98 protein-coding genes and 4 tRNA genes (2 of these 102 cut by a window edge) are annotated in these 115,343 nt (G+C 71.2%); 82 read left to right on the top strand and 20 right to left on the bottom strand.

Annotated features, from left to right (window positions below):
• Positions 1–429 carry the 5' portion of an LPXTG cell wall anchor domain-containing protein gene (locus ACFVQG_RS13580; protein WP_383380909.1) on the bottom strand. 315 nt of this gene lie to the left of the window's left edge, so the window shows 429 of its 744 coding nt (coding positions 1–429); the start codon lies at positions 427–429; its stop codon lies off the left edge, out of view.
• A gap of 205 nt (positions 430–634) precedes the next feature.
• Between ACFVQG_RS13580 and ACFVQG_RS13585 the strand changes: the two genes are divergently transcribed.
• Genes ACFVQG_RS13585 through ACFVQG_RS13595 form a run of 3 tightly spaced genes read left to right on the top strand, consistent with a single transcriptional unit; the run spans position 635 to position 3,571 of the window.
• A complete protein-coding gene (locus ACFVQG_RS13585; protein WP_383380911.1) occupies positions 635–2,182 on the top strand; it encodes a serine/threonine-protein kinase in 1,548 nt (515 codons plus the stop codon).
• Positions 2,183–2,227: 45 nt separating this feature from the next.
• Positions 2,228–2,713, top strand: a complete 486-nt coding sequence (locus ACFVQG_RS13590; RefSeq protein WP_383380914.1) for a ribose-5-phosphate isomerase — start codon at positions 2,228–2,230, stop codon at positions 2,711–2,713.
• Between the two features lie 48 nt (positions 2,714–2,761).
• Entirely contained in the window at positions 2,762–3,571 is an 810-nt protein-coding gene (locus ACFVQG_RS13595; RefSeq protein WP_383380917.1) for an Fpg/Nei family DNA glycosylase, read from the top strand.
• Positions 3,572–3,584: 13 nt separating this feature from the next.
• Here ACFVQG_RS13595 and ACFVQG_RS13600 read toward each other — a convergent pair whose 3' ends face one another.
• Entirely contained in the window at positions 3,585–4,838 is a 1,254-nt protein-coding gene (locus tag ACFVQG_RS13600) for a GNAT family N-acetyltransferase (protein ID WP_383380920.1), read from the bottom strand.
• 184 nt (positions 4,839–5,022) lie between these two features.
• Here ACFVQG_RS13600 and ACFVQG_RS13605 point away from each other — a divergent pair, with 184 nt between their 5' ends.
• Both ACFVQG_RS13605 and ACFVQG_RS13610 read left to right on the top strand, forming a co-directional pair.
• Positions 5,023–6,237, top strand: coding sequence for a PP2C family protein-serine/threonine phosphatase (locus tag ACFVQG_RS13605; protein WP_383380923.1), 1,215 nt, complete (start codon positions 5,023–5,025; stop codon positions 6,235–6,237).
• A gap of 61 nt (positions 6,238–6,298) precedes the next feature.
• Positions 6,299–6,766, top strand: a complete 468-nt coding sequence (locus ACFVQG_RS13610; protein WP_383380925.1) for an HD domain-containing protein — start codon at positions 6,299–6,301, stop codon at positions 6,764–6,766.
• 8 nt (positions 6,767–6,774) lie between these two features.
• Here ACFVQG_RS13610 and ACFVQG_RS13615 read toward each other — a convergent pair whose 3' ends face one another.
• Positions 6,775–7,896 carry an acyltransferase family protein gene (locus ACFVQG_RS13615; protein WP_383380928.1) on the bottom strand — a complete coding sequence of 374 codons (1,122 nt, stop codon included), beginning with the start codon at positions 7,894–7,896 and terminating at the stop codon, positions 6,775–6,777.
• A 261-nt stretch (positions 7,897–8,157) separates the two neighbouring features.
• On the opposite strand from ACFVQG_RS13615, the gene ACFVQG_RS13620 reads away from it, so the two are divergent.
• Positions 8,158–8,352: a hypothetical protein gene (locus ACFVQG_RS13620; RefSeq protein ID WP_360216846.1), complete on the top strand. Its 195-nt coding sequence runs from the start codon at positions 8,158–8,160 to the stop codon at positions 8,350–8,352.
• A gap of 77 nt (positions 8,353–8,429) precedes the next feature.
• On the opposite strand, the gene ACFVQG_RS13625 is transcribed toward ACFVQG_RS13620, so the two are convergent.
• Positions 8,430–8,500: transfer RNA gene (locus tag ACFVQG_RS13625), tRNA-Gly, on the bottom strand.
• Positions 8,501–8,674: 174 nt separating this feature from the next.
• Here ACFVQG_RS13625 and ACFVQG_RS13630 point away from each other — a divergent pair.
• The 5 genes from ACFVQG_RS13630 to clpX all read left to right on the top strand — a co-directional run bounded on the left by ACFVQG_RS13630 (position 8,675) and on the right by clpX (position 13,698).
• Positions 8,675–8,751 (top strand) — tRNA-Pro (locus ACFVQG_RS13630).
• Between the two features lie 339 nt (positions 8,752–9,090).
• A complete protein-coding gene (gene tig / locus ACFVQG_RS13635; protein ID WP_383380931.1) occupies positions 9,091–10,482 on the top strand; it encodes a trigger factor in 1,392 nt (463 codons plus the stop codon).
• Between the two features lie 346 nt (positions 10,483–10,828).
• The gene (locus ACFVQG_RS13640) at positions 10,829–11,440 is read left to right on the top strand and encodes an ATP-dependent Clp protease proteolytic subunit (RefSeq protein WP_383381728.1); all 612 of its coding nucleotides are present in this window, start codon (positions 10,829–10,831) and stop codon (positions 11,438–11,440) included.
• Positions 11,441–11,551: 111 nt separating this feature from the next.
• Positions 11,552–12,232, top strand: a complete 681-nt coding sequence (locus ACFVQG_RS13645; RefSeq protein WP_383380934.1) for an ATP-dependent Clp protease proteolytic subunit — start codon at positions 11,552–11,554, stop codon at positions 12,230–12,232.
• 179 nt (positions 12,233–12,411) lie between these two features.
• The gene (gene clpX, locus ACFVQG_RS13650) at positions 12,412–13,698 is read left to right on the top strand and encodes an ATP-dependent Clp protease ATP-binding subunit ClpX (RefSeq protein ID WP_383380937.1); all 1,287 of its coding nucleotides are present in this window, start codon (positions 12,412–12,414) and stop codon (positions 13,696–13,698) included.
• A gap of 90 nt (positions 13,699–13,788) precedes the next feature.
• On the opposite strand, the gene ACFVQG_RS13655 is transcribed toward clpX, so the two are convergent.
• Positions 13,789–14,769: a hypothetical protein gene (locus ACFVQG_RS13655; RefSeq protein ID WP_383380940.1), complete on the bottom strand. Its 981-nt coding sequence runs from the start codon at positions 14,767–14,769 to the stop codon at positions 13,789–13,791.
• A 136-nt stretch (positions 14,770–14,905) separates the two neighbouring features.
• Here ACFVQG_RS13655 and ACFVQG_RS13660 point away from each other — a divergent pair, with 136 nt between their 5' ends.
• The 13 genes from ACFVQG_RS13660 (at position 14,906) to ACFVQG_RS13720 (ending at position 31,517) form a co-directional block, all read left to right on the top strand.
• Positions 14,906–17,530, top strand: a complete 2,625-nt coding sequence (locus tag ACFVQG_RS13660; RefSeq protein ID WP_383380942.1) for a valine--tRNA ligase — start codon at positions 14,906–14,908, stop codon at positions 17,528–17,530.
• A 156-nt stretch (positions 17,531–17,686) separates the two neighbouring features.
• Positions 17,687–19,189, top strand: a complete 1,503-nt coding sequence (locus ACFVQG_RS13665; protein WP_383380946.1) for a bifunctional folylpolyglutamate synthase/dihydrofolate synthase — start codon at positions 17,687–17,689, stop codon at positions 19,187–19,189.
• 6 nt (positions 19,190–19,195) lie between these two features.
• Positions 19,196–19,549, top strand: a complete 354-nt coding sequence (locus ACFVQG_RS13670) for a DUF4233 domain-containing protein (RefSeq protein WP_383380949.1) — start codon at positions 19,196–19,198, stop codon at positions 19,547–19,549.
• 92 nt (positions 19,550–19,641) lie between these two features.
• A complete protein-coding gene (gene ndk, locus ACFVQG_RS13675) occupies positions 19,642–20,055 on the top strand; it encodes a nucleoside-diphosphate kinase (protein WP_383380952.1) in 414 nt (137 codons plus the stop codon).
• Between the two features lie 269 nt (positions 20,056–20,324).
• Positions 20,325–21,344, top strand: coding sequence for a rod shape-determining protein (locus ACFVQG_RS13680; RefSeq protein WP_004001297.1), 1,020 nt, complete (start codon positions 20,325–20,327; stop codon positions 21,342–21,344).
• A gap of 205 nt (positions 21,345–21,549) precedes the next feature.
• Positions 21,550–22,539 carry a rod shape-determining protein MreC gene (gene mreC / locus ACFVQG_RS13685; protein ID WP_383380954.1) on the top strand — a complete coding sequence of 330 codons (990 nt, stop codon included), beginning with the start codon at positions 21,550–21,552 and terminating at the stop codon, positions 22,537–22,539.
• Between the two features lie 14 nt (positions 22,540–22,553).
• A complete protein-coding gene (gene mreD, locus ACFVQG_RS13690) occupies positions 22,554–23,231 on the top strand; it encodes a rod shape-determining protein MreD (RefSeq protein ID WP_383380957.1) in 678 nt (225 codons plus the stop codon).
• 185 nt (positions 23,232–23,416) lie between these two features.
• A complete protein-coding gene (gene mrdA / locus ACFVQG_RS13695) occupies positions 23,417–25,669 on the top strand; it encodes a penicillin-binding protein 2 (RefSeq protein WP_383380960.1) in 2,253 nt (750 codons plus the stop codon).
• Positions 25,666–26,865 carry a rod shape-determining protein RodA gene (gene rodA / locus ACFVQG_RS13700; RefSeq protein WP_383380963.1) on the top strand — a complete coding sequence of 400 codons (1,200 nt, stop codon included), beginning with the start codon at positions 25,666–25,668 and terminating at the stop codon, positions 26,863–26,865. The genes mrdA and rodA overlap by 4 nt, the downstream gene beginning before the upstream one ends.
• Positions 26,866–26,957: 92 nt before the next feature.
• Complete coding sequence (locus ACFVQG_RS13705; protein WP_383380966.1) at positions 26,958–28,481, top strand: CHAD domain-containing protein; 1,524 nt, start codon at positions 26,958–26,960, stop codon at positions 28,479–28,481.
• 71 nt (positions 28,482–28,552) lie between these two features.
• Positions 28,553–30,517: a TIGR03960 family B12-binding radical SAM protein gene (locus ACFVQG_RS13710; protein WP_383380969.1), complete on the top strand. Its 1,965-nt coding sequence runs from the start codon at positions 28,553–28,555 to the stop codon at positions 30,515–30,517.
• A 442-nt stretch (positions 30,518–30,959) separates the two neighbouring features.
• The gene (locus tag ACFVQG_RS13715; protein ID WP_383380974.1) at positions 30,960–31,370 is read left to right on the top strand and encodes a hypothetical protein; all 411 of its coding nucleotides are present in this window, start codon (positions 30,960–30,962) and stop codon (positions 31,368–31,370) included.
• Positions 31,371–31,385: 15 nt separating this feature from the next.
• Entirely contained in the window at positions 31,386–31,517 is a 132-nt protein-coding gene (locus tag ACFVQG_RS13720; RefSeq protein WP_383381759.1) for a hypothetical protein, read from the top strand.
• A 9-nt stretch (positions 31,518–31,526) separates the two neighbouring features.
• Here ACFVQG_RS13720 and ACFVQG_RS13725 read toward each other — a convergent pair whose 3' ends face one another.
• Both ACFVQG_RS13725 and ACFVQG_RS13730 read right to left on the bottom strand, forming a co-directional pair.
• Complete coding sequence (locus ACFVQG_RS13725; RefSeq protein ID WP_383380977.1) at positions 31,527–34,559, bottom strand: tetratricopeptide repeat protein; 3,033 nt, start codon at positions 34,557–34,559, stop codon at positions 31,527–31,529.
• Complete coding sequence (locus ACFVQG_RS13730) at positions 34,556–34,915, bottom strand: hypothetical protein (RefSeq protein ID WP_383380980.1); 360 nt, start codon at positions 34,913–34,915, stop codon at positions 34,556–34,558. The genes ACFVQG_RS13725 and ACFVQG_RS13730 overlap by 4 nt, the downstream gene beginning before the upstream one ends.
• Positions 34,916–35,145: 230 nt before the next feature.
• Between ACFVQG_RS13730 and ACFVQG_RS13735 the strand changes: the two genes are divergently transcribed.
• From ACFVQG_RS13735 to ACFVQG_RS13780, 10 genes are all read left to right on the top strand, one after another.
• Positions 35,146–35,976, top strand: a complete 831-nt coding sequence (locus tag ACFVQG_RS13735) for a TIGR03936 family radical SAM-associated protein (RefSeq protein WP_383380983.1) — start codon at positions 35,146–35,148, stop codon at positions 35,974–35,976.
• Positions 35,977–36,238: 262 nt separating this feature from the next.
• Positions 36,239–40,309: an Rne/Rng family ribonuclease gene (locus ACFVQG_RS13740; RefSeq protein ID WP_383380985.1), complete on the top strand. Its 4,071-nt coding sequence runs from the start codon at positions 36,239–36,241 to the stop codon at positions 40,307–40,309.
• A 257-nt stretch (positions 40,310–40,566) separates the two neighbouring features.
• Positions 40,567–40,887 (top strand): 50S ribosomal protein L21, encoded by a 321-nt coding sequence (gene rplU / locus ACFVQG_RS13745; protein ID WP_004931419.1) that lies wholly within the window; start codon positions 40,567–40,569, stop codon positions 40,885–40,887.
• A 14-nt stretch (positions 40,888–40,901) separates the two neighbouring features.
• The gene (gene rpmA, locus ACFVQG_RS13750) at positions 40,902–41,156 is read left to right on the top strand and encodes a 50S ribosomal protein L27 (RefSeq protein WP_030051735.1); all 255 of its coding nucleotides are present in this window, start codon (positions 40,902–40,904) and stop codon (positions 41,154–41,156) included.
• A gap of 105 nt (positions 41,157–41,261) precedes the next feature.
• The gene (obgE, locus tag ACFVQG_RS13755; RefSeq protein ID WP_383380990.1) at positions 41,262–42,698 is read left to right on the top strand and encodes a GTPase ObgE; all 1,437 of its coding nucleotides are present in this window, start codon (positions 41,262–41,264) and stop codon (positions 42,696–42,698) included.
• 143 nt (positions 42,699–42,841) lie between these two features.
• On the top strand, positions 42,842–44,128 hold the full coding sequence (locus tag ACFVQG_RS13760) for a hypothetical protein (protein WP_383380992.1): 1,287 nt from the start codon (positions 42,842–42,844) through the stop codon (positions 44,126–44,128).
• 214 nt (positions 44,129–44,342) lie between these two features.
• Complete coding sequence (locus ACFVQG_RS13765; protein ID WP_383380995.1) at positions 44,343–45,839, top strand: D-ribitol-5-phosphate cytidylyltransferase; 1,497 nt, start codon at positions 44,343–44,345, stop codon at positions 45,837–45,839.
• Positions 45,840–46,043: 204 nt separating this feature from the next.
• The gene (locus ACFVQG_RS13770; RefSeq protein ID WP_383381732.1) at positions 46,044–48,098 is read left to right on the top strand and encodes a CDP-glycerol glycerophosphotransferase family protein; all 2,055 of its coding nucleotides are present in this window, start codon (positions 46,044–46,046) and stop codon (positions 48,096–48,098) included.
• 260 nt (positions 48,099–48,358) lie between these two features.
• Positions 48,359–49,573, top strand: a complete 1,215-nt coding sequence (locus tag ACFVQG_RS13775) for a glycosyltransferase family 2 protein (protein WP_383381735.1) — start codon at positions 48,359–48,361, stop codon at positions 49,571–49,573.
• Between the two features lie 228 nt (positions 49,574–49,801).
• A complete protein-coding gene (locus ACFVQG_RS13780; protein ID WP_383380997.1) occupies positions 49,802–51,922 on the top strand; it encodes a hypothetical protein in 2,121 nt (706 codons plus the stop codon).
• Between the two features lie 80 nt (positions 51,923–52,002).
• On the opposite strand, the gene ACFVQG_RS13785 is transcribed toward ACFVQG_RS13780, so the two are convergent.
• Entirely contained in the window at positions 52,003–53,421 is a 1,419-nt protein-coding gene (locus ACFVQG_RS13785) for a polysaccharide pyruvyl transferase family protein (protein ID WP_383381000.1), read from the bottom strand.
• A gap of 288 nt (positions 53,422–53,709) precedes the next feature.
• On the opposite strand from ACFVQG_RS13785, the gene proB reads away from it, so the two are divergent.
• The 5 genes from proB (at position 53,710) to ACFVQG_RS13810 (ending at position 58,762) form a co-directional block, all read left to right on the top strand.
• Positions 53,710–54,816, top strand: a complete 1,107-nt coding sequence (proB, locus tag ACFVQG_RS13790; RefSeq protein ID WP_383381003.1) for a glutamate 5-kinase — start codon at positions 53,710–53,712, stop codon at positions 54,814–54,816.
• A 208-nt stretch (positions 54,817–55,024) separates the two neighbouring features.
• Entirely contained in the window at positions 55,025–55,516 is a 492-nt protein-coding gene (locus ACFVQG_RS13795; protein WP_383381006.1) for a hypothetical protein, read from the top strand.
• An 83-nt stretch (positions 55,517–55,599) separates the two neighbouring features.
• Positions 55,600–56,886, top strand: a complete 1,287-nt coding sequence (locus ACFVQG_RS13800) for a glutamate-5-semialdehyde dehydrogenase (RefSeq protein WP_383381009.1) — start codon at positions 55,600–55,602, stop codon at positions 56,884–56,886.
• A 105-nt stretch (positions 56,887–56,991) separates the two neighbouring features.
• A complete protein-coding gene (locus tag ACFVQG_RS13805) occupies positions 56,992–57,588 on the top strand; it encodes a hypothetical protein (RefSeq protein ID WP_383381012.1) in 597 nt (198 codons plus the stop codon).
• A gap of 100 nt (positions 57,589–57,688) precedes the next feature.
• Complete coding sequence (locus ACFVQG_RS13810) at positions 57,689–58,762, top strand: hypothetical protein (RefSeq protein ID WP_383381015.1); 1,074 nt, start codon at positions 57,689–57,691, stop codon at positions 58,760–58,762.
• A 41-nt stretch (positions 58,763–58,803) separates the two neighbouring features.
• On the opposite strand, the gene ACFVQG_RS13815 is transcribed toward ACFVQG_RS13810, so the two are convergent.
• The gene (locus ACFVQG_RS13815; RefSeq protein WP_383381018.1) at positions 58,804–59,973 is read right to left on the bottom strand and encodes a M48 family metallopeptidase; all 1,170 of its coding nucleotides are present in this window, start codon (positions 59,971–59,973) and stop codon (positions 58,804–58,806) included.
• A gap of 102 nt (positions 59,974–60,075) precedes the next feature.
• On the opposite strand from ACFVQG_RS13815, the gene ACFVQG_RS13820 reads away from it, so the two are divergent.
• The 10 genes from ACFVQG_RS13820 (at position 60,076) to ACFVQG_RS13865 (ending at position 65,237) form a co-directional block, all read left to right on the top strand.
• Positions 60,076–60,237, top strand: a complete 162-nt coding sequence (locus ACFVQG_RS13820) for a hypothetical protein (protein ID WP_383381021.1) — start codon at positions 60,076–60,078, stop codon at positions 60,235–60,237.
• Between the two features lie 131 nt (positions 60,238–60,368).
• The gene (locus ACFVQG_RS13825) at positions 60,369–60,533 is read left to right on the top strand and encodes a hypothetical protein (protein WP_383381024.1); all 165 of its coding nucleotides are present in this window, start codon (positions 60,369–60,371) and stop codon (positions 60,531–60,533) included.
• A 48-nt stretch (positions 60,534–60,581) separates the two neighbouring features.
• Entirely contained in the window at positions 60,582–61,217 is a 636-nt protein-coding gene (nadD, locus tag ACFVQG_RS13830; RefSeq protein ID WP_383381027.1) for a nicotinate-nucleotide adenylyltransferase, read from the top strand.
• A gap of 16 nt (positions 61,218–61,233) precedes the next feature.
• Positions 61,234–62,982: a LytR C-terminal domain-containing protein gene (locus tag ACFVQG_RS13835; RefSeq protein WP_383381031.1), complete on the top strand. Its 1,749-nt coding sequence runs from the start codon at positions 61,234–61,236 to the stop codon at positions 62,980–62,982.
• A 129-nt stretch (positions 62,983–63,111) separates the two neighbouring features.
• Positions 63,112–63,558: a ribosome silencing factor gene (rsfS, locus tag ACFVQG_RS13840; RefSeq protein WP_383381034.1), complete on the top strand. Its 447-nt coding sequence runs from the start codon at positions 63,112–63,114 to the stop codon at positions 63,556–63,558.
• On the top strand, positions 63,555–64,226 hold the full coding sequence (locus ACFVQG_RS13845) for a histidine phosphatase family protein (RefSeq protein ID WP_383381037.1): 672 nt from the start codon (positions 63,555–63,557) through the stop codon (positions 64,224–64,226). Before rsfS ends, ACFVQG_RS13845 begins: the two co-directional genes overlap by 4 nt.
• 92 nt (positions 64,227–64,318) lie before the next feature.
• Positions 64,319–64,391, top strand: a tRNA-Ala gene (locus tag ACFVQG_RS13850).
• Positions 64,392–64,613: 222 nt separating this feature from the next.
• On the top strand, positions 64,614–64,787 hold the full coding sequence (locus ACFVQG_RS13855; RefSeq protein WP_383381040.1) for a hypothetical protein: 174 nt from the start codon (positions 64,614–64,616) through the stop codon (positions 64,785–64,787).
• A gap of 3 nt (positions 64,788–64,790) precedes the next feature.
• Positions 64,791–65,024 carry a hypothetical protein gene (locus ACFVQG_RS13860; RefSeq protein WP_003976229.1) on the top strand — a complete coding sequence of 78 codons (234 nt, stop codon included), beginning with the start codon at positions 64,791–64,793 and terminating at the stop codon, positions 65,022–65,024.
• A gap of 140 nt (positions 65,025–65,164) precedes the next feature.
• Positions 65,165–65,237: transfer RNA gene (locus ACFVQG_RS13865), tRNA-Ala, on the top strand.
• A gap of 65 nt (positions 65,238–65,302) precedes the next feature.
• Here the strand turns inward: ACFVQG_RS13865 and ACFVQG_RS13870 are convergent.
• Together ACFVQG_RS13870 and ACFVQG_RS13875 are read right to left on the bottom strand one after the other, a co-directional pair.
• A complete protein-coding gene (locus ACFVQG_RS13870) occupies positions 65,303–66,916 on the bottom strand; it encodes an NADH-ubiquinone oxidoreductase-F iron-sulfur binding region domain-containing protein (RefSeq protein WP_383381043.1) in 1,614 nt (537 codons plus the stop codon).
• Positions 66,917–68,113 carry a ferric reductase-like transmembrane domain-containing protein gene (locus tag ACFVQG_RS13875; RefSeq protein ID WP_383381046.1) on the bottom strand — a complete coding sequence of 399 codons (1,197 nt, stop codon included), beginning with the start codon at positions 68,111–68,113 and terminating at the stop codon, positions 66,917–66,919.
• Between the two features lie 590 nt (positions 68,114–68,703).
• Here ACFVQG_RS13875 and leuS point away from each other — a divergent pair.
• The 10 genes from leuS to ACFVQG_RS13925 all read left to right on the top strand — a co-directional run bounded on the left by leuS (position 68,704) and on the right by ACFVQG_RS13925 (position 80,081).
• On the top strand, positions 68,704–71,574 hold the full coding sequence (gene leuS / locus ACFVQG_RS13880; RefSeq protein WP_383381049.1) for a leucine--tRNA ligase: 2,871 nt from the start codon (positions 68,704–68,706) through the stop codon (positions 71,572–71,574).
• Positions 71,575–71,743: 169 nt separating this feature from the next.
• Positions 71,744–72,499, top strand: coding sequence for a hypothetical protein (locus tag ACFVQG_RS13885; protein WP_383381052.1), 756 nt, complete (start codon positions 71,744–71,746; stop codon positions 72,497–72,499).
• 70 nt (positions 72,500–72,569) lie between these two features.
• Positions 72,570–73,415: a DegV family protein gene (locus ACFVQG_RS13890; RefSeq protein WP_383381055.1), complete on the top strand. Its 846-nt coding sequence runs from the start codon at positions 72,570–72,572 to the stop codon at positions 73,413–73,415.
• 106 nt (positions 73,416–73,521) lie between these two features.
• Positions 73,522–74,559, top strand: a complete 1,038-nt coding sequence (locus ACFVQG_RS13895) for a helix-hairpin-helix domain-containing protein (protein WP_383381058.1) — start codon at positions 73,522–73,524, stop codon at positions 74,557–74,559.
• Complete coding sequence (locus ACFVQG_RS13900) at positions 74,556–77,078, top strand: ComEC/Rec2 family competence protein (RefSeq protein ID WP_383381061.1); 2,523 nt, start codon at positions 74,556–74,558, stop codon at positions 77,076–77,078. Before ACFVQG_RS13895 ends, ACFVQG_RS13900 begins: the two co-directional genes overlap by 4 nt.
• Before the next feature lie 4 nt (positions 77,079–77,082).
• Positions 77,083–77,880, top strand: a complete 798-nt coding sequence (locus ACFVQG_RS13905; protein ID WP_383381063.1) for an arylamine N-acetyltransferase — start codon at positions 77,083–77,085, stop codon at positions 77,878–77,880.
• 27 nt (positions 77,881–77,907) lie between these two features.
• Positions 77,908–78,153, top strand: coding sequence for a hypothetical protein (locus tag ACFVQG_RS13910; RefSeq protein WP_376730479.1), 246 nt, complete (start codon positions 77,908–77,910; stop codon positions 78,151–78,153).
• A gap of 34 nt (positions 78,154–78,187) precedes the next feature.
• Positions 78,188–79,177: a DNA polymerase III subunit delta gene (holA, locus tag ACFVQG_RS13915; RefSeq protein WP_383381067.1), complete on the top strand. Its 990-nt coding sequence runs from the start codon at positions 78,188–78,190 to the stop codon at positions 79,175–79,177.
• Between the two features lie 242 nt (positions 79,178–79,419).
• Complete coding sequence (locus ACFVQG_RS13920; protein WP_383381070.1) at positions 79,420–79,686, top strand: hypothetical protein; 267 nt, start codon at positions 79,420–79,422, stop codon at positions 79,684–79,686.
• Entirely contained in the window at positions 79,686–80,081 is a 396-nt protein-coding gene (locus tag ACFVQG_RS13925) for a nuclear transport factor 2 family protein (RefSeq protein WP_383381073.1), read from the top strand. The genes ACFVQG_RS13920 and ACFVQG_RS13925 overlap by 1 nt, the downstream gene beginning before the upstream one ends.
• Before the next feature lie 181 nt (positions 80,082–80,262).
• Here ACFVQG_RS13925 and rpsT read toward each other — a convergent pair whose 3' ends face one another.
• A complete protein-coding gene (rpsT, locus tag ACFVQG_RS13930) occupies positions 80,263–80,529 on the bottom strand; it encodes a 30S ribosomal protein S20 (RefSeq protein WP_129309226.1) in 267 nt (88 codons plus the stop codon).
• A 232-nt stretch (positions 80,530–80,761) separates the two neighbouring features.
• On the opposite strand from rpsT, the gene lepA reads away from it, so the two are divergent.
• From lepA to hemW, 4 genes are all read left to right on the top strand, one after another.
• The gene (lepA, locus tag ACFVQG_RS13935; protein WP_383381076.1) at positions 80,762–82,630 is read left to right on the top strand and encodes a translation elongation factor 4; all 1,869 of its coding nucleotides are present in this window, start codon (positions 80,762–80,764) and stop codon (positions 82,628–82,630) included.
• Positions 82,631–82,869: 239 nt separating this feature from the next.
• Positions 82,870–84,744 carry an AMP-dependent synthetase/ligase gene (locus tag ACFVQG_RS13940; protein WP_383381079.1) on the top strand — a complete coding sequence of 625 codons (1,875 nt, stop codon included), beginning with the start codon at positions 82,870–82,872 and terminating at the stop codon, positions 84,742–84,744.
• A gap of 316 nt (positions 84,745–85,060) precedes the next feature.
• On the top strand, positions 85,061–86,935 hold the full coding sequence (locus tag ACFVQG_RS13945; RefSeq protein ID WP_383381082.1) for a SpoIIE family protein phosphatase: 1,875 nt from the start codon (positions 85,061–85,063) through the stop codon (positions 86,933–86,935).
• 28 nt (positions 86,936–86,963) lie between these two features.
• Positions 86,964–88,196, top strand: a complete 1,233-nt coding sequence (gene hemW / locus ACFVQG_RS13950) for a radical SAM family heme chaperone HemW (RefSeq protein WP_383381085.1) — start codon at positions 86,964–86,966, stop codon at positions 88,194–88,196.
• A gap of 188 nt (positions 88,197–88,384) precedes the next feature.
• Here the strand turns inward: hemW and ACFVQG_RS13955 are convergent, their stop codons facing one another.
• Positions 88,385–89,194, bottom strand: a complete 810-nt coding sequence (locus ACFVQG_RS13955; RefSeq protein ID WP_383381088.1) for a DUF3097 domain-containing protein — start codon at positions 89,192–89,194, stop codon at positions 88,385–88,387.
• 32 nt (positions 89,195–89,226) lie between these two features.
• The gene (locus ACFVQG_RS13960; protein WP_383381090.1) at positions 89,227–89,958 is read right to left on the bottom strand and encodes an MBL fold metallo-hydrolase; all 732 of its coding nucleotides are present in this window, start codon (positions 89,956–89,958) and stop codon (positions 89,227–89,229) included.
• Between the two features lie 162 nt (positions 89,959–90,120).
• On the opposite strand from ACFVQG_RS13960, the gene hrcA reads away from it, so the two are divergent.
• The 4 genes from hrcA (at position 90,121) to ACFVQG_RS13980 (ending at position 94,439) form a co-directional block, all read left to right on the top strand.
• Positions 90,121–91,137, top strand: coding sequence for a heat-inducible transcriptional repressor HrcA (gene hrcA / locus ACFVQG_RS13965; RefSeq protein WP_383381091.1), 1,017 nt, complete (start codon positions 90,121–90,123; stop codon positions 91,135–91,137).
• Positions 91,138–92,274 carry a molecular chaperone DnaJ gene (dnaJ, locus tag ACFVQG_RS13970; RefSeq protein ID WP_383381094.1) on the top strand — a complete coding sequence of 379 codons (1,137 nt, stop codon included), beginning with the start codon at positions 91,138–91,140 and terminating at the stop codon, positions 92,272–92,274.
• A gap of 351 nt (positions 92,275–92,625) precedes the next feature.
• Positions 92,626–93,702, top strand: a complete 1,077-nt coding sequence (locus tag ACFVQG_RS13975; RefSeq protein WP_383381097.1) for a nitronate monooxygenase — start codon at positions 92,626–92,628, stop codon at positions 93,700–93,702.
• Complete coding sequence (locus ACFVQG_RS13980) at positions 93,699–94,439, top strand: 16S rRNA (uracil(1498)-N(3))-methyltransferase (protein WP_383381100.1); 741 nt, start codon at positions 93,699–93,701, stop codon at positions 94,437–94,439. The genes ACFVQG_RS13975 and ACFVQG_RS13980 overlap by 4 nt, the downstream gene beginning before the upstream one ends.
• 32 nt (positions 94,440–94,471) lie before the next feature.
• On the opposite strand, the gene ACFVQG_RS13985 is transcribed toward ACFVQG_RS13980, so the two are convergent.
• Entirely contained in the window at positions 94,472–94,846 is a 375-nt protein-coding gene (locus ACFVQG_RS13985) for a hypothetical protein (protein ID WP_383381102.1), read from the bottom strand.
• Positions 94,847–94,947: 101 nt separating this feature from the next.
• Here ACFVQG_RS13985 and ACFVQG_RS13990 point away from each other — a divergent pair, with 101 nt between their 5' ends.
• The 5 genes from ACFVQG_RS13990 to ACFVQG_RS14010 all read left to right on the top strand — a co-directional run bounded on the left by ACFVQG_RS13990 (position 94,948) and on the right by ACFVQG_RS14010 (position 101,097).
• On the top strand, positions 94,948–95,469 hold the full coding sequence (locus ACFVQG_RS13990; RefSeq protein ID WP_383381105.1) for a hypothetical protein: 522 nt from the start codon (positions 94,948–94,950) through the stop codon (positions 95,467–95,469).
• 88 nt (positions 95,470–95,557) lie between these two features.
• Complete coding sequence (locus ACFVQG_RS13995; protein ID WP_383381108.1) at positions 95,558–98,773, top strand: S41 family peptidase; 3,216 nt, start codon at positions 95,558–95,560, stop codon at positions 98,771–98,773.
• 61 nt (positions 98,774–98,834) lie between these two features.
• Positions 98,835–99,188: a histidine triad nucleotide-binding protein gene (locus ACFVQG_RS14000; RefSeq protein ID WP_383381110.1), complete on the top strand. Its 354-nt coding sequence runs from the start codon at positions 98,835–98,837 to the stop codon at positions 99,186–99,188.
• A 6-nt stretch (positions 99,189–99,194) separates the two neighbouring features.
• Positions 99,195–100,100, top strand: coding sequence for a ribonuclease Z (locus ACFVQG_RS14005; protein ID WP_383381113.1), 906 nt, complete (start codon positions 99,195–99,197; stop codon positions 100,098–100,100).
• A 19-nt stretch (positions 100,101–100,119) separates the two neighbouring features.
• A complete protein-coding gene (locus ACFVQG_RS14010; protein ID WP_383381116.1) occupies positions 100,120–101,097 on the top strand; it encodes an adenosine deaminase in 978 nt (325 codons plus the stop codon).
• A gap of 111 nt (positions 101,098–101,208) precedes the next feature.
• Here the strand turns inward: ACFVQG_RS14010 and ACFVQG_RS14015 are convergent, their stop codons facing one another.
• Positions 101,209–102,402, bottom strand: a complete 1,194-nt coding sequence (locus ACFVQG_RS14015; protein ID WP_383381119.1) for an MFS transporter — start codon at positions 102,400–102,402, stop codon at positions 101,209–101,211.
• A gap of 178 nt (positions 102,403–102,580) precedes the next feature.
• On the bottom strand, positions 102,581–103,372 hold the full coding sequence (locus ACFVQG_RS14020) for an IclR family transcriptional regulator (RefSeq protein WP_383381121.1): 792 nt from the start codon (positions 103,370–103,372) through the stop codon (positions 102,581–102,583).
• A 107-nt stretch (positions 103,373–103,479) separates the two neighbouring features.
• On the opposite strand from ACFVQG_RS14020, the gene ACFVQG_RS14025 reads away from it, so the two are divergent.
• The 9 genes from ACFVQG_RS14025 to ACFVQG_RS14065 all read left to right on the top strand — a co-directional run bounded on the left by ACFVQG_RS14025 (position 103,480) and on the right by ACFVQG_RS14065 (position 111,502).
• Positions 103,480–104,430 carry a 5-dehydro-4-deoxyglucarate dehydratase gene (locus ACFVQG_RS14025; RefSeq protein WP_383381123.1) on the top strand — a complete coding sequence of 317 codons (951 nt, stop codon included), beginning with the start codon at positions 103,480–103,482 and terminating at the stop codon, positions 104,428–104,430.
• Entirely contained in the window at positions 104,427–105,767 is a 1,341-nt protein-coding gene (locus ACFVQG_RS14030) for a glucarate dehydratase family protein (RefSeq protein ID WP_383381126.1), read from the top strand. Before ACFVQG_RS14025 ends, ACFVQG_RS14030 begins: the two co-directional genes overlap by 4 nt.
• A gap of 83 nt (positions 105,768–105,850) precedes the next feature.
• Complete coding sequence (locus ACFVQG_RS14035; RefSeq protein ID WP_383381129.1) at positions 105,851–106,993, top strand: carbohydrate kinase family protein; 1,143 nt, start codon at positions 105,851–105,853, stop codon at positions 106,991–106,993.
• Between the two features lie 188 nt (positions 106,994–107,181).
• On the top strand, positions 107,182–108,252 hold the full coding sequence (locus ACFVQG_RS14040) for a PhoH family protein (protein ID WP_383381132.1): 1,071 nt from the start codon (positions 107,182–107,184) through the stop codon (positions 108,250–108,252).
• Positions 108,253–108,266: 14 nt separating this feature from the next.
• Complete coding sequence (gene ybeY, locus ACFVQG_RS14045; protein ID WP_383381135.1) at positions 108,267–108,764, top strand: rRNA maturation RNase YbeY; 498 nt, start codon at positions 108,267–108,269, stop codon at positions 108,762–108,764.
• Positions 108,761–110,068, top strand: a complete 1,308-nt coding sequence (locus ACFVQG_RS14050; protein ID WP_383381138.1) for a hemolysin family protein — start codon at positions 108,761–108,763, stop codon at positions 110,066–110,068. Before ybeY ends, ACFVQG_RS14050 begins: the two co-directional genes overlap by 4 nt.
• Complete coding sequence (locus ACFVQG_RS14055; protein ID WP_383381141.1) at positions 110,065–110,424, top strand: MmcQ/YjbR family DNA-binding protein; 360 nt, start codon at positions 110,065–110,067, stop codon at positions 110,422–110,424. Before ACFVQG_RS14050 ends, ACFVQG_RS14055 begins: the two co-directional genes overlap by 4 nt.
• 20 nt (positions 110,425–110,444) lie before the next feature.
• Positions 110,445–110,798 (top strand): cytidine deaminase, encoded by a 354-nt coding sequence (locus ACFVQG_RS14060; RefSeq protein ID WP_383381144.1) that lies wholly within the window; start codon positions 110,445–110,447, stop codon positions 110,796–110,798.
• Positions 110,799–111,025: 227 nt separating this feature from the next.
• Positions 111,026–111,502 (top strand): hypothetical protein, encoded by a 477-nt coding sequence (locus ACFVQG_RS14065; RefSeq protein ID WP_383381147.1) that lies wholly within the window; start codon positions 111,026–111,028, stop codon positions 111,500–111,502.
• A gap of 37 nt (positions 111,503–111,539) precedes the next feature.
• On the opposite strand, the gene ACFVQG_RS14070 is transcribed toward ACFVQG_RS14065, so the two are convergent.
• Positions 111,540–111,878, bottom strand: a complete 339-nt coding sequence (locus ACFVQG_RS14070) for a P-II family nitrogen regulator (protein ID WP_383381151.1) — start codon at positions 111,876–111,878, stop codon at positions 111,540–111,542.
• A gap of 3 nt (positions 111,879–111,881) precedes the next feature.
• Positions 111,882–113,192 (bottom strand): ammonium transporter, encoded by a 1,311-nt coding sequence (locus tag ACFVQG_RS14075; RefSeq protein WP_383381154.1) that lies wholly within the window; start codon positions 113,190–113,192, stop codon positions 111,882–111,884.
• Positions 113,193–113,367: 175 nt separating this feature from the next.
• Between ACFVQG_RS14075 and era the strand changes: the two genes are divergently transcribed.
• Positions 113,368–114,321, top strand: coding sequence for a GTPase Era (gene era / locus ACFVQG_RS14080; protein WP_383381158.1), 954 nt, complete (start codon positions 113,368–113,370; stop codon positions 114,319–114,321).
• Between the two features lie 9 nt (positions 114,322–114,330).
• On the opposite strand, the gene ACFVQG_RS14085 is transcribed toward era, so the two are convergent.
• Positions 114,331–115,343: the 3' portion of a GH1 family beta-glucosidase gene (locus ACFVQG_RS14085; protein WP_383381161.1), read on the bottom strand. 304 nt of this gene lie beyond the right edge of the window; 1,013 of the gene's 1,317 nt are visible here — the last part of the coding sequence; its start codon lies off the right edge, out of view; it ends in the stop codon at positions 114,331–114,333.

Here is a 115,343-nt window from a genome sequence, read left to right on the forward strand (position 1 = left end):
GTAGGTCGCGTCGACGTCGTACGAGGCGGAAGCCCCGGCCGCCAGATTGTCCACGGCACAGCTGAAACCGCTGTTCGATCCCTCCGGAAGGTCCTTTTCGGCGATCGCCGAACAACCCTTGACACTATTGACCCTGAGGCCGTCGAAACCGACCACCAAAAGGTTGATCTCGCCGCTTTCCTTGGTCCCTTCGTTCTTCACCGTGGCGGTGATCGCCGTCTTTTTCGAACTGTTGTCGACCGAGATCTTCTCCGGCAGTGTGGTGGTCAGTTCCACCCCCGCCGGAGCCTGGTCGACGGCCTTTCCCCCTTTGTCGCTGGCCGGTCCCGTGTCCTCCGCGCTGGCAGTGGCGGAGAGGATCATCACGGTCGAGAAAGCTGCCGTGACCAGCGATCCCGTGATGGTCGTCGTCGCGCGACGAGAACTCATGTTCGCCCCCTGTTCGTCCCCCTCGACTGCGCCTGAATTCGCAGCACTTGAAGAGGTACCACAAGATTTCTCCGCACTATGCTGGGGCCGTCCGAAGTGTGACCATTGTGTTTCCGTCGGGGTCTTTCAGGGTGTCCCGGGGGCGCGGAGGGGGTGCAGTGGATTGGCGGGAAACGCGAGGAGCGGCGGTGTTCCAGGGCTACTGGTGACCGGGCGCTATCGGTTGGTCGAAAGCATCGGCCAGGGAGGAATGGGGCGGGTGTGGCGAGCCGCCGACGAAATACTGGACCGGCCGGTCGCCGTGAAGGAAATGCGCATAGACGGGCTCGACACGGAGGACGAGCGCACCCGTCGCGAACGCGCCCTGCGCGAGGCCAGGGCCACCGCCCGCATCGACCATCCCAACGTCGTGCGCGTGTACGACGTCGTCGACGAGGGCGAACGCCTGTGGATCGTCATGGAACTGGTCCGTGGCCGCTCCCTGGAGCGGATCATGGCCGAGGACGGCCCCCTCACCCCGGCCGAGACCGCCCGCACGGGCCTCGGCCTGGTCGCCGCCCTGCACGAGGTGCACGCCGTGGGCGTCCTGCACCGGGACATCAAACCGGGCAACGTCCTGATCGAGTACGGCGGTCAGCGCGGCCCGTCGGAGGGCTCCGGGTCGTCCGGGCCGCGCGGGCCGCGGACCGTGCTCACGGACTTCGGCATCGCCGCCATCCAGGACGCCAAGGCCCTCACCATGGTCGGCATGCTGGTCGGCTCCCCCGACTACATGGCCCCCGAACGCGTCACCGGCCGCCCCCAAGGGCCGCCGTCCGACGTCTGGTCGGTGGGCGCGACCCTGTGCGCCGCCCTCGCGGGGCGCTCCCCGTTCTGCCGCGACACCACCCTGGCCACCCTGCACGCCGTCCTGCACGACGAGCCCGACCTCCCGGCCGCCGCGGGCCCCCTGCACGCCCTGCTCGCCGCCCTGCTGGCGAAGGACCCCGCCGCCCGGCCGAGCCTGGAAGAGGTGGAGGCGGCGCTGCACCCGGTGGCGTTCCCGGCCCGGACACCGACGGTGCTCGCCGAGCCGACGCCGGTCCGGCCGGAGCCGCCACCCCCGGCGCCCGCGGGCGAACTCCCCGGCCCGCCCCGCCCGGCGGCCCCTCCCCGCCACCGCCGTACGGCCGTACTGACCGCCGCCGCCCTGGCGGTGGCCGGTGCCGTCACCGCCGTCGTCCTCACCGCGACCTCCGGCACCCCCGGCGGCCACCTGTCAGGATCCGGCGCCGACCGGCCCCGGGCCTCCGCCACCCCCACCGTCGAGGGCACCTCCCGCCCGCCGAGCCTGCCGCCCGGCACCCGCGAGGAGGCGGGCGGCTTCGCCTGGGCGCCCCCCGAAGACTGGCAGCGGAACGTGAAGACCGGCGCGGAGGTCCACTACACCTCCCCGGACGGCACCCAGGAACTCGTCGCCAAGTCCTCCCTCGCCCGCGGCGAGCTGATCGACACCTGGCGGACCTCGGAGCGGAACGCCCACCAGGGCGAGGAGTACCGCAAGATCCGCCTGGAGGAGACGACCTTCCGCGGCCACCCCGCCGTCGTCTGGGAGTACACCTTCACCCTCGAGGGCGTCCCCTGGCACGCCCGGCTGCTGGGCTTCGACACGAAGGGGAAGTCGTACCAGATCAACACCTGGTACCAGCCGCACGTCGCGGAGCAGGCAGTTCCGCTCTATGCGGAGGTCAGGGAGGGCTTCACGGTCCTGTGAGCCCCGACGCTGCCGCGCGGAAACACCCGTGTCACACTCGTTGCCATGCGCGTGTATCTCGGCTCCGACCATGCGGGCTACGAACTCAAGAACCACCTCGTCGAATGGCTCGAGGCGGCAGGCCACGAGCCCGTCGACTGCGGACCGCACCTCTACGACGCCCAGGACGACTACCCGCCCTTCTGCCTGCGCGCCGCCGAGCGCACCGCCGCCGACGGCGACGCCCTCGGCATCGTGATCGGCGGCTCCGGCAACGGCGAGCAGATCGCCGCCAACAAGGTCAAGGGCGTCCGCGCGGCCCTGGCCTGGAGCGAGGAGACGGCGGCGCTGGGCCGCCAGCACAACAACGCCAACGTCGTCGCGGTCGGCGCCCGGATGCACACCCAGGACGAGGCGACGAAGTTCGTCGAGACGTTCCTTGCCACCCCGTTCTCGGGCGACGAGCGCCATGCCCGCCGGATCGACATGCTCGCCACGTACGAGACCACCGGCGACCTCCCGCCGATCCCGCCGCACCACCCGCAGCGGTAAGCGGCGGCGAGCAGGAGCGGGGGACGGGCAGCGAGGAGGGGAACGACCGTGCCTGAGGGGCACACCATCCACCGGCTGGCCCAGGACTACGCCGCCCGGTTCGCCACCGGCGGCCCGGTCCGGGTCACCAGCCCCCAGGGCAAGTTCTCCGACGCCGCCGCCCTGCTCGACGGCTCACCGCTGACCGGCACCGAAGCCCACGGCAAGCACCTCTTCCTGGGCTTCGCCGAGTCCTGGGTCCACATCCACCTCGGACTGTTCGGCAAGGTCACCTTCGGCCCGGCCCCCGCGCCCCCACCGACGGACACCGTCCGCCTGCGCCTCGCGGACACCCTGTCCCACGTCGATCTGCGCGGCCCCACCACCTGTGCCCTGATCACCGACGCCGAGAAGGACGCGATCCACGCCCGCCTCGGCCCCGACCCGCTGCGCCCGGACGCCGACCCGGCCCTCGCCTACGCCCGGATCCGCCGCAGCCGCACGACGATCGCCGCCCTGCTGATGGACCAGAAGGTCATCGCGGGCGTCGGCAACGTCTACCGCGCCGAGGTCCTCTTCCGGCACGGCATCGACCCCTACCGCGCGGGCCGCGACATCGGCCCCGCCGTATGGGACGCCGTCTGGGCGGACCTGGTCGAGCTGATGCGCGAGGGCGTCCGCAACAACCGCATCGACACCGTCCGCCCCGAGCACACCCCGCAGGCGATGGGCCGTCCGCCCCGCGTCGACGACCACGGCGGCGAGGTCTACGTGTACCGCCGGGCCACCCAGCCCTGCCACATCTGTGGCGACGAGATCCGCACCGCCGACCTCGCCGCCCGCAACCTGTTCTGGTGCCCGGGGTGCCAGGGGGCCTGACCTGCTACGACGGTCAGAAGCCGTGCGGCAGCCAAGGCGCCTGCGCCGACCCGAACGCCACCGCCGCCTCCGCCAGCGCCCCCTGCCGCGGCTCCCGCACCCGACCGGCCCCCGCGAGCGCGGCCAGGCTCACGCCGCCGAGGTAGGCCGCGCCCAACTCCCGCACCGAGAGGGCGAGATCGGCCGGTTCGGTCGTACGGACGCAGGACGCGCCCTTGGCGTCACCGGTCAGCCGCCAACGCCCCGCGTTCCAGGGGCAGAAGTCGTCCTCGACCTCGAACACCACGTCCACCGGCGCCTGGTAGGTGCGCGCCTCCAGCGCCGCGCCGACGTCCACCAGCCGCACGTACAAGGCGTCCCGCAGCCGCGGCTGGCACCGCCGGATGTCGGACACCTGGTACTGCCACGCCTCGTCGACCGGGCGGCCCCGCGCCACCAGCGAGGTCGTCAGATCGAGGTCGAACAGGAACCGCCACAACGCCGCCTGCGTCGCCGGATCGAGCCCGGCCAGCTCCGACAGCACCACCGTGCCGTTGTGCCCGGACACGCCCCAGCCCGGCCGGACCCGGAAGCGCGCGTACCCGGTGACCTCGCCGTCCCGCTCCGCCACCACGCACTGCAGCGGCGACCCCCCGTCCCGCTCGCTCTCCGGGTCGAGCAGCCCGAGCCGCTCCCAGTGCGGCTGCCGGGCCAGCATCCCGGCCCGCCCCGGCACCAGGCGCCCGTACACCGCCTCGCAGGCGTCGAGCACCTCGCCGGGCGGCGCGTACCGCAGCCGTACGTCATCGGTGCCGGGCGGCACGGACAGCCGCACCTGGGCGGTGTCGATCTCGGCGCTCAGCGAGAAGGTGCCGGCGGCGTAGCCGAAGCGGCCGTAGATCGCGGGCTCGGACGCGGTCAGTACGGCCAGTGGCTCGCCCCAGGAGCGGACGTCGTCCAACTGGCGCCGCATCATCGACGTAAGGACACCGCGTCGGCGGTGCGTACCGGCGACGCTCACCATCGTCACACCCGCCGCGGGCACCACGGCACCGCCCGGCACCGTCAGCCGGAACCGGAAGGCGCTCGCCGAGCCCACGCACAGGTCGCCGTCCCAGGCGCTCAGGGAACGGTCGAACTGGGTGATGGCCCGCCACAGCTCACGCTCCTCCGCGGACTCCGGGACACCACCGAAGGCGCGGACCAGGTTGTCGTACCAGATGTCCCATTCGTCGGTGCGCAGGGTCCGCAGCTCGATCCCGGAGGGTGTCGCGAAGTCAGGTGCCATGCACCCATGCCTACCAGTGCGTCGCGGGGACGAGCGAGGGGATTTCTCCCGGGTGACGACACGACGGCTCTCCGTGAAGTTCACTGAGGTTCCCTGACGTTCACTGTGAAGTCGAGCCCCGGACGGGGGACAAGTGGGACCTCCCGTGCCAAGCGGCTGGTCCGATGGATAGGGTCCCGAACTAATGGCAGCAGGACGAGAGCGGCGCGCGGCGGCCGAGACGTTCCCGGCCCGGTTGAAGATGAAGTGGCACCGGGCCCGCGTCGGCGTGCGCCGAAGCGCCGTCGACTACTTCCGCGGGGACGGCTCCGACTGGATCGCGCTGGCCGGGCTGCTGCTCACCATCCCGCTGATCGCCGTCGGCACGATGGCCAACTCGGTGTGGTGCTCACCGGCCGCGCTGGTGCTGCCGATCGTCGCGGGCGGGCTGCTGCTGCGCCCGGCCAGCCTGCTCGGCCTGTACGCGGCGGCGGCCACGGCGCTGATCGTGGAGTCGATACAGCTCGGCCCGTACACCGAGGGCCCGTCGCGGGTGACGCCCGGTGTGGTGCTGGTGGTGGCCGCCTGCGGCTTCACCGGGCTGCTGATCGCACAGTTCCGCAGCCGGGTCGGCGTGCCCTGGCGGCGCGGCGGCACCATGCTGTTCGACCTGCGCGAACGCATCCGGGTGCAGAGCAAGCTGCCCGGGCTGCCGCAGGGCTGGCACCGCGAGATGGCGCTGCGGCCCGCGGGCGGTCAGTCGTTCTCCGGTGACTTCGTCGTCGCGGCCCGCACGAACGGCGGGCGCACCCTGGAGGTCGTCCTCACCGACGTCTCCGGCAAGGGCATGGACGCGGGCTCCCGCGCGCTGCTGCTGTCCGGCGCGTTCGGCGGCCTCCTCGGCAGCCTGCCCCCGCACGCCTTCCTGCCCGCCGCCAACGGCTATCTGCTCCGCCAGGACTGGGAGGAGGGCTTCGCGACCTCCATCCACCTGGTCCTGGACCTCGACTCCGGCGACTACGAGCTGTACTCCGCGGGCCATCCCCCTGGCCTCCAGCTCAGCGCGGGCAGCGGCCGCTGGGAGGAGAAGGCGGCCGAGGGACCGCTGCTGGGTGTGTACGAGGGCGCGCAGTTCGACCCCGTGAAGGGGTCACTCCGCCCCGGCGACGTGTTGATGCTGTTCACGGACGGTCTGGTGGAAACCTCCGACCGCGACATCGTCGAGGGCATCGACCGCCTCACCGGCGAGGCCGACCGCTACGTCACCGGCGGCTTCCACGGCGCCGCCTGGCACCTCATCGAGGCCGTCGCCAAGGACGTCAACGACGACCGGGCACTGCTGCTGATCTGCCGCGAGGGGCCTACGGCGACAGCGGCGGCGACGGCCGCGGCGGCTGAGGCGGCGGAGGGGGCGCGGTGACCGGCGGGCGGCCCCGTGGGGTGCTGCCCCGTGGGGTGCTGCCCCGTGCCGAGGCGGCACGGTGACCGGGTGGTCCCGTGGGCTGCTGACCCTCGCCGAGGTGGAGGCCGTCGCCCGGGCCGCGCACGCCGGGCAGACCGACAAGGCGGGCAGGCCCTACGTGGAGCATCTGCGGGCCGTCGCCGAGGGCGTCCGGGCGCGCGGCGGTGATGCCGAGCAGATCGCCGCGGCCTGGCTGCACGACGCGGTCGAGGACGACGCGGTGACCGCTCAGTGGCTGGACGAGGCGTCGCTGAGCCCGCGTACCAAGGACATCGTGCTGGCGGTCACCAAACGGCCGGGGGAGCCCCCGGAGGCGTACGCCGCGCGGGTTCTCGACACCCCCGGCGCACTCCTGGTCAAGGAGGCCGACCTGGCGCACAACGCCGACCCGGCCCGACTCGCCCGCCTCGACGGACCCACGCGGGCCCGGCTGACCGCGAAGTACACGCGGATGCGCGCGCTCCTGGGCCTGCCGGAGCCGGGCTGAGCCGTCCGTCAGGCGTGGGTCCGCTCGCGCGGGGAACCGTCCTGCTCGCTCTTTCCCGCCGACCCGCTGCCCGGGGGCGCGGCGGCGTCCTTCCGGAACGCCCACTCCATCCGGGGTTCCATCGAGAAGCGGAACACCCGCCGCACGGGCGCGGTGCACAACAGGGTGACGGCGACCGCCGCGACCAGGGTCACGAAGATCTCGCCGCTCGGCCGACGCAGCCACGCGGCGTCGTACCAGCCCGCGTACTCGGAACCCCAGAGCAGGAAGCCGTGCAGCAGGAAGCCGTACAGGGTGCCCGCGCCGAGCGTGGTGAACCAGGTGTCGCGGCCCGGCACCCAGGCGAAGAAGCAGGCGCTCAGCAGCACCGCGCAGCCGAACATGGCCAGCGTCATCAAGGGCCCGGTCCACCACGGGTGGCCCATCGCCTGGGCGGAGTCACGGTGGTACACCCACGTGGTGTCCACCCGGGGTGAGGCCCACCAGGCGAACGCCGCCGCGCCCGCGAACACCGGAACCGCCAGGATCCGGAACGCGCGTCGCCGGACCAGCCGGAAGTGCTCGGGCTTCATGTGCAGACCCAGCACGAAGAACGGCAGGAACTGGAGCACCCGCTGCAGGTCGAAGTCCTCGCCGATCTTCGGGCTGACGGACGCCAGCATCGCGATGACGAGCGCCACGGGCAGCGGGTAGCGCACCAGCTTCCACAGCGGGGTGGTCAGCCGCCAGATGAACAGCGCCGCCAGGAACCACACGAGGAACAGCGGGTCGAGCAGACTGATCGCCAGGTCCGGGCTGTCGCCGAAATGGCGCCTGAACAGCGAGTAGGCGACCTCGTAGATCACATACGGCACGGCGATGCCGGTGACCAGCCGCTTCAGCCGGTCGGGGCGCATGTCGAAACTGCGCGAGAAGAACCCGGAGATGATGATGAACGCCGGCATGTGAAAGGCGTACACCAGGACATACGCCGCATCCAGGGTTCGGCTCTCGTCCCGCAGTGGCGCCCAGGAATGGGCGATGGCCACCAGGACGATCGCCAGGTATTTGGCGTTGTCGAAGAAGGCGTCGCGCCGCTGCTCGGGTATCGGCTTCGGGGACGCGGGCGACGGGGCGGCAACCTGGAACATTTGAGGGACCCTAGCGTCGCCTGTGGTCATCCGTAAAACGATCCCCGCCTCCGGCGAAAAAGCTTCCTGATTACGGTTAAAAATCCCATTTTCCCGTATTTCGTCGTGCGGTGATTACGTCGCATCCGTCGACCGGAGTGCACGACGAGACATCAGGCGTCGTATGGAGAGGGCCCGTTGGTGGCACGATGGTTCTGACGGGGGTGTGGGGCAGGCCGCATTCCCGGCGGGAGAGCGGACCGACCGAGGGTGTGATCAGTTGTGGCCATTTCGCTGTCAGTGGTGTTGCTGTTGGCGATCATCATGGTGGTGTTGATCCGAGGCGGTTCGCTCAAGGCGGGACCCGCGATCGTCGCCGTGCTCTTCGGCTTCTTCCTCGCCTCGACGGGCATGGCCGACGACATCCAGCGCTTCCTCGACTCGATAGCGACGACCATCAACTCGATCCAGTTCTAGGAACCCGCGTCGGCCGCCCGTAGCCGTACAAACGCCTCGGGCCCGGTTCCGTGGAACCGGGCCCGAGAGCGGGACAGAGCGGGCGACGGGAATCGAACCCGCGTAGCCAGTTTGGAAGACTGGGGCTCTACCATTGAGCTACGCCCGCACGCACGCGCCGCAGGTCAGCAGAGCGCGGCGCCAGAGGCATCCTAGCGGGTCGCACCCCCTCGCCGCACACCCCGTTTCCCGCCGCCCCGCCGCGCACTTCGCGCGTTCCGGCCCGTCAGGAAATGCTGCGGCCGTATGGCCTGCGGGCATGTACCCTACGTGTCGCACCAGACGGGGTGTGGCGCAGCTTGGTAGCGCGTCCGCTTTGGGAGCGGAAGGCCGTGGGTTCAAATCCCGCCACCCCGACCACGTACCCGGCCATCCGGTCACCCGCGTACCCGGCCGTCCGGTCACCCGCGTACCCGGCCGTCCGGTCACCCGCGTACCCGGCCGTCCGGTCACCCGCGTACCCGGCCGTCCGGTCACCCGCGTGCCCGGCCGTCCGGTCACCTCGGTGATCCGTGGTGATCCACGCTGGTGATCGCCTTTTGGGTGGGTCAGCCGCTGCGGCTACTATGCAAGCTGCGCGCCCGTGTCTCCGTGTGTCTCCGCACTGAAGTCGCACAGTAGTCCTCCGGGCGACCACATCCGCCGGGCCGGTCTGGCTCCGGCAGAACCCCAAGATGTCAGCCACAAGGAGACCGAACCGTGAAGAGCGCCGTGGAGAACCTGAACCCGACCCGGGTTCGGCTCACTGTCGAGGTGCCCTTCGAGGAGCTCAAGGACAGCCTCGACGCGGCGTACAAGAAGATCAACCAGCAGGTCACGGTGAAGGGCTTCCGCAAGGGCAAGATCCCCGCCCGGGTCATCGACCAGCGGTTCGGCCGTGGCGCCGTGCTGGAGGAGGCCGTCAACGACGCGCTGCCGAAGTTCTACGAGCGCGCCGTGAACGAGGCCGAGGTCAGCGTCCTGGGCCAGCCGGAGGTCGACATCACCGAGCTGAAGGACGGCGACACGCTGAACTTCACCGCCGAGGTCGACATCCGCCCGGCCATCGAGATCCCGGACTACTCCGGCATCGAGGTCGAGGTCGACGCCGTCGAGGTCACCGACGAGGACGTGGAGAAGTCGGTCGAGCAGCTCCGCGAGCGCTTCGCCTCGACCTCCCCGGTCGAGCGTGCCGCCGAGGACGGCGACGTCGTCACCCTCGACCTGGAGGCCAAGGTCGACGGCGAGGTGCTGGAGGACGGCATCGCGAGCGGCGTCTCCTACACCATCGGCTCCGGCGAGCTGCTGGACGGCATCGACGACGCCGTGAAGGGCCTGGAGGCCGGTGGCGAGGCCACCTTCACCTCCGAGCTGAAGGGCGGCTCCGCGGCCGGTCAGGAGGCCGAGGTCACCGTCAAGGTCAGCCAGGTCGCCCAGCGCGAACTGCCCGAGCTGGACGACGACTTCGCGCAGCTCGCCTCCGAGTTCGACACGCTGGAGGAGCTGAAGGCCGACAGCCGTGGGCGCCTCGAGAACATGAAGAAGTACGACCAGGCCACGCAGGCCCAGGAGCGCGTCCTGGAGAAGCTGCTCGAGCTGGTCGAGGTGCCCGTCCCCGAGAAGCTGCTCGAGGACGAGATCAACACCCGTAAGCACAACCTCGAGCACCACCAGCTCGGCCAGATGGGCCTCACCCTCGACAAGTACCTGGAACTCCAGGGCAAGACCGCCGAGGAGTTCGACGAGGAGACCCGCGAGGCCGCGGTCAAGGGCATCAAGACCCAGTTCGTCCTCGACGAGCTGGTCAAGTCGGAGAAGCTCAACGTCAACCAGGAGGAGCTGACCGAGCACCTCATGCGGCGCGCGGCCTCCTCCGGCATGTCCCCCGACCAGTTCGCCCAGGCCGTCGTCGAGCAGGGCCAGGTGCCGCTGCTCGTCGGCGAGGTCGCCCGCGGCAAGGCGCTGGCCGTCGTCGTCGAGGCCGCCACGGTCAAGGACACCAACGGCGAGGTCGTCGACCTGGACGACGAGGAGGACGAGGTCGAGAAGACCGAGTCCGCCACGGAGACGGTCGAGGCCGCCGAGGGCACCGAGGACAAGCCCGAGGCCTGAGCCGTACGGCACTCGCGATGACCTTCACGGGCCCTGAGACGCACTCGCTTCTCGGGGCCCGTCGGCGTTACCCGCCCAGGGGCGCGGGGCTGTCTCTGGTAGGCGGCTTCGCCGCGTGCGCGCGATCAACCACGACGTGCCGAAGCCGCCCACCCACCGACACCCCCACGGCGACCGGAAGACCCCAGCCAGCCCGGCGGAGCGACTACGCCCCGGGCGAACACCCCCGGTACCGGGATTCCCCCGGCGGGCCACGGCGTTAGGGTCCATGAATACGGCAGAACGTAAGACGGCCCGACGGCCCGGCGCCGTCGTAAGACGAGCAGGTGGATACGTGACGAATCTGATGCCCTCCGCCGCCGGCGAGCCTTCCATCGGTGGTGGCCTCGGCGACCAGGTCTACAACCGGCTGCTCAACGAGCGGATCATCTTCCTCGGCCAGCCGGTCGACGACGATATCGCCAACAAGATCACTGCACAGCTGCTGCTCCTTGCCGCCGACCCGGACAAGGACATCTACCTCTACATCAACAGCCCCGGCGGCTCGATCACGGCCGGTATGGCGATCTACGACACCATGCAGTTCATCAAGAACGACGTGGTGACCATCGCCATGGGCCTCGCGGCCTCCATGGGGCAGTTCCTGCTCAGCGCGGGCACCCCCGGCAAGCGTTTCGCGCTGCCCAACGCCGAGATCCTGATCCACCAGCCCTCCGCCGGGCTGGCCGGTTCGGCCTCGGACATCAAGATCCACGCCGAGCGGCTGCTGCACACGAAGAAGCGCATGGCCGAGCTGACCTCCCTGCACACCGGCCAGACGGTCGAGCAGATCACCCGCGACTCCGACCGCGACCGCTGGTTCGACGCGTACGAGGCCAAGGAGTACGGCCTGATCGACGACGTGATCCCCACGGCCGCCGGCATGCCGGGCGGCGGCGGTACCGGGGCGGCCTCCTGAGGGCCGTAGCGGCCCTTTGAAGTCCCGGCAGGTGTCCGGCGCCACCGACGGCCCCGCACCCGCCACAGCCAGCCCTCAGCCCCCGCCCCAGCCCTTTTCCAGGAGACCACCGTGAACGACTTCCCCGGCAGCGGCCTCTACGACCGCACGCGCGCCGAGTACACCGGCCCGCAGGCCGAGTCCCGCTACGTCATCCCGCGCTTCGTGGAGCGCACCTCCCAGGGCATCCGCGAGTACGACCCGTACGCGAAGCTCTTCGAGGAGCGGGTGATCTTCCTCGGCGTCCAGATCGACGACGCCTCCGCCAACGACGTCATGGCGCAGCTGCTGTGCCTGGAGTCGATGGACCCCGACCGGGACATCTCGGTCTACATCAACAGCCCCGGCGGCTCCTTCACCGCGCTGACGGCGATCTACGACACGATGCAGTTCGTCAAGCCGGACATCCAGACGGTCTGCATGGGCCAGGCGGCCTCCGCGGCGGCCGTGCTGCTCGCGGCGGGCTCGCCCGGCAAGCGGATGGCGCTGCCCAACGCGCGCATCCTGATCCACCAGCCCTACAGCGAGACCGGCCGCGGCCAGGTCTCGGACCTGGAGATCGCCGCCAACGAAATCCTGCGGATGCGCTCGCAGCTGGAGGAGATGCTGGCCAAGCACTCCACCCAGCAGATCGAGAAGATCCGCGAGGACATCGAGCGTGACAAGATCCTCACGGCCGAGGACGCGCTGGAGTACGGTCTGATCGACCAGATCATCTCCACCCGGAAGATGAACAACGCTGACGTCCGCTGAGGCGGATCCTGTAGCGTCTGCCGCCCCTTGGCACGGCAGTGGCACGGTCCACGTCAAAGTGAACCGTGCCAAGGGGGGCCCGAACGGGGGGCTCGGCAAGGTACCGTCGGACATAAGGCAGCACCAGGAGCCGCTGGACTCAGGCGTCCAGGCGCTCCCAGGCGAAGGGGAAGCACACCGTGGCACGCATCGGTGACGGCGGCGATCTGCTCAAGTGCTCGTTCTGCGGCAAGAGCCAGAAGCAGGTCAAGAAGCTCATCGCAGGTCCCGGTGTGTACATCTGCGACGAGTGCATCGATCTCTGCAACGAGATCATCGAGGAAGAACTGGCGGAGACCAGCGAGGTCCGCTGGGAGGAACTCCCCAAGCCCCGCGAGATCTACGAGTTCCTCGAGGGGTACGTCGTCGGCCAGGAGCCCGCGAAGAAGGCGCTCTCCGTAGCGGTGTACAACCACTACAAGCGCGTCCAGGCGGGGGAGAACGGCGGTGGCCAGGGCCGTGACGACGCCATCGAGCTGGCGAAGTCCAACATCCTGCTGCTGGGCCCCACGGGCTCCGGCAAGACCCTCCTCGCCCAGACCCTGGCCCGCATGCTGAACGTCCCGTTCGCGATCGCCGACGCCACCGCGCTCACCGAGGCGGGCTATGTCGGCGAGGACGTCGAGAACATCCTGCTCAAGCTGATCCAGGCGGCCGACTACGACGTCAAGAAGGCCGAGACCGGGATCATCTACATCGACGAGATCGACAAGGTCGCGCGGAAGAGTGAGAACCCCTCCATCACCCGCGATGTCTCCGGCGAGGGCGTCCAGCAGGCCCTGCTGAAGATCCTCGAAGGGACCACGGCCTCCGTTCCTCCGCAGGGCGGGCGCAAGCACCCGCACCAGGAGTTCATCCAGATCGACACGACGAACGTGCTGTTCATCGTGGGCGGCGCCTTCGCGGGCCTGGAGAAGATCATCGAGTCCCGGGCGGGCGCGAAGGGCATCGGCTTCGGCGCCACCATCCGCTCCAAGCGGGAGCTGGAGTCCAAGGACCAGTTCGAGAGCGTCATGCCCGAGGACCTGGTCAAGTTCGGCATGATCCCCGAGTTCATCGGCCGCCTCCCCGTCATCACCTCGGTGCACAACCTCGACCGCGAGGCCCTGCTCCAGATCCTGGTCGAGCCGCGCAACGCCCTGGTGAAGCAGTACCAGCGCCTCTTCGAACTCGACGGTGTGGAGCTGGACTTCGAGCGCGAGGCGCTGGAGGCCATCGCCGACCAGGCCATCCTCCGCCAGACCGGCGCCCGCGGCCTGCGCGCCATCATGGAGGAGGTGCTGATGTCGGTGATGTACGAGGTCCCGTCCCGCAAGGACGTCGCCCGCGTCGTCATCACGGCCGACGTCGTCCACTCCAACGTCAACCCGACACTGATCCCGCGGGACGCGCGGGGGCGGGGCGGCGGCGAGCAGAAGTCGGCGTGACCGCCGCGGACTTGAGGACATGAGGAGGGGCCCCGGCCAACTGGCCGGGGCCCCTTCGTCGTTGTGCGAGACGTCGTCGTGCAGGAAGCGTCAGGCCTTGACGCGCACTTCCTCACGGAGCTTGGCCGTGATGTCGGCGGCGGCGGCCTGGTCCGACTCCTTCTCCGCGGCGATGTTCGCCAGGTCCATCGGCATGACCAGACCGAGGGTGCTGTAGTCACCCCACACGCAGTAGGTCACGTGCATCTCGCTGGGCCCGCCGCTGGAGGACGAGCCGTCCTTCGGCTCCATCTTGGCGTCCTGGCACTTCAGCACGGCGCCGTCGGCGTTGTCGTACGACTTCGCCTCACCGTCCATGGTGACCTTCATGTCCTCGTCGTCCTTCCCGGCCTCACTCTCCATGTGGGCCAGGAAGGCGTCGACGACCTTCTCGGGGTCCTCGATCTCGCCGTACACCCCGCCGAAGTTGAGCATCTTCTGCGCCAGCGGGTTGTCCTCGTTGCCCGAGGTGTAGGTCGCCTCAACGTCCGTGGGGTTCTTCACGCCCCACTTCTCGGCGTCCTTGATGTCGTCCTCGGTCATGGAGTCGCCGTCGCTGCCGTCGCCCTTCTTGTACTCGCCGTCGAGGACGGTCGCGGGCGTCGTCAGCTTGTGCGGGCCGTCGTCGGCGATGTCCGAGCCGCTGCCGCTCCCGCCGAGCACGAAGTACGCGCCGACCGCGATCGCGGCGACGACCGCCACCGCGCCGATGATCAGGCCGGTCTTCTTCTTGCCGCCACCCGGCGCCGGGGGCTGGGGAACGCCGTACGGCTGCTGCCCGTAAGGCTGCTGGCCGTACGGGGGCTGCTGCGGCGGCACGCCACCCTGCTGCGGCGGCACGCCACCCTGCTGCGGCGGCACGCCACCCTGCTGCGGGTAGCCGTAGCCGGGCTGCGGCTGGGCGGGGGGCTGCTGAGGGTAGCCGTAGCCGGGCTGAGGGGCCTGCGGCTGCTGACCGTAGGGACCCGGCTGACCGTACGGTCCGGGCTGCTGGGGCTGCCCGCCGTACGGGCCCGGCTGGTTGTAGCTCATTACTGGGTTCCCCTCCAGATGCTTATGTGTTCCCGACATCCTGACCCAGGCCCCGCGTGGTTACCGCACCGGGGTGCGCACCGTTACAAAGGAATCGAGTTTCGGGACGGCACGGTGACACCTCTAAACTGAGCCCGTGACCGAGAACACTCAGCAGCAGCAACCAGCGCCCAGCACCGAACTGCCGACCCAGTACGCGCCGGCCGAGGTAGAGGGGACGCTGTACGAGCGCTGGGTAGAACGGGGTTACTTCGAGGCGGACGAGAAGAGTGACAAGCCGCCGTACACCATCGTCATCCCGCCGCCGAACGTCACCGGCAGCCTGCACCTCGGGCACGCCTTCGAGCACACCCTCATCGACGCCCTGACCCGCCGCAAGCGCATGCAGGGCTACGAGACGCTGTGGCAGCCCGGCATGGACCACGCGGGCATCGCCACGCAGAACGTCGTCGAGCGGGAGCTGGGCAAGGAGGGCAAGTCCCGGCACGACCTGGGCCGTGAGGCGTTCGTCGAGCGGGTCTGGCAGTGGAAGGGCGAGTCCGGCGGGCAGATCTCCGGGCAGATGCGCCGCCTCGGCGACGGCGTCGCCTGGTCCCGCGAGCGCTTCACGATGGACGAGGGCCTCTCCCAGGCCGTCCAGACCATCTTCAAGCGGCTCTACGACGACGAGCTGATCTACCGCGCCGAGCGGATCATCAACTGGTGCCCCCGCTGTCTGACCGCGATCTCGGACATCGAGGTCGAGTACCAGGACGACGACGGCGAGCTGGTCTCCATGAAGTACGGGGACGGTGACGAGACCATCGTCGTCGCCACCACCCGTGCGGAGACGATGCTCGGTGACACGGCCGTCGCCGTCCACCCCGACGACGAGCGCTACCAGCACCTGATCGGCAAGCTCATCAGGCTGCCGCTGACCGACCGTTCCATCCCGGTCGTCGCGGACACGCACGTCGACCCCGAGTTCGGCACGGGTGCCGTCAAGGTCACCCCGGCGCACGACCCGAACGACTTCGAGATCGGCCAGCGCCACGACCTGCCCGCCATCACCGTGATGGACGAGCACGCCGTCATCACCGTCCACGGCCCCTTCCAGGGCCTGGACCGCTTCGAGGCCCGCTCCGCGATCGTCGCCGCGCTGCGCGCCGAGGGCCGGATCGTCGCCGAGAAGCGGCCCTACGTCCACTCCGTCGGCCACTGCTCGCGCTGCAAGACCACCGTCGAGCCGCGCCTGTCCATGCAGTGGTGGGTCAAGGTCGGCCCGCTCGCGAAGGCGGCCGGTAACGCCGTCCGCGACGGCAAGGTCAAGATCCACCCCCAGGAGATGGAGAAGCGGTACTTCGACTGGGTCGACAACCTCCACGACTGGTGCATCTCGCGCCAGCTGTGGTGGGGCCACCGCATCCCCGTCTGGTACGGCCCGAACGGCGAGATCGTCTGCGTCGGCCCCGACGAGCAGCCGCCGAGCGGCGAGGGCTGGCACCAGGACTCCGACGTCCTGGACACCTGGTTCTCGTCGGGCCTGTGGCCGTTCTCCACCCTCGGCTGGCCGGAGCGGACCGAGTCGCTCGCGAAGTTCTACCCGAACTCCGTCCTGCTCACCGGCTACGACATCCTCTTCTTCTGGGTCGCCCGGATGATGATGTTCGGCCTCTACGCGATGGACGGCACCCCGCCGTTCCACACCATCGCCCTGCACGGCATGGTCCGTGACCAGAACGGCAAGAAGATGTCGAAGTCCTTCGGGAACGTCGTCAACCCGCTGGACTGGATGGACAAGTACGGCTCCGACGCGCTCCGCTTCACCCTCGCCCGCGGCGCCAACCCGGGCGTGGACGTCCCGATCGGCGAGGACTGGGTCCAGGGCTCCCGGAACTTCGCCAACAAGATCTGGAACGCCACCCGGTTCGCGCTGATGAACGGCGCGACGGTCGAGGGCCCGCTGCCGGACGCGTCCGCGATGTCGTCGACGGACCGCTGGATCCTCTCCCGCCTGAACTCGGTGGTCGCCGAGGTCGACGCGTTCTACGAGGACTACCAGTTCGCGAAGCTCTCCGACGCGCTGTTCCACTTCGCCTGGGACGAGGTCTTCGACTGGTACGTCGAGCTGTCCAAGACCACCTTCCAGGCGGGCGGCGAGGCGGCCGAGGTCAGCAAGCGCGTCCTCGGCGAGGTCCTCGACGTCACCCTGCGCCTGCTGCACCCGGTGGTCCCCTTCGTCACCGAGACGCTGTGGACGACGCTGACCGGCGGTGAGTCGGTGGTCATCGCCGACTGGCCGAAGGACAGCGGGTTCCGCGACGCGGACGCCGAGCGGGAGATCTCCGACCTGCAGGCGGTCATCACCGAGGTCCGCCGCTTCCGCGCCGACCAGGGCCTCCAGCCCGGCCAGCGGGTCCCGGCCCGCCTCACCCTGGACGGCACGCCGTTCGCCGCCCACGAGGCCGCCATCCGCCAGCTGCTGCGCCTCCAGCCGGAGGGCGACGCCTTCTCCGCCACGGCCATGCTGCCGGTCGCGGGCGCAGAGGTCGCGCTCGACCTGTCCGGCACGATCGACGTCGCCGCCGAGCGCAAGCGCCTCGCCAAGGACCTCGCCGCCGCCGAGAAGGAGAAGGCGCAGGCGACGGCCAAGCTCGGCAACGAGGCCTTCCTGGCGAAGGCCCCGGACCAGGTGGTCGAGAAGATCCGCGGCCGCCTGTCCAAGGCGGAGGAGGACATCGCGCGGATCGCCGCCCAGCTGGAGCGTCTGCCGCAGGCGTGAGTGGTGATGACGGGCCCCCGGCGCCTTACCGGCGCCGGGGGCCCGCACGCACGTAAGGGGCGCGGGGAACTGCGCGACCAGCCACGACGGACCCGCACCCGACCGACGACCCAAGCCACCCCCACCTCTGTCGGTCCCGCTCCGTAGACTGGCCTCGTGACCGACCAGAACGAGCCCGACCCCCTCGACTCCTTCGAAGAGATCATCGAAGCGGAGACGACCCGCGACCCCGACCTCGCCGTGATCGAGGCCGGCAGCCGCACCCTCCGCACCCAGGGCGGCCCCCCGGAGGCCGACGTGCCCGCCCGCCCGGAGGACCCGGAGATCGACCGCGCCCTGCGCGAGGTCGAGGCCGAGCTGGCCACCCGCTGGGGCGAGACCAAGCTCGAACCGTCGGTCACCCGCATCGCCGCGCTGATGGACGTCCTGGGCGAGCCCCAGCGCTCGTACCCGTCGATCCACATCACCGGCACCAACGGCAAGACGTCCACCGCCCGCATGGTCGAGGCCCTGCTCGGCGCCTTCGAACTGCGCACCGGCCGGTACACGTCCCCGCACGTGCAGTCGATCACCGAGCGGATCAGCCTGGACGGCGCGCCGATCACGGCGGAGCGGTTCATCGAGACGTACCAGGACATCAGGCCGTACGTCGAGATGGTCGACTCCCAGCAGGAGTTCCGGCTGTCGTTCTTCGAGGTGCTGACGGGGATGGCGTACGCCGCCTTCGCGGACGCGCCGGTGGACGTGGCCGTGGTCGAGGTGGGCATGGGGGGCAGCTGGGACGCCACCAACGTCATCGACGGGGACGTCGCCGTGGTGACGCCCATCGACCTCGACCACACCGACCGGCTCGGGTCGACGCCCGGTGAGATCGCCGGGGAGAAGGCGGGCATCGTCAAGCAGGGCGCGACGGTGATCCTGGCCCAGCAGCCGGTGGACGCGGCGCAGGTGCTGCTGAAGCGGGCCGTCGAGGTGGACGCCACCGTGGCGCGCGAGGGCCTGGAGTTCGGGGTCGTGGACCGGCAGGTCGCCGTCGGCGGGCAGCTGCTGACGCTGCGCGGGCTCGGCGGTGAGTACACCGAGGTGTACCTGCCGCTGCACGGCGCGCACCAGGCGCACAACGCGGCCGTCGCGCTGGCCGCCGTGGAGGCGTTCTTCGGCGTGGGCGCGCAGCGCGCCGAGCCGGTGGACATCGACACGGTGCGCAAGGCGTTCGCGGCCGTGGCGTCGCCGGGACGCCTCGAAGTCGTACGACGGTCGCCCACGGTCGTGCTGGACGCCGCGCACAATCCGGCGGGCGCCCGGGCGGCGGCCGAGGCGATCGGGGAGGCGTTCCAGTTCAGCCGTCTGATCGGGGTGGTCGGCGCCAGCGCGGACAAGAACGTACGGGGGCTGCTGGAGGCCTTCGAGCCGGTCTTCGCGGAGATCGTGGTCACGCAGAACTCCAGTCACCGCGCGATGGACGCCGACGAGCTGGCCGCGATCGCGGTCGAGGTGTTCGGCGACGAGCGGGTGCAGGTCGAGCCGCGGCTGCCGGACGCACTGGAGGCGGCGATCACGCTGGCCGAGGAAGAGGGCGAGTTCGCGGGCGGCGGTGTCCTGGTGACCGGTTCCGTCATCACGGTCGGCGAGGCCCGGCTGCTTCTGGGGAGGGGCTGAATTCTCATGCGTACGCTGTGTTCGGGGACGTTGATCGGCGAGTTCTTCATCATCGGCTTCGCCGGTCTGGTGGCGATGAAGGACGACGACCTGTCCATGTCGGTGGTGTGGACGGTGTGCGGCGTCGCGATGCTGCTGAGCGTGCTGCTGTGCGGGCTGGTCACCCGGCCGGGTGGGGTCGCCCTCGGCTGGGTGCTGCAGCTGGGGCTGATCGCGTCCGGCTTCTTCGTTCCGATGATGTTCGTGGTGGGGGTGCTGTTCGCGGGGCTGTGGTGGGCCTCGGTGCACTACGGGCGGAAGGTGGACGAGGCCAAGGCCAGATTCGCCGCCATGGAGACCGAGCAGGCCGACGCCGTATGACGCCCCGTTCTACCTGACGCTGAGTGACAGGTGCCGGAACACGCCCGGTAATCTCGTGCTCCCGCACATCCTTTGATTGCAAGGAGCCCCTCGTGACCCAGCGCACCCTCGTGCTGCTCAAGCCCGACGCCGTCCGGCGCGGCCTGACCGGCGAGATCATCAGCCGTATCGAGCGCAAGGCAGGCTGGCAGATCACGGCGCTGGAGCTGCGCACCCTCGACCAGGACACGCTGGAGTCGCACTACGGCGAGCACAAGGGCAAGCCGTTCTACGAGCCGCTCGTGGAGTTCATGGCCTCCGGCCCCGTCGTCGCCATGATCGTCGAGGGTGAGCGGGTCATCGAGGGGCTGCGGCAGCTCGCCGGTCCGACCGACCCGATCGCCGCCCAGCCCGGCTCCATCCGGGGCGACTACGGCGTGATCGTCCGTGAGAACCTCATCCACGCCTCCGACTCCGAGGAGTCGGCCGAACGCGAGGTGAAGATCTTCTTCCCCGGTCGGGCGTAGCCCGGTAGCGTGACCGGAAGTCCGGGTGCGGGCCCCCTCGTCCCGGACTTCCTGGCATATGCGTGGCGATCGAGGGAACGACTGTCCCCGAACGCTCGTCTCCACAAGCGAACCCGCAGCGCATCTGCTGACAATGGCGAAGACCCTCCCGCAGTGTTCGGGAAGGCGCGTCTACGATGGAAGCCTTCACGTCACAGCACCCACCTCGCCAACCTGAAAAGCCCTCAAAAGCTCGTGGGAAGGCCAGACGAATCCTGATGGGGAACTCAATGTCGTTCATCGGCCGTGACATGGCTGTCGACCTCGGGACCGCCAACACGCTGGTGTACGTCAGGGGTCGCGGGATCGTACTCAACGAGCCGTCCGTCGTCGCGATCAACACCAACACCGGTGGGATTCTCGCGGTCGGCGCCGAAGCGAAGAAGATGATCGGGCGCACGCCCGGCAACATCGTTGCCGTACGTCCGTTGAAGGACGGCGTGATCGCCGACTTCGAGATCACCGAGCGGATGCTCCGCTACTTCATCCTGAAGATCCACAAGCGGAGGTATCTGGCTCGTCCGCGGGTCGTCGTCTGTGTGCCGTCCGGCATCACGGGCGTCGAGCGCCGCGCCGTCATCGAGGCGTCGTCCCAGGCCGGCGCCCGCCAGGTGCACATCATCGAGGAGCCCATGGCCGCGGCCATCGGTTCCGGTCTGCCGGTCCACGAGGCCACCGGCAACATGGTGGTGGACATCGGCGGCGGCACCACGGAGGTCGCGGTCATCTCCCTCGGCGGCATCGTCACCGCCCAGTCCATCCGCGTCGCGGGCGACGAACTGGACAACGCGATCATCCAGCACATCAAGAAGGAGTACTCGCTCCTGCTGGGTGAGCGGACGGCCGAACAGATCAAGATCACGATCGGTTCGGCGTACGACCTCGACTCCGACGAGCACACCGAAATCCGCGGCCGGGACCTCGTCTCCGGGCTGCCCAAGACCGTCGTCATCTCCGCCGCCGAAGTGCGCAAGGCGATCGAGGAACCGGTCAACGCCATCGTCGACGCCGTGAAGACGACCCTCGACAAGTGTCCGCCGGAGCTGTCCGGCGACATCATGGACCGCGGAATCGTTCTGACCGGCGGCGGAGCGCTGCTGCGCGGCCTCGACGAGCGGCTGCGCCGGGAGACCGGCATGCCGATCCACATCGCCGAGGACCCGCTGGACAGCGTGGCGCTCGGCTCCGGCAAGTGCGTCGAGGAGTTCGAGGCGCTCCAGCAGGTGCTGGACGCCCAGCCGCGCAGATGACGCGAGTTGTCGATTCCGCCGTACGAGATGATCCCCTCTCGTACGGCGGATCGTTGATATAGAGGCATAAGCTGCCAGAGATCGTTCTCCACCCGCCGATTCCCGGTACGGAATCGACTCCACAGCGACTCCACAGCGAACTCCATATCGACCCCATACCGACTCCATTTCCGATCTTCGACGAGGAAGGGCACGGCCGCCGCACGTGAGGGACACACGAGAGAGCCGGCTGCTTCTTGTGCTGCTGGTCGCCACCGCGTTCGCGCTGATCACGGTGGACATCCGCGGCGGGGAGGACTCACCGGTCGACGGTGCCCGGCAGGCCGCCGCGACCGTCTTCGGCCCCATCCAGAACGGCGTGTCGTCCGCGGTCGACCCGGTCGGCAACGCCATCTCCGCGATCCGTGACTCCGGCGAGCGGCACGACCGGCTCGCCGAGCTGGAGCGGGAGAACGCCGCCCTCAAGGCGAAGCTCGGCAGCGACGACCGCAACCGCAGCAGACTGAAGCAGCTCGACAAGATGGTGAGGACGGCGGGCGCGGGCCAGTACGGCATCAAGGGCGCCGAGGTCATCGCCATAGGAGCCGCCCAGGGCTTCTCCTGGACCATCACCATCGACGTCGGCGCCGATGACGGCATCCAGCGCGACATGACCGTGCTCAACGGTGACGGGCTGGTCGGCCGGGTCACCACCGTGGGACCGAGCACCGCCACCGTGCTGCTGGCCAGCGACCCGGACTTCACCGTGGGCACCCGGATGGAGGGCAGCGACGAACTCGGCTTCGCCTCCGGGCAGGGCGACCGTCCGCTGCGCGTCGAACTCCTCAACGGCAAGGCCGAGATCAAGAAGGGCGACCGACTGGTCACCTTCGGATCACAGGCCGACCGGCCGTTCGTGCCCGGGGTGCCGGTCGGCGTGGTCTCCCGCGTCGACCCGTCCGGCGGCGACCTGACCCGCACGCTGTACGTGACGCCGTACGTCAGTTTCACCAAGCTCGACATCGTCGGTGTGGTCGTGCAGGCCCCCGCGGAGGACCCGCGCGACACCGTGCTGCCGCCCAAGCCGAAGCCCACTCCGACGCCGACCGTGACGGTGACCGTGACGCCGGGCGCGGAGAACGCCGAGAACGCGGAGGGCGCCGGGGACACGGGCGCGCCCGCCGACGGCGACGCCCAGCAAGACCAAGAGCAGTAAGGGGAGCTGTACTCATGCGCGTCAACCGGATCCTGCTCTCCTCCGCGCTGGTCGTCGTCGCCCTGGTCCTCCAGGTGAGCGTCCTCGCCCGGCTCCATCTGCCGGGGGCCGTACCCGACGTGGTGCTGCTCACCGTGCTGGGCCTGGCCCTGGTCTACGGCCATGTGGGCGGCTCCCTCGTCGGCTTCGGCGCCGGTCTGCTGATCGACCTGGCCCCGCCCGCCGACCACGCCGTGGGCAGGTACGCCCTGGCGCTGTCCGTGGTCGGGTACCTGGCCGGGCTGGCGAAGCCGGAGAACGGGCGGCTGAAGTCGGCGACCGGGCCGATGGCCGTGGTGGTCGTCGCCGCGATCGGCACGACCCTGCTGTACGCGGGCGTCGGCGCCCTCGTGGGTGACACCGCCGCCCGCCATGTGGGCCTCGGCAGCCTGCTGTTCACGGCCGCGCTGTACGACCTGCTGCTCGCGCCCTTCGTCGTCCCCGGGGTGATGGCGCTGGCCCGGCGCGCCGAGAACGACCCGCTGGAGGCCAACTCCGCCTCCAAGTCCTCCGACATCTCCTCCGGCTGGCTGTCCTCCGGCACCGGACTGCGGATCGGCGCCCAGCGCGGTGGGCTCGGCGGGCTGAAGGTGAAGGCGGCGCGGGCGCGAGTGGCCCGCGCCGGGCGCATCAAGGGGGTCAAGCGGCTGTGACCGCGCGGGAGTTCACCCGGACGGGTGAGTGCGGGCGGAACCGACGGCCGCGGGCCGGTCGTTCCTCACTCGTACACACGCACACATCACTCGCACATCGTCCGGTCGTACGCGTCCCTTGGGACCCGCGGCCGACAGGCGTACGCGGTCCTTCGTACACGCACTGAGAGGGGGAGGCAGCCGCAGTGACCAACATCCCCGAGACCGGCCGGACCCCACGGGTCCAGACCCGGCTCGTCATCGTCCAGATCCTCGTCCTCTCCCTGCTGGCCACCCTCGGCGGCCGACTGTGGTACCTCCAGATCCGCGAGGGCTCCGCGTACGCCAAGGAGGCCTCCGGCAACCACGTCCAGCAGGTCGTCCAGCCCGCCGTGCGCGGCTCGATCCTGGACGCCCGCGGTGTGGCCCTCGCCGACAACGAGACCCGGCTGGTGGTCTCCGCCTCCCGCACCGACCTGCTGAAGATGAAGGACGACGGCAAGGCCGTCCTCACCAAGCTCGCGGGCGTCCTCGGCATGCAGCCGAAGGAGGTCATGGAGAAGGTCCGGCTGTGCGACGCCGAGACCCCCCAGCCCTGCTGGAACGGCTCGCCGTACCAGCCCATCCCCATCACCGACGAGGCCACCGCCAAGCAGGCCCTCCAGATCCGCGAGCGCGCCGAGGACTTCCCCGGCATCACCGCCGAACCCCAGGCCGTCCGCCGCTACGCGAGCCCCGGCCAGGCCAACACCGCCCAGGTCCTCGGCTATCTCTCCCCGGTCACCGACGAGGAGATCCAGCAGGCCCAGGACACCGACTCGCCCTACCTGCGCTCCGACATGGTCGGCCGCAACGGCCTGGAGCGGCAGTACGACAAGGAGCTGCGCGGCAAGGCGGGCGTCACCCGCTACGAGGTCGACAACCTCGGCCGGGTCATCGGCCAGGCCGAGTCGGACGAGGCGGAGCCCGGCTCCAACCTCGTCACCAGCATCGACGCCCGCGTCCAGCGGGTCGCGGAGTACGAGCTGAACGAAGCGATGAAGACCGCCCGCAAGGAGTGGGACCGCAACACCAACGAGCGGTACAAGGCGGACGCGGGCGCCGTCGTCGTGATGGAGGCCAAGACCGGCCGGGTCGTCGCCATGGCGTCCAACCCGACCTACGACCCCAACGCCTGGGTGGGCGGCATCTCCGCCAAGGACTACAGGAAGCTCACCGGCAAGGCCTCCAACTACCCGCTGCTGAACCGCGCCATACAGGGTCAGGCCGCCCCCGGCTCCATCTTCAAGGTGGTCTCCACGGCCGCCGCGGTCCAGGCCGGGTACGACTTCGACGGCAACTACGAGTGCTCCAGCTCGTACTCCGTCGGCGGTCAGGTCTTCAAGAACTTCGAGTCCCAGAACCACGGCGCGATCGACCTCGGCCGCGCCCTGGAGGTCTCCTGCGACACCGTCTACTACCGGCTCGCGCACAGCGAGTGGCAGCGGGACGGCGGCATCGACCCCAAGAAGAAGCCCAACGACTGGTTCTACAAGGCCGCCCACCAGTTCGGCCTCGGCAAGGAGACCGGCATCGACCTGCCCAACGAGGTCACCGGCCGCGTCCCGGACCGCGAGTGGAAGCAGAGCTACTGGCAGGCCAACAAGGACGCCTGGTGCAAGACGGGCAAGAAGGACGGCGACTACGTCGAGAAGATCGCCTACGAGAACTGCCTCGAAGGCAACAAGATGCGCGCCGGTGACGAGATCAACTACTCCATCGGCCAGGGCGACACCCTCGTGACCCCGATCCAGATGGCCACCATCTACTCGGCCATCTCCAACGGCGGCACCCTCTACGACCCCACCGTGGGCAAGGCGGTCATCAGCCCCGACGGCAAGCAGGTCACCGAGATCAAGCCCGAGGCGCACGGCAAGCTCCCCGTCAACAAGCAGACGCTCGCCAAGATGGACAACGCCCTCGAAGGCGTCGCCACCCGGGGCACCGCCGCCTGGCGGTTCGGCGGCTGGCCGCAGGACGAGATCCCGATGCACGCCAAGACGGGCACGGCGGAGGTCTACGGCAAGCAGACCACGTCCTGGTTCGCCACCTACACCGACGACTACGCGATCGTGATGACGATCTCCCAGGGCGGCACCGGCTCCGGCGCCTCCGGCCCGGCCGTCCGCAACATCTACGACGCGCTGTACGGCGTCTCCGACGACGGCACCATCACCCAGAAGAACGCCCTGCTGCCCACCCCGCAGAAGAACCTGCCGAAGATCAAGGCGGACGGCTCGATCACCGCCCCGAAGCTCCCCAAGGACCCGGCGAAGGACCAGCAGGCCTACCAGAAGGCCCCCGAGAACCCGACCGAGCCGCAGCAGGTCGTGGCCACGGTCGAGCAGCCCACCACGGGCAACCGGGACACCCGCAGGCGACAGCGGCGCGGGAAGCGTCAGCGAAGGGGAGCGGCATGACCGGCGCCAACAGCTTCCAGGTCTCCGGTTACGGGCCCGAACGCGCGGGCTGGACGCGGCTGTTGGCCCGCGACTCGCTCGCCCGCCGCCTCGACTGGCCGATACTGTTCGCGGCCATCGCCCTGTCCCTGATGGGCTCGATCCTGGTCTACTCGGCGACCCGCAACCGCACCGAACTGAACCAGGGCGACCCGTACTACTTCCTGGTCCGGCACCTGCTGAACACCGGCATCGGGTTCGCCCTGATGATCGGCACGGTCTGGCTAGGCCACCGCACCCTGCGCACGGCCGTGCCGATCCTGTACGGCATCTCGGTCTTCCTGATCCTGCTGGTGCTCACCCCCCTGGGCTCCACCGTCAACGGCGCCCACTCCTGGATCCAGCTCGGCGGCGGCTTCTCGCTCCAGCCCTCGGAGTTCGTGAAGATCACGATCATCCTGGGGATGGCGATGCTGCTCGCGGCCAGGGTCGACGCGGGCGACAAGCCCTACCCCGACCACCGGACCGTGGTGCAGGCCCTCGGGCTGGCCGCCGTGCCCATGCTGATCGTGATGCTGATGCCCGACCTCGGCTCGGTCATGGTCATGGTGATCATCGTGCTGGGGGTGCTGCTCGCCTCCGGCGCCTCCAACCGCTGGGTCTTCGGGCTCCTCGGCAGCGGCGCGGCGGGCGCGATCGCGGTCTGGCAGCTGCACATCCTCGACGACTACCAGATCAACCGCTTCGCGGCCTTCGCCAACCCCGAGCTGGACCCGGCGGGCGTCGGCTACAACACCAACCAGGCCCGCATCGCCATCGGCTCCGGCGGACTGACCGGCTCCGGCCTCTTCCAGGGCTCGCAGACCACCGGCCAGTTCGTGCCCGAGCAGCAGACCGACTTCGTCTTCACCGTCGCCGGTGAGGAACTCGGCTTCGTCGGCGGCGGCCTGATCATCCTGCTGCTGGGCATCGTGCTCTGGCGGGCCTGCCGGATCGCCCGGGAGACGACCGAGCTGTACGGCACGATCGTCGCCGCCGGGATCGTCGCCTGGTTCGCCTTCCAGGCCTTCGAGAACATCGGCATGACCCTCGGCATCATGCCGGTCACCGGCCTTCCGCTGCCGTTCGTCTCCTACGGCGGCTCGTCGATGTTCGCGACCTGGGTGGCGGTGGGGCTGTTGCAGTCGATCAGAGTGCAACGGCCGATGTCGGCGTAGGGGGAGAGGACCTGGGGAGAAGCGGCCGTTGGTCCGTGATTCAGCGGAAGTTGGCCCTGACGTAGTGCCCTGGATGCCACTAGATTCAGGTCATGGCGGAGACGAAACGCGAGATTGAGCGCAAGTACGAATCCGACGACAGCGGACTGCCCGACCTGACCGGCGTCGCCGGGGTCGCGGCCGTCCTCGACAAGGGTGTGGCCGATCTCGACGCCACCTACTACGACACCGCAGACCAGCGCCTCGCCGCGCACTCGCTGACCCTGCGCCGCCGCACCGGCGGCTCCGACGCGGGCTGGCACCTCAAGTTCCCGGTCGGCCCCGGAGTACGCGACGAGGTCCAGGCCCCGCTCTCCGACACCCTGCCCCGCGCCCTCGCCGGGCTCGTGCGCTCCCGGGTGCGCGGCGCCGAGCTGCTGCCCGTGGTCAGACTGCGTTCCGCCCGCGACCTCAGGCACCTCGTCGACGCCGACGGGACACTGCTCGCCGAGGTCAGCGTGGACGCCGTACACGCGGAGCGGCTCAGCGGGGGAGACGGCGCGGCCCAGTGGACCGAGATCGAGGTGGAGCTGGCCGACGGCGGTGACCCGGCGCTGCTCGACAAGCTGGAGAAGCGGCTGCGCAGGGCGGGCGTACGGCCGTCGAAGTCGTCGTCCAAGCTGGCGAGGGCGCTGAAGGAGACGGCACGCAAGGCGCCCAAGGGGTCCGGCAAGAAGGGCGGAGGGAAGAAGGAGCAGCCCGCCCCCCTCACCACCGGTGACCACGTCCTCGCCTATCTGCACGCCCAGCGGGACGCGATCGTCACCCTGGACCCGGCCGTGCGGCGGGACGTGTTCGACTCGGTGCACGCCATGCGGGTCGCCACCCGGCGGATGCGCAGCGCCTTCCGCAGCTACGGCAAGGTCCTCGACCGCACGGTCACCGACCCGGTGGGCGAGGAGCTGAAGTGGCTCGCGGGTGAGCTGGGCGCGGGCCGCGACCAGGAGGTCCTGACCGAACGCCTGACCGGCCTCCTCGGCGAAGTCCCCCGCCCGCTGCTCATCGGCCCGGTCCGCACCCGGCTGCGCACCTGGTCGAACGCGCGGCGCTCCGGCTCCAGACGCCGCATGATCGCCGTACTGGACGGCAGGCGCTATCTCGCCCTCCTCGACACGCTCGACGCGCTGCTCGCGGACCCACCGCTGCTGAAGGCCGCCGGGGCGGCGCCCGAGAAGGCGATCGCCAAGGCCGTGGACAAGGACATGGCAGCCCTGACCGCCCTGGTCGACCGGGCCTTGGACCTGCCGCCCGGCCCGGACCGCGACCTGGCGCTGCACGAGGCCCGCAAGAAGGCCAAGCGCACCCGGTACGCGGCGGAGGCGGCCACCCCGGCCCTGGGCGACCCGGCCGCGACCCTGACCAAGTCCATGAAGCGGCTCCAGGGACTGCTGGGCGAACACCAGGACAGCGTGATGTCCCGCGAGGCCCTGCGCGACCTCGCCGTCCAGGCCCACGCGGCGGGTGAGAGCACCTTCACCTACGGCGTGCTGTACGGCAGGGAGGAGCAGCGGGCGGCACGGGCGGAGGCGGAGCTGCCGGTGATGTGGACGACGATCGGACGGCAGCGGGACGGCTGACCGTCCCGGGGCACTCGCGGGCCGCGTTAGGCTTGATGGTCACCCCTGTCAGCTCACGCGAAAGTCCCACGATGTCTGTCGAGCCAGCTGAGTCGGTGTTCCCGCAGCTTGAAGCCCTGCTCCCGCATGTGCAGAAGCCGATCCAGTACGTCGGTGGAGAACTGAACTCCACCGTCAAGCCCTGGGACGAGTGCGACGTGCGCTGGGCGCTCATGTACCCGGACGCGTACGAGGTCGGGCTGCCCAACCAGGGCGTCATGATTCTTTACGAGGTCCTCAACGAGCGCGCGGGTGTCCTCGCCGAGCGCACCTACAGCGTCTGGCCGGACCTGGAAGCCCTGATGCGCGAGCACCGGGTTCCCCAGTTCACGGTCGACTCGCACCGCCCGGTGAAGGCGTTCGACATGTTCGGCGTGAGCTTCTCCACCGAGCTGGGTTACACCAACCTGCTCACGGCGCTCGACCTGGCGGGCATCCCGCTGGAGGCGAAGGACCGTACCGTCGACGACCCGATCGTGCTGGCGGGCGGCCACGCGGCCTTCAACCCCGAGCCGATCGCGGACTTCATCGACTGCGCGGTGATCGGTGACGGCGAGCAGGCCGTGCTGGAGATCACCGACATCGTCCGCGCCTGGAAGGCGGAGGGCCGCCCCGGCGGCCGCGAGGAGGTCCTCTTCCGCCTCGCCAAGACGGGCGGGGTCTACGTCCCCGGCTTCTACGACGTCGAGTACCTCCCGGACGGCCGTATCGCCCGCGTCGTCCCCAACCGCTCCGGCGTCCCGTGGCGCGTCTCCAAGCACACGGTGATGGACCTGGACGAGTGGCCGTACCCCAAGCAGCCCCTGGTCCCCCTGGCCGAGACGGTCCACGAGCGCATGTCGGTGGAGATCTTCCGCGGCTGCACCCGCGGCTGCCGCTTCTGCCAGGCGGGCATGATCACCCGCCCGGTGCGCGAGCGCTCGATCACCGGCATTGGCGACATGGTCGAGAAGGGCCTGAAGGCAACGGGCTTCGAAGAGGTCGGCCTCCTCTCCCTCTCCTCCGCGGACCACTCGGAGATCGGCGACATCGCCAAGGGCCTGGCGGACCGCTACGAGGAGGACAAGGTCGGCCTGTCCCTGCCCTCCACCCGCGTCGACGCCTTCAACATCGACCTGGCCAACGAACTCACCCGCAACGGCCGCCGCTCCGGCCTCACCTTCGCCCCCGAGGGCGGCTCGGAACGCATCCGCAAGGTCATCAACAAGATGGTCTCCGAGGACGACCTGATCCGGACCGTCGCGACGGCCTACGGCAACGGCTGGCGCCAGGTGAAGCTGTACTTCATGTGCGGCCTGCCCACCGAGACCGACGACGACGTCCTCCAGATCGCCGACATGGCGACCAGGGTCATCGCCAAGGGCCGCGAGGTGTCGAACTCCAACGACATCCGCTGCACGGTCTCGATCGGCGGCTTCGTCCCCAAGCCGCACACCCCCTTCCAGTGGGCCCCGCAGCTCTCCGCCGAGGAGACCGACGCCCGCCTGACCAAGCTCCGCGACAAGATCCGCGGCGACAAGAAGTACGGCCGCTCCATCGGCTTCCGCTACCACGACGGCAAGCCCGGCATCGTCGAGGGCCTCCTCTCCCGCGGCGACCGCCGCATCGGCGCCGTCATCCGCGCGGTCTACGAGGACGGCGGCCGCTTCGACGGCTGGCGCGAGCACTTCTCCTACGACCGCTGGATGGCCTGCGCCGACAAGGCCCTTGCCCCCTTCGGCGTCGACGTCGACTGGTACACCACCCGCGAGCGCTCCTACGAGGAGGTCCTCCCCTGGGACCACCTCGACTCCGGCCTCGACAAGGACTGGCTCTGGGAGGACTGGCAGGACGCCCTCGACGAGACCGAGGTCGAGGACTGCCGCTGGACGCCCTGCTTCGACTGCGGGGTGTGTCCGCAGATGGACACCAGCATCCAGATCGGCCCCACCGGCAAGAAGCTGCTGCCCCTGGCGGTCAAGAACGCCGCACCCGCGCCGAGCGGTCACACGCACTGAGGTGAGCGACGCGTCGCGACGCGCCCTCGACGCCTTGGCGGACATGGCCGGGGAGGACAGAGCGGCCGTGCTCAGGTCGCTCGGCGCTGAGGGCAGGCGGCAGAGGCTCGCCCGGGATACCCCGAGAACGCCTCTGCCGCGCCTTGAGGGCTCTGGAATCCCGTCCGAGAGGAGTTCTCGGCCCCGGGGAGGGCCACAGGACGGCTGTCGCCTGAGTGGCGGCTCTCGGTTCGCGGGGTGGTTCCCGGCTTCCTAGCGTGGCGGTAATCGCTACGGAGGAGGTGACATGCCAGCGAGTGAGCCGCCTGCGGGCGGACCTCGGTGGGGAAGTGAGGGCAGTGCTCCTCCCCCTTCCGGGCAGTGGACATCTCCCCCCGGGCCGCCGCAGAGGAAGCAGCGTGGTCGTGGCTGTCTCTGGGGGTGCCTCGGTGCGCTCGCCGCGGTGATCGTCATCGTCATCGTGGTGCTTGCGATCGCGATGGGGGACAGCGACGAAAGCACCACGCCCGCGCCCACAAGGACCCCCGCCTCTGAGACGGCGCAGGAGCAGACGCAGGAGGCCGGGGGCGAGCGAGCCGATCTCACCCGTTTCGAGCTGGACGACCGCTCGGAAGCCGGGTTCACCAACATCTGGCTCGTCTGGACGATCAAGAACAGCAGCAGTGAGAAGTCCGACTACTCGTGGGAGTGGGAGGCGGTCGACGCCGACGGCACGCGGGTGGCGAACGGTTCGCAACTGGAGACCGACGTGCAACCGGGCCAGACCGCCGAGGGCGAGTTCCCCACGACGCTCAAGACCGTGGAGGGCATCAAGCTCAACATCACCGGCTTCAACCGCACTGCCAGCTACTGAGCAGGTCGCTGAGCTGTGGCAACCCGCTCCGAGACGGCGCGGCGCGGCAGGTTTCGTGAGGGCGTGGCGCCGCAGAGGGACACCAGCGTCCAGATCGGCCCCACCGGCAAGAAGCTGCTGCCCCTGACGGTCAAGAACGCGGGGTAACCCGGCGGGTCAGCCGTCCGTCGGATCGTCGGCTTCCACGCCCTCTGCGGCGAGGAAGTCGAGGGCCTGCTGGCACAGGGCCGCGCCCCCGGGGAGATTGGCCTCCGTGTAGAGGAGTTGGGCGGTGCGGAACTCCTCGGCGGAGTTCGTGAAGCGGTTCTCGGCCTGGTGGACGCCTGCCAGGCCGACGTGGGCGGTGGCCTGGCCGATCAGGGAGCGGACCGTTTCGTAGACGGCCAGGGCCTTGTCGTAGGCGGCGACGCCTTCCGCGTAGCGGCCCTGGGACTGGTGCAGGAAGCCGAGGCTGACGTACGTGTCGGCCTGGCCGCGGCGGTCGCCGATCGCCTCGTAGGTGGTGAGGGCCTTGTCGTAGGCGGCGGCGGCCTCCTCCGGGCGGTCCTGGGCCTCGTGCAGGTCGCCGAGACCGGCGTGGGCGTCGGCCTGGCCGCGGCGGTCGCCCAGGGTCCGGAAGGTGGCCAGGGCCTCGTGGTAGGCCTGGGCGGCCTCGTCGTAGCGGCCCTCGAAGCGGTGGATGTCGGCGAGGTTCTTGGTGGTGTTGGCCTGGCCGAGCAGGGCGCCGTTGCCGCGGTAGATGGTCAGGGCGTCCTGGTAGGCGGTGACCGCCTCGTCGTAGCGGCCCTGCGCGTAGTGGACGTCGCCCAGGCCCTTGGTGGTGTTGGCCTGGCCGAGGGAGTCGCCGATCTCGCGGTAGATCGCCAGCGCCTCCTCATGGGCGGCCCTGGCCTCCTCGAAGCGGCCCTCGACGCGGTGGATGTCGCCGAGGTCGTCGATGACGTTGGCCTGGCCGAGGCGGTCGTCGAGCGCCTGGTAGACGGCGAGGGCCTCCCGGTAGGACTCGGCGGACTCCTTGTAGTTGCCCTGGACGCGGTGGATGTCGCCGATGCCCTTGGTGGCCTCCGCGTGCCGGGCGGAGTCGGGGAACGTGGTGCGCAGCACGGTCTGGAGGAGTTCCCAGGACTCGATGTAGCGGTCGTCGAAGTAGAGGGAACGGGCGAGGTCCGTCAGGAAGTCCGGGCTCTGCGGCCAGACGTCCGCGTCGGCGGCGCGGGCGGCGGCCTGGAGTTCCTGGGCGTGCGTGTCGAGCCAGTGGCGGGCCTGGCGCACCTCGCCGTCGTCGCTCGTCCGGGTGGTGCGCAGGACGTCGCGGGCCTGCTTGAGCCCCTTGTGGAGATGGCCGTAGAGCCGCTGACGGGCGGCGTCGGCCTCCTCCTCGGTGGCGTGCTGGGCGGCGGTCTCACGGGCGTAGCTGAGGCTGAGGTCGTGCAGGCTGTGGCGGCCGTTCTTGCGGATCAGCAACTGTTCGATCTCGGCGAGCCGGACCTCCACCTCGTGCTCGGGGCGTTCGGCCATCGCGGCCAGGGAGTCGGGGCCGAAGTCGGGGCCCGGATGCCAGGCGCAGTGGTGGATCAGATGGCGCAGATCGGCGTCGAGGGAGGCGTACGCCGTGGTGAAGGCGGCGCGCTCGGCGGTGTCGATGCTGGGGAAGGTGGCGTAGCGGTGCTGGCCGGTGAGCGAGTGGAGTACGGCGGTGGGGGAGGCGCCGTGCAGCAGCCGGGTGCCGATGGGGCCCAGCGCCAGCGGGCTGCCGTTGACGCGGTCGGCGATCTCGTCCAGGTGCGCGGTGTCCTGCGGGATGCCCATCTTGTGCCAGACGGTGACACAGTCCGCGGCGGTCAGCGGCGGCAGCTCGAAGCGCTGGTGGGCGTTGACCTCGGGCAGCTCGGAACGGCTGGAGATGATGACCATGCTCGGGGAGCCCGCGGAGGGCAGCAGCGGGGCCAACTGGCGGGCGTCGCGGGCGTTGTCCAGCAGGAGCAGTACCGGGTTCTGCTTCAGGAACAGCCGCCAGGTCTCGGCCCGCGCGGTGAGGTCCGCGGGGACGTCCTCGGGGGCGTGGCCCATGTGGTGCAGCTGCTCGGCGATCACCATGTAGGGGTCGCGGGGCTGCTCGCCGGGGGTCCAGCCGCGCAGGTCGACCTCCAGACAGCCGCCCGGGAAGAGGTGGGTGGTGCGGGCCGCGAGCGCCCTGAGCAGCTCGGTCTTGCCCTGTCCGCCGCGTCCGTGCACCACGCACACCGCCGCGGGCTGTTCCACGGCCGTCCGCTCCAGCGCCGTCAGCTCCGCCGCGCGGCCGGTGAAGTTCCGGGTGACGTCGTAGGCGGTGGACAGCGGGGCGGCGGGGGCGGCGGTGGCCGCGGGAGTGCCCGTGACCGGGGTCGGCGGGGCGTAGGCGCGGTTCACGGCGAGCGGGATGCGGTGGCCGCCGTCGCGGGTGCTCATCCGGGGCAGCGGCACCGGATGCCCCTCGACGGCGCGGTCCCCCAGCCGCTGCCGCAGGACGTCGTACACATCGGCCATGGTCAGGACGGACAGCTCCGTGCCCTTCCGGCCGTCGGACAGCTCCCCGCTCACCCCGTCGCGCAGCAGACGGACCAGCTCGCGGGTGAAGACACTGCCGTCGGGCAGACACAGCGACCGCTCGGTCTCGGCGGCCGACGTCAGCACGCACGCGCCCTCGATCTCGAACACCGGCGCCTTCCGCGCGGGCGGCCCGTCCTGCCCCGCGTCCATGTGCAGGGCGGCGCCGCTGAAGCAGCAGTCCACCACCACGACCCGGTGCCGGGCCCGCGACCCCGCGACGATCGCGCGTATCTCGTCGTACGACACCGAGTGGTGCGGCCGGTCCGGACGCGAGGCCTCCGTGCCCAGCAGCAGGCTCCGGCCGTCCCGCCCGAAGTGCCCGTGCCCGGCGTAGTAGACCAGCAGCAGGTCCTTGGCGTGGTCCGCGGCGTCCTGTACGGCGTCGAGCAACTGCGCCGGAGTGCTGTTCGCCGGTACGGCCACACAGTGCTCCCCGGCGAACAGGCCCACGTCCTGCGCGACCAGCAGCTCCCGCAGCGCCGGTACGTTGTGCCGGACGCCGTCCAGACCGGGCAGGTGCTGGTAGGCGTGCACCCCGCAGAGCACCGCGCGTGAACCGGTCTGCTCCAGCCGCGTGTCCGGGCTCGCGCCCGCGCTCATGACGAGACGCCGGGGCCCCGGCCGTCGCCGTCGAGACGGCGCAGCAGGTCGGCCAGCTCCTCGGGGGACAGGTCGCCGATGTCCACCGTGCTGTCCCCGTGGACGAGCGTGCGCGCGCCGGGGGCGGCCGGGGCGGCGGGCCTGGTGGAGCGCCAAGTGGCGTAGGCGACGGCGAAGTTGGCGATGCTCGTGGCGTTGCCGAGGATCACGTCGAGCGCCTCGAGGACGCTCATGGTGGGGCCGCTTCCGGTGACGGTCTCGACCGGCACCTCGGCCGTGCCGGGATCGCGGCCCAGCCACGCCCACAGATCCGTCAACGCCCGCTCGTCGCCCTCGGCCAGCACTCGGATGCGCATGCCCCCACCGTTCCCACCGACAATGCCAGGGTCGCTCAGAGTAGTCGGAAACGGGCGCTGGGGAATCGCCCTTGTGGGAAAGTGCGCGGATGCGCGCGTGCGGGCCCCGCCGCACCGGCGGGAACCCCGCGGCGCCGCGGCACGTACTCTTGGTAGAAGTACGACCGCTCTCACGAAGGACAAGGACACTGGGCAAGCGACAGCCCGAAGGCCCGCCGCCCGCACCCGCGGTGCAGCGCATCCGACTGCGCTACACCAAGCGCGGCCGCCTCCGGTTCACCAGCCACCGCGACTTCCAGCGCGCTTTCGAGCGTGCGCTGCGCCGCGCCGAGGTGCCCATGGCGTACTCGGCGGGGTTCACCCCGCACCCGAAGGTGTCGTACGCCAATGCCGCACCCACCGGCACGGGCAGTGAGGCGGAGTACCTGGAGATCGCGCTCACCGAGGCGCGCGATCCCGAGCAGCTGCGCGCCCTCCTCGACGAGTCGTTGCCCACCGGGCTCGATGTGATCGAGGCGGTCGAGGCCCGGACCTCGGGGCTGGCCGACCGGCTGACGGCTTCCGTGTGGGAGCTGCGGCTGACCGGAGTCCCGGCCGAGGACGCCCGCCGAGCGGTGGACGCCTTCAACGCGGCCGGATCCGTCGAGGTCCAGCGCCTCACCAAGAACGGCGTCCGTACGTTCGACGCCCGTCCGGCCGTCGTCAGTCTGGAGAGCCGATCCGGGAACCTCGACGTCTCCGACGTCCCCGACGGCTCACACAGCTCGGAAATCACAGAAACGCACAGTTCGCGGGCTGATAGGCCGAGCGACCAGCCCTGTGCGATACTGCGGCTGGTTGTTCGGCACGTGACGCCTGCCGTACGACCCGACGACGTCCTGTCCGGTCTTAGCGCCGTGGCCGACCTGGCGCCGCCGGTCCCCGCAGCGGTGACCAGGCTGGCGCAGGGGCTGTTCGATGAAGAGACCGGCACGGTGACCGACCCGCTCGCGCCCGACCGCGAGGCAGCGGCGGCCCTTTCGACGGCCGCTTCCGCTGCCGCCGCGAAGGCGCCGGTGTAAGGAAGGTCCCAGTAAGGACGGACGTCGAAGCGCCGCCCTCGTATCCGGGAGCCACCTGGGTCGGGCAGCGCACCGACCACAAGACTTTCGCCAGGCCGTACGCAACACGGCATACGGAACCGGCGAGACAGGACACAGAAAGCTCCCGTGCGGCGCCCGCGCCCCGGACGGCGGCACACGCGCAGCGCGCGAGCCGCGGACGTCACCGGCACATCGCCGGACCAGGCGCGGCGCCCGGGAGCCTGACGGGAGAAACGCCCGCATGCTCGAGCCGATCGAACCCACCGAGGGTTCCGAACTGAACACCCCCAGCGACACCCTGCCGCCGCGTCGTCGGCGCCGTGCCGCGTCCCGCCCGGCGGGCCCGCCCGCCGCCTCCTCCGACACCCCGGTGGAGACCGTCGCGCCAGCCATACCGGCCGCCGAGGCCGCCGAGATCGCGGCGGACGGTGCGGAGACCGAGGACGTCGAAGAGACCGAGGCCGCCGCCCCGGTGGAGACCGAGGCCCCCGCGCGTCCGCGCCGCCGGGCGAGCCGTCGGGCGTCCGCGCCCGCCGGTGCTCCGGCGGCGGAGGCCGCCGAGACCGCCGAGACCGTGGTGCCCGCCGTCGCCGCCGCGCCCGAGACCGTCGAGGCGCTCGCCGAGGCGCCTGCCGAGGAGCCCGCGCCCACGCGGACCCGCCGCCGTGCCACCCGTCGGGCGTCCGCGCCCGCCGGGGCGCCGGAGGCCGCTGAGACGGTCGTGTCCGACGTATCCGAACCGAGTGCTGCCGAGGCCGCCGCTGAGCCGGAGCCGGAGGCCGAGCCTGCCGCGCGTCCGCGCCGCCGGACCAGCCGTCGGGCGTCCGCGCCCGCCGGTGCCCCGGCGGCCACCGAGGCCACTGAGACCGCTGAGACCGCTGAGGCCCCGCAGGTCAGCGAGAAGGTTGAGGAGCCTGTGGCGGCCGAGCCTGCCGAGGACGCCGCACCGCGCCGGACACGGCGCCGGGCCACGCGGCGCGTGACCGCTCCGGTGACCGGCGCGGGGGACGAGGAGCCGGTGGCCACCGGCGCCGAGCCCGCGCAGGCCGTAACCGAGCCGTCCGCGGCCGAGGAGCAGGCTCCCGAGGCCGCCGAGGCCTCGGAGACCCCTGAGGCCGCTGAGGCCGAGTCCGCCGCCCCCCGGCGTTCCCGGCGTCGGGTCGCCCGTAAGGCCGCGACCGGCTTCGCCGAGCCCGCACGGCCGCCCGCGCCGCCCGCCGAGGAGGCCGAGGAGGCCCCGCGCCGTCCGGCGCCGCCCGCCGTCGCCGTGTTCCAGCCGCCGGTCTTCACCGAGCCGCAGTTCCAGTTCCAGACGCCGCAGCGGGCCGCCGCCGAAGCCGCCGCCGAGGCGGCGGAGCAGCCCGAGCCCGAGCCCGAGGCCGAGACCGGGGAGTTCGCGGAGGAGCAGGCCGCGCCGCGCCGCCGCCGTCGTCGCCGGGGTGCCGGGGACGAGGGCGAGCCGCAGGCCACCGAGCCCGTCGAGCCCGCCGTCGAGGAGGAGCCGGAGGAGCCCGAGGCGCAGGCCGAGGAGTCCGCCGACGAGGACGACGCCGAGGACACCGGCTCGCGCCGCCGTCGCCGTCGTGGTGGCCGTCGCCGCCGCCGGGGCGAGGCCGGCGAGGGAGCCGACGGCGAGGGCGAGGGCCCCGCCGCCGACCAGGCCGCGCAGGACGCCGAGGACACCGCCGAGCAGGTCGAGGAGGACGAGGAAGAGGCCGAGGAGGACACCGAGGGCCGGGGCGAGGACGCCGGGGGCTCCACCTCCAGCACCCGCCGTCGCCGTCGCCGCCGTCGCCGCGCCGGTGACTCCGCCGGTGAGGCCGAGCCGTCCGCCGACGACCCCGAGCGCACCGTCGTCAAGGTCCGCGAGCCGCGCAAGCAGGCCGAGCCCTCCGACGAGGTGCAGTCCATCAAGGGCTCGACGCGCCTGGAGGCCAAGAAGCAGCGCCGCCGTGAGGGGCGTGAGCAGGGGCGCCGTCGCGTCCCGATCATCACCGAGGCGGAGTTCCTGGCCCGCCGCGAGGCCGTCGAGCGCGTGATGGTCGTCCGCCAGCACGGCGACCGTACGCAGATCGGCGTCCTGGAGGACGGCGTGCTCGTCGAGCACTACGTCAACAAGGAGCAGTCGACGTCGTACGTCGGCAACGTGTACCTCGGCAAGGTGCAGAACGTGCTGCCCTCGATGGAGGCCGCGTTCATCGACATCGGCAAGGGCCGCAACGCCGTGCTGTACGCCGGTGAGGTGAACTTCGAGGCGCTGGGCATGGCCAACGGCCCGCGCCGCATCGAGTCCGCCCTGAAGTCCGGCCAGTCGGTGCTGGTGCAGGTCACCAAGGACCCGATCGGCCACAAGGGCGCCCGCCTGACCAGCCAGGTCTCCCTCCCGGGCCGCTACCTCGTGTACGTGCCCGAGGGGTCGATGACCGGCATCAGCCGCAAGCTGCCCGACACCGAGCGGGCCCGGCTGAAGACCATCCTCAAGAAGATCGTCCCCGAGGACGCGGGCGTCATCGTGCGCACCGCCGCCGAGGGCGCGAGCGAGGACGAGCTGCGCCGCGACGTCGAGCGGCTCCAGGCGCAGTGGGAGGACATCCAGAAGAAGGCCAAGAGCGGCAACGCCCCGAGCCTGCTGTACGGCGAGCCGGACATGACGGTCCGGGTCGTGCGCGACATCTTCAACGAGGACTTCACCAAGGTCATCGTCAGCGGTGACGACGCCTGGTCGACCATCCACGGCTATGTCTCGCACGTGGCCCCGGACCTGGCCGAGCGGCTCAGCCGCTGGACCAGCGAGGTCGACGTCTTCGCCACGTACCGGATCGACGAGCAGCTCGCCAAGGCGCTGGACCGCAAGGTCTGGCTGCCCAGCGGTGGCTCGCTGGTGATCGACCGGACCGAGGCGATGGTCGTCATCGACGTCAACACCGGCAAGTTCACCGGTCAGGGCGGCAACCTCGAGGAGACCGTCACCAGGAACAACCTGGAGGCGGCCGAGGAGATCGTCCGCCAGCTGCGGCTGCGCGACCTCGGCGGCATCATCGTCATCGACTTCATCGACATGGTGCTGGAGTCCAACCGGGACCTGGTCCTGCGGCGCCTCCTGGAGTGCCTGGGCCGGGACCGTACGAAGCACCAGGTGGCCGAGGTGACCTCGCTGGGGCTGGTGCAGATGACCCGTAAGCGGGTCGGACAGGGCCTCCTCGAGTCGTTCTCCGAGACCTGTGTCCACTGCAACGGCCGCGGTGTGATCGTGCACCTGGACCACGTCGCGGGTACCGGCGGTGGCGGCAAGCGCAAGAAGCGGGCGCGGGCCGGTGCGGCCGAGCAGGAGCCCGCGGTCGCCGCGGTGACGGCCGAGGAGGAGGCGGAGGCCGAGTCGCAGGCCGAGGTCGCGGCCGAGGTCGCGGAGCCGGTGGCGCTGGCCGCCCCCGAGTTCGCGCCGGACGAGGAGCTGTACAGCAGCGTCGCCGAGGCGGAGGCCGCGGTCTCGCGCGGTCGTTCGCGGCGCCGGGCGAGCCGACGCGTGTCGGCCCCGGCGGGTGCGCCCAAGGCGGAGACCAGGGCCGAGGAGGTCGTCGTCCAGGCGCCGACCGCCCAGGACGTCACCGTCGCCGAGGAGATCGCGCGTCCGGTCACGCCGGAACCGGCCGCCGACGTCAAGGCCGAGCCGGCCGCCGTCGAGGACCCGGTCTTCGAGGGCCGTACGGTCGAGGAGGCCGCGCCCAAGGGCCGTACCCGGCGTCGGGCGACCCGCAGGGCGTCCGCCCCGGCCGGTTCGCCCGCCGCGGCGGAGGCGGCCGTGGTGACGGTGCCCGAGACGACGTCGTCCGAGGCGCCCGAGCCCTCCGCTCCGGCCGCCGAGGAGCCGTCGGTCGCCCCGGAGGCCGAGGCGGTCACCGAGACCGCGGCGCCCCCGGCCCGTCCGCGCCGCCGTGCCGTGCGCAAGGCCACCGCGCCCACCGCGTCCGAGGAGGCGGCCGTCCTGGTCGTCCCGTCGGAGACGGCGGAGGCACCCGCCGAGGCTCCCGGGGCACCTGCGCGGACCCCCGAGACCCCCGCGGAGACCCCCGAGGTCCCCGCCGAGGGCGAGGAGGCCGCCGCGGCCAAGAAGACGGCCCGCAAGACGGCCAAGAAGGCCACGGCGAAGAAGGCCGCCACCAAGAAGACGGTGGCCAAGAAGACCGCCGCCAAGAAGACGGCGGCGAAGAAGACGACCGCCAAGAAGGCGGCGAAGAAGACCACGGCGAAGAAGACCGCGGCGGCGGAGCAGAGCGGTGTCTCCTCCGTCTCGGCCTCCACCGACGAGGGCTGACGAAGGGCTGACGGACAGGGTGTGCGGCCCGCGTGACAGGCCGCACACCCCTCACCGCCCCCCCGGTTTGACCCCCTCGGCCGTGGCCCCGTAACCTTGACCGTCGGCATGTCCGTCCACAGAGACACGCCACATCCCCGTAAACCTCTTCCTCCCGGGCACCTGGTTGCCACCGGTTGGTCGGGAGAGGCCGCGTCCGTCGAGACGGGCGGCTGGACTGCGGGGGTGCCGTTCCCGAGCGAGAGAGTGAGATCCGCGTGTACGCCATCGTGCGCAGCGGTGGCCGCCAGCACAAGGTTGCTGTCGGTGACATCGTTGAGGTTGACAAGATTTCCACCGCCAAGGTTGGCGACACGGTCGAGCTCTCGACCCTGCTCGTTGTCGACGGCGACGCCGTGACCAGCGACCCGTGGGTGCTGGCCGGTATCAAGGTCCAGGCCGAGGTCGTGGACCACCACAAGGGCCAGAAGATCGACATTCTGCGCTACAAGAACAAGACCGGCTACCGCCGTCGTCAGGGCCACCGCCAGCAGTACACGGCGATCAAGGTCACTGAGATCCCCGCGGCTGCGAAGTAAGGGACTGAGGAGAGATGGCACACAAGAAGGGCGCATCGTCCACCCGTAACGGTCGTGACTCCAACGCTCAGCGCCTCGGCGTGAAGCGCTTCGGCGGTCAGGTCGTCAACGCCGGTGAGATCCTGGTCCGCCAGCGCGGCACCCACTTCCACCCGGGCGCCGGTGTCGGTCGCGGCGGCGACGACACGCTGTTCGCGCTCCAGGCCGGTGCCGTGGAGTTCGGCACCAGCCGTGGCCGCAAGGTCGTGAACATCGTTCCGGTCGCCTGATCGGAAGCTTTCGCGAGGCGGACCTCACTTCCCTCCGGGGAAGCGGGTCCGCCTTTCGCGTGTTACACCCAAGACATTCGCGTACGTAACTGGAGGCACCCCACCATGACCACCTTCGTGGACCGCGTCGAACTGCATGTCGCCGCGGGTAACGGAGGCCACGGCTGTGCCTCCGTCCACCGTGAGAAGTTCAAGCCGTTGGGCGGCCCGGACGGCGGCAACGGCGGCCGGGGCGGCGATGTGATCCTCACCGTCGACCAGTCGGTGACGACCCTCCTGGACTACCACCACTCCCCGCACCGCAAGGCCACCAACGGCAAGCCCGGCGAGGGCGGCAACCGCTCCGGCAAGGACGGCCAGGACCTGGTCCTGCCCGTGCCGGACGGCACCGTCGTCCTCGACAAGGCGGGCAACGTGCTGGCCGACCTGGTCGGGCACGGCACGTCGTTCATCGCCGCGCAGGGCGGCCGGGGCGGGCTCGGCAACGCGGCGCTGGCCTCCGCCCGCCGCAAGGCGCCCGGGTTCGCGCTGCTCGGTGAGCCGGGCGACCTCCAGGACGTCGTACTGGAGCTGAAGACCGTCGCCGACGTGGCGCTGGTCGGCTACCCGAGCGCGGGCAAGTCGTCGCTGATCTCGGTGCTGAGCGCGGCCAAGCCGAAGATCGCGGACTACCCCTTCACGACCCTGGTGCCGAACCTCGGTGTCGTCACCGCGGGTTCGACCGTCTACACCATCGCGGACGTGCCCGGTCTGATCCCGGGTGCCAGCCAGGGCAAGGGGCTCGGTCTGGAGTTCCTGCGCCATGTGGAGCGGTGCAGTGTGCTCGTGCACGTCCTGGACACCGCGACGCTGGAGTCCGAGCGTGACCCGGTCTCCGACCTCGATGTCATCGAGGAGGAGCTGCGGCAGTACGGCGGCCTGGACAACCGGCCCCGGCTGGTCGTCCTGAACAAGATCGACGTACCGGACGGCAAGGACCTCGCCGAGATGGTGCGGCCCGACCTGGAGGCGCGCGGTTACCGCGTCTTCGAGGTGTCGGCGGTGGCGCACATGGGGCTGAAGGAGCTGTCGTACGCCCTCGCCGAGCTGGTCGGAGCGGCGCGTGCCGCGCGGCCCAAGGAGGAGGCGACGCGGATCGTCATCCGGCCGAAGGCCGTGGACGACGCGGGCTTCACCGTCGAACGCGAGGAGGACGGCCTGTTCCGGGTGCGGGGCGAGAAGCCCGAGCGCTGGGTGCGGCAGACCGACTTCAACAACGACGAGGCCGTGGGCTATCTCGCCGACCGCCTCAACCGTCTCGGCGTCGAGCAGGAGCTGGTCAAGGCCGGGGCGCGCGGCGGTGACGGGGTCGCGATCGGGCCCGAGGACAACGCGGTCGTCTTCGACTGGGAGCCCAGCGTGATGGCCGGGGCGGAGATGCTGGGGCGGCGCGGTGAGGACCACCGCCTCGAGGCCCAGCGTCCGGCGGCGCAGCGGCGCCGCGACCGGGATGCGGAACGCGACGAGGCGCAGCGCGAGTTCGACGACTTCGAGCCGTTCTGATCTTCCCGTCTTCCCGCGGTCGCTGAGCGGGGCGGGCCGGTCGCGGTCCGTCCCGTTGTGCGGGAGTTGTGCCCGCGGAGATTCACCAGACCTTCAGAAGCTCTCAGCCAGAACTCAGAGATGTCTCTTACCATCCGTTGACCATGGAGACGGACTGTACGCAAGATGACAACTGCGTGAACGCTGTCGCGGGGTCCCCGCTGCCCGTGGGATCCCCGCTGCCCGTGGGGTCCCCGCTGCCCGCGGGGACCCGGCTGCTGCACATCGGCCCCCACAAGACCGGTACCACCGCCATCCAGGGCGCGTTGTTCGCGGCGCGGGAGCGGATGCGGGAGCACGGAGTGGAGTGGCCGGCGGACAGCAGACACCCCATGGGAGCCGCGCTGGCCGTGTCCGCCCGGCAGGGGATGATGGGCGACGCCGCGCCCCGGCCGGAGCAGTGGACCCGGCTCGTCGAACAGGTACGGGCCACCGGCGACCGCACCTCGGTGATCAGCAGCGAGTTCTTCGCCGACGCCCCCGACGACGAGTCCGTCGCGAGGATCGTCGACGACCTCGCCGGGTCGTCCGACGGCCCCGACGGGGCCGGACCGGGGGCCCGGGAGCGGGTGCATGTGCTGGTGACCCTGCGTCCGCTGGCGAAGATCATGCCCTCGCAGTGGCAGCAGTACGTGCAGAACGGGCTGCGCATGGACTACGAGACCTGGCTGGAGCACATGCTCCGCAAGCCGCCGTACGACAAGCCCAATCCGAGTTTCTGGCAGCGGCACCGGCATGACCGGCTGGTCGAACGGTGGGTACGGGCCGTGGGCGCGGATCGGGTGACCGTCGTGGTGGTCGACGACCGTGACCGGGACGGTCTGATGCGGACGTTCGAAGCGCTTCTCGGGCTTCCCGAGCATCTGCTGCGGCCGGTTCCGGAAACGGCGAATCGTTCCCTCAGTCTGGCCGAGACCGAAATGCTCCGTCATCTCAATGTGGAATTCCGCGCACATGATCTTCCCGAGCAGCTGTATTCACGACTGATCCGGCACGGCGCGATCATGCATATGAAGAGTGTGTGCGCCCTCACGCCGCAGGACGTGAGAATCTCCACGCCCGGCTGGGCGGTCGAGGCGGCGGCGAAGATCGGTGCCGAGATGGCCGACCGGATAGGGGAGACGGGAGCGAGGATCGTCGGCGATCCGTCGCTGCTGTCCGCCGTACCGGAACGGAGGGACACCGATCGGGACGCGAGTGACGTGCGACTCGCTCCGGAGACGGCCGCCCAGGCGTTGTACGGCGTGCTGGCCGCGGTCGCCGAGACGCCGTCGGCCCGGTCGGCCCGTCCGGTCACGCCCCTTCGGACGCACGGCGTTCAACAGACGCCGTCGAAGGAACTGATGAAGGTGTTGGGCCGCCGCTGTCTGAAGCGGCTGAAGCGACGCTGAGCGCACTCGGCCGTCACTCTCCGCAGGCTCCGAGGGCTGTGGAGTTACTCACAGCTATATGTGCAGGGTTCGCGGGAGTTCTCGCCAATGACCAAGGGTGCAAGGTGAATGGCAGGTTGCGTGCCCATATGCAGCGGGGATCGCTCACCTTGCATCGCGGTAACCACAAGTGGGACCATTTGCAAGTTCCCTGACGCCCCAAGGTAGGTCACCTGTGTCCCAGCACATAGCCAAGCCCCGTACCACCGCAGTGATCCTGGCCGGTGGCACCGGTCAGCGCGTGGGTCTGTCGATCCCCAAGCAGCTGCTGAAGATCGCCGGCAAGGCAGTCATCGAGCACACGCTGGCCCTCTTCGAGAAGGCCGACTCCATCGACGACATCATCGTGCTGATGGCGCCGGGCTATGTGCCGGACATCGAGAAGATCGTGGCCAAGGCCGGGTTCCAGAAGGTCCGGAAGATCATCGAGGGCGGTGCCACGCGGAACGAGACCACCGAGCGGGCCATCTCCGCCCTGGGTGAGGGCCTGGCCGAGGGCGAGGACGTCAACGTCCTCTTCCACGACGCCGTGCGCCCGCTGCTGTCGCAGCGCGTCATCGACGACTGCGTCGCCGCACTCGACCGCTACCAGGCCGTCGACGTCGCCATCCCGTCCGCGGACACCATCATCGTGACCCGCACCCACGGCGAGGACGGCGAGTTCATCACCGAGATCCCGGACCGCTCCCGGCTGCGTCGCGGTCAGACGCCGCAGGCCTTCAAGCTGTCGACCATCCGCCGCGCCTACGAGGTCGCCGCCGGTGACCCCAACTTCCAGGCCACGGACGACTGCTCCGTCGTACTCAGGTACCTGCCGGACGTGCCGATCCACGTCGTCGCGGGTGACGAGTACAACATGAAGGTCACTCAGCCCGTCGACGTGTTCATCGCCGACAAGCTGTTCCAGCTCGCCTCGACCGCCACGCCCGAGCAGAACGGCGAGGAGGTCTACCGCGAGCTGCTGACCGGCAAGACGGTCGTCGTCTTCGGCGGCTCCTACGGCATCGGCAAGGACATCGCCGAACTCGCCGAGTCCTACGGCGCGAAGGTCTACGCCCTGGGCCGCTCCACCACCGGCACCCATGTGGAGAACCCCGAGGAGGTCGACGACGCGCTGTCCAAGGCGTACGCCGAGACCGGGCGGATCGACTACGTCGTCAACACCGCGGGCGTGCTGCGCATCGGCAAGCTCGCGGAGACCGACAACGCCACCATCGAGGAGGCGCTGAAGGTCAACTACCTGGCCCCGGTGCAGATCGCTCGTTCGGCGTACAAGTACCTGGCGGAGACCAAGGGCCAGCTGCTGCTCTACACCTCCAGCAGCTACACCCGCGGGCGCGCCGAGTACAGCCTGTACTCCTCCACCAAGGCGGCCATGGTGAACCTCACCCAGGCCCTGTCCGACGAGTGGGCCGCGGACTCCATCCGCGTCAACTGCGTCAACCCGGAGCGCACCGCGACCCCGATGCGCACCAAGGCGTTCGGCCAGGAGCCCGCGGGCAGCCTGCTGTCCTCCGAGGCGGTGGCCCGTACCTCGCTCGACGTGCTGCTCTCCGAGCTGACGGGGCATGTGATCGACGTCCGTCAGCAGGACCCCACGGCCAGCGCGAGCAAGGCGTCCGGGTTCGAGCAGGCTCTGGCTTTGGTCCTGGACCGGCAGGACGACATGTAATAATCAGCGGCATTAGAGCCTTACTCATCAGGCCTCTGCGGGTTCCCTCATCACGACGGTGAGGTTGCCCGTAGGGGCCTGAATCCGTAATCCGATGTATTTTCTCATACTATTCACATTTTCAGCTGTAGTCGATCACAAAAACCGGCATCTCCCTCACAGAGCAGGTTATCCGTGATATCCACCGCTATTCGTGTCGCCCGGGTGGGCAGTGCGGCCGAACTGGCCGCAGCGGTCCTTATGACGTTGGGCTATCCCTGCCTCATGGTGGCGGCGCTCGTTCCGAGCATCCCGGTCTTCGCGGCCGTGGCCGCTGTGACGTATCTGGCAGACCACTATCTGCACCGCAGAAGCAGCTATCTGATCAGCATCCTGAGCAGGATCCGCGCCGGGCTGTCGATCCGCTTCCTGATCAGACAACTGCTCCTGGTGCTGCTGCTGGCCCGCCTCGCGCTCTCGGACGACCTGATCTTCTACGGTGCCATCGCCTGCTTCATCGCCTTCTACGGCCTCCAGGCCCCCCATGGCGCGCTGATCACGATGATCCGCAACCGCCGCCGGATGCCGGTCGCCACCCGCAACATCGACCTGGCCGCCCGCATCCGCATCCCGGACGCCCCGCCGCGCGTCCTGCTGCACCGCTCCGCCGAGAAGATGCTGCACCTCGACCTCGCCGCGTTCGCCGGCATACTGGTCTCGGCGTTCCTGGACGAGCCGCTCGCCGGCTATCTCGGCATCACCGGCACCCTGGTCCTCAGCTGTGGCTACGTCCTGGTGCTCGGGTCCTACATGCGCAGCCGCAGGCTTCCGAACGACCAGAAGGTGCTGGCCGCCGTCGACAACTGGCTGCGCGAGTACCGCCCCGAGACGGTGCTGTACTTCTCCGGCTCCAGGGACTCGGCCTACCAGGTCAACATGTGGCTGGAGACCATGGAGCGGCTGGAGACCCGGCCGCTGGTCGTCCTGCGCGAGCGGGCCATCCTGGAGAGGCTCGCGCCCACCACGGTCCCCGTGATCTGTGTGCCGGGCGGCGTGCACCTGATGAACCTGGACCTGTCCACCGTGCGGGTCGCGCTGTACGCCGCGAACGTCGGCAAGAACATCCACCTGCTGCGCGTACCGACCATGAAGCACGTCTTTATCGGCCACGGCGACAGCGACAAGATCGCCAGCGTCAACCCGTACAGCAAGGTGTACGACGAGGTGTGGACCGCCGGACGCGCGGGCCGCGACCGCTACGCCATCGCCGACGTCGGTGTCCGGGACGACAGCATCGTGGAGGTCGGCCGACCGCAGCTGGCGTCGATCCGGTCCTGGCGGGGCGTGCCCGACGGTCGCGTCCCGACCGTGCTGTACGCGCCGACCTGGGAGGGCTGGGACGACAACCCCGGCAACACCTCGATCCTGCTCGCGGGGGAGAACATCGTCCGCCGCCTGGTCGCGGCCGACCCGCCGGTCCGCGTGCTGTACAAGCCCCACCCCTTCACCGGCACCCGCAGCGCCGCCGCCAAGGCCGCCCACCAGCGGATCAAGGCGCTGGTCGAGAAGGCCGCCGCCGAACGCGCCGCCGACGTCCGCTTCACCACCGACGCCGCCGTCGAGGCCGCCGCCCGCGCCGAGCTGACCCGGATCGAGGCCCGACTCGCCCAGTTGTCGGCCAACGGCACCGAGAAGGGCGACGAGGCCGAGGCGAGCCGGGACGGCCTGGTCGACATCGCCGGGCACGAGGAGATCGCCCGACTGCGGGCCGAGTGGAACGACGCCTACTGGCGGTCCTTCCCCGCCTGGCAGCACCGGGTCGTCACCGGCGCCGAGCCGCGCCTGTACGACTGCTTCAACGTCTCCGACGCGATGGTCTCCGACATCTCGTCCGTGGTCTCCGACTTCATCGCCAGCGGCAAGCCGTACGCGGTGACGGACTCCGCGGAGCTGGGCGTCGAGGAGTTCAAGCGGCAGAACACCGCGGTCCGCGCGGCGGTGATCCTCTCCAACAGCGCGGCCGAACTCGGCGAGCTGCTGGCCGCGACGCGCGACCGGGCCGACGATCCGCTGGCGGAGGACCGCGCGGAGCTGAAGCGCTATCTGCTCGGCCCCGACGAGCCGTCCTCCATCGAGCAGTTCAACACCGCGGTCGCCCAACTCGCCCTGAAGGCCGAGGCCCGCAACCTGGGCCAGGAGTCCCGGTCGGCGGCCGAGGCCACCGAACCCCCGGAGGAGGCCGACGTCCCCGAGGCCGCGAACGGTGTGAGCGCGGGCTGACACTCAGGCTGGTCCCCCTGCCGCCCCCTGCGCGCGTCCACTTCGGCCCCCCGAGGAGCACCCTCGGGGGGCCGAAACGTCGGGCGATGCCGCACAGCATGTGAAGTGCCTCACCTTCGAGATCGCTGGGCAACGGTGAGTTCCGCCCGCCCGTCTAGTGGTGAGCGAAATGAGATGCAGGAGGAAACTCCTGTCGAAGAGGGGGACAACAAAGCGTGGACCAGGCTGATGTCACCGTGGTCATCGGGGCGTATGAGGCGATGCCCTATCTGGTCGACTGCCTGGCGTCCGTGGAGGCACAGACCATTGCCCCGGACCGCCTCGAGGTCATCGCGGTCGACGATGGTTCGACGGACGGAACAGGGGAGTACCTGGAGGAATTCGCCGACCAGTCGCACCTGCGGGTGACGGTGATCCGCCAGGAGAACTCCGGTGGCCCCAGCGGTCCGCGCAATGTCGGCCTGGGCCTGGCCACCGGGCGCTACGTGTTCTTCCTCGACGCCGACGACCGGCTGGGCGCCGAGGCCCTGGAGCGGCTGGTCGCCATGGCCGACAAGGCGGGCACCGATGTCGTGCTCGGCCGGGTCGAGGGCGTCAACCGCAACGCGCCCCAGTCGATGTGGCGCCGCACGGTGGAGCGCGCCGACGTCTTCTCCTCCAACATCAAGTTCACGCTCAGCGCGCAGAAGCTGTTCCGCCGCTCCCTGCTGGAGCGGCACGGCATGCGCTTCGACGAGTCCCTGTACACCGGCGAGGACGCGCTGTTCACGATGGAGGTGTACCTGCGCGCCGACGGCGTCTCCGTCGTCGCCGACTACACCTGCTACTACCTGGTGGGCCGCAGCGACGGCAAGCATGTGACGCAGAGCGGCCACTACACGCAGCGCTTCGACTCCGCCCGCGCCCTGACGCGCCTCATCGCCGAACTCGTTCCCGAGGGCGAGAAGCGCGAGAAGCTGATGGTCCGGCCGTTCCGCGTCACCCTGCTGCCGCAGTTCGGGCCCCGCTACCTGGAGGACAGCGAGGAGGTCCGTCGGCACAAGTGCGAACTCGCCGGGCCGCTGCTGGACGCCTACTGGACCGAGGGGCTCGCCCGCCGTCTCAAGGTGCACGAGAGGCTGCGGCTGCACCTGGTCGCCGCGCGGCGGCCCGACCTGCTGCTGGACGTCGTGGAGTTCGTCGCGGCGGAGAAGGAGCCCCCCGTCCGGCTGGAGAAGCGGGGCACGCGTGTCTACTTCGCCTACCCGCACTTCCGCAAGCGCCGGGCGCGCGTCCCCGATGTCGTCTACCTCGCCGAGCCGCCCGAGGCGCGGGGGGTGCCCGGGTACCGGGAGGAGGAGGCCGGGGCGAAGGCCGCGGCCAGAGCCAAGCCCTCGGTGAAACCGAAGCCGTCGCTACTGCGCCGGGTCGTCCGCAAGTCCAGGAAATGGCGCCGGAGCCGTCGCCCGGAGACGGTCGGAGGACGGACCTCCTGACCGAACGGCCGCGGGGCGGTGTTCCAGGTCACGAAAGGGCAAGCGAAGCGCTGGGCGTGGGCGGCGAGCATGCCAATCCCAGGTAAATTTAATCTGTCGCGGTGGTGTACAACCATTGGCCTCCCTCGCAGGTCGAACAGGAGTACCGCGGCACCCGCGCTGCCGCATGCATACCTTGAAGAGGAATCCTTGCCCATGATGATCCGCTGGTTGTGCACTGTCCTGCGCGTGCGCGGGAAGGCCGACCTTCTGCTGGTGTTCCTGTTCGGTGCCAGCTTCGCGGCATTGCCCGTGCTCGCGCTGCTGCCGTCGCTGTGGGGCTTCGTCGCCGCGGTGACCGTGAGCTATCTCACGGACGAGATGCTGCACTCCCGTGCTCCAGGCTTCATCCGCAGACTGGCGACGCTGCAACTCACCCGCACCATGCGGTTCGCCGCTCGCATGGTCATGCTGCTCGCCCTCGCCCAGCGGATGGGCGCGTCGGCCACCGTCCTGGTCGTCGGGCTGGCCGCGTTCAGCGTCCACTTCGCGATCGTGATGCTGTACTCGGCGGTGCACCGTGCCATCCGCGCCCGCAGGACGCTGCCGGTGATGGTGCGCAACCTCGACATGAGCGGCGCGGGCATCCCCAAGCAGCCGCCGGCCTACCTCTACCGGCGCTTCCTGCGCAAGCTGCTGCACCTCGACGTGCCGGCGCAGGTGGGTCTGCTGGTCGCGCTGATCGTCGACGACGTGTACCCCGCCTACGCGGGCTTCGCCGTGATGACCGGGCTGGCCGTGGCGGCGCTGCTGGCGCTGCTGTGGCAGTTCCGCAGGGCGCGCCGCACCCCGCAGGCGGACGAGATGATCGCCTCCCTCAACGAGCAGCTCGCCGACTACCGCCCCGAGGTGGCGCTCTACTTCAGCTTCGCCGCGGTGTCCCGGGACTTCATGTACCAGGTCAACATGTGGATCGAGACGCTGGAGCAGCTGGACATGCGTCCGCTGATCATCCTGCGTGAGCGCGCGTCGTTCCGCTTCCTGAGCCGGACCTGGATCCCCGTCGTCTGTGTGCCGAAGGCGGACGACGTGGCCAAGTTGGAGCTGCCCGAGGTCCGGGTCGTGCTCTACCCCGGCAACGCGGGCAAGAACGTGCACATGCTGCGCGTCGCCGAGGCCAAGCACGTCTTCATCGGACACGGCGACAGCGACAAGCTCGCCAGCAGCAACCGTGTCAGCAAGGTGTACGACGAGATCTGGGTGGCTGGCCGCGCGGGCCGCGACCGCTACCAGCGAGTGCGGCACGCCATCAGCGACAGCGCCATCGTCGAGGTGGGCCGTCCGCAGCTGGCCCCCATCCGGCTGCACGCCGACCACACGCCGGGCCCCGAGCCGGTCGTCCTGTACGCCCCCACCTGGGAGGGCTGGAGCGACGACGACTGCCACACCTCGCTGATCCCGATGGGCGTGACCCTGGTCGAGAAGCTCCTCCAGGAGAACGTACGGGTCATCTACAAGCCGCACCCGCTCACCGGCAAGCGCTCGCGTGAGGCCGCCGCCGCTGACCAGGCCATCAAGGAGATGCTCCAGGCGGACAACGCGCGGCACGGCGGCGCGAAGGCGGAGTCCGCCATCGCCGCCGCGCGGACGCGGCTGCAGAAGATCGAGGACCGGCTCGACGAACTCGCCGGGCAGGCCGAGGGCGACGACGCCGAGCAGACCCGTCAGGCCCGGGTTCCCGACCGGGACGGCGGCACCGAGTGGCAGGACCTGAACGCCGAGTGGCACCGCGTCTTCTGGGAGAGCCACGCCGCCGCCCGGCACCATGTGATCCTCAAGCGGCTGCCGACGCTGTACGAGTGCTTCAACCAGGCGGACATCCTCATCAGCGACGTCTCCTCCGTGGTCGCCGACTTTGTCGCCAGCCTCAAGCCGTATGTGCTGACCAACGCCCATGACCTCCCCGACGAGGACTTCCGGGCCGCGTACACCACCGCGGGCGGCGCCTATCTGCTGGACAGCGCGTGTGAGCGGCTTCCGGAGATCCTGCGGTCGGTGCGCGAGCCGCGCCACGACCCGATGGCGGAGAGCCGCCGCACCCTCAAGGAGTACGTGCTGGGCCCGGACCGGCCGACCTCCATGGCGCGGTTCAACGCGGCCGCCCTCGCGCTGGCCGAGAAGGGCCGGGCCGAACTGGCCGAGGCACCGACCGAGGGACACCGTCCGGTGGTGATCCCCTCGCAGCGCACCGACTCCTTCAACATGCCCGATTCGGCGGAGGCTTCGGCCCTCCAGCAGACCGACGGCCCGGATCCCGCCGAGCAGACCGACCCGGCGGACCTGGTGGGTCTGGTCGACCCCGCGGGGTGACCCGCACCGTCTCGTGAAGCCCGAAGGCCGGGCGCCGCACCTGCGGCGCCCGGCCTTCGGGCTTCAGCGACTCGCGTCGGTCACTTCGACGACAGCCGCTTCATGATGCCTCGCGACCGCGCGGGAATTCCGCCCTTCACCTGGGTCTCGAGTGCGGAAAGCCGGTCTTCCTGCTGGGCGATCTGCGTTTCCAGCTTCTTGATCCGGGCGGCCTGCGCGGCGGCCTTCTTTTCTGCCTTGGCCGTCGTGTCCAGAAGCTGCTCCCTGAGCAGCGTCATACGGAAGAGCAGATCGGCCTGGTCGTGGTCCTCAGTACGCCGGTACGGCTCGGTGAATTCCGTGGCGGCGACCTTCCGGTCGTACTCCGCGCCACCGTCGCCGTGCTCGTAGACGTTCTGGAAACCGTTCTTCGTGAGGAAGGCGAGCAGTCGCTGGAATCCCTCGTCGTAATGCTCGTTGAATGCCGAGTAGTCGGCCTCGGCGTAGAGGTCCGCGACGTCGACATCGGCGGGGATGTCGCCGAGGACCTTGTGCGGAATGTGGTGGTAGCGGGCCAGTTCGAGGGTCCGCGAGTCATGGGCGAACACATAGGCCGGGGTTCCCGCGGCCAGGGCGGCGATATTGCCGTGAATTCGCGTTCCGACCGCGAAGTCGTACTCCTTGAGGACGTCGATCCAGCTGTGCGGCTCCAGCGGCACGCACACGTCGGCGGAGCGCAGCAGCGGGTGGGAGCCGAGGTCGGGCATGGGCGCGTACCGCTCGGCGGCCACCGAGGTGTCACCCCAGAAGAGGGTCTGCAGGTCCCTGCTCTCCTGCGCGAAGTAGGTGAGGTCGGGGTGCTGCTTGAGGATCGAGGCGTTGATCGCCGACGCGTGCTCGGCGTTGGCCAGCCGCAGCGCGGTGGACAGCGCGATCCTGGCGTTCTCGGGCAGCGCCCGCCCCGCGGGATTCTCCATCCGGAACTGCGGACCACGGAAGTACACCGAGGGGCAGCCGATGACGTCGACGTCCTTGAAGCCGAGTTCACCGAGGTAACGCTGGGTGAACTCACCGCGAACACCGATCGACGCGGAATGGTCGAGTACGGCGCCGATGAACCGCTTGACGGCGGAGTTGACGGGCGCGAGGAATTCGGTGTCGTAGCTCAGCGTCGCCTGCGCGCCGACGCCGATCACGACCACCGGCACCTTCAGCTTCCTGACGAGGTCGGCCAGGATGCCCAGGTGTCGGACGAACTTCTTCTTGAACGCGTTCGCCATGGGAATCACGAAGACATCGCACTCTGCGTTGATCCGGGCGGCGTCGGCGACGGTGAGTTCGGCGAAGGGGGTGGTGTCGACCTGGATCTCGGTCTTGCCGGGCACATACAGGTGCTTGTACGCGGCATTCGTGTACATCAGGTTTCCGACGTTGCCCCGGATGTGGTTGCGTACCAGGGTGCTCTCGGTCGTGGGCACACTGAAGGGGTCGTTGCCGGCCTGTATGAGAATGCGCTTCATGTTCTGTCCTCTGCTTTGACGGAGAAAAGCAGTCGCAACGGAGCAGAGGCGAATTCCAAGTGTTGGCAGTCGCATTGAAACAGCCCAACATTCCTCAACTACTGCGACCAGCAGGCGGAATCCTAGCACGCACGCTTGTTCGGTCTTGTTTGCGTTATTCCCCGGAGTGCACTTCCGCCAAGATCAAAGCCGGTCGCGGCGGTCGCCCTCCTTCGCGTAGATTGCCCGCAGGGTCAGCCGGAGCGACGCGAGGGGACGTAGAGCAAGGTGGCAGGGGCAAGGCAGGCCGTGACCGAGGCCCGCAGGATCGTCGTCAAGGTGGGTTCCTCCTCGCTGACCACCGCGTCGGGAGGCCTGGACGCCGACCGGGTCGACGCGCTCGTGGACGTCCTCGCCAAGAGCCGCAGCGGGGGGGAGAAGGAGGTCGTCCTCGTCTCCTCCGGTGCCATCGCCGCCGGGCTCGCCCCGCTCGGGCTGCGCCGCCGACCGAAGGACCTGGCCCGCCAGCAGGCCGCCGCCAGCGTCGGCCAGGGCCTGCTCGTCGCCCGCTACACCGCCTCCCTCGCCCGCTACGGCGTCCGGGTCGGCCAAGTCCTGCTCACCAGCGACGACATGAGCCGCCGCGCCCACCACCGCAACGCCTCCCGCACCCTCGACAAGCTCCTCGCGATGGGCGCCCTGCCGGTCGTCAACGAGAACGACACCGTCGCCACCGACGAGATCCGCTTCGGCGACAACGACCGCCTCGCCGCCCTCGTCGCCCATCTGGTCCGCGCCGATCTGCTGGTGCTGCTCTCCGACGTCGACGGCGTCTACGACGGCGACCCCGCCAAGCCCGGCACCTCCAGGATCGCGGAGGTGCGCACCCCCGAGGACCTCGCCCATGTCGACATCGGCAGCGCTGGCAAGGCGGGCGTCGGCACCGGCGGCATGGTCACCAAGGTCGAGGCCGCCCGGATCGCCGCCGCCGCCGGGATCCCCGTGGTGCTGACCAGCGCCGTGCACGCGGCCGACGCGCTCTCCGGCAAGGACACCGGCACCTACTTTTACCCCACGGGCAAACGCTCGGCCGACCGCCTGCTCTGGCTCCAGCACGCCTCCGCCCCGCAGGGCGCGCTCACCCTGGACGACGGGGCGGTCCGGGCGGTCGTGGAGCGGCGTACCTCGCTCCTCCCGGCCGGGATCGCCGCCGTCGAGGGCGACTTCAGCGCGGGCGACCCCGTCGAGCTGCGCGACGGACGGGGGCACGCGGTGGCGCGCGGGCTGGTCAACTTCGACGCCAAGGAGATCCCCCGCCTGATCGGCCGCTCCACCCGTGAACTGGCCCGCGAACTGGGCCCGGCGTACGAGCGGGAGGTCGTCCACCGGGACGACCTGGTGATCCTGCACGGCTGATCCGGCTCCCGGTTCCGGGAACCCCGGCCGTCCCCGCTCGAACCGTCGGCCGAAAACAGGGAGAACGGTCCGTAAAGGGACCCGCCCTGAGGTGGACGTTCCGCAAAAGTGCCCCACGAACCCTTGCGGCCTGCTCAACTTTGTCTCAGGGACACATTCCGCACCAGCGCTGCGGGGCACCGCAGAGCACCGCACGAAGGAGGCCGCCGTGAGACGAGTGCGCCCGGGGGCAGCCGCGTCCCGTGGCGGCGCTGGTGGGGGCTTCGGCCGCGGGGCCGGTGAGGAACGCGCCCTGACCAGCGTCGCCGCGGGCGACCGGTACGAGGGCGAGGGCGTCGGCGGCGAGCGGCCCGAGGACACCCCACGGCTGTGGCATGTCACCCTCAGCGTCTCCGGCGAGGCGGCCCCGCTCGGCGAGGTCCGGCGCGCCCTCGAGCAGCTCGCCCACGACCACCCCTTCCTGCTGACCAGCCGCTATGCGAGCGACCACGCGGAGATCCGGTACTGGGAGGAGGCCCGCGATCTGCACGACGCCGCGGCCGTCGCGCTGCGGCTGTGGGGCGAGCACCGGCAGACCGCCGGACTGCCGCCCTGGGAGATCGTCGGCCTGGAGGTCATCGACCGCGCCACCTACCACCAGCGCGTCGCCGAGGGTTACGGCCCACCACCCGCGTCACCCGTAGGCATCCACCCCTTCTGATGCGGGGCCACCCCTTTTCGCCGGGTGTCTCGGGGTTTGGGATGCCCGGCATACCGGCCCGTGCCGCGCACTACCCTTCCCCCATGACCACGCTCTCGCCGTACGACTCGATGTCCCCGGTCACCCGGGCCGCCTACCGGGCCAAGGCCGCCGCCGCCGACCTCGCCCCGCTGCCGCGGTCCGTGAAGGACGACGCGCTGCTCGCCATCGCCGACGCGCTGGAAGTCCGTACGAGTGGCGTCGTCGAGGCCAACGCCCAGGACGTGGCCAAGGCGCGCGAGGCCGGGACCAGCGAGGCGATCGTGGACCGGCTGACCCTGACGCCGGAGCGGGTCCGGGCGATCGCCGCCGACGTGCGGGACGTCGTCGCGCTGCCCGACCCGGTCGGCGAGGTCGTCCGCGGCTCCACCCTCCCCAACGGCATCGACCTGCGCCAGGTCCGCGTGCCGCTCGGTGTCGTCGGCATCATCTACGAGGCCCGCCCGAACGTCACCGTCGACGCCGCCGCGCTCTGCCTGAAGTCGGGCAACGCCGTCCTGCTGCGCGGCTCCGCCTCCGCCTACGCCTCGAACACCGCCCTCGTGCGGGTCATCCGGGACGCCGTGGGCGGCGCCGGGCTGCCCGCCGACGCCGTGCAGCTGGTCCCCGGCGAGAGCCGCGACAGCGTGCGGGAGCTGATGCGGGCCCGCGGCCTGGTCGACGTACTGATCCCGCGCGGCGGCGCCTCCCTCATCCGGACGGTGGTCAGCGAGTCCACCGTCCCGGTGATCGAGACCGGCACCGGGAACTGCCATGTCTATGTCGACGCCCAGGCCGACCTGGACATGGCGACCGAGATCCTGATCAACTCCAAGGCACAGCGGGTCAGCGTCTGCAACGCCGCCGAGACGCTGCTGGTGCACCAGGACATCGCCGCCGAGTTCCTGCCCCGCGCGTTGGACGCCCTCGCGGAGGCAGGGGTGACCGTGCACGCCGACGAGCGGGTGCTGGCGTACGCGAAGGACTCCCGGGCCACCGTCGTGGAGGCGACCGCCGAGGACTGGGAGACCGAGTACCTCTCCCACGACATCGCCGCCGCCGTCGTCGACTCCCTCGACAAGGCCGTGGAGCACATCCGGCTGTGGACCTCCGGCCACACCGAGGCCATCGTCACCACCTCGCAGCAGGCCGCCCGCCGCTTCACCCAACTGGTCGACTCCACCACGGTCGCCGTGAACGCCTCCACCCGGTTCACCGACGGCGGCCAGTTCGGCTTCGGCGCGGAGATCGGCATCTCCACCCAGAAGCTGCACGCCCGCGGCCCGATGGGCCTGCCCGAGCTGACCAGCACGAAGTACATCGTCACCGGCGACGGGCACGTACGGCGCTGAGGCATCCGGGGGTGCATATGCGCCCGGCATGCGCCCCCGGTGCACCTCCGTGCCGTGGGGAAGCCGCCTCAGCGGGCGGATGAATTTCCATACGGTCTGCCCAAATTGACCCCTCAGGTCTACGCTGGATCCGTGCCGGAGGACGTGGGGGGCACGCCGTTCCCTGACGGCTGGATGCCCGACGACGACCACGACCGCGGGGTGTCGGACGAAGAGTTCGCCTCCGTGGTCTTCGACGAGGCCTTCGTACGCGCGGCCAAGGTGCACGAGCCGACCGCCGTCGAACGCCTCCTGGCCGCGGCCGAGGCGAGAGCCGAGGCCTCCGAGGCCGAAGCCCGCCGCACCCGCCCCCGAAGCGAGCGCTACGACGACGTCTACGGCCCGGGCGGATTCGGCCATGATCCGGACTACGACCCGGACGACCCCGACGCCTTCGAGGACGGCCGCCACGGCCCCCCGGGCTCCTACGGCCGACAGGTCCGCTGGCACCGCCCCGTCGCCTGGGTGCTCGCCCTGGTCATGGGCGTCGGCATGGTCGTGCTGGCCTTCGCCGCCGTCTACCGCGGCGCCTCCTCGGGCCGCCAGGACCAGGTCCCGCCGCCGCCCGCCTCCACCGGCCGGGGACAGAGCGGCGTGGCCTCTCCCTCCGCCTCGGCCGACTACTCCCAGCCACCTGTCTCCGTGGTGCCCCGCACGCCCTGAGCGACCCCCGGACGGACAGCGCCGCAACTGGTGAGAACCTGCCAGAACTTGGCTCGTAGCCGGGCGTTTACGGTGCGCTCCGGCGACCTACCCTGAAGATATGGGAGGGCCCGGAAACCCGCCTGAGGGGACACCTGACGGCACACCCGGAGGCGGGGACGACGAGTACCGATCCGTCGTGTTCGACGAGTCGTTCGTCCGCGCTGCCCGCCTCCAGGAGTTCTCCGCCCACGAGCGGACCACGGAGCACGCCCCCGCCGTCCGCAGCCGCCCACAGCTGCACCGGGGGCTGTCCCGGCAGGCGCTGATCCTGGTCATGCTGATCGCCGTCGCCTTCGGCGTCGCGCTCTACATGGGCGTACGCCACCCCTACGACAACCCGCGCGCCACGAGCCAGCCCGTCGAGCCCCTGCGCTCGACCGTCGTCCCGCTCGCGCCCAAGGCCGATGTGCCCGGTGCCTCCGACGTCCAGCGGCTGTTCGAGAACAGCCCCGCCGCCCGGTACCGGATCGGGGCCGGGGGCATCAACCTGCCCATGGCCCGGCGTACCGCCAACTTCTCGGAGAGCCAGATCGTCGGGGCCCTGACCACCGCCAAGGACTACCTCGTCCGCTCCTCGCTCTACCCCGAGGTGCTCTCCGGGGAGCAGACGCGGCCGGTGCGCATCCTGATCGACGGGGACCAGCTCGACCAGTTCGACCGCAGCTTCCAGCAGCCCACCGCCGACGGACGGCACGCGCCGACCGGCTGGCTGATCCGCTTCGACCCCACCGTGGCGGAGCTGGCCTCCGACGAGATCCGGGTGCAGGGCAGCCTGCGGGTCACCGAGGCGGACTCGGCCACCCTGGAGATCACCTCGGACCACACCTTCGTCTACGCGCTGCGCCCGGCGGGCTCCGACGCCAAGGCCGAGGCCTCCCTCTTCACCGTCCGGCGCCAGCTGCACTTCCGCTTCGGCCGCGACGACCTGCGGCTGCGCCAGACGCAGCTGATCGGCTCGTCCACCCAGGCGGGGCCGCTGTCCTGCGCCGCCGACTCCGCCAACCATCTGCGTCCGCTGCTCGCGGGGGAGACGGCCACCGGCGGCGGCCCCGCGGGCACCGACCCCTACTCCGGCGGCGGCGCCACGGCGCTGTGCGGGACGCTGGCGGATCGGGCGCAGCCGAAGCTGTGAGGGCGATCCGGGCGCTCGGAGGGAGCGTCCGGATCGTCGGATCAGTCCTCGTCGCGCGGAGGCTGGTCGGTCGGCGGGGCCTCGGTCGTGCCCGTTCCGGTGGTTCCGGTGGTTCCGGTGGTCCCGGTGGTCCCGGTCGTGCCCCGGGTGCCCGTCGCGCCGCCCGCCGAGCCCGCGAAGCCCTCGAAGCCGCGCCGCACCCGGCTGCCCAGGTCACCGGCGCCGCCCGCGATGTCCGTGACCAGCTTCATCAGCGGGTCCTTGGAACCTCGCACATGGTTGGCGTAGTGCGACGCCGACTCCCGGAAGGACTCCGAGACCTTGGTGTCCTTGTCCTCGTCGCGCCGCGGGTAGTGGCCGTCCATGATCCGCTGGTAGTCGCGGGAGGCGGCCCACTTCTTCAGCTCGGCCGCGCGGACCGTGGTGAAGGGGTGGGAGCGGGGCAGCACGTTCAGGATCTTCAGGACGGAGTCGCGCAGGTCGCCGCCCGCCTCGTACTCCTCGGCCTGCTCCAGGAACGCGTCCACGTTCATCTCGTGCAGGTGGTTGCCGCCCGCGATCTTCATCAGGCCGCGCATCGACGCCTGGAGGTCCTGGCCGACCAGCAGACCCGCGCGGTCGGCGGACAGCTCCGACTTGCGGAACCACTCCCGCAGCGCGGTCACGATCGCCATGATCGCGACATTGCCCAGCGGGATCCACGCCACCCGCACGGCGAGGCTGGTCAGGAACAGCAGGATGGTGCGGTAGACGGAGTGCCCCGACAGGGCGTGGCCGACCTCGTGGCCGATGACCGCCCGCATCTCCTCCTCGTCGAGCAGCTCGACCAGACCGGTGGTGACGACGATGATCGGCTCGTCCAGGCCGATGCACATCGCGTTCGGGGTCGGGTCCTGGTTGACGTACATCGGCGGGACCTTCTCCAGGTCCAGGATGTAACAGGCGTCCCGCAGCATGTCGTTGAGGTGCGAGAACTGCCGGTCCGAGACCCGCACCGAGTCGGAGAGGAACAGCAGCCGCAGACTCCGCTCGGGCAGCAGTCCGCTGAGCGCCTTGAACACCGTGTCGAAGCCGCTGAGCTTGCGCAGGGCGACCAGGGCGGAGCGGTCGGCTGGATGCTCGTAGGCGCGCGAGGAGATTCCGGGGAAGCGCCTGCGCTGTCGGCTCGGTACGTGCTCGTGCCCGTCCTGCTGGTGGCCGTCGTCGGACATCTCTTCCCCCAAGCGTCTCAAGTGCTCTGGCTGCCCCCGAGGCAGTGCCCAGCCTAGGCGGAGTTACCGTGGACGGGCACCACACCGAAGGAGTCCCGCGCCATGGAGCACACCCCCGCAGCCGCCTGGCTCACCGAGGCCGCGAACGCCGCTCAGCAGCAAGGGGCGGGGAATCTGCTCCGGGTCGTGATCGTCGTGATGGTGCTGGGCTGTGTGCTGGCCGCGTGGTTCCTGCTGCGGGGCTACAAGCGGAAGGACGACTGAACGGGCGCGAAGGTTCCCCCGGCCCCGCGCGCCCGGCGCCAATGGCGGAGTCGGCGTGATCGCCGCCGTGGCCGACGCTTACGATGAGCCGACGTCTTTATCCCGCCCACACCGGATAGGTCCTGCCGAAGATGAGCTTCCACAGCACCGCTGCCCAGTTGGTCACCCTCGCCGCCGAGGGCGAGGAGCACGGCGGAAACCACGAGAGCCTCAATCCCCTGCTCATCGGGGGCGGCGCGTTCATCGCCCTGATGCTGCTGCTGTGGGTCACCACCCTCTTCAACCGCGACCGCTGACCGGGCGTCCGGCGGGGTCCACAAGCCGGGCCGGTATGGTCTGCACGCATGGGAGAGCAGGACATGCCTACCGGTCCGGTGAGTGACACACGCGGCGGCAAGCGCCGCCTCGGTGTCATGGGTGGGACGTTCGACCCGATCCACCACGGGCACCTCGTGGCGGCCAGCGAGGTCGCCGCGCAGTTCCACCTCGACGAGGTGGTGTTCGTGCCCACCGGCCAGCCGTGGCAGAAAAGCCACCGCGCGGTCTCCCCGGCCGAGGACCGCTATCTGATGACGGTCATCGCGACCGCCGAGAACCCGCAGTTCTCGGTGAGCCGCATCGACCTCGACCGGGGCGGACCCACCTACACCGTGGACACCCTGCGGGACCTGCGCGTGCTCAACCCCGAGACGGACCTGTTCTTCATCACGGGCGCCGACGCCCTCGGCCAGATCCTCACCTGGCGGGACTCGGCCGAACTGTTCTCCCTCGCGCACTTCATCGGCGTCACCCGGCCCGGTCACCATCTCAACGACCCCGGGCTGCCCGAGGGCGGTGTCTCGCTGGTCGAGGTTCCCGCCCTCGCCATCTCCTCGACGGACTGCCGTGCGAGAGTCGCCAAGGGCGACCCCATCTGGTATCTGGTGCCGGACGGAGTCGTGCGCTACATCGCCAAACGAGAGCTGTACCGCGGCGAATGAGCCGAGAGGGGCACCGGTGAACGACCGATACGACGCTGGCTACGGGGGCGACCAGTACGTACTCGTCGGCTATGACGAGTACGGCCAACCCGTGTACCGGCAGGTACCGGCCCAGCAGGCCCCGCAGCAGCCGTACGACCCCTACGCCCAGCAGCAGGGCTACGGCTACGACCCGTACGGCCCGGGCAACACGGGGCAGCAGCAGCCGGTGCCCCCGTACGACCCCTACGGGACCGGCCAGCAGCCACCCGTGCCCTCCCACGACACCTACGACCCGTACGACCCCTACGGGCAGTCGGCGGGCACCGGTCAGCAGCCCCGCGTCGCCGAGCAGACCGCCTACATCCCGCAGCAGGCGGGACCGGCGGAGGGCGATCACCGCGACGGGTACGGCGGGTACGAGGGGCATGACGGTCAGGGCGGGCAGGGCGGCCACGACGACCGTGACGACCGTGACGGCCGTGACGGCCGTGAGGACCGCGATTACCGCGATTACCGCACCGAGCAGTTCGCCTTCGTCGAGGACCCCGACGGGGACTCCGAGGACGTCATCGACTGGCTGAAGTTCACCGAGAACCGCACCGAGCGCCGCGAGGAGGCCAGGCGCCGGGCCCGCAGCCGGATCGTCGCCCTGGTCGTCGTACTGGCGCTGGCCGCGGTCGGTGGCGTCGGCTACCTCTGGTACGCCGGGAAGCTGCCCGGCGTGTCCTCCTCCGACGACAAGACCGGCACGGCGACCGCGGCGGGCGCCCAGAAGCGGGACGTGATCGTCGTCCATCTGCACGACACCAAGAAGGGCGGCACGTCCACCGCGCTGCTCGTCGACAACACCACCACCCAACAGGGCACCACCGTCCTGCTGCCCAACTCCCTCGCCCTGACCGGCGACGACGGCACCACGACCACCCTCGCCAAGTCCGTCGAGGACGACGGCTCCTCCGGCACGCGCGAGGCCCTCGACACCGTCCTCGGCACCGACATCGAGGGCACGTGGCGCCTGGACACCCCCTACCTCCAGAACCTCGTCGACCTCGTCGGCAACATCGACATCGACACCAACGCCGACGTGCCCGACCCGGCCGCCAAGAAGAAGGGCGCCTCGCCGCTGGTCAACAAGGGCGAGGACCAGACCCTCAGCGGCAAGATGGCCGTCGCCTACGCCACCCACCGCGCCTCCGGCGAGGCCCAGAACGCCCAGCTGGAGCGGTTCGGGCAGGTCATGCAGGGGGTCCTGCGGAAGCTGTCCTCCGATCCGCAGGCCGCGACGGTCACCGTGCAGACGCTGGCCCAGATCCTCGACCCCTCGCTCACCGACAAGGACCTCGGCGCCTTCCTCGCCAAGCTGTCCGACCTCGCCAAGAGCGGCGACCACAAGACGGCGCTGCTGCCCGTCCAGGACGACGGCGGCCTCAGCGCCGAGGCCAGTGACAGCGTCGTCAAGGACGTCCTCGGCGGCACCGCCAAGAGCCCCGACCAGGGCGCGGCCGTCCGGGTCTCCGTGCGGAACGCCAGCGGTGTGGAGGACAACACGGAGAAGGCCCGCGTGGTCCTGCTCAACGGCGGCTTCACCTTCCTGGGCGGCGGCACCGCGGACACCCCGCAGACGGCGTCCGAGGTCGTCTACGCCGACGCCGCGGACAAGGCGGACGCCGAGGAGGTCGCCAAGACGCTGGGCCTGCCCACCGACTCCGTGACCAAGGGCGACGTCTCCTCCAACGCGAGCGTGTCGGTGGTCCTCGGGCAGGACTACGACCCGGCGTCGTAGCAGGGCCCCGGACCGTCGTCGCAGGGGCCACGCGTTCGGCGTCCCGTAAGGGCGCCCCGGAATTCTCCCGGGCGCCCTCGCGGTCCGTGAGACCCTTGATGTCAATACCCGTCGACGGAAAGCCTCGCAGTGACCGCTACTGACCGCTCCCTGGACCTCATCAGCACCGCCGCCCAGGCGGCTGCCGACAAACTGGCGCACGACGTCATCGCCTACGACGTCAGCGACGTCCTGTCGATCACGGACGCCTTCCTGCTCGCCTCCGCGCCCAACGACCGCCAGGTCAAGTCGATCGTCGACGAGATCGAGGAGCGCCTCCAGAAGGAACTCGGCGCCAAGCCGGTGCGCCGCGAGGGCGACCGCGAGTCCCGCTGGATCCTGCTCGACTACGTCGACATCGTCGTGCACGTCCAGCACAGCGAGGAGCGCGTGTTCTACGCCCTGGAGCGGCTCTGGAAGGACTGCCCCGAGATCGAGCTGCCCGCCGACGCCAAGGCCACCCGTGGCAAGGCCGCCGAGCACGCCAGGCTCGAGGAGGCCGAGGAAGCCGCCGAAGCGGGCGGTGAGTGGCGATGAGCGCCACCGGCGAGGTCACGGGGTCCCGGCCCGGCCGGGGCCGCCGCGTCATCCTGTGGCGGCACGGCCAGACGTCCTGGAACGTGGAGCGCCGCTTCCAGGGCACCACGGACGTCGAACTGACGGAGACCGGCGTGGCCCAGGCCCGCCGCGCCGCCCGGCTGCTGGCCTCCCTGCGGCCCGACGCGATCCTCGCCTCGGACCTCCAGCGGGCCGCGCACACCGCCGCCGAGCTGGCCGCGCTCACCGGCCTGGACGTCACCCACGACGAAGGCCTGCGGGAGACCTACGCGGGCGCCTGGCAGGGCCTGACGCACGACGAGATCATCGCCCGGTACGGCGACGAGTACGCGGCCTGGAAGCGCGGTGAGCCGGTGCGCCGCGGCGGCGGCGAACTGGAGACCGAGGTCGCTGACCGCGCCGCCCCCGTGGTGCTGCGGCACGCCGAGAAGCTCCCCGAGGACGGCACGCTCGTCGTCGTGAGCCACGGCGGCACGATCCGCACGACCATCGGCCGTCTGCTCGGCCTGGACTCCCGGCACTGGGAGAGCCTCGGCGGCCTCTCCAACTGCTGCTGGTCCGTCCTCGGCGAGGGCGCCCGCGGCTGGCGGCTGCTGGAGCACAACGCGGGCACGCTGCCGGAGCCGGTGCTCGGCGACGACGACTGAGCGGCCGTCGACCGGGGCCGGATTTCACTTTCCGGCAGGTCGCAGGCTAAAGTTCTTCTTGTTCGCCCGGCCGACCGGGAAGAAGAACACCAGGGGCTATAGCTCAGTTGGTAGAGCGCCTGCATGGCATGCAGGAGGTCAGGAGTTCAATTCTCCTTAGCTCCACACCCGATGAAGATCCCGTCCCCCACAGGGGGGCGGGATCTTTCGTCATTCACGTACGCCCTCACTTGAGCACTCCGCCGCCGAGAGGCGTATACCTCTGTGCGAGCGCTCCCTGTGGCTGCCGTGTCCGGACTGGAACCCAGGCGTCGCTGACCGTGTTGGTCCGCTCGTGGCAGAATCAAACGGCCGGAAGGGGGCGCGGCCCGACGGGAGGGAGTAGCGATGCCTGCGAGCATCCTCGAGGAGGGCCACCTCCTCGGCGAAGCAGCGTTGATACGGAACACGGCCACCCGTCTCAGCTGCCCTTCCTGCGGTTCCGCTCATGTCGCCCAGGTCCTCGGCGACAACGGCGGGATCTCCTACGTGTGCACGGCCTGCGGCCACAGCTGGAGCTGATCGATGGGTGCACACAGGCGAAAGTGCGACTGGTGCGGGAGCGGGACGCCGATCGTGCGGGACATGGAGCCGGTCAATCCCGACTACCAGTACTGGTGCGAGGAATGCGCGCGGGCGCTGATCATAAAGGGCGACCCGATCGAGACCTACCGTGAACTGGAGGGGGAGCCGATCTACGGCCGTCTGCTGGAGGAGCACTGCACGCTCAAGCGGTTCTACTCGTTCGTGACTGCGTGACTGCGTGACTGCGTGGCTGGGTTTGGCTGCGTGACTGCGTGGCTGCGCCGCTGGTCCGACGAGCCGGAAACGATTTGGTGCCGCGCCGGGGGGACCTGTAGTGTTGGCGTCGCCGCCAGGGAGACCGGGCGGAACGGCAGGGGGCTATAGCTCAGTTGGTAGAGCGCCTGCATGGCATGCAGGAGGTCAGGAGTTCAATTCTCCTTAGCTCCACAAGCGAAGATCCCGCCGGATCAGTTCGATCCGGCGGGATTTTTCGTGTTCGCGTTCACGCGGGTTCAGCGGCCGAGGGCCCGGCGCCCCCTCCCCTGCGAGAGCACCGGCAGGTTGTTGCGGGTGGTCTCCTGCGCCCGGGTGTCCTCCTCGATGCGCAGGGCGAGCGCGGGGCAGCGCCGCACCGCCCGCATCGCCTTGGCCTCCGCGTAGCGCGGGACCGACGCCTGCGCCACGGTCGGGAAGCCGTCCGCGCCCAGCTCGAAGACCTCCGGGAGGATGTCGGCGCACAGGCCGTGGCCCCGGCACAGCGTCCAGTCGACGTAGATCTTCTGACGGCTGGGGCCGTTCTCCTCGGACTCGCCGCCGCCCGGGATGCCCGTCGGGGCCCTGCCGCCCTCGAAGAGAGGCAGAACGCCCGTCACGCGCCGTCCGCAGCCATTGCCGAGGACATGGGCGGCCAGGTCGTCGGTGAACGCCTTCAGCGTCGACTCCAGGAACATCGCCGAGCCGTCGGGGTGCGAGCAGGCGCCGCGCCGCTTGACGTTCCTGGCGACCTGCTTGACCGCCTCCAGGGCGGCCGGGCCGCCGCCGTTCAGGATGTCCTCCAGACCCCGGGCGGCGGCGGGCAGACCGAGGTAGCAGGGGCCGCACTGCCCCGCGCTCTCCTCGGCCAGCCACTGGGCGACCCGCAGCGACTCGCCCAGCGGGCAGGTGTCCTGGCTGATCGGCAGGATCGCCCCGGCACCCAGCGAACCGCCCACCGCGTCCAGCGAGTTGCGGGAGACGATCGCCTCGTTGACGGTCGCCGCGTCGATCCACTTGCCGTGGTAGCCGCCGGTCAGCACCCCCTGCGGCACCGGCGGGGCGCCGGCGAGCTGGAGGACGTAGCGCAGCGGCACTCCCGTGGGCACCTCCAGGACCATGGGGCGGGCGACCGCCCCGGAGACCGTGAGCATGACGGTGCCCGGCTCGTCGTACAGGCCGGTGTTGCCGTAGCGCTCGGGGCCGATGCGGGCGGCGATCGCCAGCTGGGCGAAGGTCTCGGCGTTGGACAGCAGGGTGGGCGCGCCGCCGACGCCGCTCTTGGAGGCGCTGATCTTGCGGCCCGGCGGGATGGCCGGGCCGCCGTCGATCGAGCGGATCAGGGAGGCGGCGGCTCCGGTGACCATCCGGACCGGGTTGCGCTGCACGCGCGCGCGTAGGGCCGATCGGCGGCCGTTGCTGAGGCCGCGTTCGGCGAGCGCGGCCTCCATGGAGCGCTGGGTGGACTCCCGGGTGACCCCCACCACGAGCGTGCGGGCGCCGAGGGCCTCGGCGCACAGCAGGGCGCCGTCCAGGATCAGGTGCGGGGCCCGGTTGATGAGCACCGTGTCCTTGCGGCAGGCGGGCTCGTCCTCACTGCCGTTGACGACCACGACCGGCCGGACGCCGCGCTTGATCGCCGATTCGGCGACCGAGCGCAGCTTCCTGTGGAAGGGGAAGCCCGCGCCGCCGCGGCCCTTCAGGTTGATGTTCTCGGCGAGCTTCGCGAGCTGCTCGCCGCCCATCGGTTCGAGCGGCCCGTGCACCTTCAGGTGCATGGGCAGATCGAGCCTTTCGACAAGGTCGAAGCCCGACGTGAGCTGGGGAAGACCGACCACGCGGACTTCTGGTACGTCGGGCAGGGCCTCGTTCACTTAAAAGCCTCCGGAAGGCGTGTTCCAAGGTTCGCCCGAGCCCGGTGCGTCGAAGTCGTAGGACGCACCGGGGAGTGTTTCTGTGGCGGGACCGCTGTTGTTGTACGTGTCGTTGGGGGAGTACGTGCCGTAGAGGGTGTTCGTCTCACCGGTGTCGTACACATCACTCGTGCCGTACCCGGACGTGTCCGGATTGCCATAGGCCGGGATGTTGTATCCGGTGTCCTGGAGCGGGTCGTAGGCCGACGGCGGGGCCTCGCCGACCGGGGGCGGGGACGGCACCGGCCAGGAGCCGGAGGTGCTGCTCTGCTCCATGCGCGGGACGACCTGCGTCGGCTGCAGGTCGGGCAGCTCCATGGGGGCCGTCTGGTCGGTGGCGAAGGACTCACGCGCGCGCGTGGGGCGCGATACGGCCCGGTAGGCGGCGGCGAAACCGTGCACGGGCTCGGCGGGCGCCTGCCGGGGGACCTCGGCGCGCTGTTTGCCGCCGGACGGAACGTTCTCGTAGCCCGGGAGCGCCCCGGACTCGTCCGTCGCGCGGGCGCGGCTCGCGTCCAGGTCCTCGCGGTCCGGCTGTTGTTCGGCGTCGAACAGGGCGGTGATCGTGTCGGCGACCCTGCGCTTGACCGGCCGGGGCGCCGCGCGCAGGGCGAGGGCCGCGCCGACGAACACCACGGACAGGGCGTAGAGGATCGTGAAGAGCGGCGCGGCCGCTCGACCCGCGTAGAGCCCGTGCACGAGCCCCGCGCACCAGGCCGGGTAGGCCAGCATGTGCACCGCCCGCCAGCGGGCCGCGACGGGCGCCGGGGAGGCGAAGCGGTTGCGCAGCAGGCCGGTGACGCTCACGAAGACCATGAGCAGCGCGGCCAGTGTGCCGAGGCCGATGAGGAAGGCGCGGCCGGTGGCCACCTCGTCGTCGGTGAGCGCCAGCCCGAAGGGGATCAGCACGGCGATCCACGTGGTGTGCTCCAGCATCAGCTTGATCACGACGTGGATCACCAGGAAGACGAGCGAGGCGAGCGCGGTGGTCCGGTGCACCGCCTGCGCCAGGATCCGGCGGCGTGCGTCGAGCAGGATCCGGTCCTGGGCCACCAGGCCCCAGATCACCGAGCAGCTCAGACACACGAGCGACAGCACGCCCACGCCGAAGTTGAGGTACTCCACGATGCGGTCGTCGACCGTACTGTCCGTCGTCATGACAGGCCTCCCCAGCTGACGACGGAAGATGTGCCCCGTTGGGGGAGGGGGCGGGTACTGCGAGGAGGTTTCATGGGGGCAACTCCGAGCGGTATCGGTAAAGCGGTCCCGCTGCCGCACTCTAAGTCGCGCCATACCCACGGGTACGAGGTTTGAGTTATTGCGTTGTTATCAAGGGGTGATCCGGTTGTGGTGATGTGCGGGTGTGGGGTGTTACGCGAAGTAATCTTTGACTTCCGTTCAGCGCGTCCGGGCCCTCCAGGGGCCCTCCAGGGGCCCTCCCGGGGCCCTCCAGGGGCCCTCCAGGGGCCCTCCAGGGGCCCTCCCGGGGCCCTCCAGGGACTCCCGGGGGGCTCTCGCGGGCCAGGGAACGCCGTCGCGGGTGGCTCGACGGCTGCGGTACCCTGACGCCATGCGTGCCGTACGCCTTCTGCTTAGCGAGCCGCGCTGATCAGCACCGGCCACCGTCGGATCGAGTGGCCGGAGTCGGCGCGGCGTCCCCTCCTGTGCGAGGGGATTTTTCGTTTCCGGACCACCCCTTTCGACCATCGCAGCAGCTGGCGAAGACGATCGATGGAGCTTTGAGGATCATGAGCGAGACGAACCCCGCCGCCACCTCCGAGGTGACCGCGCCGCACCGCTACACGGCCGCGATGGCGGCCGAGATCGAGGCACGCTGGCAGGACTTCTGGGACGCCGAGGGCACCTACGCCGCGCCCAACCCGAGCGGTGACCTGGCGGGCGACCCCGAGCTGGCCGCAAAGCCCAAGAAGTTCATCATGGACATGTTCCCGTACCCCTCCGGTGCGGGCCTGCACGTCGGCCACCCCCTGGGCTACATCGCCACCGACGTCTTCGCCCGGTTCCAGCGCATGACCGGCCACAACGTCCTGCACACCCTGGGCTTCGACGCCTTCGGCCTGCCCGCCGAGCAGTACGCCGTGCAGACGGGCACGCACCCGCGCGTGTCCACCGAGGCCAACATGGAGAACATGACGGCCCAGCTGCGCCGCCTGGGCCTGGGCCACGACAGGCGCCGGTCGTTCGCCACGATCGACCCGGAGTACTACAAGTGGACGCAGTGGATCTTCGTCCAGATCTTCAACTCCTGGTACGACGACGAGGCGCGCAAGGCCCGCCCGATCTCCGAGCTGGTCGCCGCGTTCGAGTCCGGTGAGCGCGCGGTGCCCGGCGGCCGGGACTGGAACGCCCTGACCGCCGCCGAACGCGCCGACGTCCTGGGCGAGTACCGCCTGGCCTACGCCTCCGACGCGCCCGTGAACTGGTGCCCCGGCCTGGGCACCGTGCTGGCCAACGAGGAGGTCACCGCCGACGGCCGCTCCGAGCGCGGCAACTTCCCCGTCTTCAAGGCCAAGCTGCGCCAGTGGAACATGCGCATCACCGCCTACGCCGACCGGCTGCTGGACGACCTGGAGGAGCTGGACTGGCCCGAGGCCATCAAGCTGCAGCAGCGCAACTGGATCGGCCGCTCCGAGGGCGCCCGCGTCGACTTCCCCATCGACGGCGAGCAGATCACCATCTTCACCACCCGCCAGGACACCCTGTTCGGCGCCACCTACATGGTGCTGGCGCCCGAGCACCCGCTGGTGGAGAAGTTCACGCCCCAGGAATGGCCCGAAGGCACCCACGACGTGTGGACCGGCGGTCACGCCACCCCCGCCGAGGCCGTCGCCGCCTACCGCGCGCAGGCCGCCGCCAAGTCCGACGTCGAGCGGCAGGCCGAGGCCAAGGACAAGACCGGCGTCTTCACCGGCGCGTACGCCACCAACCCGGTCAACGGCGAGCGCGTCCCCGTCTTCATCGCCGACTACGTCCTGATGGGCTACGGCACCGGCGCCATCATGGCCGTCCCCGCGCACGACACGCGCGACTTCGCCTTCGCCCGCGCCTTCGAACTGCCCATCCGCTGTGTCGTCGAGCCCACCGACGGCCGCGGCACCGACACGTCGACGTGGGACGACGCCTTCGTCTCGTACGAGGCGACGATCGTGAACTCCGCGGGCGCCGACGTCTCCCTGGACGGCCTGGGCGTCGTCGAGGCCAAGGCCCGCATCACCGAGTGGCTGGAGCGCTCCGGCATCGGCGAGGGCACCGTCAACTTCCGCCTGCGCGACTGGCTGTTCAGCCGCCAGCGCTACTGGGGCGAGCCCTTCCCCATCGTCTACGACGAGGACGGCACCGCCCACGCCCTGCCCGAGTCGATGCTGCCGCTGGAGCTGCCCGAGGTCGAGGACTACTCGCCGCGCACCTTCGACCCGGACGACGCGAACACCCAGCCCGAGACGCCGCTGTCGCGCAACGAGGACTGGGTCAACGTCACTCTGGACCTGGGCGACGGTCCCCAGCGGTACCGCCGTGAGACCAACACCATGCCCAACTGGGCCGGTTCCTGCTGGTACGAGCTGCGCTACCTGGACCCGCACAACAGCGAGAAGCTGGTGGACCCGGAGATCGAGCGGTACTGGATGGGCCCGCGCGAGGGCCAGCCGCACGGCGGCGTGGACCTGTACGTCGGCGGCGCCGAACACGCCGTACTGCACCTGCTGTACGCGCGCTTCTGGTCCAAGGTGCTGTACGACCTGGGGCACATCTCGTCCGCCGAGCCGTTCCACAAGCTGTTCAACCAGGGCATGATCCAGGCCTACGTCTACCGCGACAGCCGCGGCATCGCGGTGCCCGCCGCCGAGGTCGAGGAGCGCGACGGCGCCTACTGGTACCAGGGCGAGCAGGTCTCCCGGCTGCTGGGCAAGATGGGCAAGTCCCTGAAGAACGCGGTCACCCCGGACGAGATCTGCGCCGAGTACGGCGCCGACACCCTGCGCCTGTACGAGATGGCGATGGGCCCGCTGGACGTCTCCCGGCCGTGGGACACGCGCGCGGTGGTCGGCCAGTTCCGGCTGCTGCAGCGGCTGTGGCGCAACATCGTCGACGAGATGACCGGCGCCGTGACGGTGGTGGACGCGGAGACCGACGAGGACACCCTGCGCGCCCTGCACAAGGCGATCGACGGGGTGCGCGGGGACCTGGAGGGCATGCGGTTCAACACCGCCATCGCCAAGGTCACCGAGCTGAACAACCACCTGACCAAGACGGGCGGCCCGGTCACGCGGCCGGTCGCCGAGGCGCTGGTGCTGCTGGTCGCGCCGCTGGCCCCGCACGTCGCCGAGGAACTGTGGCGCAGGCTGGGCCACACCGACTCGGTCGTCCACCAGGACTTCCCGGTCGCCGACCCGGCGTACGTCGTGGACGAGACCGTCACCTGCGTCGTGCAGATCAAGGGCAAGGTCAAGGCGCGGCTGGAGGTGTCGCCCGGCATCTCCGAGGCGGAGCTGGAGAAGGTCGCCCTGGCGGACGAGAAGGTCGTCGCGGCGCTGGACGGGGCCGGGATCCGGAAGGTGATCGTGCGGGCGCCGAAGCTGGTGAACATCGTTCCGGCGTAGGTGCGGGGCGTTGGGCGGGGCCTTCAGCGGGCTTTGGCGTGCTTGATGGGCTCGGGGTAGTCCCCTACGGGCAGGTTCGGGGTTTTTCTGGAACTCCGAGCCTGCCCGTTCCGTTTACCGTTGAGAAGTGCCGCGGCGGACCGCCGCGGTCGGCCGGAGGAGGAGCACCGTGGAAGCAGTGATCGCAGTCTTCGCCCTGCTTTTCGTGCTCCTCATGGTGCTCGGGGCCTACGCCACGGTGAAGGCCGTCGGCGCCGCCAAGCGCGGCGTGGACCGCACCCTCACCCAGGCCCGCCGCACCGTCGAGGACCACACGCTGCGCGCCAAGTCCTTCGCCCAGCCCGGCCCGGCGGGCGAGCTGGCCCAACTGCGGCTCAGCCTGCGCACCTCGATGCGGGCCACCAAGGAGGCCCTGCAAGCGGGCGCCACGGAGGACGAGTCCCTGAAGGAGTCCCTCGCCCTCTTCGAACGCCTCAGCGCCCACGGGCACGAACTGGACGACGACCTGCGCCGCCTGGAGTCCGAACCGGACCGCGCCACACTCGTCGAGCGGCTGCCCGCCCTGAGAGAGCGCACCCGCCGCATCACACACTCGGCCGACTCCCTGCGCTGGGCCGCCCGCGACCGGGCCCGCCACTTCGCCGACGACGACCTGGACACGCTCAGCGCCCAGATCGACATGGAGAGCGGCGCCCTGCGGCACTGGACCACGACGGACGGCGCGACGGACAGTACGACGGACCCCGCGCCCCCCGGACGCTCGTGGCCGCAGGCGCCCGACACCGACCAGACGGCCCGGCAGACCTGGCCGGAGCCCCCGCGGTCGGGCAGCACCGAGGAGCCGTCACGCCCCGCGATCACCCCGCCGAGCCCTCGCCCCACCTACCCCTGGCAGAAGAAGACCCGCCCCGAGAGCACCACCTGATCCCGCCACCGCGTCCCGGGTGCCAGGCCCGGGCTGCCGCACGGGCACTACGCCAGGTAACCTCCAGCTCATGTCCCGCCATGTCGCGATCGTCACCGATTCAACGGCCTACCTGCCGCCACGGACGATGGAGCGTCACGGCATCACAGCGGTCCCGCTGACCGTGGTCCTGGGCGACCGGGCACTCGAAGAGGGCACCGAGATCTCGACCCGCTCCCTGGCCCAGGCACTCCAGAAGCGACGCCCCGTCACCACCTCGCGCCCCAGCCCCCAACTGTTCGCCGACCATTACCGCAAGGTCGCCGAGTCGGGTGCCACCGCCATCGTCTCCCTCCATCTCTCCGCCGAACTGTCGGGCACCCATGACGCGGCCGTGCTCGCGGCACGCGAGGCGCCCGTGCCGGTACGGGTCGTCGACACCGGCATGATCGCGATGGCCCTCGGCTTCTGCGCGCTGGCCGCCGCCGAGACCGCGGAGGCGGGCGGCACGGCGGACGAGGCGGTCACGGCCGCGGAGAAGCGGGCCTCCGGCACCTCCGCCTACTTCTACGTCGACACGCTCGACTACCTGCGCCGGGGTGGCCGTATCGGCGCCGCGCAGGCCCTCTTCGGCTCCGCGCTCGCCGTCAAGCCGCTGCTGCAACTGCGCGGTGGCCGTATCGAACCGCTGGAGAAGGTGCGGACGGCGTCCAAGGCGATCGCCCGGCTGGAGGAGATCGCGGCCGACCGGGCGGGCAGCGCCCAGGTCGACGTCGCCGTCCACCATCTCGCCGCCGCCGACCGGGCGTCCGCGCTCGCCGACCGGCTGCGGGCCCGGCTGCCGGGGCTGGCGGACCTGCATGTGAGCGAGGTGGGGGCGGTGATCGGGGCGCATACGGGGCCCGGGTTGTTGGGGGTCGTGGTGTCGGCGCGGTGAGGCCGCTTCACGCTTGCGGGTGACGGGGTTATCCACAACCGGTGGGTAATCCCCGGTAATTGACCAAGATCATCGGGGATGTGGCCGGTCGGTCCATCCTCGACGCATGGCACTTCGATCACATCCACGTACCCGCCCGTCCGTACGCACCAGTTCCCGTACGCGCCGCACGGCCACGGCTACGGCCACGGCCGCGACCGCGACGAGCGGTCCGGGCCGGGCACCTGCCTCCGACGGACGCTTCCGGCATCGGCGGGCGCCGACCGCCGAGGAGGTGCGTCGACGGGCCGAGACACTATTGGCGGGGCGGGCCGAGACACTCTCGGCGGGACGAGCCGAACGAGTCGAACGGGCCGAGCGAGCCGAGCGAGCCGAGCGAGCCGAACGGGCCGAACGGGCCGAGCAAGCTGAGCAAGCCGAACGGGCCGGTGAGCGGCGGGAGTCGGGGAGTGGGCCGCCGGAGTCGTGGCGAGAGCCGGGGCCGGTCCGGGCGGCGCGGCTGGCCGTGCGGGAGCGGATGCCGGTGTGGCTCCAGGCGAGGTGCGGCGTACGGCTGAGGAGCGTCGCCGCGCTCACGGTGCTGTTGGTCGCCGCGGTCGTTCTCGCCGTGCAGCACTTCTGGGCCGGGCGGACACAATCCGTGCGGGCGCCGGAGGTGGTGCGGGCGGCAGAGGTCTCCACCGTCCCGAGCGCACCGGGTCCGCCCTCCCCGGGCGAGATCGTCGTCGACGTCGGCGGCAAGGTGCGCGAGCCAGGGGTTCATCGTCTGCCAGCCGGTTCGCGGGTGATGGACGCGTTGCGGGCGGCCGGTGGGGTCCGGCCGGGCACGGACACCGACGGGCTCAACCGGGCGCGGTTCCTGGTGGACGGCGAACAGGTGGTCGTGGGGGAGCCCGCGCCTGCCCCCGCCGCCGCAGGAGTGCCCGGGAGCGGCCCCGCCGTCCCCGGCACCGCCCCCGTGTCACTCAGCACGGCCACCGCGGAGCAACTCGACACCCTGCCCGGCGTCGGCCCCGTCCTGGCCCAGCACATCATCGACTACCGCACCCAGCACGGCGGCTTCCGCTCGCTGGACGAACTGCGGGAGGTCAAGGGCATCGGTGAGCGGCGGTTCGCCGACCTGCGGGATCTCGTACGGCCATGAGCACCGTGCGCCACCCCGTCCACGCGACCTCGGGCAGCAGGCTGGGCGCCGCCCACCCGAGGCAGGAGGGGCCGACCGACCTGCGCCTGGTGCCGCCCGCGCTCGCCGCGTGGGCCACGGCGGCGCTGACCCTGCACGCGTCGCCGGGACGGGTCGTCGGTGTCGTCGCCGTCTGCCTGGCGGGGGCGGGTGTGCTGCTGGTCGTACGGCGTGTGCGTCGGTACCGGGTTCTGCCGGGAACCAGTCACAGGGGCGATGGCTCGACGGCTGTCGCGATGGGCGCCGTGCTCCTCTGCATCGCCGCAGCCGCCGCGTCGGCCGGTCTGCACGGCGCTGATCTGCGCCGGGGACCCGTACCGGAGCTGGCACGCCAGCACGCCACCGTGACCGCCGAGGTCGAGGTCACCTCCGACCCCCGGCTCTCCCGGCCCCGTGTCACGGGCAACCGGCTGCCCCCGGCCACCGTGCTGGTCGGCGCGCGGGTGCGGGGCGTCGAGCGGACGACCGGGGCCGTGACGGTGACGCGGGCGCCGGTGTTGCTGATCGTCGACGCGGAGGCCCGGCTCTCCGGTGGCGGGTCGGCGCGGGCGGCCTGGCTGGGGCTGTCGCCGTCCACGCGGGTGCGGGTGACCGGGCGGCTGGCGCCCCCGCTGACGGGCGGCGACCGGATCGCGGCCGTGCTGCGGGTCGGGGACGGCACGGCACCCCGGGTGACGCGGGCGCCGTCGGGGCCGCAGCGGCTGGCGGGGCGGCTGCGGGCCGGGCTGCGGGAGGCGACCGACGGGCTGCCCGCGGATGCGCGGGCCCTGGTGCCGGGGCTGGTGGTGGGGGACACCTCGCGGATCACACCGGAGCTGGAGGAGGCGTTCAAGGAGACCGACCTCGCCCACACGCTCGCCGTGTCCGGCAGCAACCTGACGATCGTCCTCGCCCTGCTGCTGGGACCGCCGGGGCTGGCGCAGCGCAGTGAGCGCCGGGGGCTGGCGCCACGGCTCGGTGTCTCCCTGCGGACGACCGCGCTGCTCGGCGGGGTGCTCACGCTGGCGTTCGTCGTGGTGTGCCGTCCGGACCCGAGCGTGCTGCGGGCCGCCGCCTGCGGGGCCGTGGTGCTGCTCGCCCTGGCGACCGGACGGCGCAGGTCGCTGATCCCGGCGCTGGCGACGGCGGTGTTGCTGCTGGTGCTGTACGACCCATGGCTGGCCCGCGGTTACGGCTTCCTGCTCTCCGTGCTGGCCACCGGCGCCCTGCTCACCCTGGCCCCGCGCTGGAGCGCGGCACTGCGACGGCGGCGGGTGCCACCGAGGCTGGCCGAGGCGCTGGCTGCCGCCGCGGCGGCGCAGGCGCTGTGCGCGCCGGTCGTGGTGGTGCTGTCGGCGCGGGTGAGCCTGGTGGCGGTGCCCTGCAACCTGCTCGCGGAGTTCGCGCTGGCCCCGGCGACGGTGCTCGGCTTCGCGGCGCTGGCGGCGGCGCCGGTGGCGATGCCGGTCGCCAAGGCGCTGGCGTGGCTGGCGGGTTGGCCCGCTGGCTGGATCGCGCAGGTGGCGCGCACCGGGGCCGCACTGCCCGGCGCCGGGGTCGACTGGCCGGGGGACTGGACGGGCGCGGCACTGCTCGGGCTCGTCGCCGTCGGGGCCGTCCTCGTCGGGCGACGGCTGCTGCGGCGCCCCTGGCTGTGCGGTGTCTGCGCGGTGCTGCTGGTGCTGGTCGTGGTGCGGCCGTCGCCGCTGACCAGGACGATCACGGGCTGGCCGCCGCCGGGGTGGCGGCTGGTGATGTGCGATGTGGGGCAGGGAGACGCGGCGGTGCTGGCGGCGGGGGACGGCGCCGGGGTGGTCGTGGACGCCGGGCCGGACCCGGGGCTGGTGGACCGCTGTCTGCGCGACCTGGGGATCACCCGGATTCCGGTGGTCGTGCTGACGCACTTCCACGCCGACCACGTGGCGGGGCTGCCCGGTGTGCTGCGCGGCCGTTCGGTGGCGGCGATCGAGACGACGGGACTGGCGGAGCCCGCGGACCAGGCGGAGTTCGTGCACCGGGAGGCCGCCGCCCGGAGCATCCCCGTCACGCCTGCCGTCGCCGGGCAACGGCGGCGCACCGGCGACCTCACCTGGGAGGTGCTGTGGCCCCCGCCGGGCCCGGCCGCCGACCCGCGGGCGCCCAACGACGCCAGTGTCACCCTGCTGGTCAGCACGGCGGGGCTGCGCGTCCTGCTCCTGGGGGACCTGGAACCCCCGGGCCAGCGGGCGCTGTTGCGGAGCCCGGCCGCCGCGTCGCTGGGCGGCGTGGACGTGCTGAAGGTGGCCCATCACGGCTCGGCGTACCAGGACCCGGACCTGATGCGTGCGGTGGCGCCGAGGCTGGCGCTGATCTCCGCGGGCGCGGACAACTCGTACGGGCACCCGGCTCCCGGGACGATCGCGGCGCTGCGGGCCGGGGGCGCGCTGGTGTCGCGGACGGACCGGGACGGGTCGCTGGCCGTCACGGTGCGGGCAGGGCAACTGCGGGTGGCGGGAGACTGAGGGCATGGATCCTGTGCAGATCGAGACCTACCTTCGCCGTCTCGGGGTCGAGCGCCCCGCCCGGCCCACCAGTGACGCACTGCGCGAACTGCAACTGCGCCACCTTCAGACCGTGCCCTTCGAGAACCTGTCGATCCACCTCGGGGAGGAGATCGTGCTCACGGAGGAACGCCTGCTCGGCAAGGTGCTGGGGTCCGGCAGGGGCGGGTTCTGCTACGAGTTGAACGGGGCGTTCGCGGCGCTGCTCACCGCGCTGGGCTTCGAGGTGACGCTGCTGGCGGCGCGGGTGCACGTTCCCGGGGGCGGGCTCGGGATCCCGTACGACCATCTCGCGTTGCGGGTGCGGACGGTGGACGCGCGGGAGTGGCTGGTCGACGTCGGATTCGGAGGGCTGTGCGACGAGCCGCTGGTGTGGGAGGAGCGCGGGGAGCAGCGGGACGGCGCGGGAGTCTTCCGGCTCGTGGAGGTGGCGGACACGGGGGACCTGGACGTCGTCAAGGACGGCAGGCCCCAGTACCGGCTGGAGCTGAGGCCGCGGGCGCTGGGTGACTTCGTCGCCGGTGCCTGGTGGCACCGGACCTCACCGGAGTCGCACTTCACACGGTCGCTGGTGTGCTCGCGGAGCACCGAGGACGGCGGCCGGGTCACGCTCAGCGGGCGGAAGCTGAAGACGACCGACGCGGAGGGGAAGTCGCGGGCGCGGGAGCTGGCGGACGACGCGGAGGTGCTGGCGGTCTACCGGGAGCGGTTCGGGATCGAGCTGACGCGCGTGCCCGGGGTACGGGAGGCGGGCGTGAGGTAGGCGTCCGGGTGGCGGAAGATGGCGGGCGTGAGTGATGTGAGACATGTGCTGGTGCTGCCCGACCGTGATGCCGCGGAGGAGGCGGCCGAGGCGCTCGGGGAGAGGTTCGGGGTGCGGGAGGAACCGCGGCTCGTGCGGGACGCGCTGGCCGGTGAGGACGACGCGGAGGACGCGCAGTGGCTGGTGCTGCTGCGGGACGCGGAGGGTCGGCTGGATCCGGGTGAGCTGGACGCGTTCGCGGGGGAGTGGGAGGGATGGCGGGAGGAGCCGTAGGGGACTGTCAGTGGGGCGTGGGATGCTGGGCGCGATGGCCAGGAAGACTGTGAATGACGACCCTCTCGCCGCGGTGACCCTTGCCGTCGGCCAGGAGGACCTGCTGCTCGACCGTGCCGTGCGGGAGGTGGTGGCCGCCGCGAAGGCCGCCGACGCGGACACGGATGTGCGGGAGCTGGGGCCGGAGCAGTTGCAGCCCGGGACGCTCGCCGAGCTGACCAGCCCCTCGCTCTTCGCCGAGCGCAAGGTCGTGGTGGTGCGCGCCGCGCAGGACCTGTCGGCGGACACGGTCAAGGACGTGAAGGCGTATCTGACGGCGCCCGCCGAGGAGATCACGCTCGTGCTGCTGCACGCGGGCGGGGCCAAGGGCAAGGGACTGCTCGACGCCGCGCGCAAGGCGGGGGCGCGGGAGGTGGCCTGCCCGAAGATGACCAAGCCCGCGGACCGGCTGGCGTTCGTGCGGCAGGAGTTCCGTGCGCTCGGCCGGTCGGCCACGCCGGAGGCGTGTCAGGCGCTCGTCGACGCGATCGGCAGTGATCTGCGGGAGCTGGCGTCGGCGGTGTCGCAGTTGGTCGCCGATGTCGAGGGCACCATCGACGAGGCGGTGGTCGGGCGGTACTACACCGGGCGGGCCGAGGCCTCCAGCTTCACCGTCGCCGACCGGGCGGTGGAGGGGCGGGCGGCCGAGGCGCTGGAGGCGCTGCGGTGGTCGCTGGCGACCGGAGTGGCCCCGGTGCTGATCACCAGCGCGCTCGCGCAGGGCGTGCGGGCCATCGGCAAGCTGTCCTCCGCCCGCGGCGGACGCCCCGCCGACCTCGCCCGTGAGCTGGGCATGCCCCCGTGGAAGATCGACCGCGTCCGGCAGCAGATGCGCGGCTGGACCCCGGACGGGGTCGCCCTGGCCCTGCGCGCCGTGGCCGAGGCGGACGCCGGGGTGAAGGGCGGCGGCGACGACCCCGAGTACGCCCTGGAGAAGGCGGTCGTGACCATCGCCCGCGCGGCGCGCTCGCGGGGGCGCGGGTAGCCACGCCACGTCCCGATCGACGACCTCCCGATCGACGACTTCCCGATCGGCGACCTCCCCCCGACGACCCCCCGGCCGACGACCCCCCGACCGGCGCCATGCCGTGCCGCGCCATGCTGACCGGTGACCTCCTGACCGGCGCTATGCCGACCGGCGCTATGCGGCGCTATGCCGAGCGGCGCCATGCCGAGCGGTGATTTTCCCCCGACGACCTCCCGACCGGTGCCAAGTCGAGCCGCGTCATGCCGACCGACGACCTCCCGGCCGATGACCTCCCGACCGGCGTCATGCCGACCGACGACCTCCGGACCGGCGCCATCCCGAGCGGCGACTTCCCGACCCATGACCTCCCGACCGATGACCTCCGGACCGGCGCCATCCCGAGCGGCGACCTCCCGACCCACGACCTCCCGGCCGACGCCATCCCGAGCGGCGACATCACCCGGACCGGAGGAGAATCGGACCCATCAGCCGTAATCGCCGATATGACGGAGAGGTGGCGGTTCTGATGGCTGAGCACGCGCATGCCCAACTTGTTCGCAAGGGGTACGACGCCTTCGTCCGTGGGGACATGGACACGCTGCGCGGGTTGATCGCGGCGGACTGTACGCACCATGTGCCGGGCAGCCACCCGTTGTCCGGGGACTTCAAGGGCCAGGACGCGATCATCGACATGTACGGCAGGCTCGCTCAGGAGACCGCCGGGACGATGAGTGTCGAACTGCGCCATGTGATGGTCGACGGGCGGGGACACGCGGTCGCCGTGCACCGCTTCCAGGCCGAGCGCTCCGGCAGGAGCTATGACGACACCGGATGCCTGGTCTTCCGTATCGTCGGGGACAAGATCACCGACCTCGACGAGTGCGTGGGCGACATCGACAAGGCCGACGAGTTCTGGGCCTGAGGGGCCATGCCGAAGGCCCCGGCGTCCGCCCTGGGGAAGGGCGGGGCGACGGGGCCTTCGGCTGAAGCTGGTGAGCCCGTTCCCGCGTGGCGAACGCAGGCCGCGAACGGGACTCGGGGTGCCGGACGGGAGCGGATGAGAGAGGGCCCGCTCGGTTCCCCCCGGCGATCAAATCAAGTGGTCAGCCCTTGAGGGTCGCGACCTTGGAAGCCAGCGCCGACTTCTTGTTGGCGGCCTGGTTCTTGTGGATGACGCCCTTGGAGACGGCCTTGTCGAGCTGACGCGCGGCAGCGCGCTGGTACTCGGTGGCCTTCTCGACGTCACCCGCGGCAGCGGCCTCACGGGCCTTGCGGATCGCGGTCTTCAGAGAGGACTTGACGGCCTTGTTGCGCAGCCGGGCCTTCTCGTTGGTCTTGTTCCGCTTGATCTGGGACTTGATGTTCGCCACGAATGAGCCTTTTCAGGTTCAGGTACGGAGGCGCCGGGCAACCCCGCGCGTCCCGTACCAGGTGATTTTCGAAGGTGTGCCTCGCGCTGAGAGGGCATGAGACACAGCCCCCCACACTACCAGCGGGCCATTGAGTGGCCCAAACCCGTTCCCGGTCGCCGCCCGTGGGACCATGGAAGCTACGTATTGATCCGACCCGAGGCATAAGGCGCCTCAAGAGACAGGACCCTGCGTGCCCGCGACCCCTAACAATGTGCCCGAGCCGAGCCGTACCGACCCGGCTCTGATCCGCAATTTCTGCATCATCGCGCACATCGACCACGGCAAGTCCACGCTCGCCGACCGGATGCTCCAGCTGACCGGGGTGGTCGAGCAGCGGCAGATGCGCGCTCAGTACCTCGACCGTATGGACATCGAGCGCGAGCGCGGCATCACGATCAAGTCCCAGGCGGTGCGGTTGCCGTGGGCTCCCACCCATGACAAGAGCAACACGCACATCCTCAACATGATCGACACCCCGGGGCACGTCGACTTCACCTACGAGGTCTCGCGGTCGCTCGCCGCCTGCGAGGGGACCATCCTCCTCGTCGACGCCGCCCAGGGCATCGAGGCCCAGACCCTCGCCAACCTCTACCTGGCGATGGAGAACGACCTCACCATCATCCCCGTACTCAACAAGATCGACCTTCCGGCCGCGCAGCCGGAGAAGTTCGCCGAGGAGCTGGCGAACCTGGTCGGGTGCGAGCCGGGCGATGTGCTGAAGGTCTCCGCCAAGACCGGTCTCGGCGTCGAGGCGCTGCTCGACAAGGTCGTCCAGGAGATCCCCGCGCCGGTCGGCGTCAAGGACGCCCCCGCCCGCGCGATGATCTTCGACTCGGTCTACGACTCCTACCGCGGTGTCGTGACCTACGTCCGTGTCATCGACGGCCAGCTCAACAAGCGCGAGCGCATCCGGATGATGTCGACGAACGCCACGCACGAGCTGCTGGAGATCGGGACGAACTCGCCCGAGATGCTCCCGGCCGACGGGCTGAGCGTCGGCGAGGTGGGTTACCTGATCACCGGTGTGAAGGACGTCCGCCAGTCCAAGGTCGGTGACACCGTCACCAGCCAGCACAAGGGGGCGACCGAGGCGCTCGGCGGGTACAAGGACCCGAAGCCGATGGTCTTCTCCGGTCTGTATCCGCTGGACGGCTCCGACTACCCGGAGCTGCGCGAGGCGCTCGACAAGCTCCAGCTCAACGACGCCGCGCTGGTGTACGAGCCGGAGACCTCCGCCGCCCTCGGCTTCGGCTTCCGCGTCGGCTTCCTGGGCCTGCTCCACCTGGACGTGATCCGTGAGCGGCTGGAGCGCGAGTTCGGGCTCGACCTGATCGCCACCGCGCCGAACGTGGTCTACCAGGTGACCATGGAGGACGGCGAGGAGATCACGGTCACCAACCCGAGTGAGTTCCCCGAGGGGAAGATCGCGGAGGTGCGCGAGCCGGTGGTCCGGGCGACGATCCTCGCGCCCACCGAGTTCATCGGCGCGATCATGGAGCTGTGCCAGACCCGGCGCGGCACCCTGCTCGGCATGGACTACCTCTCCGAGGACCGCGTGGAGATCCGCTACACGCTCCCGCTCGCCGAGATCGTCTTCGACTTCTTCGACCAGCTGAAGTCCAAGACCCGCGGCTACGCCTCCCTGGACTACGAGCCCACCGGCGAGCAGTCCAGCTCGCTCGTCAAGGTCGACATCCTGCTGCACGGCGACAAGGTGGACGCCTTCTCGGCGATCACCCACAGGGACCAGGCGTACGCGTACGGCGTGCGGCTCGTCGCCAAGCTGAAGGAGCTGATCCCGCGGCAGAACTTCGAGGTGCCGGTGCAGGCCGCCATCGGTTCCCGGGTGATCGCCCGCGAGACCATCCGCGCCATCCGCAAGGACGTCCTCGCCAAGTGCTACGGCGGTGACATCTCCCGTAAGCGGAAGCTGCTGGAGAAGCAGAAGGAAGGCAAGAAGCGGATGAAGATGGTGGGTTCCGTGGAGGTTCCGCAGGAGGCCTTCATCGCGGTGCTGTCCAGCGATGACAGCGCGGGGTCGGGCAAGGCCAAGAAGTAACCGGACCGCGGTCCGTCAAATCGGGCGCAACAGGGGCCCGTCGTGCGAAAGTGCGGCGGGCCCCTGGTCGTGCCTACGGTCGCTGTCTGTAGGAAGTTACAGGGCACGGGCTCTTACGCGGTGGCCGGTCGGGCTCTACCCTGATCTCCACTCGAATAGTTACTCGCGAGTTAAACAAGGCGCGCGAGTGAAACGAGCCCACTGAGCGAGCCGCATCGTCGCGGGCCCCGGAGGATGTCGTGAGCGACACACAGACCCTGATCGAGAACCGTCCGCCGTCCGTAGCGGGACTCTTCCTGGAGCGGGTGGCGGCCACACCGGACGCCGAGGCCTACCGTTACCCGGTGCCCGCCCCGTCCGGCGAGGGTCCCGACGAGTGGAAGTCGCTGAGCTGGGCCCAGGCCGCCGAGCGGGTCTACGCCATCGCGGCCGGGCTGATCGAACTGGGCGTCCAGCCGGAGCAGCGGGTCGCCCTCGCCTCCAGCACCCGTCTGGAGTGGATCCTCGCCGACCTCGGGATCATGTGCGCGGGCGCCGCGACGACGACCGTGTACCCGCAGACCAACGCCGAGGAATCGGCGTACATCCTCTCCGACTCCGAGAGCCGGGTGCTGATCGCGGAGGACGCCGAGCAACTGGCCAAGGCCGTCGAGAAGCGCGCCGAGCTGCCCGAGCTGACGCATGTCGTGGTCATCGACGGCGCGGGCGTGGAGAGCGGTGACTGGATCCTGACCCTCGCCGAGCTGGAGAGCCGGGGCGCGGCCCGGCTGGAGAAGGACCCCGACCTCGTCAAGGAGCGGGTCGGCGCGCTCACCAAGGACCAGCTCGCCACCCTCATCTACACCTCCGGCACCACCGGCCGCCCCAAGGGCGTACGCCTCCCGCACGACAACTGGTCGTACATGGCGAAGGCGATCGCCGCGACCGGGCTGGTCGGCCCGGACGACGTGCAGTACCTGTGGCTGCCGCTCGCGCACGTCTTCGGCAAGGTGCTCACCTCCGGGCAGATCGAGGTGGGGCACGTCACCGCCGTCGACGGGCGGGTGGACAAGATCATCGAGAATCTGCCGGTGGTGCAGCCGACGTACATGGCGGCCGTCCCGCGCATCTTCGAGAAGGTCTACAACGGGGTCGCGGCGAAGGCGCGGGCCGGTGGCGGCGCCAAGTACAAGATCTTCCAGTGGGCCGCGGCGGTCGCCCGCGAGTACGCCAAGGTCAGCCAGGACAACTTCCGGCGCACCGGCACGGCCTCCGTCCCCTTCGGGCTGCGGACCAAACACGGTGTCGCCGACAAGCTCGTCTACGCCAAGATCCGCGAGGCCTTCGGCGGCAACCTGCGCGCCTGCATCTCCGGCTCCGCCGCCCTCGCCCCCGACATCGGCTACTTCTTCTCCGGCGCCGGTATCCACATCCTGGAGGGCTACGGCCTCACCGAGTCCTCCGCCGCGTCCTTCGTCAACCCCGGCGAGGCCTACCGCACCGGCACCGTCGGCAAGCCGCTGCCCGGCACCGAGGTCCGCATCGCCGACGACGGCGAGATCCTCATGCGCGGCCCCGGCATCATGGAGGGCTACCACAAGCTCCCCGAGAAGACCGCCGAGGTGCTGGAGCCGGACGGCTGGCTCCACACCGGCGACATCGGTGAGCTGTCCCCCGACGGGTACCTGCGCATCACCGACCGCAAGAAGGACCTCATCAAGACGTCCGGCGGCAAGTACATCGCGCCCGCGGAGGTCGAGGGGCAGTTCAAGGCGGTCTGCCCGTACGTCTCCAACATCCTCGTCCACGGCGCCGACCGGAACTTCTGCACCGCCCTGATCGCGCTCGACGAGCCGTCGATCCTGCAGTGGGCCAAGGAGAACGGCCTGGAGGGCAAGTCGTACGAGGAGGTCGTCGCCGCGCCCGCCACGGTCGAGATGGTCGACGGGTACGTGCGGCAGCTCAACGAGGGCCTGCAGCGCTGGCAGACCATCAAGAAGTTCCGGCTGCTGCCGCGGGACCTCGACGTGGAGCACGGTGAGCTGACGCCGAGCCTGAAGCTGAAGCGGCCGGTGGTGGAGCGGGAGTACAAGGGGCTGATCGAGGAGATGTACGCGGGGTCGCGGGAGGCGTAGGGAGCGCGCCCAGGCGGTGGGGTGGTGGGGGACTGACGGCGGCTGCGGGTTGTCCGTGGCCGGGCGCGCGGTTCCCCGCGCCCCTTCAGGTCGCGCCCGTCAACTTCGACCTGAAGGCGCGCGGTTCCCCGCGCCCCTTCAGGTCGGCCCACGCCCCGTTCCCGGTCGGAATCGGCCATCTTCGGACACGCGGACACCAGCCCCCACACTCACGACAGCCCACTTCGGTAACTCCGCGCGTATGGGCGCGGTCTTTCTGTCACCCTGTCGGCATCTGACCGAGGCCTGTCCGTCCGAGCCGTCCGGGGAGCCGTCCATGGGGGCCATTCCGACGCAACGGGAGACCGTCTCCCTTGCCTCCGAGGGGCCTGCGCACGCCACCCTCGCGCATCTGCGCGCCACCCTCTCCGGGAACCCCCTGGCCCCCGGCACCGCGCGAGGGCTGGTCCGCGCGGCGTTACAGGAGTGGACGGAACGCGCCCTGCCCGGCGCCGAGCGGATCACCGGCCGCCTCACCCACGACGCCATGGTGGCCGTCAGCGAACTCGTCACCAACGCCGTCGTGCACGCCGGAACCGAGGTGGCGCTGTCCTGCCGCCTCGAGCCCGACACCGGCGCCCTGGTCGTGGAGGTCACCGACCGGCACCCCTCGCGCCCGCCGCGCGAGCGGTCCGCGCAGCCGTCGTACGAGGCGCCGGAGCAGGGGCGAGGGCTGCGGCTGGTCGCCGCCCTCGCGGACGCCTGGGGCGTCAGCTACCAGCGGGGCACCAAGACGGTGTGGGCGCGCCTCCCGGCCGAGGAGGCCGACGGCATCGCGGAGACGGCGGACCTCGGCCTCCAGGTCGCCGAACTGCTCGCCCCCGGACCCCGCCCCGCCGGTGGCGACCGGGACTGGCTGGGCCGGGGCGCCCTGTCCTTCCTCGCCGAGGCCTCCGACCTGCTCGCCGGTCAGCTCGACGAGAACCTGGTCGCCGCGCTCACCGGCCAGCTGATCGTGCCGCGGCTGGCCGACTGGTGCGCGGTCTGGCTGGAGGACGAGGCCATGGGCCGCGGCGGCGGCTGGGGCGACGGCGCCGGACTGCCCGCGGCGCGGCTCGCCCGCGTCTGGCACCGCAGCGAGGAACACCTCGAGGAACTCCGCCGCACCCTGGAGAAGGACCCGCCGCGCCCGCCCGACTCCCTGCGGTCCGGCCCCGTCCCCCACCCCTGGCCCGGCGCCGCGCTCGGCCCGCACGGGGCGCACGGCGCCGCCCTCGCCTACCGGCTGCTCGCGGGCGGACGGCCACTCGGCACCCTGCTCATCGGGCGGTGCGGGCTGCCCGGCTTCCCCGACGAGATCACCGGGCTCGTGGAGGACCTCAGCCGCCGGGTGGCGCTCGCCATCGGCGCCGCCCGCCAGTACGCCCGGCAGGCCACCATCAGCGCCGTACTCCAGCGCGGTCTGCTGCCCGGCGCGGTCGCCGAGATCCCGGGTGTGCGCAGCGCCCTCGTCTACGAACCCTGCGACCAGGGCGGACCCAGCGGCGACTTCTACGACCTGTTCCCGGGCGGCGACGGCCGCTGGTGCTTCGCCATCGGCGACGTCCAGGGCAAGGGGCCCGAGGCCGCCGTGGTGATCGGGCTCGCCCGGCCCTGGCTGCGGCTGCTCGCCCGCGAGGGCTACCGCGTCGCCGACGTCCTCGACCGCCTCAACCAGCTCCTCCTCGACGACGCCACCGAGGCCGCCGACGCCGCCGCCCGCGCCCTGGTCGGCCCCGCCATGCCCGGCGACGGCCCGCAGACCCGCTTCCTCTCCCTCCTCTACGGCGAACTGGTGCCCTTCGACGGCGGTGTCCGCGTCACCCTCGCCTCCGCGGGCCACCCGCTCCCGCTGGTCCTGCGCCCCGACGGCGCCGTGGGCACCGCGGCCCGGCCGCAGACCCTGCTCGGGGTGGTCGAGGACGAGACGTACACCAGCGAGACGATCGAGCTGGCCCCCGGCGACACCCTGCTGTGCGTCACCGACGGGGTCACCGAGCGGCGCAGCGGCTCCCGCCAGTTCGACGACGAGGACGGGCTGGCTGCCGCGCTGGCCGGGTGCGCGGGGCTCGGCGCCGACCTGATCGCCGAGCGCATCCGGCGCCTGGTGCACGACTTCGGCGGACGGCCGCCGGAGGACGACCTCGCGCTGCTGGTACTGCAAGCCGAGTGAGCGCCCCCGATGCCGGACAATGGAGTACATGCCTTCCGCACTCCCCGACGGCGAGCCCGTCCCCGCCGACGGCGCGCTGCCCGCGTCCGCGCTCGCCGGGGCGGCGACCCGCCCCCTCGGGTTCTATCTCCACGTCCCGTACTGCGCGACCCGCTGCGGGTACTGCGACTTCAACACCTACACCGCGACCGAGCTGCGCTCCACGGGCGGCGTCCTCGCCTCCCGCGACAACTACGCCGAGACCCTGACCGACGAGATCCGCCTCGCCCGCAAGGTCCTCGGCGACGACCCGCGCGAGGTCCGCACGGTCTTCGTCGGCGGCGGCACGCCCACCCTGCTGGCCGCCGACGACCTCGTACGGATGCTGGGGGCGATCCGCGACGAGTTCGGCCTCGCGGCCGACGCGGAGGTCACGACGGAGGCGAACCCGGAGTCCGTGGACCCCGCCTACCTCGCCACCCTCCGCGCGGGCGGCTTCAACCGGATCTCCTTCGGCATGCAGAGCGCCCGGCAGCACGTCCTGAAGGTGCTCGACCGCACCCACACCCCCGGCCGCCCCGAGGCGTGCGTCGCGGAGGCCCGCGCGGCGGGCTTCGACCACGTGAACCTCGACCTGATCTACGGCACCCCGGGCGAGTCCGACGACGACTGGCGGGCGTCCCTGGAGGCGGCGCTGGGCGCGGGCCCGGACCACATCAGCGCGTACGCCCTGATCGTCGAGGAGGGCACCCAGCTCGCCCGCCGCATCCGCCGCGGCGAGGTCCCGATGACGGACGACGACGTCCACGCGGACCGGTACCTGATCGCGGACTCGGTGTTGTCGGGGGCGGGCTTCGACTGGTACGAGGTCTCCAACTGGGCCACCTCCGAGGCCGCCCGCTGCCTCCACAACGAGCTGTACTGGCGCGGCGCCGACTGGTGGGGCGCGGGCCCCGGCGCGCACTCCCACGTCGGCGGCGTGCGCTGGTGGAACGTCAAGCATCCGGGGGCGTACGCGGCGGCCCTGGCGGAGGGACGCTCCCCGGGCGCGGGGCGCGAGCTGCTGTCGGACGAGGACCGCCGGGTGGAGCGCGTCCTGCTGGAGCTGCGGCTGCGGGAGGGGGTGCCGCTGTCGTTGCTGCGGGCGGAGGGCCTCACGGCTGCCGGGCGGGCGCTGGAGGACGGGCTGCTGGAGGCGGGGCCGTATGAGGAGGGGCGGGCCGTGCTGACGTTGCGGGGGCGGCTGCTGGCGGATGGGGTGGTCAGGGATCTGGTGGATTGATCACCCTGGCGGGCGAGTCGGTGCGGAACGGAGGTTCGGCCCCTAGCCTGGTGCGTGGGCCGCCGTCAGAAGGACGCGGCGGATGTGGAGGGCCACGGAGACGACCGCTGTGGACGAGCGTGGGATGACCGGGTTCTTCGAGGAGTTCGAGCCTCCCCAGCGGAGTGGATCCGGGACCTTCACCGGGGTCAGGCGTCACCGGTCGCCGTAACGAAGTCGATCAACTCCTCCACCCTCCCCAACAACTCCGGCTCCAGGTCCCTGTAAGACCGCACCCGCCCCAGGATCCCCCGCCAGGCCTCACCGGTGTTTTCCGGCCACCCCAGCGCCCGGCACACCCCCGTCTTCCAGTCCTGCCCGCGCGGGACGCGAGGCCACGCGGCGATCCCCAGGGACGACGGCTTCACCGCCTCCCAGACGTCGATGTACGGGTGGCCCACGACCAGCGCGTGCTCGCTCGTCACCGACTCCGCGACGCGCCACTCCTTCGAGCCCGGCACCAGGTGGTCCACGAGGACGCCCAGGCGGGCGTCCGGGCCGGGGGCGAAGGCGGAGACGATCGACGGGAGGTCGTCGACGCCCTCCAGGTACTCCACGACCACGCCCTCCACGCGCAGGTCGTCGCCCCAGACCTTCTCCACCAGCTCGGCGTCGTGGCGGCCCTCGACATAGATGCGCCCGGCGCGGGCGACGCGCGCGCGGGCGCCGGGGACGGCGACGGAACCGGAGGCGGTACGGGTGGGCCGTACCGGACCGGTGGCCGGTTTCACCAGGGTCACCACGCGCCCCTCCAGGAGGAACCCGCGCGGCTCCAGCGGGAACACCCGGTGCTTGCCGAAGCGGTCCTCGAGGGTCACCGCGCCCGCCTCGCAGCGGATCACCGCGCCGCAGAAGCCGGTGCGCCCTTCCTCCACCACCAGCCCGGGGTCCGCCGGGACCTCGGGGACGGGCCGGGGCTTCTTCCAGGGCGGGGTCAGGTCGGCGGAGTACTGGCGCATTCGGATGACGATATGGACACGCCCGCGCCCGCTCAGCCCGACACGCCGAAGCGGGCGGCCAGCGCGTCCCGCTGGGCGCGCACGTACGCCGCGTCCACCACCGCTCCGTGACCGGGGACGTACACCGCGCTCTCGCCGCCGAGGGACAGCAGCCGGTCCAGGGCGTCCGGCCACTGCGACGGTACGGCGTCAGGACCGGCCTGCGGATCGCCGGACTCCTCGACCAGGTCGCCGCAGAAGACCACCTCCGGGTCGCCCGGCACCAGCACCGCCAGGTCGTGGGCCGTGTGCCCCGGGCCCACGTTGGCCAGCAGCGCCTGGCGCCCGCTGCCCAGGTCGAGCGTCCACTCGCCGGAGACATGGTGGCGGGGCGGGACCACGGTCTCCGCGGCCTCCGCCGCCGGGCGCTCGGCGAGACCGTGCCGGACGGCGTCCGTGCGCAGCTCCTCGCGCCCGCGCCGGGAGCCGAGCACCGCGTCCACGCCGACCGCGCCGTACACCTCCGCGCCCGCGAACGCCGCCGCGCCGAGGACGTGGTCGAAGTGGGGATGGGTGAGCGCGAGGTGGGTCACACGGTCACCGGCGAGCGCCTGCGCCTGCGTACGCAACCGGGCGCCCTCCGCGAGGCTGGACCCCGCGTCCACCACCAGCGCCGCGCCCGCCCCGATCACCAGCCCCACCGTGCAGTCCCACACCGGCAACCGGCACCGCCCGACCCCCGGCGCCAGCCGCTCCCACCCCAGCTCTTCCCAAGTCACGGTCATACCCGCGACGCTAGCCGTATCGCCCGCGTGTGCGTGACGTCGCAGGACCGGCCTTGCCGGGGGCGTACCCGACCGCCGTACACTGGGCCGGGTAAGGCTGGCACTCACATGGGCCGAGTGCCAGGGGGAGCGTCAAGGGGACGACCGCTGGAGGTGTGCGCGATGCTCAGTGAACGAAGGCTCCAGGTGCTGCGCGCCATCGTCCAGGACTACGTCGGCACCGAGGAGCCCGTCGGTTCCAAGGCGCTCACCGAGCGGCACGGCCTCGGTGTCTCCCCGGCCACCGTGCGCAACGACATGGCGGCCCTGGAGGACGAGGGGTACATCGCCCAGCCGCACACCAGCGCCGGGCGCATCCCGACGGACAAGGGCTACCGGCTGTTCGTCGACAAGCTCGCCGAGGTCAAGCCGCTCACCGCGCCGGAGCGGCGCGCGATCCAGAACTTCCTCGACGGCGCCGTCGACCTCGACGACGTCGTGGCCCGCACGGTACGGCTGCTGGCGCAGCTCACCCGGCAGGTCGCGGTCGTGCAGTACCCGTCGCTGACCCGCTCGACGGTGCGGCACGTGGAGCTGCTGGCGCTGGCCCCGGCGCGCCTGATGCTGGTCCTGATCACGGACACCGGCCGGGTCGAGCAGCGCATGGTCGACTGCCCGGCGCCGTTCGGCGAGACATCGTTGGCGGATCTGCGGGCGCGGCTGAACAGCCGGGTCGCGGGCCGCCGGTTCACCGATGTGCCCACCCTCGTCGAGGACCTGCCCGAGGCCTTCGACATCGAGGACCGGGGCACGGTCTCGACGGTGCTCTCCACCCTGCTGGAGACACTCGTCGAGGAGAACGAGGAGCGGCTGATGATCGGCGGCACCGCCAATCTCACCCGCTTCGGACATGACTTCCCCCTCGTGATCCGGCCCGTCCTGGAGGCCCTTGAGGAGCAGGTCGTGCTCCTCAAGCTCCTGGGCGAGGCGAAGGATCCGGGCATGACCGTGCGTATCGGTCACGAGAACGCCCATGAGGGACTCAACTCCACCTCGGTGGTGTCGGTCGGCTACGGTTCGGGCGGCAGGGCAGTAGCCAAGCTCGGCGTGGTCGGACCGACCCGCATGGATTACCCGGGAACGATGGGAGCGGTACGAGCGGTGGCACGGTACGTCGGACAGATCCTGGCGGAGTCGTAGGTGGCCACGGACTATTACGCCGTTCTCGGCGTGCGTCGCGACGCGTCGCAGGAAGAGATCAAGAAGGCCTTCCGGCGGCTCGCGCGCGAGCTGCACCCGGACGTCAACCCCGATCCGAAGACCCAGGAGCGGTTCAAGGAGATCAACGCCGCTTACGAGGTGCTGTCGGACCCGCAGAAGAAGCAGGTCTACGACCTCGGCGGCGACCCGCTCTCCCAGGCGGGCGGCGGTGGCGCGGGCGGCTTCGGCGCGGGTGGCTTCGGGAACTTCTCGGACATCATGGACGCGTTCTTCGGCACGGCGTCGCAGCGCGGGCCGCGCTCGCGCACCCGCCGGGGCCAGGACGCCATGATCCGGATCGAGGTGGAGCTGGACGAGGCGGCCTTCGGTACGACGAAGGACATCCAGGTCGACACGGCCATCGTCTGCTCCACCTGCAACGGTGAGGGCGCCGCGCCGGGCACCTCCGCGCAGACCTGTGACATGTGCCGCGGCCGGGGTGAGGTCTCCCAGGTCACCCGGTCCTTCCTGGGCCAGGTCATGACCTCGCGGCCGTGCCCGCAGTGCCAGGGCTTCGGCACCGTCGTGCCCACCCCGTGCCCGGAGTGCGCCGGGGACGGGCGGGTGCGCTCGCGGCGGACGCTGACCGTGAAGATCCCCGCCGGTGTCGACAACGGCACCCGCATCCAGCTCGCCGGTGAGGGCGAGGTCGGGCCCGGCGGCGGTCCGGCCGGTGACCTGTACGTCGAGATCCACGAGCTGCCGCACCCCATGTTCCAGCGGCGCGGCGACGACCTGCACTGCACGGTGACCCTCCCGATGACGGCTGCGGCCCTCGGCACGAAGGTGCCGCTGGAGACGCTGGACGGCATGGAGGAGGTCGACATCCGGCCGGGCACCCAGTCCGGGCAGTCGATCCCGCTGCACGGGCGCGGTGTGACGCATCTGCGCGGCGGCGGGCGCGGTGACCTCATCGTGCACGTCGAGGTGCAGACGCCGTCCAAGCTGGACGTCGAACAGGAGCGGCTGCTGCGCGAGCTGGCCAAACTGCGCGGCGAGGAGCGGCCCCAGGGCCAGTTCCAGCCCGGCCAGCAGGGCCTGTTCTCGCGCCTGAAGGACGCGTTCAACGGCCGCTGACGGACGCCTTCGACGGCTGCTGTGGGGCACCTTCAACGGCCGGTGACGGACGCCTTCACTGGCCGTTGAGGGGCACCTCCAACGGCCGTTGACGGACGCCTTCGACGGCCGCTGTGGGTATCTCCAACGGCCGCGAGGGACACCTCCAACGGCTGTTGGCAGACGCCTTCGACGACCGTGAGGGACACCTCCAACGGCCGTTGGCAGACGCCTTCGACGGCCGCTGAGGGGCACCTCCAACGGCCGCTGAGGGACGCCGTCGACGACCGCTGACATGCGGAGCATTCCGTAGGCATATACCTACGGAAGCCCCGATTCGGACTGCCGCGGAGGACGTGACAACATGCGGTCATGTCCTCCGCACTGACCGATCTCTTCCCCCACCCGATCGTGCAGGCCCCCATGGCGGGCGGCGTCTCCGTGCCGCGGCTCGCCGCGGCCGTGTCCGAGGCGGGCGGCCTCGGCTTCCTCGCCGCCGGGTACAAGACCGCCGACGGGATGTACCAGGAGATCAAGCAACTGCGGAGCCTCACCCAGCGCCCCTTCGGCGTCAACCTCTTCATGCCCCAGCCGGACCTCGCCGAGCCCGCCGCCGTCGACGTCTACGCCCACCAGCTCGCCGGAGAGGCCGCCTGGTACGAGACCGAGCTGGGCGACCCCGAGAGCGGCCGTGACGACGGCTACGAGACCAAGCTCGCCGTCCTCCTGGACAACCCGGTGCCGGTGGTGTCGTTCCACTTCGGCGTGCCGAGCCCGGAGGTGCTCGGCGCGCTGCGCCGCGCCGGGACCTTCACCGCCGTCACCGCCACCACCGTCGACGAGGCCGTGGCCGTGGAGCAGGCCGGGGCGGACGCGGTGATCGTGCAGGGCGTGGAGGCGGGCGGCCACCAGGGCACCCACCGGGACGCCACCGAACGCGACGGCGCCGGGATCGGGCTGCTCTCCCTGCTCGCCCAGGTACGGGAGTCGGTGGGCCTGCCCCTGCTCGCGGCCGGGGGGATCATGCGCGGCGGCCAGATCGCCGCCGTGCTCGCGGCCGGGGCGAGCGCCGCGCAGCTCGGCACCGCGTTCCTCGTCACCCCCGAGTCCGGCGCCCACGCCGTGCACAAGGAGGCGCTGACCAACCCCCTGTTCGTGCGGACGGAGTTGACCCGGGCGTTCTCCGGGCGGCCCGCGCGCGGGCTGGTCAACCGGTTCCTGCGGGAGCACGGGCCGTACGCGCCCGCCGCCTACCCGGAGGTCCACCATCTGACCTCCCCGCTGCGGAAGGCGGCGGCGAAGGCCGGGGACGCGCAGGGCATGGCGCTGTGGGCGGGGCAGGGCCACCGGATGGCCCGGGAGCTGCCCGCCGGGCGGTTGGTGGAGGTCCTCGCCGGTGAATGCGACGCCGCGCGGACAGCGTTGTCGACGGGAGGGCGGGGCCGATGACCGCGCCGGTGTTCGTGGTCGAGGAACTCGACCGGGTCGGGGCCGAGTTGGTGCTCGACGGGCCCGAGGGCAGGCACGCCGTGTCCGTGAAGCGGCTGCGGCCCGGCGAGGAGGTCGTCCTCACCGACGGGCACGGCCGCTGGACGGAGGGCGTGGTCAAGGCCGCGGAGGGCAAGGACCGGCTGGTGGTGTCGGAGCTGGCGGCCGTACGGGAGGAGCCCGAGGCGCGGCCCCGGATCACCGTCGTCCAGGCGCTGCCCAAGGGCGACCGGGGCGAACTCGCCGTCGAGACCATGACGGAGGTCGGTGTCGACGCGATCGTGCCGTGGGCGGCGGCCCGTTGCATCACGCAGTGGAAGGGCGAGCGCGGTCTGAAGGCGCTCGGCAAGTGGCGGGCCACCGCCCGGGAGGCGGGCAAGCAGTCCCGCCGGGTGCGCTTCCCCGAGGTCGCGGACGCGGCGACGAGCACACAGGTTGCCTCACTTCTGGCCGACGCCGACTTCGCCGCCGTACTCCACGAGAGCGGCGACGCGCCGCTGGCCACCGCCGAACTGCCCACCGAGGGCGACATCGTGCTGGTGGTCGGGCCCGAAGGCGGCGTCTCGCCCGAGGAGTTGGCGCTGTTCACGCGGGCGGGGGCGCGGCCGTACCGGCTGGGGCGCAGTGTGCTGCGCACGTCCACGGCCGGTACGGCGGCCACGGCGCTGCTGCTCGGGCGCACGGGGCGCTGGGACTGACCTCCGGGCCAGCGGGCTGCCGGGCGGGGCCCTCAGGCCAGTGCCTCCCGCCCCGCCACCACCGCCCGGAACAGCTCCCACCCGTCCAGCTCCACCGTCCCCGCACCCGGCTCGGCCAGCAGCCCGCGCCGGGCCGCCTCGTCGACGAACGCGCGGACCACGCCCGGCTCGTGCAGGTTCAGCAGATTGCCCCGCCCGTCGGTGACGGAGCCCGAGAACCAGTAGCCCTCGGCGACATAGCGGCCCTCACCGGACCCGAAGACGATCCGGGTGACCGTGCGCCGGTCGCGGTACAGCGACAACGTCTCCCGGCAGCCGCCGTCCGCCGCGTGCGAGTGCCGTAACGTCCAGTCGTAAGCCGTCCCTTCGTCGATGACGAGCCTGCGCAGCCTGTGATCGTTGCCCATGGCCACCACGCTATGGCGCCGAACGTCCGTTTCGCTGGGGATTTTCGGGGTGGCCGTATGCGCTCTACCGCGACCGGCGCGAGGGTGGCACGCTGCCTGCCATGGGGGCGTCACGGTGGCGGATGGCAGGGATCGCGGGGCTCGTGGTGGTCACCGTGGGTGGGCTCGTGGCCTGCGAACCGGGTCAGCTCAGCTCGGCCACGGTGGCGTTCACCACCGACGAGCTGATGACCCGGGAGATGGAGCGGCGCGACACGGGCGTGCAATGGCTCAGTTGCACGGCGAACTTCGGTGACGGGAACGGCTCCTCGCCGAGCGCGAGCGAGGACACCGTCGCCGACGTGGACTGCCAGGGGCGGACCGACGACGGCAAGGAGATCACCGTCGAGGGCCGGGTGACCCGCGCGGTCGACGGCGCGTGCGTCCGCGGGGAACTCACCGCCAAGATCGACGGCCGGGAGTGGTTCCGCGTCGACGGCCTGGGCAACTGCGACGCGAAGCCCAGCACCCCGCCCGCCGGGAACCCGGGCGGCGGACAGCAGCCGGGTCCGACGGTCACCGTCACCGTCACCAGGACCGTCTACTGCGAGCGGGCCCCGCAGTGCTGGCCCGACGGCAAGTGACGTGCGGTGAGCCACGGACGGCACGTGACGGACAGTAAGTGATCCAAACCGCTGTTCGCGGGCACGTCACCTGCATAGGGTTGCTCGGGTGACTCAGTTCGCAGCGTCCGCCGCATCGGCGTATCTCCGCTTCCCGCATCCGCACGGCGAGTTGGTCGCGTTCACCGCCGAGGACGATGTCTGGCTCGCGCCCCTCGACGGCGGCCGGGCCTGGCGCGTGAGCGCCGACAACGTGCCCGTGACCCATCCGCGTATCTCGCCCGACGGCACCACCGTCGCCTGGACCTCCACCCGCGACGGCGCCCCCGAGGTGCACATCGCGCCCGTCGACGGGGGACCCGCCCGGCGCCTCACCCACTGGGGCAGCTGGAAGACGCAGGTCCGCGGCTGGACCCCGGACGGCGAGGTCCTCGCCCTCACCACCCACGGCCAGGCCAGCCTGCGCCGCAGCTGGGCGCACGCCGTCCCCCTCGACGGCGGACCGGCGACCCGGCTGCCGTACGGGCCGGTCGGCGAGGTGGCGTACGGCCCGCGCACGGTGCTGCTGTCGGCGCCGATGGGGCGGGAGGCCGCCTGGTGGAAGCGGTACCGGGGCGGCACGGCGGGCAAGCTGTGGATCGACCCCGACGGCGACGGGGAGTTCGTACGGCTGCACGCGGAGCTGGACGGCAACATCGAGTACCCCTTCTGGGTCGGCGACCGGATCGCCTTCCTCTCCGACCACGAGGGCACCGGCGCGCTGTACTCCTCCCTCGCCGACGGCTCCGACCTACGGCGGCACACCCCCGTCGACGGGTTCTACGCCCGGCAGGCCGCGACCGACGGCACCCGGGTGACGTACTCCAGCGCCGGTGAACTGTGGATCCTGGACGACCTCGACGCCGCCGAGCCGCGCAGGCTCGACATCCGGCTCGGCGGGCAGCGCGCCGACCAGCAGCCGTACCCGGTGAGCACCGCCCGCTGGTTCGGCTCCGCCTCGCCCGACCACACCGCGCGGGGCAGCGCGGTCGCCGTCCGCGGCGGGGTGCACTGGGTCACCCACCGTTCCGGACCGGCCCGCGCGCTGGCCGCCGTACCGGGTGTGCGCGCCCGGCTGCCGCGCGCCTTCCGCGCGGACGGCGAGGAGTGGGTGGTGTGGGTGACGGACGCCGAGGGCGACGACGCCCTGGAGTTCGCGCCCGCCACCGGCGTCGCGCCCGGCGCCACCCCGCGCCGCCTCGCCGCCGGACAGCTCGGCCGGGTCCTCGGCCTGGCGATGGCGCCGGACGGCAGCCGCGCGGCGGTCGCCGCGCACGACGGGCGGGTGCTGCTCGTCGAGCGGGAGAGCGGCGAGATCCGCGAGCTGGACCGCAGTGAGCACGGCGACGTCTCCGGCCTGGTCTTCTCCCCGGACTCCACGTGGCTGGCCTGGTCGCACCCCGGCCCGCGCCCGCTGTGCCAGCTCAAGCTCGCCAACACCACCGACCTGTCGGTCACCGAGGCGACCCCGCTGCGCTTCCAGGACTACGACCCCGCCTTCACCCCCGACGGCAAGCACCTCGCCTTCCTCTCCAACCGCTCCTTCGACCCGGTCTACGACGAGCACGTCTTCGACCTGGCGTTCGTCGTCGGTGACCGGCCGCACCTGATCACCCTCGCGGCGACCACCCCGTCCCCCTTCGGCCCGCAGCGGCACGGCCGCCCCTTCGACGCCTCCGACAAGGACGAGACCCCCGAGGGCGAGGGCACCCCGGCCACCCGGATCGACCTGGAAGGGCTCGCCGACCGGATCGTGCCGTTCCCGGTGGAGGCGGGCCGCTACTCCAACCTGCGCACCGCCAAGGACGGCGTGCTGTGGCTGCGCCACCCGGTGCGCGGCGTCCTCGGCGTCTCCCGGGCCACCCCGGACGACCCCGACCCCAAGAGCGAGCTGGAGCGCTACGACCTTGCCCAGCACCGCCTCGAACACCTCGCCGCCGACGCCGACCACTTCGAGGTCAGCGGCGACGGCAAACGCGTCCTGCTGTGGAGCGACGGCCGCCTCAAGGTCGTCCCCAGCGACCGGCGCGCCGCCCACGACGACGACGGCGACACCAACATCACCGTGGACCTCTCCCGGGTACGGCAGTTCGTCGACCCGGCCGCCGAGTGGCGGCAGATGTTCGAGGAGACCGGTCGCGTCATGCGGGACCACTTCTGGCGGCCCGACATGAACGGCGTCGACTGGGACGCCGTACTCGACCGCTACCGTCCCGTCCTGGACCGCCTCGCCACCCACGACGACCTCGTCGACCTGCTGTGGGAGGTGCAGGGCGAGCTGGGCACCTCGCACGCCTACGTCATCCCGCGCGGCGCCTTCGGCGACGGCCCCCGGCAGGGACTCCTCGGCGCCGACCTGGTCCGCGACCCGGACGGCGTCTGGCGCATCGACCGCATCCTGCCCTCGGAGACCTCCGACCCCGACGGCCGCTCCCCGCTCGCCGCGCCCGGCGTCGCGGTGCGCCCCGGGGACGCGATCGTCGCGGTCGCCGGACGCCCGGTCGACCCGGTGACCGGCCCCGGCCCGCTGCTCGTGGGTACGGCGGGCAAGCCCGTCGAGCTGACCGTCTCGCCGTCCGGCGGCGGCGAGGTACGGCACGCGGTCGTCGTCCCGCTCGCCGACGAGGAGCCGCTGCGCTACCACGCCTGGGTCGCCGACCGGCGCGCCTACGTCCACGAGAAGTCCGGCGGTCGGCTCGGCTACCTCCACGTGCCCGACATGCAGGCCCCCGGCTGGGCGCAGATCCACCGGGACCTGCGCGTGGAGGTCGCCCGGGAGGGCCTGGTCGTCGACGTCCGGGAGAACCGCGGCGGGCACACCTCCCAGCTGGTCGTGGAGAAGCTGGCCCGGCGGATCGTCGGCTGGGCGGTGCCGCGCGGCATGCGGCCCTACAGCTACCCGGAGGACGCGCCGCGCGGGCCGGTCGTCGCCGTCGCCAACGAGTTCTCCGGCTCGGACGGCGACATCGTCAACGCCGCGATCAAGGCGCTCGGCCTCGGCCCCGTCGTCGGCACCCGCACCTGGGGCGGCGTCATCGGCATCGACAACCGCTACCGCCTGGTCGACGGCACGCTGGTCACCCAGCCCAAGTACGCCTTCTGGCTGGAGAACTACGAGTGGGGCGTGGAGAACCACGGCGTCGACCCGGACGTGGAGGTCGAGCAGCGCCCGCAGGACCACGCGGCGGGCCGGGACGCCCAGCTCGACGAGGCGATCCGGATCGCGCTGGCGGCCCTGGAGGGCAACCCGGCGAAGACCCCGCCCGCCCTGCCCGACCTGGGCTGAGGCACGCACCCCGCTCGCTACGATGCCCGGTGAACGATCACCGGCGTGAGGAGGCACACGCATGGCAGGCGAACCACAAGAGGACTGCTTGTTCTGCAAGATCGTCGCGGGGCAGATCCCGGCGACCGTCGTCCGCGAGACGGACACCACCGTCGCGTTCCGCGACATCAACCCGCAGGCGCCCACCCACATCCTGGTGATCCCCAAGGCGCACTACCCCGACGCCGCCGCGCTCGCCGCCGGTGCGCCGGAACTCGCCGCGGACGTGCTGCGCGAGACCCAGGCCATCGCCGACGGGGAGCAGCTCGACAGCTACCGCGTCGTCTTCAACACCGGCAGCGGCGCCGGGCAGACCGTCTTCCACGCCCACGCCCACGTCCTGGGCGGCCGGGGCCTGGAATGGCCCCCCGGGTGAGCCGACGTGTCCGTACGTGAACTCGTGGTCCTCGGCACCGCCAGCCAGGTCCCGACCCGGCACCGCAACCACAACGGCTATCTGCTGCGCTGGGACGGCGAGGGCATCCTGTTCGACCCCGGCGAGGGCACCCAGCGCCAGATGCTGCGTGCCGGGGTCGCCGCCCACGACATCGACCGCATCTGCGTCACCCACTTCCACGGCGACCACTCCCTCGGCCTCGCCGGGGTGATCCAGCGCATCAACCTCGACAAGGTCCCGCACCCGGTCACCGCCCACTACCCCCGCTCCGGCCAGCGCTTCTTCGACCGCCTGCGCTACGCCACCGCCTACCGCGAGACCGTCGACCTCACCGAGGCCCCGGTCTCCGCCGACGGCGACCTGGCCACCACGCGCGCGTACCGCCTTCAGGCCCGCAAGCTGTCCCACCCCGTCGAGTCCTACGGCTACCGGCTGATCGAGCCCGACGGCCGCCGCATGCTGCCCGACCGGCTCGCCGCGCACGGCATCAAGGGCCCGCACGTCGGCCGTATCCAGCGCGAGGGCGTCTTCGACGGGGTGACGCTGGAGGAGGTCAGTGAGGTGCGGCGCGGGCAGCGGTTCGCGTTCGTCATGGACACCCGGCTGTGCGAGGGCGTGTACGCGCTCGCGGAGGGCTGCGACCTGCTCGTCATCGAGTCCACCTTCCTCGACGAGGACGAGCCGCTCGCCGTCGAGTACGGACACCTCACCGCCGGACAGGCCGCGCGGGTGGCCCGGGACGCCGGGGTACGGCACGTGGTGCTCACCCACTTCAGCCAGCGCTACTCCGAGCCGGACGACTTCGAGCGCCAGGCGAGGGCGGCCGGATACGAGGGTGAGCTGACCGTGGCCCATGATCTGCTCACGGTGCCGGTTCCGAAACGTCGGTGAGCAGCCGTACCATTCTTCGATGCCCCTGCCGAAAGCTGAACTCCACCTGCACATCGAAGGCACTCTGGAGCCGGAGCTGGCCTTCGAGCTGGCCGCCCGCAACGGCGTCGAGCTGCCGTACGCCGACACCGAGGCCCTGCGCGAGGCGTACCGCTTCGAGGACCTCCAGTCCTTCCTGCACCTGTACTACGGGCTGATGGCCGTCCTGCGCACCGAGCGCGACTTCGCCGACCTCGCCGACGCCTACCTCGCCCGCGCCGCCGCCCAGGGCGTCCGCCACGCCGAGATCTTCTTCGACCCGCAGGCCCACCTGGCCCGGGGCGTGTCCATGGAGACGGTGGTCGAGGGCCTGTGGAAGGCCCTGGGCGAGAGCGAGACGCGGCACGGCGTCTCCACCCGCCTGATCATGTGCTTCCTGCGGGACGAGTCCGCCGAGTCCGCGATGGAGACCCTGCACGCCGCCAAGCCCCACCTCGCCCGGATCACCGGCGTCGGCCTCGACTCGGCCGAGGCCGGGCATCCCCCGGCGAAGTTCCGCGAGGTGTACGAGACCGCCGCCGCGCTCGGCCTGCGCCGCGTGGCCCACGCGGGCGAGGAGGGGCCGCCCGAGTACATCGCCGAGGCCCTCGACATCCTCGGCGTGGAGCGCGTCGACCACGGCCTGCGCTGCATGGAGGACCCCCGACTGGTCGCCCGCCTGGTCCGCGACCGCATACCCCTGACCCTGTGCCCCCTGTCCAACGTCCGCCTGCGCGCCGTCGACACCCTGGCCGACCATCCGCTCCCCGCGATGCTGGAGGCGGGCCTGCGCTGCACGGTCAACTCGGACGACCCGGCGTACTTCGGGGGCTATGTCGGCGACAACTTCGACGCCCTGGGTCTGACGCTGGAGCAGCAACGCGAGCTGGCGCGCAACTCGTTCCTGGCGGCGTTCCTGGAGGACGACGAGGAGCGAAGGGGGCGGTACTTGGCCGAGGTGGAGGCGTATCAGTCTTAGGGACGAGTCTTAGGGACGAGTCTTAGGGAGGAGTCTCAGGGACGGCAGGGCAGCGCCCTTAAGGGGCGTGGGGAACTGCGCGACAGGCCACAACGAGCCCGCGGCCGCGATTCACGCGGCCGTGGCAGCCTCGTAGGCGCCCTGCTTCTCCACGGCCACATCCACGGAAACCACCGGCACCGTCGGCCTCCCCGCCCGAAGGGCGACCACCGTCATCGGCACGGCGACGACCAGCAGCCCGCCCGCGAGCACGATCCCCATCCCGGGGAAGCCGACCCCCGCCGCCAGCACACTCCCGGCGACCGGCCCCGCCGCGGTGCCCAGCGAAGAGGCGGAGCCCACCAGCACCGCCCAACGCCCGCGCCCGTCGAGGGAGGCGGCGAGCCCGATCACGTAGGACAGCACGACCGGGTAGAGCGCGTTCCAGGCGATCTCACCGGCCGCGAACGTCACCAGATCGGTCGCCGACGCACTGACCGCGATACACACGGCGATGACGGCCGTACCCCCACCGATCGGCAGGGCGAGGCCGATCCGCGGCCCCAGCGCCCCCGCCAGCACGACCCCGACGAGCCCCGCACCCAGCGCGACGGCGAACACCGCACCGACCGTGACCTCGCTCAGGTGCGCCTGGGCGAGCCCGATCCGACCGCTGACGCCCCACAGGGAGTTCTGCGCGAGCGACCAGCACAGCAGCGCCGCGGCGAGGACCAGCCCGGCGCGCGGATGGGGCAGCCGGGTTACCTCGCAGCGGTGCCGCTGGGCCGGTTCGGCGGGACCGAGGCGGCCGGTCAGCGGCCAGACCGCGAGCGCGGTGAGCGCGATCGCCGCCAGCGGGAGGCCGTGCCCGGGACCGAGGTGCGGCACCGTCAGATAGACGGCGCCCGCGAGAGCGGAGACGCCGAGCAGCCCGAGCGTGGTGCTGCGGTGCTGGTCGGGGCGGCCCGCGATCAGCGTGGCGGCGACCGCCGTGGCCGTACCGGACCCGAGACCGCCGACGACCGCGCCCGCGACGACCGCCGGGACGGCGGCGCTGAGCGCGGCCCCGCCGTAGCCGAGGACGGCGAGCGTGAGCCCGAGGCGGGCGAGCACACGCGGGCCGACGCGGTGGACGCGGGCGGCGAGCAGGAACCCCGCCGCCGCCGAACCCAGCAGCAGCGCGCTGCCGATGGCGCCGGACTGGGTGGCGGTGAGGGGGAGCCCCGAGTCGAGCCTGCCGACGACGGTCGGGAGGAGGTACGGGGCGAGGTACCCGGCCGTGAAAAGGGCGACAAGGGGCCAGGGCGTGGTGGTGCGGGCGAACACGGGCGTTCCCAGGGCATGCGAAAGGAGCGGCACAAAGAGGGGGATTGGGCGACGACCGTCGACAGACAGGAACGCGCGGGCAATTTGTATCAAGCCGGGGGAGCCCAAGGGGAGGGCGGATTATGTGATCTGAGTTACAGATGTGTTTGGGGGTGTGGCGGCCGGGTAGACGCGGGCGCTATCGCCAGTGGACCGAGCCCCCGTGGGCCGTCCCGCCCGGCACCGTCGCCTCGATCTTCGCCCGGATCTCCCGCATCACGGCGACGATCCGCGTCTCGTGGGCGGGCGTCAGCCGCGCCACCGGCACCGAGCAGCTGACCGCGTCCTGCGCGGGGGTGTCGTAGCGCAGGGCGAAGCCGAAGCCGACGATGCCGGTGACGCCCTCCTCGCGGTCGATGGAGTAGCCGCGCCCGCGCACCTCGGCCAGATCGGCGGCGAGGGTGTCGCGGGTGGTGTGGGAGCGGGGGGTGAGGGCCTCGTAGGGGCCCTCGGGGAGGTCGGCGTCGGGGCGTTCGGCCAGCAGCGCCTTGCCGAGGGCGGCGACATGGGCGGGGAGGCGGCGGCCGACGCGGCTGATGGTCCGCAGGTACTCGTGGGACTCGCGGGTGGCGAGGTAGGCCACGTCCCGGCCGTCGAGCCGCCCCAGGTGGATCGTCTCGCCGAGCGCCTCGGAGGCCTCGTCGAGATACGGGCGTACGGCGCGCACGCGCGGGTCGGAGTCGAGGTAGCTGGTGCCGGTGAGCAGGGCGTGGATGCCGATGCCGTAGAGGGAGCCGGAGACGTCGGTGCGGACCCAGCCGCGCGAGACCAGGGTCTGGAGCAGCGCGTACATGGAGCTGCGCGGGACGGCCAGCGCGTCCGCCAGCTCCTGCAGACGGGCCGGGCGGTCGCCGCGGGCGGCGAGGAGTTCGAGGAGTTCGACCGTGCGCGCGGCCGACTTCACTTCGCGGACGCCGCCTGACTCTGACATGGGGCGATCGTAGAACGGGCGGGGTGGGCCGGGGTGCGGCCCATTGACGGTCCCGGTTCGCGTATCTAGCCTCCATCCTCATATATGGATGACGTCTACATGGGGAGATGAGTGGGGTGGGTTCCGACCTGGACACGGCCCGGCGGCGACTACGGGACGGCATGGCACGCGGTGTGCTCTCGTTCCCCCTGACCAGCTTCCTCGACGACGGCTCCCTGGACCCCGACGGCTGCCGCGCCCAGCTCGCCGCCCAGCTCGCCACCTCACCCGGCGCGGTCTTCCCCGCCTGCGGCACCGGGGAGTTCTTCTCCCTCGCCGAGGACGAGTACCGCACCGTCGTCACCCTCGCCGTCGAGGAGGCGGGCGGCCGACTGCCCGTCGTCGCGGGCATCGGCTACGGCTGGGCGCAGGCCCTGCGGTTCGCGCGCATCGCCGAGGACGCCGGGGCCGACGCCCTGCTGGTCCTGCCGCACTACCTCGTCGCCGCCCCGCAGGAGGGCCTCGTACGGCAACTGGAGCGGATCGCCGCGGGCACCCGGCTGCCGCTCGTCGCCTACCAGCGCGGCCAGGTCGCCTACACCGCCGACTCGCTGCGGCGGCTGGCCCGGATCCCGAACGTCATCGGGCTCAAGGACGGCCACAGCGACCTCGACCGGCTCCAGCGCCTCACCCTCGCCGCCCCCGACGGCTTCCTGTTCTTCAACGGCGCCGCCACCGCCGAGATCCAGGCCCGCGCCTACGCCACCGTCGGCGTCCCCGCCTACTCCTCCGCCGTACACGCCTACGCCCCCGAGATCGCGACCGCCTTCTTCACCGCCCTGCGCGACGGCGACGACGCCACGGCGGGGGAGCTGCTGCGCGCGTTCTACGTCCCGCTCGTCGAACTCCGCGACCGGGTGCCCGGATACGCCGTGTCGCTGGTGAAGGCGGCGGCCCGGCTCCGTGGCCGCCCGGTCGGGCCCGTACGCGCCCCGCTCACCGACCCCTCGGCCGCCGACCTGGCCGACCTGAAGGCCCTGCTCACCACCGGACTCGACCTCGTAGGAGCCGCCCTGTGAACCTCACCGTCACCGACGTCCGGCTGACCCCGATCCTGGTCGCCGACCCGCCGCTGCTCAACACGCAGGGCGTGCACCAGCCGTACACCCCCCGGCTGATCGTCGAGGTGGTGACCGCCGACGGCGTCACGGGCGTCGGCGAGACGTACGGCGACACGAAGTACCTGGAGCTGGCGCGCCCGTTCGCGCAGCGGCTGCCGGGCCGCCAGGTGAACGACCTGAACGGCCTCTTCACGGTCGCGGACGCGGTCCTGGTCGACTCCGCCCAGGTCAGCGACCAGGTCGACGTCGGCGGGCTGCGCGGCGTCCAGACCGCCGACAAGCTGCGGCTGTCCGTCGTCTCCGGCTTCGAGGTGGCCTGCCTGGACGCCTGGGGCAAGGCGGCCGGGCTGCCGGTGCACGCGCTGCTCGGCGGCAAGGTGCGGGACAGGGTCGACTACAGCGCCTACCTGTTCTACAGGTGGGCCGACCATCCGGCGGGGGTGGCGGCCGAGCGGGACGACTGGGGGGCCGCCCTCGACCCCGCCGGGGTGGTCGAGCAGGCGCGGAAGTTCAAGGAGCGCTACGGCTTCACCTCCTTCAAGCTCAAGGGCGGCGTCTTCCCGCCGGACGAGGAGGTCGCCGCGGTACGGGCGCTGGCGGAGGCGTTCCCCGGGCATCCGCTGCGGCTGGATCCCAACGGGGCGTGGAGCGTGCCGACCTCGCTGCGGGTGGCCGAGGAACTCGGCGACGTCCTCGAGTACCTGGAGGACCCCGCGCTCGGCACGCCCGCCATGGCGGAGGTCGCGGCGGGGTTGCGAGGGGCGGCGCGCGGCGCCTCCGGCAAGGGCGGTGGTGGGCGACGGGCGGGCGTGCCGCTCGCGACCAACATGTGCGTGACGACGTTCGCGGAGATCAAGGAGGCCTTCACCCGTGACGCCGTGCAGGTCGTGCTCTCCGACCACCACTACTGGGGCGGCCTGCGCAACACCCAGCAACTCGCCGCGATCTGCCGTGCCTTCGGCGTCGGCGTGTCCATGCACTCCAACACCCACCTGGGGATATCGCTGGCCGCGATGACCCACGTCGCGGCCACCGTCCCCGGCCTCCACCACGCCTGCGACTCCCACTACCCCTGGCAGTCGGAGGACGTGCTCACCCGGCGGCTGACGTTCCAGGACGGCGGGGTCACCGTCTCCGACGCACCCGGCCTGGGCGTGGAACTCGACCGGGAGGAGCTACGGCGGCTGCACCGGCGCTGGCTGGACGACGACGGGTCGCTGCGCGACCGCGACGACGCGGCGGCCATGCGGGCGGCACGGCCGGGGTGGGTGGTGCCGACGGTGCCGCGCTGGTGAGGGCGCAGGTCACCGGGACACCCGGCGCGTTGTCAGTGGGGTGGTGCAGACTGGCCTGATCCGCACCATCTCAGGAGCGCACCGTGACCGCGACCAACACCCCCGCCGTCACCGGAAAGGGACCCACCGCCCCCGCCGGGCTGCACCGCCGGGCCCATGTGGATCCCCTGGCCCGACTGCGCACACCGCACGAACCGCCCTGGGACGTCTATCTCACGGGCACCGTCTTCCTCGACATCATCTTCACCGGCCTCGACTCCGCCCCGGTGCGCGGCACCGAGTCCTGGGCGCGCGGGATGGGGTCGAGCCCCGGCGGGGTCGCCAACATGGCGGCGGCCCTGTCCCGCCTCGGCCTGCGGACCTGCCTGGCCGCCGCGTTCGGGGACGACCACTACGGCGACTACTGCTGGGACGCGCTGGAGCGGGGCGAGGGCATCGACCTCGGCCCCTCACGCACCGTCCCCGGCTGGCACTCGCCGGTCACGGTCTCGATGGCGTACGAGGGTGAGCGCACGATGATCTCCCACGGCCACGAGCCCCCGCCCGAGGAACCCGCCCCCGACTGCCCGCCGCCCGCGCGAGCCGCCGTGGCCGCGCTGGAGCCCGGCAAGCGGGCCCCGTGGATCGCACAGGCCGCCGCCAAGGGCACCCGGATCTTCGCCGACGTCGGCTGGGACGACACCGGCGCCTGGGACCTGGCGGGGCTGGCCGACCTCGCGCACTGCGAGGCGTTCCTGCCGAACGCCGAGGAGGCCATGCGCTACACCCGCACCACCTGCCCGCGCGCCGCCGCCCACGCCCTGACGCGCCATGTCCCGGTCGCCGTCGTCACCCTCGGTGCCGAGGGCGCCTTCGCCGTGGACCGGCGCACCGGCGAGACCGCGGAGGTTCCGGCCATCGAGGTGGAGGCCCTGGACCCGACCGGCGCCGGGGACGTCTTCGTCGCCGGTTTCGTCACCGGCTCCCTCGCGGGCTGGCCCCTGGCCGACCGGCTGGCCTTCGCGGGCCTCACCGCGGCCCTGTCCGTCCAGGAGTTCGGCGGCTCCCTGTCGGCGCCCGGCTGGTCGGAGGTCGCGGCCTGGTGGCGCCGCGTGCAGTCGGTCGACGACCAGAACCCCGCCGCGCTGCGCCGGTACGCCTTCCTGGAACACCTGCTCCCGGCCACCGCCCGCCCCTGGCCGCTGCGCCGTGCGGTCCCCACGATCGGCTTCCGCCGCTCGGCGTGAGGGCCCGCTCCCGTCACCGTCCGCATCCGCCCGCACACCCCCCGATCACACGCCCGCCCTCCGGTCCGATCGTCCGAGGAAAAGGCCTACGGCGATGTCAGTCGCCCGGCGTACCCTGGAAATCGCCAGGCCGCCCTTGTGGCGGGCGAGTCGTATCGAGGAGGACGTGCAGGCCTGCCGGCCGGCCCATGACTCAGACACCCACAGCTCACACCCCCGCGCAGGGGCAGGCGAAAGTGAACCTGACCGTCCCCGCGGCGCACCCCATGGTGACCGTGCTGGGCTCCGGCGACGCCCTCCTGCGCGTGATCGAGAAGGCCTTCCCGGGGGTCGACATCCACGTCCGGGGCAATGAGATCAGCGCGGTCGGCGACTCCACGGATGTCGCCCTCGTCTCGCGCGTGTTCGACGAGATGATGCTGGTGCTCCGCACCGGACAGCCGATGACGGAGGACGCAGTGGAACGCTCGATCGCGATGCTCAGAGCGAGCGAGAACGGCGAGAGTGACGGCCCGGAGACCCCGGCGCAGGTCCTGACGCAGAACATCCTGTCCTCGCGCGGTCGCACCATCCGCCCCAAGACCCTCAACCAGAAGCGGTACGTCGACGCGATCGACAAGCACACGATCGTCTTCGGCATCGGCCCCGCGGGCACCGGCAAGACCTACCTGGCCATGGCCAAGGCGGTCCAGGCCCTCCAGTCCAAGCAGGTCAACCGCATCATCCTGACCCGACCGGCGGTGGAGGCGGGCGAGCGCCTCGGCTTCCTGCCCGGCACGCTCTACGAGAAGATCGACCCGTATCTGCGCCCGCTGTACGACGCGCTGCACGACATGCTCGACCCCGACTCGATCCCGCGCCTGATGGCGGCGGGCACGATCGAGGTCGCGCCGCTGGCGTACATGCGCGGCCGTACGCTCAACGACGCCTTCATCATCCTGGACGAGGCCCAGAACACCAGCCCCGAACAGATGAAGATGTTCCTCACCCGGCTCGGCTTCGACTCGAAGATCGTGATCACCGGTGATGTGACCCAGGTCGACCTGCCCGACGGCACCAAGTCCGGTCTGCGGCAGGTGCAGGACATCCTGGACGGCGTCGAGGACGTGCACTTCTCGCGACTGTCGTCGCACGACGTCGTACGCCACAAGCTGGTGGGCCGTATCGTCGACGCCTACGAGAAGTACGACACCAAGCACGGCACCCAGAACGGCACCCACAAGGGCGGCCGGGGCAAGTCCGGGCACAAGGGGAAGTAGACAAGCACAGCACCATGTCGATCGACGTCAACAACGAATCCGGAACCGAGGTCGACGAGCAGGCGATCCTCGACATCGCCCGCTACGCACTCGCGCGGATGCGCATCCACCCGCTCTCCGAACTCTCGGTGATCGTCGTGGACGCCGACGCCATGGAGCAGCTGCACATCCAGTGGATGGACCTGCCCGGGCCCACCGATGTCATGTCCTTCCCGATGGACGAGCTGCGGCCCCCGTCCAAGGACGACGACGAGCCCCCGCAGGGCCTGCTCGGCGACATCGTGCTGTGCCCGGAGGTCGCCGCCAAACAGGGCGCCGAGGCGCCCACGCAGCACACCATGGACGAGGAGCTGCAGCTCCTCGCCGTCCACGGTGTGCTGCACCTGCTGGGCTACGACCATGAGGAACCGGACGAGAAGGCCGAGATGTTCGGCCTCCAGGCGGCCATCGTGGACGGCTGGCGCACGGAGCGGGGCCTGACCGGCCCGTCCCCCGCGCCGACCGTGTCATGACCGCGCAACTGGTCCTCGGCGCGATCGCCCTGGTGGTCGTCGCCTGGCTCGCCGCCTGTGCCGAGGCGGGTCTCGCGCGGGTCTCCAGCTTCCGCGCCGAGGAGGCGGTGCGCTCCGGGCGGCGCGGCAGCGCGAAACTCGCCAAGGTCGCCGCCGACCCCACCCGCTACCTCAACGTGGCGCTGCTGGTCCGCGTCGCCTTCGAGATGGCCGCCGCCGCCCTCATCACCTACGCCAGCCTGCGCGAGTTCGACGGCACCGCCGAGGCGCTGCTGATCGCCATCGCCATCATGGTGCTGGTGTCGTACGTCGCCGTCGGGGTCTCCCCGCGCACCATCGGCCGCCAGCACCCCCTGAACACCGCGACCGCGGCGGCGTACGTCCTGGTGCCGCTGGCCCGGATCATGGGCCCGATCCCGTCGCTGCTGATCCTCATCGGCAACGCCCTCACCCCCGGCAAGGGCTTCCGCCGCGGCCCGTTCGCCTCCGAGGCGGAGCTGCGCGCGATGGTCGACCTGGCCGAGAAGGAGTCCCTCATCGAGGACGAGGAGCGCCGCATGGTGCACTCCGTCTTCGAGCTGGGCGACACCCTCGTGCGCGAGGTGATGGTCCCGCGCACCGACCTGGTCGTGATCGAGCGCTACAAGACCATCCGCCAGGCCCTCACGCTCGCCCTGCGCTCGGGCTTCTCCCGCATCCCGGTCACCGGCGAGAGCGAGGACGACATCGTCGGCGTCGTCTACCTCAAGGACCTCGTCCGCAGGACGCACATCAGCCGGGACGCGGAGAGCGAGCTGGTGTCGACGGCGATGCGCCCGGCGTTCTTCGTGCCCGACACCAAGAACGCGGGCGCCCTGCTGCGCGAGATGCAGAAGGAGCGCAACCATGTCGCCGTCGTCATCGACGAGTACGGCGGCACGGCCGGGATCGTGACCATCGAGGACATCCTCGAGGAGATCGTCGGCGAGATCACCGACGAGTACGACCGTGAACTGCCCCCGGTGGAGTTCCTCGGCGAGGGCCGCTTCCGCGTCACCGCCCGCCTCGACATCGGCGACCTCGGCGAGCTGTACGGCCTGGAGGCCTTCGACGACGAGGACGTGGAGACGGTGGGCGGCCTGATGGCGAAGGCGCTGGGCCGGGTACCCATCGCCGGGGCGTCGTCCGTCGTCGAACTGCCCGACGGCCGCGAACTGCGCCTGACGGCGGAGGCCGCCGCGGGCCGCCGGAACAAGATCGTGACGGTCCTGGCGGAGCCGGTGGACCCGGCGCGGCCGGACGCCGGGGAGGAGTCGCCGGAATGACCCCCAAGGAACTGCGCGCGTTCTGCCTGTCCTTCAACGCCACCGTGGAGGACTTCCCGTTCAACCCCGACACCTCGGTGTTCAAGGTGTGCGGCAAGCTGTTCGCCCTCACGGACCTGGGCGCCAGCCCGCTGACGGTCAACCTCAAGTGCGACCCGGAGGACGCGATCCGGCTGCGTGCCGAGCACGAGGGCCTGATCGTCCCCGGGTACCACATGAACAAGCGCCACTGGAACACGGTCACGGCCGACGGCACCCTCCCCGACCGCCTCCTGCGCGAACTGATCGAGGACTCCTACGACCTGGTGGTGGCCGGTCTGCCGCGAGCGGACCGCCTGCGCCTGGACCGTCCCTGACGCTTACGTATGCTCGGATCATGACCGACAGCAGCGCGCTCGACCCCGAGGACCGCAAGATCGTCACCCTGGCCCGCTCCGCGCGGGCCCGCAACGGCGTGCCGGAGGGCGCCGCCGTACGCGACGAGACGGGGCGTACGTATGTCGCCGGGACCGTCGCCCTGGACTCGCTGAAGCTCAGCGCCCTGCAGACGGCGGTGGCGATGGCGGTGGCGTCCGGTGCCCGCTCCCTGGAGGCGGCGGCGGTGGTGACGGAGGCCGAGGCGGCTTCGACGGCCGACCTGGCGGCCGTCCGGGACCTGGGCGGACCCGGGACACCGGTACTGGTGGCGGGGCCGGACGGGCTGGTACGGGAGACCGTCGCCGCGGGCTGAGGGATCTGGGCGAACCGCGTGGACGCCGCGAGCCCCGCCAGCCGAGCACGGCGACAGGGCCCCCACCGCCCCGCAGTAGTCCGGTTTTCATCCTTGCCCTCGCCCGCCCCTCGCGCATGAATGGGAACCGACGGTTCCGAAGTGAGCCGTCGGACCGGCTCGCGCGCAGTGTGACCGCACCCACCTGCCGAGCGATTCCCCCCACAAGGTGAAGGGAGCCCTCATCCATGATGGGCAAGCGCTTACGGACAGGTGCGGTAGTGACGGTGGGGGCCCTGGCGGCCTGCGGGTTCGCCCTCGCGCCCACCGCCGCCGCGGTCACCCCGGAGACGGCGTCGATCACCGCCGACTGCGGGGTCTTCGGCGGCGGCGACGCCACGCTCACCGCCACCCAGAACGGCACCGCCGCCACCATGACCCTGACGGCGTCCGCGATCACCGCCCCGCTCGCGCTCGGCGAGGACTCGATCACGTCCACGCTCACCCTGGTCGGCGGCACCGGCGGCACCACCGCCTTCACCGGCACCGAGAACCCGGCGATGGCCGCCGGGGACCCGGTCACCGTCGGCCCGCTCTCCGGCACCGTCGCCTCCGCAGACAGCCTGGAGGCCTTCGGCGGTCAGCTGCGGATGACGGTCTTCGGGATCGCGGTCACCTGCACGGCGACCGGACCACAGGCACCGGGCCCGTTCGTCTTCGACTGACCCGCACGACCGCGCGAGGGGCGCGGGCCGGACCCCGCTACAGCGCGTCCGGCCCGCGCTCACCCGTCCGCACCCGTACGACGGTCTCCACGGGCAGCGCCCACACCTTCCCGTCACCGATCTTGCCGGTCTGCGCGGCCTTCACGATCGTGTCGATCACGGTGTCGCACTCCGCGTCCTCGACGACGACCTCGATCCGCACCTTCGGCACCAGGTCGACCTGGTACTCGGCGCCGCGGTACACCTCGGTGTGGCCGCGCTGCCGCCCGTAGCCGCTGGCCTCGGTCACGGTCAGGCCCTGGACGCCGATCTCCTGGAGCGCCTTCTTGACCTCGTCGAGGCGGTACGGCTTCACGATCGCGGTGATGAGTTTCATGCCTTAAGCCTTGACCTTCTGGGCGGGGGAGACGACGGGGGACGAGGTGACCGGGGCGCCGTGGCCCAGGACTCCGTGATCGTAGGCCGTCTCGGCGTGCACCGTAAGGTCCAGGCCGGTGTGCTCCTGCTCCTCACTCGCACGGAAGCCCAGCACCCGGTCGATCAGCCTGGCGATGCCGTACGTCACGGCGAAGGCGTACACCGCCACGGCCACCACCGCCACCAACTGCCTGCCGAGCTGCCCGAGGCCACCGCCGTGGAGCAGGCCCTCGGGGCCGCCGGTCATGGAGTCGACGGCGAAGACCCCGATCAGCAGGGTGCCGAGGACACCGCCGACCAGATGGACCCCGACGACATCGAGGGAGTCGTCGTAGCCGAACCTGAACTTCCAGCTCACGGCGTACGAGCACACCACGCCCGCCGCCAGGCCGATGACCAGCGCGCCGAGCAGGGAGACCGAGCCGCAGGACGGGGTGATGGCGACCAGGCCCGCGACCACACCGGAGGCGGCGCCGAGGGTGGTCGGGTGGCCGTCGCGCAGTTGCTCCACGAACAGCCAGCCCAGCAGACCCGTGCACCCGGCGGCGAAGGTGTTGAGGAAGGCCGCCGCCGCCAGCCCGCCCGCGCCCAGCGCGGAGCCCGCGTTGAAGCCGAACCAGCCGAACCAGAGCAGACCCGCGCCGAGCATCACCATCGGCAGGTTGTGCGGGCGCATCGCGTCCTTCCTGAAGCCCAGCCGCGGCCCGAGCACCAGCGCCAGCGCCAGACCGGACGCGCCGGACGTGATCTCGACGGGCAGACCGCCCGCGAAGTCCAGGGCGCCGAGGTGCTCCAGGATCCAGCCGCCGGGACCCCAGGTCCAGTGCGCGACCGGAACGTATACCAGCAGCGCCCACACCGGCACGAAGACCATCCACGCCCCGAACTTCGCCCGGTCCGCGACCGCCCCGCTGATCAGCGCGGCGGTGATGATCGCGAAGGTGAGCTGGAAGGTGGCGAAGAGGAGGGTGGGGACCGTGCCCTGCACGCTGTCCGGGCCCAGTCCCGCCATGCCGAGGTGCTCCAGGCCGCCGATCAGGCCCGCGCCCGTCGCGTCCTCGTCGAACACCAGCGAGTATCCGACGGCCAGCCACACCACGGTGACCAGCGCGATCGACACGAAACTCATCATCAGCATGTTGAGGACGCTTTTCGTGCGGACCATGCCGCCGTAGAACAGGGCCAGGCCCGGGGTCATCAGCAGGACGAGGGCGGTGGCGGCGAGCAGCCAGGCGGTGTCGCCGGTGTCGAGAGGGGACGCGGCCAGGGTCACGAGGGGTCTCCCACGGGGTCGGGGTCCGTCAGAGACTCACCGGCGTCGGTTTCCGCTCGCGTACGGGTGTGTTTCCGCCACGTTTCATTGCGGACGGGTTTCCGGAACCTCACCGTCGGTGAGCCCGGCCACACGCGGTACGGCGGGGCTCCGACGATCAGGGAGAATGGGCGCCATGAGCGTTCGTACCCCGTCACCCGAGCAGCCCGCCGAGACCGTCCACCGGGCTGGCTTCGCCTGCTTCGTGGGCCGCCCCAACGCGGGCAAGTCCACCCTCACGAACGCCCTGGTCGGCCAGAAGGTGGCGATCACCGCCAACCAGCCGCAGACCACGCGGCACACGGTCCGCGGCATCGTGCACCGGCCCGACGCCCAGCTGATCCTGGTGGACACCCCGGGCCTGCACAAACCGCGCACCCTCCTCGGTGAGCGCCTCAACGACGTCGTGCGCACCACCTGGGCCGAGGTCGACGTGATCGGCTTCTGCCTGCCCGCCAACGAGAAGATCGGCCCCGGCGACCGCTTCATCGCCAAGGAGCTGGCGGCGATCCGCAAGACCCCCAAGATCGCGATCGTCACCAAGACCGACCTGGTCGACAGCAAGACCCTCGCCGAGCAGCTCATCGCCATCGACCAGCTCGGCAAGGAGCTGGGCTTCGAGTGGGCGGAGATCGTGCCGGTGTCGGCGGTCGGCGACCAGCAGGTGGGCCTGCTCGCCGACCTGCTGGTGCCGCTGCTGCCGGAAGGGCCCGCGCTGTACCCGGAAGGGGACCTCACCGACGAGCCCGAGCAGGTCATGATCGCGGAACTGATCCGCGAGGCCGCGCTGGAGGGCGTCCGCGACGAACTGCCCCACTCCATCGCCGTCGTCGTGGAGGAGATGCTCCCGCGCGAGGACCGTCCCGCGGACCGGCCCCTCCTCGACATCCACGCCAACCTCTACATCGAGCGCACCAGCCAGAAGGGCATCGTCATCGGCCCCAAGGGCAAGCGCCTGAAGGAGGTCGGCATCAAGTCCCGCCGCCAGATCGAGGCCCTCCTCGGCACGCCCGTCTTCCTCGACCTGCACGTCAAGGTCGCCAAGGACTGGCAGCGCGACCCGAAGCAGCTGCGCAAGCTGGGCTTCTGAGCCGGACGCTCACAGCCGCTGCTCCCGCAGCAGCTCCCGGAACCAGCCGTACGACGCTTTCGGAGTGCGCTCCAGCGTCGTGAAGTCGACGTGCACCAGGCCGAAGCGCTGGCTGTATCCCTCCGCCCACTCGAAGTTGTCGAGCAGCGACCAGACGAAGTAGCCGCGTACGTCGACGCCCGCCGTCATGGCACGGTGCAGGGCGCGGAGGTGGGCGTCGTGGAAGGTGATCCGGGACTGGTCGTCGAGCCCCCGGTACGAGCAGCCGTTCTCGGTGACCACGACCGGGGGCAGCCGGTCGCCGTAGCGGCCGTGGAAGGTCGTGAGGAGTTCGGTGAGCGCCTCCGGGACCACCGGCCACCCGAAGTCCGTCGTCGGGTACCCCTCGATCTCGCGTACGGAGAAGGGGAGTTCCGCGGGCATCCGCACCCCGCCGAAGTCGATCTCCGTGCCCCGCGGGGCGCCCACCTTCGTCGGCGCGTAGTAGTTGACGCCGTACCAGTCGACCGGCTCCGCGATGATCTCCAGGTCCGCGCCCACGTCGCCCGGCATCAGCTCGCCCAGCCCGGACGGATAGGAGCCGAGCAGCACCGGCTCGGCGAACAGGCGGTTCAGCAGGACGTCGTAGAAGTCCGCCGCCTCCTCGTCCGCCGCGTCCCGCGACGCGGGCCACACCGGGCCGTGCGAGTTGGCGATGCCCACGTCCGTCGCGCCCGCCGCGCGCAGGGCGCGTACCGCCAGGCCGTGGGCCAGGAGCTGGTGGTGGGCCACCGGCAGGGCGTCGAAGAGGAGTTGACGCCCGGGGGCGTGGATGCCCAGGGCGTGGCCCAGCAGGGTGTGTTCGGCGGGCTCGTTCAGGGTGATCCACTTCGGTACGCGGTCGCCCAGCCGGTCCGCCACCCGCCCCACGTACTCCGCGAAGCGGTACGCCGTGTCCCGGTCCAGCCAGTCCAGGCCCTCGGGCAGGTCCCAGTGGAAGAGGGTGGGCACGGGGCGGACGCCCGCCGCGCACAGGTCGTCCA

The sequence above is a fragment of the Streptomyces sp. NPDC057877 genome (assembly GCF_042796855.1).
GTDB lineage: Bacteria > Actinomycetota > Actinomycetes > Streptomycetales > Streptomycetaceae > Streptomyces.

Excerpts from the sequence above, each read along its gene's own strand:
- ACFVQG_RS14025 (WP_383381123.1), top strand. The coding sequence starts at position 103,480 with ATGAGTGGGGTGGGTTCCGACCTGGACACGGCCCGGCGGCGACTACGG.
- ACFVQG_RS13875 (WP_383381046.1), bottom strand. The coding sequence starts at position 68,113 with ATGACGACGGACAGTACGGTCGACGACCGCATCGTGGAGTACCTCAAC.
- ACFVQG_RS14020 (WP_383381121.1), bottom strand. The coding sequence starts at position 103,372 with ATGTCAGAGTCAGGCGGCGTCCGCGAAGTGAAGTCGGCCGCGCGCACG.
- ACFVQG_RS14050 (WP_383381138.1), top strand. The coding sequence starts at position 108,761 with ATGACCGCGCAACTGGTCCTCGGCGCGATCGCCCTGGTGGTCGTCGCC.
- ACFVQG_RS13640 (WP_383381728.1), top strand. The coding sequence starts at position 10,829 with ATGCCCTCCGCCGCCGGCGAGCCTTCCATCGGTGGTGGCCTCGGCGAC.
- ACFVQG_RS14055 (WP_383381141.1), top strand. The coding sequence starts at position 110,065 with ATGACCCCCAAGGAACTGCGCGCGTTCTGCCTGTCCTTCAACGCCACC.
- ACFVQG_RS13760 (WP_383380992.1), top strand. The coding sequence starts at position 42,842 with ATGGAGACGGACTGTACGCAAGATGACAACTGCGTGAACGCTGTCGCG.
- ACFVQG_RS13845 (WP_383381037.1), top strand. The coding sequence starts at position 63,555 with ATGAGCGCCACCGGCGAGGTCACGGGGTCCCGGCCCGGCCGGGGCCGC.
- ACFVQG_RS13725 (WP_383380977.1), bottom strand. The coding sequence starts at position 34,559 with ATGAGCGCGGGCGCGAGCCCGGACACGCGGCTGGAGCAGACCGGTTCA.
- ACFVQG_RS13905 (WP_383381063.1), top strand. The coding sequence starts at position 77,083 with ATGGATCCTGTGCAGATCGAGACCTACCTTCGCCGTCTCGGGGTCGAG.
- ACFVQG_RS13990 (WP_383381105.1), top strand. The coding sequence starts at position 94,948 with ATGGGGGCGTCACGGTGGCGGATGGCAGGGATCGCGGGGCTCGTGGTG.
- ACFVQG_RS13670 (WP_383380949.1), top strand. The coding sequence starts at position 19,196 with ATGCGTACGCTGTGTTCGGGGACGTTGATCGGCGAGTTCTTCATCATC.
- obgE (WP_383380990.1), top strand. The coding sequence starts at position 41,262 with ATGACCACCTTCGTGGACCGCGTCGAACTGCATGTCGCCGCGGGTAAC.
- ACFVQG_RS13655 (WP_383380940.1), bottom strand. The coding sequence starts at position 14,769 with ATGAGCTACAACCAGCCGGGCCCGTACGGCGGGCAGCCCCAGCAGCCC.
- ACFVQG_RS13925 (WP_383381073.1), top strand. The coding sequence starts at position 79,686 with ATGGCTGAGCACGCGCATGCCCAACTTGTTCGCAAGGGGTACGACGCC.
- ACFVQG_RS14070 (WP_383381151.1), bottom strand. The coding sequence starts at position 111,878 with ATGAAACTCATCACCGCGATCGTGAAGCCGTACCGCCTCGACGAGGTC.
- ACFVQG_RS14065 (WP_383381147.1), top strand. The coding sequence starts at position 111,026 with ATGATGGGCAAGCGCTTACGGACAGGTGCGGTAGTGACGGTGGGGGCC.
- ACFVQG_RS13855 (WP_383381040.1), top strand. The coding sequence starts at position 64,614 with ATGCCTGCGAGCATCCTCGAGGAGGGCCACCTCCTCGGCGAAGCAGCG.
- ACFVQG_RS13985 (WP_383381102.1), bottom strand. The coding sequence starts at position 94,846 with ATGGGCAACGATCACAGGCTGCGCAGGCTCGTCATCGACGAAGGGACG.
- ACFVQG_RS13960 (WP_383381090.1), bottom strand. The coding sequence starts at position 89,958 with ATGACCGTGACTTGGGAAGAGCTGGGGTGGGAGCGGCTGGCGCCGGGG.
- ACFVQG_RS13955 (WP_383381088.1), bottom strand. The coding sequence starts at position 89,194 with ATGCGCCAGTACTCCGCCGACCTGACCCCGCCCTGGAAGAAGCCCCGG.
- ACFVQG_RS13920 (WP_383381070.1), top strand. The coding sequence starts at position 79,420 with ATGCCGACCGACGACCTCCCGGCCGATGACCTCCCGACCGGCGTCATG.
- rodA (WP_383380963.1), top strand. The coding sequence starts at position 25,666 with ATGACCGGCGCCAACAGCTTCCAGGTCTCCGGTTACGGGCCCGAACGC.
- ACFVQG_RS13600 (WP_383380920.1), bottom strand. The coding sequence starts at position 4,838 with ATGGCACCTGACTTCGCGACACCCTCCGGGATCGAGCTGCGGACCCTG.
- ACFVQG_RS13860 (WP_003976229.1), top strand. The coding sequence starts at position 64,791 with ATGGGTGCACACAGGCGAAAGTGCGACTGGTGCGGGAGCGGGACGCCG.
- ybeY (WP_383381135.1), top strand. The coding sequence starts at position 108,267 with ATGTCGATCGACGTCAACAACGAATCCGGAACCGAGGTCGACGAGCAG.
- ACFVQG_RS14060 (WP_383381144.1), top strand. The coding sequence starts at position 110,445 with ATGACCGACAGCAGCGCGCTCGACCCCGAGGACCGCAAGATCGTCACC.
- ACFVQG_RS14040 (WP_383381132.1), top strand. The coding sequence starts at position 107,182 with ATGACTCAGACACCCACAGCTCACACCCCCGCGCAGGGGCAGGCGAAA.
- ACFVQG_RS13890 (WP_383381055.1), top strand. The coding sequence starts at position 72,570 with ATGTCCCGCCATGTCGCGATCGTCACCGATTCAACGGCCTACCTGCCG.
- ACFVQG_RS13895 (WP_383381058.1), top strand. The coding sequence starts at position 73,522 with ATGGCACTTCGATCACATCCACGTACCCGCCCGTCCGTACGCACCAGT.
- ACFVQG_RS13590 (WP_383380914.1), top strand. The coding sequence starts at position 2,228 with ATGCGCGTGTATCTCGGCTCCGACCATGCGGGCTACGAACTCAAGAAC.
- ACFVQG_RS13730 (WP_383380980.1), bottom strand. The coding sequence starts at position 34,915 with ATGCGCATCCGAGTGCTGGCCGAGGGCGACGAGCGGGCGTTGACGGAT.
- ACFVQG_RS13605 (WP_383380923.1), top strand. The coding sequence starts at position 5,023 with ATGGCAGCAGGACGAGAGCGGCGCGCGGCGGCCGAGACGTTCCCGGCC.
- hrcA (WP_383381091.1), top strand. The coding sequence starts at position 90,121 with ATGCTCAGTGAACGAAGGCTCCAGGTGCTGCGCGCCATCGTCCAGGAC.
- ACFVQG_RS13615 (WP_383380928.1), bottom strand. The coding sequence starts at position 7,896 with ATGTTCCAGGTTGCCGCCCCGTCGCCCGCGTCCCCGAAGCCGATACCC.
- ACFVQG_RS13705 (WP_383380966.1), top strand. The coding sequence starts at position 26,958 with ATGGCGGAGACGAAACGCGAGATTGAGCGCAAGTACGAATCCGACGAC.
- ACFVQG_RS13825 (WP_383381024.1), top strand. The coding sequence starts at position 60,369 with ATGAGCTTCCACAGCACCGCTGCCCAGTTGGTCACCCTCGCCGCCGAG.
- ACFVQG_RS14010 (WP_383381116.1), top strand. The coding sequence starts at position 100,120 with ATGCCCCTGCCGAAAGCTGAACTCCACCTGCACATCGAAGGCACTCTG.
- ACFVQG_RS13800 (WP_383381009.1), top strand. The coding sequence starts at position 55,600 with ATGACCACGCTCTCGCCGTACGACTCGATGTCCCCGGTCACCCGGGCC.
- rpmA (WP_030051735.1), top strand. The coding sequence starts at position 40,902 with ATGGCACACAAGAAGGGCGCATCGTCCACCCGTAACGGTCGTGACTCC.
- ACFVQG_RS13900 (WP_383381061.1), top strand. The coding sequence starts at position 74,556 with ATGAGCACCGTGCGCCACCCCGTCCACGCGACCTCGGGCAGCAGGCTG.
- ACFVQG_RS13785 (WP_383381000.1), bottom strand. The coding sequence starts at position 53,421 with ATGAAGCGCATTCTCATACAGGCCGGCAACGACCCCTTCAGTGTGCCC.
- ACFVQG_RS13680 (WP_004001297.1), top strand. The coding sequence starts at position 20,325 with ATGTCGTTCATCGGCCGTGACATGGCTGTCGACCTCGGGACCGCCAAC.
- ACFVQG_RS13775 (WP_383381735.1), top strand. The coding sequence starts at position 48,359 with ATGCCCTATCTGGTCGACTGCCTGGCGTCCGTGGAGGCACAGACCATT.
- ACFVQG_RS13820 (WP_383381021.1), top strand. The coding sequence starts at position 60,076 with ATGGAGCACACCCCCGCAGCCGCCTGGCTCACCGAGGCCGCGAACGCC.
- leuS (WP_383381049.1), top strand. The coding sequence starts at position 68,704 with ATGAGCGAGACGAACCCCGCCGCCACCTCCGAGGTGACCGCGCCGCAC.
- ACFVQG_RS13815 (WP_383381018.1), bottom strand. The coding sequence starts at position 59,973 with ATGTCCGACGACGGCCACCAGCAGGACGGGCACGAGCACGTACCGAGC.
- ACFVQG_RS13980 (WP_383381100.1), top strand. The coding sequence starts at position 93,699 with ATGACCGCGCCGGTGTTCGTGGTCGAGGAACTCGACCGGGTCGGGGCC.
- ACFVQG_RS13975 (WP_383381097.1), top strand. The coding sequence starts at position 92,626 with ATGTCCTCCGCACTGACCGATCTCTTCCCCCACCCGATCGTGCAGGCC.
- ACFVQG_RS13710 (WP_383380969.1), top strand. The coding sequence starts at position 28,553 with ATGTCTGTCGAGCCAGCTGAGTCGGTGTTCCCGCAGCTTGAAGCCCTG.
- ACFVQG_RS13810 (WP_383381015.1), top strand. The coding sequence starts at position 57,689 with ATGGGAGGGCCCGGAAACCCGCCTGAGGGGACACCTGACGGCACACCC.
- hemW (WP_383381085.1), top strand. The coding sequence starts at position 86,964 with ATGCCTTCCGCACTCCCCGACGGCGAGCCCGTCCCCGCCGACGGCGCG.
- ACFVQG_RS13945 (WP_383381082.1), top strand. The coding sequence starts at position 85,061 with ATGGGGGCCATTCCGACGCAACGGGAGACCGTCTCCCTTGCCTCCGAG.
- ACFVQG_RS13740 (WP_383380985.1), top strand. The coding sequence starts at position 36,239 with ATGCTCGAGCCGATCGAACCCACCGAGGGTTCCGAACTGAACACCCCC.
- holA (WP_383381067.1), top strand. The coding sequence starts at position 78,188 with ATGGCCAGGAAGACTGTGAATGACGACCCTCTCGCCGCGGTGACCCTT.
- mreD (WP_383380957.1), top strand. The coding sequence starts at position 22,554 with ATGCGCGTCAACCGGATCCTGCTCTCCTCCGCGCTGGTCGTCGTCGCC.
- nadD (WP_383381027.1), top strand. The coding sequence starts at position 60,582 with ATGGGAGAGCAGGACATGCCTACCGGTCCGGTGAGTGACACACGCGGC.
- ACFVQG_RS14000 (WP_383381110.1), top strand. The coding sequence starts at position 98,835 with ATGGCAGGCGAACCACAAGAGGACTGCTTGTTCTGCAAGATCGTCGCG.
- era (WP_383381158.1), top strand. The coding sequence starts at position 113,368 with ATGAGCGTTCGTACCCCGTCACCCGAGCAGCCCGCCGAGACCGTCCAC.